98 protein-coding genes and 1 riboswitch (1 of these 99 only partly in view) are annotated in these 113,526 nt (G+C 72.5%); of the genes, 50 read left to right on the top strand and 48 right to left on the bottom strand.

Annotation, left to right across the window (positions count from 1 at the left end):
- Together MNY60_RS01960 and MNY60_RS01965 are read left to right on the top strand one after the other, a co-directional pair.
- Positions 1–637, top strand: a 637-nt coding sequence (locus MNY60_RS01960; RefSeq protein WP_242359935.1) for a DsbA family protein, incomplete at its 5' end; no start/stop codon positions are given.
- Positions 638–797: 160 nt separating this feature from the next.
- Positions 798–2,876 carry an ATP-binding protein gene (locus tag MNY60_RS01965; RefSeq protein ID WP_242332892.1) on the top strand — a complete coding sequence of 693 codons (2,079 nt, stop codon included), beginning with the start codon at positions 798–800 and terminating at the stop codon, positions 2,874–2,876.
- Positions 2,877–2,957: 81 nt separating this feature from the next.
- Here the strand turns inward: MNY60_RS01965 and MNY60_RS01970 are convergent, their stop codons facing one another.
- The 3 genes from MNY60_RS01970 to MNY60_RS01980 form a co-directional block, all read right to left on the bottom strand.
- Positions 2,958–4,166, bottom strand: a complete 1,209-nt coding sequence (locus MNY60_RS01970) for an HNH endonuclease (RefSeq protein WP_242332893.1) — start codon at positions 4,164–4,166, stop codon at positions 2,958–2,960.
- Between the two features lie 342 nt (positions 4,167–4,508).
- A complete protein-coding gene (locus MNY60_RS01975) occupies positions 4,509–5,441 on the bottom strand; it encodes an IS1595 family transposase (RefSeq protein ID WP_242359936.1) in 933 nt (310 codons plus the stop codon).
- A gap of 364 nt (positions 5,442–5,805) precedes the next feature.
- Positions 5,806–7,323 carry a DUF3943 domain-containing protein gene (locus tag MNY60_RS01980; RefSeq protein WP_242352223.1) on the bottom strand — a complete coding sequence of 506 codons (1,518 nt, stop codon included), beginning with the start codon at positions 7,321–7,323 and terminating at the stop codon, positions 5,806–5,808.
- Between the two features lie 59 nt (positions 7,324–7,382).
- On the opposite strand from MNY60_RS01980, the gene MNY60_RS01985 reads away from it, so the two are divergent.
- Positions 7,383–8,504: a hypothetical protein gene (locus tag MNY60_RS01985; RefSeq protein WP_242352225.1), complete on the top strand. Its 1,122-nt coding sequence runs from the start codon at positions 7,383–7,385 to the stop codon at positions 8,502–8,504.
- 106 nt (positions 8,505–8,610) lie between these two features.
- Here MNY60_RS01985 and MNY60_RS01990 read toward each other — a convergent pair whose 3' ends face one another.
- From MNY60_RS01990 to MNY60_RS02005, 4 genes are all read right to left on the bottom strand, one after another.
- Positions 8,611–9,300, bottom strand: coding sequence for an SDR family oxidoreductase (locus tag MNY60_RS01990; protein WP_242332896.1), 690 nt, complete (start codon positions 9,298–9,300; stop codon positions 8,611–8,613).
- A 21-nt stretch (positions 9,301–9,321) separates the two neighbouring features.
- Entirely contained in the window at positions 9,322–9,999 is a 678-nt protein-coding gene (locus MNY60_RS01995; protein ID WP_242352227.1) for an HAD family hydrolase, read from the bottom strand.
- Positions 10,000–10,045: 46 nt separating this feature from the next.
- A complete protein-coding gene (locus MNY60_RS02000; protein WP_242332900.1) occupies positions 10,046–10,273 on the bottom strand; it encodes a hypothetical protein in 228 nt (75 codons plus the stop codon).
- A gap of 218 nt (positions 10,274–10,491) precedes the next feature.
- A complete protein-coding gene (locus MNY60_RS02005; RefSeq protein ID WP_242332902.1) occupies positions 10,492–10,872 on the bottom strand; it encodes a co-chaperone YbbN in 381 nt (126 codons plus the stop codon).
- Positions 10,873–11,406: 534 nt separating this feature from the next.
- Here MNY60_RS02005 and MNY60_RS02010 point away from each other — a divergent pair.
- From MNY60_RS02010 to MNY60_RS02025, 4 genes are all read left to right on the top strand, one after another.
- Positions 11,407–12,357 carry a PAS domain-containing protein gene (locus tag MNY60_RS02010; RefSeq protein WP_242352229.1) on the top strand — a complete coding sequence of 317 codons (951 nt, stop codon included), beginning with the start codon at positions 11,407–11,409 and terminating at the stop codon, positions 12,355–12,357.
- An 85-nt stretch (positions 12,358–12,442) separates the two neighbouring features.
- Positions 12,443–12,904, top strand: a complete 462-nt coding sequence (locus MNY60_RS02015) for an SRPBCC family protein (protein ID WP_242352231.1) — start codon at positions 12,443–12,445, stop codon at positions 12,902–12,904.
- Positions 12,888–13,259, top strand: coding sequence for a helix-turn-helix transcriptional regulator (locus MNY60_RS02020; RefSeq protein ID WP_242352233.1), 372 nt, complete (start codon positions 12,888–12,890; stop codon positions 13,257–13,259). The genes MNY60_RS02015 and MNY60_RS02020 overlap by 17 nt, the downstream gene beginning before the upstream one ends.
- Before the next feature lie 87 nt (positions 13,260–13,346).
- On the top strand, positions 13,347–14,714 hold the full coding sequence (locus MNY60_RS02025) for a glycosyltransferase family 39 protein (protein ID WP_242352235.1): 1,368 nt from the start codon (positions 13,347–13,349) through the stop codon (positions 14,712–14,714).
- A gap of 50 nt (positions 14,715–14,764) precedes the next feature.
- On the opposite strand, the gene MNY60_RS02030 is transcribed toward MNY60_RS02025, so the two are convergent.
- The 3 genes from MNY60_RS02030 to MNY60_RS23570 form a co-directional block, all read right to left on the bottom strand.
- On the bottom strand, positions 14,765–15,676 hold the full coding sequence (locus MNY60_RS02030; RefSeq protein ID WP_242352237.1) for a hypothetical protein: 912 nt from the start codon (positions 15,674–15,676) through the stop codon (positions 14,765–14,767).
- Positions 15,677–15,832: 156 nt separating this feature from the next.
- Complete coding sequence (locus MNY60_RS02035; RefSeq protein ID WP_242352239.1) at positions 15,833–17,917, bottom strand: M13 family metallopeptidase; 2,085 nt, start codon at positions 17,915–17,917, stop codon at positions 15,833–15,835.
- Positions 17,918–18,085: 168 nt separating this feature from the next.
- On the bottom strand, positions 18,086–18,220 hold the full coding sequence (locus MNY60_RS23570) for a hypothetical protein (protein ID WP_255821288.1): 135 nt from the start codon (positions 18,218–18,220) through the stop codon (positions 18,086–18,088).
- A 412-nt stretch (positions 18,221–18,632) separates the two neighbouring features.
- Between MNY60_RS23570 and MNY60_RS02040 the strand changes: the two genes are divergently transcribed.
- Complete coding sequence (locus MNY60_RS02040) at positions 18,633–19,157, top strand: OsmC family protein (protein WP_242332916.1); 525 nt, start codon at positions 18,633–18,635, stop codon at positions 19,155–19,157.
- Positions 19,158–19,189: 32 nt separating this feature from the next.
- Entirely contained in the window at positions 19,190–19,540 is a 351-nt protein-coding gene (locus MNY60_RS02045; protein WP_242332918.1) for a DsrE/DsrF/TusD sulfur relay family protein, read from the top strand.
- 94 nt (positions 19,541–19,634) lie between these two features.
- Here MNY60_RS02045 and MNY60_RS02050 read toward each other — a convergent pair whose 3' ends face one another.
- On the bottom strand, positions 19,635–22,040 hold the full coding sequence (locus MNY60_RS02050) for a catalase (protein ID WP_242332919.1): 2,406 nt from the start codon (positions 22,038–22,040) through the stop codon (positions 19,635–19,637).
- 326 nt (positions 22,041–22,366) lie between these two features.
- Between MNY60_RS02050 and MNY60_RS02055 the strand changes: the two genes are divergently transcribed.
- Complete coding sequence (locus tag MNY60_RS02055) at positions 22,367–24,802, top strand: GNAT family N-acetyltransferase (RefSeq protein WP_242359937.1); 2,436 nt, start codon at positions 22,367–22,369, stop codon at positions 24,800–24,802.
- Between the two features lie 3 nt (positions 24,803–24,805).
- Here the strand turns inward: MNY60_RS02055 and MNY60_RS02060 are convergent, their stop codons facing one another.
- Both MNY60_RS02060 and MNY60_RS02065 read right to left on the bottom strand, forming a co-directional pair.
- Entirely contained in the window at positions 24,806–25,759 is a 954-nt protein-coding gene (locus MNY60_RS02060; RefSeq protein ID WP_242359938.1) for an electron transfer flavoprotein subunit alpha/FixB family protein, read from the bottom strand.
- Between the two features lie 11 nt (positions 25,760–25,770).
- Positions 25,771–26,568, bottom strand: coding sequence for an electron transfer flavoprotein subunit beta/FixA family protein (locus tag MNY60_RS02065; RefSeq protein WP_242333166.1), 798 nt, complete (start codon positions 26,566–26,568; stop codon positions 25,771–25,773).
- Positions 26,569–26,715: 147 nt separating this feature from the next.
- Here MNY60_RS02065 and MNY60_RS02070 point away from each other — a divergent pair, with 147 nt between their 5' ends.
- Positions 26,716–27,771, top strand: a complete 1,056-nt coding sequence (locus tag MNY60_RS02070; protein WP_242359939.1) for an AraC family transcriptional regulator — start codon at positions 26,716–26,718, stop codon at positions 27,769–27,771.
- A 120-nt stretch (positions 27,772–27,891) separates the two neighbouring features.
- Here the strand turns inward: MNY60_RS02070 and MNY60_RS02075 are convergent, their stop codons facing one another.
- The 14 genes from MNY60_RS02075 to MNY60_RS02140 all read right to left on the bottom strand — a co-directional run bounded on the left by MNY60_RS02075 (position 27,892) and on the right by MNY60_RS02140 (position 45,959).
- A complete protein-coding gene (locus MNY60_RS02075; protein WP_242359940.1) occupies positions 27,892–29,691 on the bottom strand; it encodes an acyl-CoA dehydrogenase in 1,800 nt (599 codons plus the stop codon).
- A 13-nt stretch (positions 29,692–29,704) separates the two neighbouring features.
- Positions 29,705–32,992, bottom strand: a complete 3,288-nt coding sequence (gene icmF / locus MNY60_RS02080) for a fused isobutyryl-CoA mutase/GTPase IcmF (protein WP_242360005.1) — start codon at positions 32,990–32,992, stop codon at positions 29,705–29,707.
- A gap of 2 nt (positions 32,993–32,994) precedes the next feature.
- Positions 32,995–34,698 carry an AMP-binding protein gene (locus MNY60_RS02085; RefSeq protein WP_242359941.1) on the bottom strand — a complete coding sequence of 568 codons (1,704 nt, stop codon included), beginning with the start codon at positions 34,696–34,698 and terminating at the stop codon, positions 32,995–32,997.
- A gap of 244 nt (positions 34,699–34,942) precedes the next feature.
- The gene (locus MNY60_RS02090) at positions 34,943–35,278 is read right to left on the bottom strand and encodes a hypothetical protein (protein ID WP_242359942.1); all 336 of its coding nucleotides are present in this window, start codon (positions 35,276–35,278) and stop codon (positions 34,943–34,945) included.
- A gap of 149 nt (positions 35,279–35,427) precedes the next feature.
- Positions 35,428–36,759 (bottom strand): hypothetical protein, encoded by a 1,332-nt coding sequence (locus tag MNY60_RS02095; RefSeq protein ID WP_242359943.1) that lies wholly within the window; start codon positions 36,757–36,759, stop codon positions 35,428–35,430.
- Positions 36,760–36,870: 111 nt separating this feature from the next.
- On the bottom strand, positions 36,871–37,470 hold the full coding sequence (locus tag MNY60_RS02100) for a membrane integrity-associated transporter subunit PqiC (RefSeq protein ID WP_242352243.1): 600 nt from the start codon (positions 37,468–37,470) through the stop codon (positions 36,871–36,873).
- Complete coding sequence (locus tag MNY60_RS02105) at positions 37,467–38,423, bottom strand: MlaD family protein (protein ID WP_242352245.1); 957 nt, start codon at positions 38,421–38,423, stop codon at positions 37,467–37,469. Before MNY60_RS02105 ends, MNY60_RS02100 begins: the two co-directional genes overlap by 4 nt.
- 10 nt (positions 38,424–38,433) lie before the next feature.
- Positions 38,434–39,186, bottom strand: a complete 753-nt coding sequence (locus MNY60_RS02110; RefSeq protein ID WP_242352247.1) for an ABC transporter ATP-binding protein — start codon at positions 39,184–39,186, stop codon at positions 38,434–38,436.
- A gap of 2 nt (positions 39,187–39,188) precedes the next feature.
- Entirely contained in the window at positions 39,189–40,205 is a 1,017-nt protein-coding gene (locus MNY60_RS24115) for an ABC transporter permease (RefSeq protein WP_242352249.1), read from the bottom strand.
- A 367-nt stretch (positions 40,206–40,572) separates the two neighbouring features.
- A complete protein-coding gene (locus MNY60_RS24120) occupies positions 40,573–41,895 on the bottom strand; it encodes an ABC transporter permease (RefSeq protein WP_242359944.1) in 1,323 nt (440 codons plus the stop codon).
- Between the two features lie 2 nt (positions 41,896–41,897).
- Positions 41,898–42,629, bottom strand: a complete 732-nt coding sequence (locus MNY60_RS02125) for an outer membrane lipoprotein-sorting protein (RefSeq protein ID WP_242352253.1) — start codon at positions 42,627–42,629, stop codon at positions 41,898–41,900.
- A complete protein-coding gene (locus MNY60_RS24125) occupies positions 42,626–43,981 on the bottom strand; it encodes an ABC transporter permease (RefSeq protein ID WP_242352255.1) in 1,356 nt (451 codons plus the stop codon). The genes MNY60_RS02125 and MNY60_RS24125 overlap by 4 nt, the downstream gene beginning before the upstream one ends.
- Entirely contained in the window at positions 43,978–44,679 is a 702-nt protein-coding gene (locus MNY60_RS02135; RefSeq protein WP_242332939.1) for an ABC transporter ATP-binding protein, read from the bottom strand. The genes MNY60_RS24125 and MNY60_RS02135 overlap by 4 nt, the downstream gene beginning before the upstream one ends.
- Positions 44,680–44,696: 17 nt before the next feature.
- Positions 44,697–45,959 carry a hypothetical protein gene (locus tag MNY60_RS02140; protein WP_242359945.1) on the bottom strand — a complete coding sequence of 421 codons (1,263 nt, stop codon included), beginning with the start codon at positions 45,957–45,959 and terminating at the stop codon, positions 44,697–44,699.
- A 543-nt stretch (positions 45,960–46,502) separates the two neighbouring features.
- Here MNY60_RS02140 and MNY60_RS02145 point away from each other — a divergent pair.
- Complete coding sequence (locus MNY60_RS02145; RefSeq protein ID WP_242332942.1) at positions 46,503–47,147, top strand: dihydrofolate reductase family protein; 645 nt, start codon at positions 46,503–46,505, stop codon at positions 47,145–47,147.
- A 46-nt stretch (positions 47,148–47,193) separates the two neighbouring features.
- On the opposite strand, the gene MNY60_RS02150 is transcribed toward MNY60_RS02145, so the two are convergent.
- Both MNY60_RS02150 and MNY60_RS02155 read right to left on the bottom strand, forming a co-directional pair.
- A complete protein-coding gene (locus MNY60_RS02150; protein WP_242332943.1) occupies positions 47,194–47,613 on the bottom strand; it encodes a hypothetical protein in 420 nt (139 codons plus the stop codon).
- A gap of 18 nt (positions 47,614–47,631) precedes the next feature.
- Positions 47,632–50,343, bottom strand: coding sequence for a serine/threonine-protein kinase (locus tag MNY60_RS02155; RefSeq protein ID WP_242359946.1), 2,712 nt, complete (start codon positions 50,341–50,343; stop codon positions 47,632–47,634).
- A 201-nt stretch (positions 50,344–50,544) separates the two neighbouring features.
- Here MNY60_RS02155 and MNY60_RS02160 point away from each other — a divergent pair, with 201 nt between their 5' ends.
- Entirely contained in the window at positions 50,545–51,351 is an 807-nt protein-coding gene (locus tag MNY60_RS02160) for a hypothetical protein (RefSeq protein ID WP_242359947.1), read from the top strand.
- 134 nt (positions 51,352–51,485) lie between these two features.
- Here the strand turns inward: MNY60_RS02160 and MNY60_RS02165 are convergent, their stop codons facing one another.
- The 5 genes from MNY60_RS02165 to MNY60_RS02185 all read right to left on the bottom strand — a co-directional run bounded on the left by MNY60_RS02165 (position 51,486) and on the right by MNY60_RS02185 (position 56,463).
- Positions 51,486–52,337 (bottom strand): SDR family oxidoreductase, encoded by an 852-nt coding sequence (locus MNY60_RS02165; RefSeq protein WP_242359948.1) that lies wholly within the window; start codon positions 52,335–52,337, stop codon positions 51,486–51,488.
- A 78-nt stretch (positions 52,338–52,415) separates the two neighbouring features.
- Positions 52,416–52,844: an Rrf2 family transcriptional regulator gene (locus MNY60_RS02170; RefSeq protein ID WP_242359949.1), complete on the bottom strand. Its 429-nt coding sequence runs from the start codon at positions 52,842–52,844 to the stop codon at positions 52,416–52,418.
- 75 nt (positions 52,845–52,919) lie between these two features.
- A complete protein-coding gene (locus MNY60_RS02175; RefSeq protein ID WP_242359950.1) occupies positions 52,920–53,642 on the bottom strand; it encodes an adenine nucleotide alpha hydrolase in 723 nt (240 codons plus the stop codon).
- Positions 53,643–53,674: 32 nt separating this feature from the next.
- Positions 53,675–54,358 (bottom strand): anaerobic ribonucleoside-triphosphate reductase activating protein, encoded by a 684-nt coding sequence (locus MNY60_RS02180; RefSeq protein ID WP_242332951.1) that lies wholly within the window; start codon positions 54,356–54,358, stop codon positions 53,675–53,677.
- Complete coding sequence (locus MNY60_RS02185) at positions 54,355–56,463, bottom strand: ribonucleoside triphosphate reductase (RefSeq protein ID WP_242359951.1); 2,109 nt, start codon at positions 56,461–56,463, stop codon at positions 54,355–54,357. Before MNY60_RS02185 ends, MNY60_RS02180 begins: the two co-directional genes overlap by 4 nt.
- A 126-nt stretch (positions 56,464–56,589) precedes the next feature.
- Positions 56,590–56,795, bottom strand: a riboswitch (cobalamin riboswitch).
- Between the two features lie 182 nt (positions 56,796–56,977).
- Between MNY60_RS02185 and MNY60_RS02190 the strand changes: the two genes are divergently transcribed.
- The 8 genes from MNY60_RS02190 (at position 56,978) to MNY60_RS02225 (ending at position 66,500) form a co-directional block, all read left to right on the top strand.
- Complete coding sequence (locus MNY60_RS02190) at positions 56,978–57,766, top strand: amino acid ABC transporter substrate-binding protein (protein ID WP_242359952.1); 789 nt, start codon at positions 56,978–56,980, stop codon at positions 57,764–57,766.
- A gap of 10 nt (positions 57,767–57,776) precedes the next feature.
- Complete coding sequence (locus tag MNY60_RS02195) at positions 57,777–58,412, top strand: amino acid ABC transporter permease (protein WP_242332954.1); 636 nt, start codon at positions 57,777–57,779, stop codon at positions 58,410–58,412.
- Between the two features lie 8 nt (positions 58,413–58,420).
- Positions 58,421–59,179, top strand: coding sequence for an amino acid ABC transporter ATP-binding protein (locus MNY60_RS02200; protein WP_242352269.1), 759 nt, complete (start codon positions 58,421–58,423; stop codon positions 59,177–59,179).
- A gap of 264 nt (positions 59,180–59,443) precedes the next feature.
- A complete protein-coding gene (locus tag MNY60_RS02205) occupies positions 59,444–60,133 on the top strand; it encodes an NAD(P)-dependent oxidoreductase (RefSeq protein ID WP_242359953.1) in 690 nt (229 codons plus the stop codon).
- Between the two features lie 157 nt (positions 60,134–60,290).
- Complete coding sequence (locus tag MNY60_RS02210; protein ID WP_242332957.1) at positions 60,291–61,976, top strand: sensor histidine kinase; 1,686 nt, start codon at positions 60,291–60,293, stop codon at positions 61,974–61,976.
- A complete protein-coding gene (btsR, locus tag MNY60_RS02215; protein WP_242360006.1) occupies positions 61,976–62,680 on the top strand; it encodes a two-component system response regulator BtsR in 705 nt (234 codons plus the stop codon). The genes MNY60_RS02210 and btsR overlap by 1 nt, the downstream gene beginning before the upstream one ends.
- 147 nt (positions 62,681–62,827) lie before the next feature.
- Complete coding sequence (locus MNY60_RS02220; protein ID WP_242359954.1) at positions 62,828–64,495, top strand: L-lactate permease; 1,668 nt, start codon at positions 62,828–62,830, stop codon at positions 64,493–64,495.
- Positions 64,496–64,682: 187 nt separating this feature from the next.
- A complete protein-coding gene (locus MNY60_RS02225) occupies positions 64,683–66,500 on the top strand; it encodes an Ig-like domain-containing protein (RefSeq protein ID WP_242359955.1) in 1,818 nt (605 codons plus the stop codon).
- Between the two features lie 232 nt (positions 66,501–66,732).
- On the opposite strand, the gene MNY60_RS02230 is transcribed toward MNY60_RS02225, so the two are convergent.
- The 4 genes from MNY60_RS02230 to MNY60_RS02245 all read right to left on the bottom strand — a co-directional run bounded on the left by MNY60_RS02230 (position 66,733) and on the right by MNY60_RS02245 (position 71,217).
- Positions 66,733–68,343 (bottom strand): CARDB domain-containing protein, encoded by a 1,611-nt coding sequence (locus tag MNY60_RS02230; protein WP_242359956.1) that lies wholly within the window; start codon positions 68,341–68,343, stop codon positions 66,733–66,735.
- Between the two features lie 236 nt (positions 68,344–68,579).
- Positions 68,580–69,563: an MDR family oxidoreductase gene (locus MNY60_RS02235; RefSeq protein ID WP_242359957.1), complete on the bottom strand. Its 984-nt coding sequence runs from the start codon at positions 69,561–69,563 to the stop codon at positions 68,580–68,582.
- Between the two features lie 146 nt (positions 69,564–69,709).
- Positions 69,710–70,210 (bottom strand): rubrerythrin family protein, encoded by a 501-nt coding sequence (locus MNY60_RS02240; protein ID WP_242332966.1) that lies wholly within the window; start codon positions 70,208–70,210, stop codon positions 69,710–69,712.
- Positions 70,211–70,263: 53 nt separating this feature from the next.
- Positions 70,264–71,217: a DUF481 domain-containing protein gene (locus MNY60_RS02245; protein WP_242359958.1), complete on the bottom strand. Its 954-nt coding sequence runs from the start codon at positions 71,215–71,217 to the stop codon at positions 70,264–70,266.
- Between the two features lie 297 nt (positions 71,218–71,514).
- Here MNY60_RS02245 and MNY60_RS24130 point away from each other — a divergent pair, with 297 nt between their 5' ends.
- The 6 genes from MNY60_RS24130 (at position 71,515) to MNY60_RS02275 (ending at position 78,504) form a co-directional block, all read left to right on the top strand.
- Entirely contained in the window at positions 71,515–73,044 is a 1,530-nt protein-coding gene (locus tag MNY60_RS24130) for an OmpA family protein (RefSeq protein ID WP_242359959.1), read from the top strand.
- A gap of 162 nt (positions 73,045–73,206) precedes the next feature.
- The gene (gpt, locus tag MNY60_RS02255; protein WP_242359960.1) at positions 73,207–73,767 is read left to right on the top strand and encodes a xanthine phosphoribosyltransferase; all 561 of its coding nucleotides are present in this window, start codon (positions 73,207–73,209) and stop codon (positions 73,765–73,767) included.
- A 7-nt stretch (positions 73,768–73,774) separates the two neighbouring features.
- Positions 73,775–75,313, top strand: coding sequence for an ABC transporter ATP-binding protein (locus tag MNY60_RS24135; RefSeq protein ID WP_242359961.1), 1,539 nt, complete (start codon positions 73,775–73,777; stop codon positions 75,311–75,313).
- On the top strand, positions 75,310–76,398 hold the full coding sequence (locus MNY60_RS02265) for an ABC transporter permease (protein WP_242352277.1): 1,089 nt from the start codon (positions 75,310–75,312) through the stop codon (positions 76,396–76,398). Before MNY60_RS24135 ends, MNY60_RS02265 begins: the two co-directional genes overlap by 4 nt.
- Positions 76,395–77,315 (top strand): ABC transporter permease, encoded by a 921-nt coding sequence (locus MNY60_RS02270; RefSeq protein WP_242332977.1) that lies wholly within the window; start codon positions 76,395–76,397, stop codon positions 77,313–77,315. Before MNY60_RS02265 ends, MNY60_RS02270 begins: the two co-directional genes overlap by 4 nt.
- 58 nt (positions 77,316–77,373) lie before the next feature.
- Positions 77,374–78,504, top strand: a complete 1,131-nt coding sequence (locus tag MNY60_RS02275) for a BMP family ABC transporter substrate-binding protein (protein ID WP_242332979.1) — start codon at positions 77,374–77,376, stop codon at positions 78,502–78,504.
- Positions 78,505–78,606: 102 nt separating this feature from the next.
- Here the strand turns inward: MNY60_RS02275 and MNY60_RS02280 are convergent, their stop codons facing one another.
- A complete protein-coding gene (locus MNY60_RS02280) occupies positions 78,607–78,771 on the bottom strand; it encodes a hypothetical protein (RefSeq protein WP_242332981.1) in 165 nt (54 codons plus the stop codon).
- Between the two features lie 168 nt (positions 78,772–78,939).
- Positions 78,940–80,916, bottom strand: a complete 1,977-nt coding sequence (locus MNY60_RS02285; protein ID WP_242359962.1) for an alkyl/aryl-sulfatase — start codon at positions 80,914–80,916, stop codon at positions 78,940–78,942.
- 553 nt (positions 80,917–81,469) lie between these two features.
- Here MNY60_RS02285 and MNY60_RS02290 point away from each other — a divergent pair.
- Both MNY60_RS02290 and MNY60_RS02295 read left to right on the top strand, forming a co-directional pair.
- Positions 81,470–81,853 carry a hypothetical protein gene (locus MNY60_RS02290; protein WP_242352279.1) on the top strand — a complete coding sequence of 128 codons (384 nt, stop codon included), beginning with the start codon at positions 81,470–81,472 and terminating at the stop codon, positions 81,851–81,853.
- 28 nt (positions 81,854–81,881) lie between these two features.
- Complete coding sequence (locus MNY60_RS02295) at positions 81,882–82,301, top strand: hypothetical protein (RefSeq protein ID WP_242352281.1); 420 nt, start codon at positions 81,882–81,884, stop codon at positions 82,299–82,301.
- A gap of 31 nt (positions 82,302–82,332) precedes the next feature.
- Here MNY60_RS02295 and MNY60_RS02300 read toward each other — a convergent pair whose 3' ends face one another.
- Positions 82,333–83,133 (bottom strand): DUF2182 domain-containing protein, encoded by an 801-nt coding sequence (locus tag MNY60_RS02300; RefSeq protein ID WP_242352283.1) that lies wholly within the window; start codon positions 83,131–83,133, stop codon positions 82,333–82,335.
- Positions 83,134–83,181: 48 nt separating this feature from the next.
- The gene (locus tag MNY60_RS02305) at positions 83,182–83,961 is read right to left on the bottom strand and encodes a thioredoxin family protein (RefSeq protein ID WP_242332991.1); all 780 of its coding nucleotides are present in this window, start codon (positions 83,959–83,961) and stop codon (positions 83,182–83,184) included.
- A 138-nt stretch (positions 83,962–84,099) separates the two neighbouring features.
- Between MNY60_RS02305 and MNY60_RS02310 the strand changes: the two genes are divergently transcribed.
- The 5 genes from MNY60_RS02310 (at position 84,100) to MNY60_RS02330 (ending at position 91,489) form a co-directional block, all read left to right on the top strand.
- Positions 84,100–85,344, top strand: a complete 1,245-nt coding sequence (locus tag MNY60_RS02310; protein ID WP_242332994.1) for a helix-turn-helix domain-containing protein — start codon at positions 84,100–84,102, stop codon at positions 85,342–85,344.
- The gene (locus MNY60_RS02315; protein WP_242332996.1) at positions 85,341–86,006 is read left to right on the top strand and encodes a glutamine cyclotransferase; all 666 of its coding nucleotides are present in this window, start codon (positions 85,341–85,343) and stop codon (positions 86,004–86,006) included. Before MNY60_RS02310 ends, MNY60_RS02315 begins: the two co-directional genes overlap by 4 nt.
- 390 nt (positions 86,007–86,396) lie before the next feature.
- Positions 86,397–87,404: an efflux RND transporter periplasmic adaptor subunit gene (locus MNY60_RS02320; RefSeq protein ID WP_242352285.1), complete on the top strand. Its 1,008-nt coding sequence runs from the start codon at positions 86,397–86,399 to the stop codon at positions 87,402–87,404.
- Positions 87,401–90,775 carry an efflux RND transporter permease subunit gene (locus tag MNY60_RS02325; RefSeq protein WP_242359963.1) on the top strand — a complete coding sequence of 1,125 codons (3,375 nt, stop codon included), beginning with the start codon at positions 87,401–87,403 and terminating at the stop codon, positions 90,773–90,775. The genes MNY60_RS02320 and MNY60_RS02325 overlap by 4 nt, the downstream gene beginning before the upstream one ends.
- A 141-nt stretch (positions 90,776–90,916) precedes the next feature.
- On the top strand, positions 90,917–91,489 hold the full coding sequence (locus MNY60_RS02330) for a flavodoxin family protein (RefSeq protein ID WP_242352289.1): 573 nt from the start codon (positions 90,917–90,919) through the stop codon (positions 91,487–91,489).
- Between the two features lie 22 nt (positions 91,490–91,511).
- Here MNY60_RS02330 and MNY60_RS02335 read toward each other — a convergent pair whose 3' ends face one another.
- Positions 91,512–91,919, bottom strand: coding sequence for a MarR family winged helix-turn-helix transcriptional regulator (locus tag MNY60_RS02335; RefSeq protein ID WP_242352291.1), 408 nt, complete (start codon positions 91,917–91,919; stop codon positions 91,512–91,514).
- Positions 91,920–92,022: 103 nt separating this feature from the next.
- Here MNY60_RS02335 and MNY60_RS02340 point away from each other — a divergent pair, with 103 nt between their 5' ends.
- On the top strand, positions 92,023–93,108 hold the full coding sequence (locus tag MNY60_RS02340) for an aldo/keto reductase (RefSeq protein WP_242352293.1): 1,086 nt from the start codon (positions 92,023–92,025) through the stop codon (positions 93,106–93,108).
- Here MNY60_RS02340 and MNY60_RS02345 read toward each other — a convergent pair.
- Positions 93,047–93,907 (bottom strand): helix-turn-helix transcriptional regulator, encoded by an 861-nt coding sequence (locus MNY60_RS02345; protein WP_242352295.1) that lies wholly within the window; start codon positions 93,905–93,907, stop codon positions 93,047–93,049. The two genes, MNY60_RS02340 and MNY60_RS02345, sit on opposite strands and share 62 nt — an antisense overlap.
- A 105-nt stretch (positions 93,908–94,012) precedes the next feature.
- On the opposite strand from MNY60_RS02345, the gene MNY60_RS02350 reads away from it, so the two are divergent.
- Positions 94,013–94,948 (top strand): DMT family transporter, encoded by a 936-nt coding sequence (locus MNY60_RS02350; protein WP_242352297.1) that lies wholly within the window; start codon positions 94,013–94,015, stop codon positions 94,946–94,948.
- Here the strand turns inward: MNY60_RS02350 and MNY60_RS02355 are convergent.
- Positions 94,945–96,114: an NAD(P)/FAD-dependent oxidoreductase gene (locus MNY60_RS02355; RefSeq protein ID WP_242352299.1), complete on the bottom strand. Its 1,170-nt coding sequence runs from the start codon at positions 96,112–96,114 to the stop codon at positions 94,945–94,947. The two genes, MNY60_RS02350 and MNY60_RS02355, sit on opposite strands and share 4 nt — an antisense overlap.
- A 320-nt stretch (positions 96,115–96,434) precedes the next feature.
- Between MNY60_RS02355 and MNY60_RS02360 the strand changes: the two genes are divergently transcribed.
- The 9 genes from MNY60_RS02360 (at position 96,435) to MNY60_RS02400 (ending at position 104,903) form a co-directional block, all read left to right on the top strand.
- On the top strand, positions 96,435–97,412 hold the full coding sequence (locus MNY60_RS02360; RefSeq protein WP_242352301.1) for an aldo/keto reductase: 978 nt from the start codon (positions 96,435–96,437) through the stop codon (positions 97,410–97,412).
- A gap of 26 nt (positions 97,413–97,438) precedes the next feature.
- Positions 97,439–98,674 (top strand): NAD(P)-dependent alcohol dehydrogenase, encoded by a 1,236-nt coding sequence (locus tag MNY60_RS02365; RefSeq protein ID WP_242352303.1) that lies wholly within the window; start codon positions 97,439–97,441, stop codon positions 98,672–98,674.
- Positions 98,675–98,693: 19 nt separating this feature from the next.
- Complete coding sequence (locus MNY60_RS02370) at positions 98,694–99,557, top strand: carboxymuconolactone decarboxylase family protein (protein ID WP_242352305.1); 864 nt, start codon at positions 98,694–98,696, stop codon at positions 99,555–99,557.
- A gap of 7 nt (positions 99,558–99,564) precedes the next feature.
- Positions 99,565–100,482: a LysR family transcriptional regulator gene (locus tag MNY60_RS02375; RefSeq protein WP_242333018.1), complete on the top strand. Its 918-nt coding sequence runs from the start codon at positions 99,565–99,567 to the stop codon at positions 100,480–100,482.
- 20 nt (positions 100,483–100,502) lie between these two features.
- Complete coding sequence (locus tag MNY60_RS02380) at positions 100,503–100,985, top strand: glycine/sarcosine/betaine reductase selenoprotein B family protein (protein ID WP_242352307.1); 483 nt, start codon at positions 100,503–100,505, stop codon at positions 100,983–100,985.
- Positions 100,986–101,039: 54 nt separating this feature from the next.
- Positions 101,040–101,291 (top strand): hypothetical protein, encoded by a 252-nt coding sequence (locus tag MNY60_RS02385; protein WP_242352309.1) that lies wholly within the window; start codon positions 101,040–101,042, stop codon positions 101,289–101,291.
- Positions 101,292–101,466: 175 nt separating this feature from the next.
- Complete coding sequence (locus MNY60_RS02390) at positions 101,467–102,600, top strand: FAD-dependent oxidoreductase (protein ID WP_242352311.1); 1,134 nt, start codon at positions 101,467–101,469, stop codon at positions 102,598–102,600.
- A gap of 213 nt (positions 102,601–102,813) precedes the next feature.
- Positions 102,814–104,232 (top strand): amidase family protein, encoded by a 1,419-nt coding sequence (locus MNY60_RS02395; protein ID WP_242352312.1) that lies wholly within the window; start codon positions 102,814–102,816, stop codon positions 104,230–104,232.
- Positions 104,232–104,903 (top strand): TetR/AcrR family transcriptional regulator, encoded by a 672-nt coding sequence (locus MNY60_RS02400; RefSeq protein ID WP_242352314.1) that lies wholly within the window; start codon positions 104,232–104,234, stop codon positions 104,901–104,903. Before MNY60_RS02395 ends, MNY60_RS02400 begins: the two co-directional genes overlap by 1 nt.
- A 241-nt stretch (positions 104,904–105,144) precedes the next feature.
- Here the strand turns inward: MNY60_RS02400 and MNY60_RS02405 are convergent, their stop codons facing one another.
- Complete coding sequence (locus tag MNY60_RS02405) at positions 105,145–106,767, bottom strand: sodium:proton antiporter (RefSeq protein WP_242352316.1); 1,623 nt, start codon at positions 106,765–106,767, stop codon at positions 105,145–105,147.
- Positions 106,768–107,079: 312 nt separating this feature from the next.
- Between MNY60_RS02405 and MNY60_RS02410 the strand changes: the two genes are divergently transcribed.
- The 3 genes from MNY60_RS02410 to MNY60_RS02420 all read left to right on the top strand — a co-directional run bounded on the left by MNY60_RS02410 (position 107,080) and on the right by MNY60_RS02420 (position 110,083).
- Complete coding sequence (locus MNY60_RS02410; RefSeq protein WP_242352318.1) at positions 107,080–108,138, top strand: NAD(P)-dependent alcohol dehydrogenase; 1,059 nt, start codon at positions 107,080–107,082, stop codon at positions 108,136–108,138.
- 94 nt (positions 108,139–108,232) lie between these two features.
- Positions 108,233–108,931, top strand: coding sequence for a RibD family protein (locus tag MNY60_RS02415; RefSeq protein ID WP_242359964.1), 699 nt, complete (start codon positions 108,233–108,235; stop codon positions 108,929–108,931).
- Positions 108,932–110,083 (top strand): chromate resistance protein ChrB domain-containing protein, encoded by a 1,152-nt coding sequence (locus MNY60_RS02420; RefSeq protein WP_242359965.1) that lies wholly within the window; start codon positions 108,932–108,934, stop codon positions 110,081–110,083.
- Between the two features lie 155 nt (positions 110,084–110,238).
- On the opposite strand, the gene MNY60_RS02425 is transcribed toward MNY60_RS02420, so the two are convergent.
- Positions 110,239–111,582 carry a cell wall metabolism sensor histidine kinase WalK gene (locus MNY60_RS02425; protein ID WP_242359966.1) on the bottom strand — a complete coding sequence of 448 codons (1,344 nt, stop codon included), beginning with the start codon at positions 111,580–111,582 and terminating at the stop codon, positions 110,239–110,241.
- Complete coding sequence (locus tag MNY60_RS02430) at positions 111,579–112,280, bottom strand: response regulator (protein ID WP_242359967.1); 702 nt, start codon at positions 112,278–112,280, stop codon at positions 111,579–111,581. The genes MNY60_RS02425 and MNY60_RS02430 overlap by 4 nt, the downstream gene beginning before the upstream one ends.
- 139 nt (positions 112,281–112,419) lie before the next feature.
- On the opposite strand from MNY60_RS02430, the gene MNY60_RS02435 reads away from it, so the two are divergent.
- Positions 112,420–113,073, top strand: coding sequence for a hypothetical protein (locus MNY60_RS02435; RefSeq protein ID WP_242359968.1), 654 nt, complete (start codon positions 112,420–112,422; stop codon positions 113,071–113,073).
- 296 nt (positions 113,074–113,369) lie between these two features.
- Positions 113,370–113,526 carry the start of a NapC/NirT family cytochrome c gene (locus MNY60_RS02440; protein ID WP_242359969.1) on the top strand. The gene runs 896 nt beyond the window's last position, so 157 of the gene's 1,053 nt are visible here — the first part of the coding sequence; it begins with the start codon at positions 113,370–113,372; the stop codon falls past the right edge of the window.

Consider the following 113,526-nt stretch of genomic DNA (forward strand, 5'->3'; position numbering starts at 1 on the left):
CGTGCTCCTCGCCGCCGTCGCGGGCGCGCGGGCCGCATACCCGCGCTACGCGTCCGTGGCGCCCGCGCCTCCCGCCGCGCGCGCCGGCGCGCCGGGGACCCCGACCCCGAGCCCGGCGGCGGCTCCGGCCCCCGGCGACCGCGTCATCGTCGAGTTCAGCGACTACGAGTGCCCGTTCTGCGCGCGCGCCCACGAGCAGCTCGCGCTCCTCCGCGCGGCGAGGCCGGACCTGGAGATCGTCCGCCGGCACTTCCCCCTCGACGCCGCGTGCAACCCCGCCCTGAAGCGCTCCATCCATCCGTCGGCGTGCTCCCTCGCGCGCGCCGCGATCTGCGCCGAGGCGCGGGGCCGCTTCGAGCAGATGGACGACGCGCTGTTCAAGAACCAGCAGGACAAGGCGCCGGTGGCGACCCTCGCGGCTCGCCTCGGGCTCGACCTCCCCGCGTTCGAGGCGTGCCTCGTGTCGCCCGCGACGGAGGCCCGGCTCTCCCGCGACGTCGCGGACGCGATGCGCGCCGGCGTGCGCGCGACGCCGTCGTACGTCGTGGGCGGCAAGGTCTACGCGGGCGAGCTCCCGCGGGAGCTCTGGAGCGCGCCCCCGGCCGCCCAGCCTCGCGCCCGCGCCGCCGAGCGCTGAGGCGCCGAGGGAGCGCGGGACCGGAGCTTCGTGGACGACCGCCGCGCCGAGCGCCCGCCTCGGTGGGCGCGCGTGCGCGATCGGCGTCGGTGTGGGAACAACGGCGCTCCGCGGCGGATTGGAACAGGGGACGACGGTGTCCCCCTGGACTCCCTTGGACGTGCTTCGACGCATCGGTGAGCGGTTGCGCAGCGACACGGTCGTCGCCCGCTACGGGCTCGCCGTCACGCTGGCCACCGCCGCGATCGGGCTCACGCTCGTGCTCTCGCCGGTGTTCCCGCACACGCTGACGGTGCTCGCGCTGGGGGCAGTCGCGGTGAGCACCGCGACCTGCGGCGCGGGCCCCGGGGTGCTCGTCATCGTCCTCGTCGTGGGCTGGTTCACCGCCTTGGTGGCGCCCACGCTCGATCGCGGCGAGGCGCTGCACTTCGTGCTCTTCGCGCTGGTGGGCGCCCTCATCGTCCGCACGAGCGGCTCGGCGCGCGCCTCGCTCCGCGCCGCCGTCGGCCTGCGTCGCGAGGGGGCGCGGCGGGTGCGCGCGCGGCTCGAGTCGCTGCGCGCGGTGACGCGCGCCGTGGACGAGGGCGTGTACGCCATCGGGCGGGACGGCCGCATCACGTACCTGAACGCGGCCGCGGAGCGCATGCTCGGGTACCGGAGCAAGGAGCTCGTCGGCCTCGAGATGAAGGCGGCGCTCCGCTGCAACCGCATCGAGGGGACCTGCTCGGGGAAGACGTGCCGGCTGCTGAACGTGATGGCCACCGGCCAGCCGCACCGCGGCGCCGACGACACGCTCACGCGCAAGGACGGCTCCTGCTTCCCGGTGCGCTACAGCTCCGCGCCCATCACCCGCGGCGGCAGGATCGTCGGCGCCGCCATCGCGTTCCAGGACATCACGGAGGAGCGGCGCGCCGCCAAGCGGGAGCGGTTCCTCGCGATCGCGACCGAGCAGCTCGCGAGCTCGCTCGGCTTCGACGAGACGCTCGCCCGGTCGGCGCGCGTCGCCCTCCCGCACCTCGGCGACTGGTGCGCGGTGGTCCTCGCCGGCGAATGCGGCGCCGCCGGTCGGGTCGCGGTGGAGGCGCTCGATCCGGCGCGCGCGCACGAGGGGTACGAGATCCTGCGCCGCACTCCCGTCGCTCCGCTGGCGGAGGACGGGTTCGGGATCGAGGTCCGGACGAGCGCACCCGAGCTCATCCGCGAGGTGGACAACCTCTCCGACCACGACGGCTCGACGGCTCGCGCACGCGAGGAGCTGCTCCGGAGGGTGGGCGTCCGGTCCTTCATGTCCGTCCCGCTCCGCGCGCGCGACCGGGTGCTCGGGACCATGGACTTCGGCATCGCGGGCTCGAGCAGGCGGTTCGACGCGGAGGATCTCGGCGTCGCCACGGAGCTGGCGCGCCGGTGCGCGCTCGCGATCGACAACGCCCGGCTCTACCAGCAGGCGCAGGACGCCATCCGCGCCCGCGACGACACCCTCGCCATCGTGTCGCACGATCTCAGGAACCCGCTCTCGGCCATCCGGATGGCCGCGAGCGTCGCCGCCGGGAGCACCGCGCCCGGCACCCCCGCCCGGAAGGCTTCCCAGTCCATCGAGCGCGTGTGCAACCGCATGAACCGCCTCATCGGCGATCTCGTCGACCTCGCGTCGATCGACGCGGGGCGGCTCTCGATCCTGCGCACCGCGATCTGCCCGGCGGGGCCCGTGGACGACGCCGTGGACGCGATCCGGCCGCTCGCGGAGCAGCTCGGCGTGCGCCTCGAGCTCGACCTCGCCGTCGACCCGCCGCGCGTGTGGGGCGACCGCGACCGCCTCCAGCAGGTCCTCGTGAACCTGCTCTCGAACGCGGTGAAGGTGAGCGCGCGCGGCGCGTCGGTCCGGCTGCGGTCCCGCGCGCTGCCCGGCACGGTGGTGTTCTCCGTGAGCGACCGCGGACCGGGGATCCCCCTCGAGCACCAGGCGCGCATCTTCGACCGGTACTGGCGCGATCCCTCGGTTCGCTACACGGGCACGGGCCTCGGCCTCTCGATCGCCCGCGGGATCATCGAGGCGCACGGCGGACGGCTGTGGGTCGTCAGCAGGCCCGGCGCCGGAGCGACGCTGCGGTTCACGATCCCGCTGGCGCCCGAAGCCGAGGTCGCGGAGCCGGAGCGCGCTCCCAGGGCGCCGGGCGCCGGCGCAGCCCCGGAGGTCGGAGCGTCGCGGTGGGCGATGGAAGGGGACCGGCGCGGGGCGTGAGACCGACCCTCCCTCCGCGAAGGCCGCGAACCCGTCCTCCGTCCACAGAAGGCTCGGCCCGCTCCGTGAGCCGCCGCAGAATCACGGGGCCCACATGCCCAGCTGCATCCCGGGACGGAGGGGCGCCACGTCAGCGCGCGAGAGCGGCGTCGGCCCTTCGCCCGCGTCGCGGCGGAAGCGATCCATGTGCTCGCGCCCGAAGCTCCTCTCTGCGTGAAGCAGATTGTGGGCTCGGCAGGCGAGCCGAAGGTTGTCGATCGTCGACGGTCCGGCGAGGGCCGCGGGTTGGATGTGATCGAGCTCGAGCTTCCAGCGGCTATTGCAGCGGCAGCCGTCCGGACCGACCCAGGCGCAGCGCCCGCCGTCGCGGCTCCACACCGCGCGGCGCACTATCGCCGGGATCGTGGACCTCGCCACCGCCGGCTTCGCCGCAGTCTGCTTCGTGCCCTGCTTCGCGTCCTCTTTCGCGTCCTTCGTCTTGCGCTGCGGCGTGACCGCGCCCTTGCGCTTGCCGTGCTTGTCGATGGCGCAGCGGATCGCTTCGTGGAGCACCGCCGCGAGGTCGCCGTCCGGGACCTTGTGCGACAGGAGTGACCGGAGCGTCTCGAGGTCCTCCTTACAGGCGCGGCCGAGGGTGACGCGGAGCGACCAGTGGTCGTCCGAGACGGGGAGGGTCTCGGCCCGTCGCTTTGGCTTCTCGAGGGTGGCGTCAGGCGGTGGGAGCCGGCCGGCATTCGGGCTCGGATCGAGGGTCTCCGCAGTTCCGGGCGAGCTCGACGCCTCCGCCCGCTCGGCCCCACCATTGGACGCCGGGAGGGCCAGCGCTGTGCTCGCCGCGGCGGGCGCGCGCTCGGGCAGCGTCCGGAGGCCCGTGCGCGGAGCGGTGCGCGCCTGCACGGACACGACGAGGTGCTCGACCTCGGCCCGGGTCCGATAGGCGGCGCGGGCGAGAAGGTCGTTCAGGTTCTCCTCGGTGAGCACCTGGCCGAGGAGCGCCACGGTGGACAAGCAGAGGCGCCCATCGCGCAGCGGAGCTTCCAGCGTCGGGAACCGGCGCAGCACTCGCATCGCCTGGATGCGCCTTCCGGCGGCGCCCTCGCGCAGGTGGAGCGCCTCGAGGCAGTAGCTCCACAGCGACGAATAGCCGGCCTCCACGAACGCGCGGCGCCGATCGAATTCGTCGAGGTGCAGGAGGAAGTCGACCTGGACGTTTCGTTCCTCTCCGGCGAGCTCGCGCAGGCGCAGGGCGAGGACATTGGACTCGAGAGAAGCGGGGGCGAGCGCGGACATGGGGTTGCACCTCCAGTACACCCTTCGTAACACGCGATTTCCGGAGCTCCGGAGACGCTCCAGGCTCGCGCCTGCGCGGCGTTCTTCGCTTCACCCTCGTCGATGCCTTTCGGCGGTCGGCGCACGTGACACGCGCCAGGCGCGTGCGCGAGAGCGGCCCTTCCGCGCCGACCCGTACGCCCGAGCGCGATCGTGGCGAGATGGCGTCAATGGGAAAGTTTCACCCACCGCAACCGGGACGCTCTCCCTGGGCGCGAGCGACGCTGCGACGTCCTGAGGAACTATCGCTGGCGAGTGCATATCCGGTTGGCTGAGCAGCCCCCAATCGGCGGTGTCTGACAGTCACCGGAGCCCGGCGGCGTGGACGTTCCGGCCGTACTCATCTGCGGTGTAGAGGACTCCATACTCCTGCGGGCCCTGGTTCATGCCGAGCCGGAGCACGGTCTGGAACGCCGAGAAGCGCCAGAACCGGCGGTTGTGCCGGAACGCGAACTCGTTCAAGTACGCCTGCAAGTGCTGACGCTCGACGCGACCGTGGTGCGTCCCTTGTAGCCACGTCTTCAGGTTGGCAAACGCCAAGTGAATGAGCGGCAGCATGTGGGAGGCGTTCTGCCGGTGACCGACCACGGTCGGGACGTGCTCGTAGCCCAGGCTCGCGAGGCGCAGGTAGCCCTGCCAGTTGTCCGTGAGCACGCTCGAGTCCTTCTCGACGTGGTCCTCGACGAACTCGGTGAGCTCCTTCGTCGTTGCCGACTCGATCACGCGGAAGCGAACGCGCCCCGCGGACGCGCTGCGTCGCTTGTCCTTCGACGGGCGCTGCTCGACGGCGCCGATCACGAGGGTCTTACCCTTCATGCCGCGCCCACCCTTGGCGCCCGGCTTCACCCCGCCAATATACGTCTCGTCCACCTCGACCACGCCCTTCAGCGGCTCGCGGTCGGGGTTCACCATCGCGGCGCGGAGCTTGTGGAGGATCTGGAAGGCCGTCTCGTAGCGCTTGATGCCGAGCTGCTTCTGGAACTGGGTGGCTGAGATCCCGGGCGTCAGCGTGGTGACGAGGAAGGCACCGTAGAACCACGTCAGGAGATCCGTGTGCGAGCGGTGCATGATCGTGCCGGCCGTGAGCGAAATGTTCTGTCGGCACGTCTTGCAGAAGATCACCCGACCGCCGTGGTACAGCGCGAACTCGCGGCGACAGCCCTTCGCGCAGGGATTGCCGTCCGGCCAGCGCAGGGCGAAGAGGTACCTGACGCACGCCTCCTCGTTGGGGAACATGCGCGCGAAGTCTCGCAACGACTCGGGTGAACGGTGCTTCGGTGGCGGCTGCGGCGTACGACCTCCCGCGCCGCGTCAGGCGGCATGACGGGAGACGCTACCGCTTGGGGTTTGCCTAGACAACCGGATAAGCAACCGCTGGCGATAGCGGTCGCTGTAGGTGAACGCTAGCGAGCTCCCGAGACGCTCCGGTCCGTGCGCCCGCACGAGCTGTGGATGCGCGTCGCTCGCATGCACCCGCGCAAATTCACGCCCGCGCCGCGCCCAGCCGGTCACGCCCCGACGTGACGTCCGGCTGCTTCGCCGCCTCTGGCGCGTTCATCGGGGGAGCGGCTCAACCCCAAGCGAGCAACCCCTGTCATCATCAAGGTTCCTCGGGGATCGCCTCGGCCGAGAAGCGGGGCGACGGGCCGCCGAGCAGCACGTACGAGAGCTGCACGGCAGAGTCCGCGTGGAACGTCGCGTCCTGCACCCGCCGGGCGCGACGGGTCACCTCCACGGCGATCGCGCTGGCGCCCACGATGCGCAGCGTCGCCCCCGCGCGCGCCTCGAGCAGGAGCGCCGTCCCGCCCGGCTCGCCCTCGCCCAGCACGAGGTACTGGCGGAGGGTCAGGCCTGCGCGCGCGCGCGTGCCGGCGAGCAGGGCGACGTCGAGCAGCGACTGCGCGCCGGGGCCCATCAGGTAGTCCCGCCCCGTGCCGTCCGGCGCGCGCGCGACGGATCCGGCGGCGCCGAGCAGCACCGCCCCGCCGTGGAGGTCCGCCTCGAGCGCCCAGTCTCCGCCGAGGTCGGCGCGACCGCTCGCGCCCACCCCGATCGCGCTCGTCGAGACGCGGTACGGTCCGGGCGTGTCGAGATCGAAGGACAGGAAGAGTCCCCACAGCCCGCGCACCGCGCGCGTGGGCTCCAGCACGGCACCGGCGAGGAGCCCGCGGCCGCGCACCGTCGCGTCCGGATCCGCGGAGAAGCCGTACGCCGCCTCGAGCACGAAGTGGTCGAACGGCCGCGCGAGCTCGAGGTCCGGGTCGCCGGGGAGCCCCCACGTGAAGTCGAGGCCCGCCCGCCCGTGCCACGCTTCCTCGCGGTCCGCCCCCGACGCCGCCGACAGGGAGAGCTCCCACCGCGAGGACGGCGCCTCCATGGGCGTGGTCGCGACGTACAGCCGCCGGTTCACCGCCGACATGGGCGAGAGCACGCTCGCGGCGGCGTCGCGCCAGGCTCCGCCCTCCGCCCGCAGCGCGTCCGAGAAGCGCGTCAGGACCTCCCCGAGCACCATGCCCGCCACGGGGGTCGTGATCTGATCGTTCCTCGCGGGCCGCTCCGTCTCCCCCGCGATCTCCCAGAGCGCGCTCGCCGCGAACGCGTAGGACGCGGACTGCCAGAAGCCGAGCCCCGTGGAGCGCGCCGCGGTGAACGCCCACGTGCCCTGGTACGGATGACCGAACTGGTTCACCCAGAACTGATCGTCGTCGAGCACCCACCGGCTGCGCAGGTTGCGGCCGATCGAGTCGGCGGAGACGTCGCCCCAGGGAGCCGCGCCCACCCAGCGGTTCCAGCTCACCATGACGGCGTGGACGCCGAGCGCCTCGGCGGCGGGGAGCACGAAGCGGCGAGCGCCGTCGCCGGAGCGCTCCGGCCGCTCGAGCCCGGGGGCCGCCGTGATCGACGATGGCGGGAGGAGCTGCAGGTCCGCCTCGCGAGCGGCGTACTCGGCCCGTCGCTCGGATCTCTTCGCGTCCGGAGCGCTGCGGGTCGCGGCGGGCGCGGCGTACTCCACCCGGCGCTCGTGCGGCGGCGCGTCCGCCGCACCGCGGACCGGGGCGGCGGCGAGGAGGAGGAGCAGGAGGAAGGAGGCCTTCGGCGAGGATCGGCGCGGCGCCATCGAGGGCGCTCCCTGCAAGCGGACGGCCGAGCGGAACGGCCCGTGCAGACGCGCGTGGCGTGCTCCAGGTGTCGGATCTCCGTGCATCGGCCAGGACGCCGCCACGGGGCGTCCGCGACGACCTCGGCGCGTCGCGAGCGAACCCGAGGCAGCGACCCGCGGCGCGAACCAGGCCCGGCGGCCGGGCCGGCGCGGCCGCCTGCGCCGCCGCCGCGCTCGTCGCCTCGAGCGGCTGCGCGGCTCACCTGCCGCGCGCGGACGAGCGGGTCCCGTTCCTGGAGCGGTCGTACGTGTCGCTCACGACCGACCGGCGCCAGGCCTTCGAGGCCGATCCCGCCCTGCACCTCGTGCTCTGGAACGGGCTCGAGGATCCGGGCCTGCAGGAGTCGGGCGGGGTCACGACCTCGCTCTCGATGTCGTTCCTGGGGATGTTCCGGCTCCTGCGCGAGGACTCCACGCCCGTCCGCACGCCCACTTACGAGCCGCGCGCCAAGCTCCAGATCTTCGCGGCCGCCCGACCCGAGGACGCGGGGGCGGCACCCCGGGGCCCGCGCACGCTCGCCGCCCTCGAGCTCTCCGTGGGGCACCGCTCCAACGGGCAGCAAGGCTGCGCCCTCACGGATCACCTCCGCACCGGAAAGGGCGACTTCGACTGCGTTCCGCTGACGGATCCGCCGAGCGAGCGGCTCGACCTCTCCGCGGGGAGCTTCACGACGAACTACCTCGGCGCAGCGGTCGGCGGCCTCCGGCAGCTCGGCGCTGGACGCGGCCGGGCGATCCTCTCCGCCCGCTCCTCGGCGGAGTGGAACGTGCCCTGCGGGCTCGGGGCGTGCATGCCCGCGCAGATGCGCCGCCGGTACGGCGCGGTCGTAGGGCGGGCGTCGGCGGAGCTCGAGCTGCCCGCCCTGTGGCACCTGACGCGGGCGCTGCCGCTCGTCGCCGCGCACTCGGAGCTCGGCCTCCGCCTGGGCCTCGCCGGCTCGCGCCACCTCGGCACGGTCGCGCGGCCTGCGTTCGGCGATCTGGCGGCCGAGGTGACCTTGCTGGCTCGCGCGCCGCGGAGCCTGGGCCTCGGACTGTTCCTGCGGCGCCAGCAGGGCCGCGACCCGCTCAACATCCGCTTCGAGGAGCGCCTCGACGCGTGGATGGTCGGGTTCGTGGCGGAGCCGGGGGCGCCATGACGACGCGTGTCCGCGAATCCGACAGGGCTGTTCAGGATTCCGGCAGACTGCGCATCGCCCAGGCGGTGCTCACGAGGGCGGAAGCACTTGTCGCCGGCGACCCGCCTCACCACGGCAGCGGCCGCCCGTCCCTGAAGAACCCGCCCGTCGGGCCATCGTCCGGGAGCGTCGCCGCCCAGACGATCCCGCGCGCGCCCTCGGGGATGGGCCTGCCGCCGGCCCCGCCCATGTCGGTCGCCACCCAGCCCGGACAGACCGCGTTCACGAGGATGCCGGTGCCGGCCAGCTCGGCGGCGAGGACGCGCGTCAGCGCGTTGAGGGCGGCCTTGGAGGTGGAGTAGGCGGGGGTGTCCGAGCCCATCGAGGCGAGCGAGCCTGCCTCGCTCGACACGTTCACGATGCGTCCGCGTCCACGCTCGAGCATGAGCGGCAGGAGCGCCTCGGCGAGGCGCCAGGCGCCGAAGAGGTTCGTCTCGAAGGCCTCGCGGACCACCCGCCAGTCGGGGCTCCAGGCGTGGTCTCCGGTGTCGTAGTGGATTCCGGCGTTGTTGACGAGCACGTCGCAGCGCCCGAAGGCGGCGCGGACCTCCGCGGCGAGCCGGGCCGGGGACTCCGGATCGGCGACGTCGAGGATCGCGGGGTGGAGCGCCTTGCGACCTCGCGCCGCCGCCTCGCCCTTCCGCAGCTCGCGCACGCCCATCACGACGTCGAAGCCGCGGTCGGCGAGCTGCAGGCTCACCTCCAGGCCCAGCCCGCGGTTCGCCCCGCTGACGACCGCGACGGGAGCTTCGGCCATTCGCACCTCCCCTGCTCCTCGTCAGCGGCGGCCGCCCACCTCGTCGAGGTGCTCGAGGAGGTCCGCCGGATCCTCGAACACCCGGTACGCGCCGGCGCGCTCGAGCTCTCCCTCGCCGTAGCCGCCGGACAGCAGGCCGATCCCCAGCGCGCGCGCCCGCTGGGCGGCGAGCATGTCCCAGACCGCATCACCCACCACCGACGCCGAGCCGATGGGAACCCCGAGCCGCTGCGCCGCTGCCAGGAAGAGGTCGGGATCGGGCTTCGCGTGCCTGACCTGGTCCCGCGTGACGATCGGCACGCGCTCCGCGTCGACCCCCAGGGAGGCGATCACCGGTCCGGCCGATTCCATCCGGCCGCTCGTCGCGATCGCCCACGGGATCCGCGCCGCGTCGAGCGCCGCGAGCAGCTCGCGCGCCCCGGGCAGCGGGCGAACGTCGGCGAGCCGCCGCCGGTACGCCTCGCCGTGCAGGCGCTGCAGCCGCTCGATGCGCTCGCCGGACAGCTCCACGCCCGTCTCGCGCAGGAGCATGTTCGTGAACAGCCCGCCGCTCATGCCGATCCGGCGGTGGATCCTCCACACGGAGAGCTCGATCCCCTCCGACTCGAGCGCCTCGCGCCAGGCGAGCACGTGCTGGTAGACGCTGTCGACGAGCGTCCCGTCGAGGTCGAAGAGGAAGGACGTCTGCGGATGGAGCATCGTCGTCTCCGTTCCCGTGCACCGGCCTGCGCCGAAGGCGTCGCGCTCACGCGCCGGCGCGCTCGAACATCCTCAGCTCCCAGCGGTCCGCCGCCTCGTCGTGGCGCAGGAGGTAGACCGCTCCGTCGTCGCCCCGGAGCTTGAAGTAGCGGTGGTCGGGGCCGAGCCAGCGGTCGATGATCTCGACCACCTCGACATGCCGACCGCCGAGGTCGAGCCTTCGCGGCGCCTCCTCGCCGCGATACCCCGCATGGCTGTCCACCTTCACGTCCATGTCGCGTCCGCGCTCGCGCAGCGGTCGAGCCCCGCGGCGTGCAGCTCCTTCGCCTTTCCGAGGGGGTGATAGAGGAGCACCGTCCCGCGCCGCCGCCTCTTAGCGGGGCCCCGTCTCCGCGCGGCGGTCGGGCCGCTGGAAAAGATCGGAGGACCCCCGCGTCTCCACTTCCGCGGTTGCACGGCTGGAGAGACCCCGGCCTGGCGCCCGGCCGCGCCTCACGGCGCGGGAAGGGCGAGCAGCTCGTGGTCGACGACCTCGCGAAGGTACCGGCTGCCGACGAACCCGACGACGCGGTCCACCTCGCGACCTCGCTTGAAGAAGATCACGGTGGGCGTGCCCATCACACCGTGACGCGCGGTCGTCCGGCCCGCCTCCGCGGCGTTCAGCTCGGCGACCTTCACGCGCCCCTCGTATGCGCTCGCCAGCTCCATGATGACGGGCTCGAGCCGCTGGCAAGGGCCGCAGCCGGGCGACCAGAAGTCGACCACCACGGGCACGTCGGACCGGAGGACCTCCGCGGCGAAGTTTCCGTCCGTGAGGTGGACCGGCTGCACCTTCGACGCGCTCGGTCCGAAGATCCGCGAGAGCAGTCCCATTCGGTCTCCCTGCCTGTGAAAGCCGCCGGCCCCGTCCCCCGCGCTCGGGCCTACCTCCCCGCTGCGGTGGGACACGACGACGTCGTCGCTTGGGTTCGAGCCCCACGGCGCACCGGCGGTTCGGCCGTCCGAACGGGCGCACGCGAGGTCCGCCGTGTCCTCGAGGGAGACGCGGGCGTCACCGCGTCGATCCGGCCCCCGTCGTTCGACATGGGAGCCGGGGAGGAACGCGCATGTTCAGGAGCACGAAGGCATTCTCGGGGTTCTCGGTGGACGACCTTCAGAAGGCCAGGGAGTTCTACGGGCGGACCCTCGGCCTGGAGGTTCCGCGCCGCAACCCTGGCGCCGCGCACCGAGATGGCGTTGCGCGCTCAACGGCTGCTGGGTGTCGCGGCGGCTGCCGAGGGGAAAATGCGGAGGAGGTCCGCGGCGCTCGACGCTGGCCGGGTCCTTGCTCTCGTACGGCGCCACGAGGGCACGCCGGCCGGCGCCGGCGACTCGCCCACCCCACCCTCCCCTCTCACCGGAGCCCCCATGAGCCAGACCTGGCGCGAGCTGCTGATGACCGACCACGAGACCACCGAGCGCGTCTTCTCGGCGGCCGAGAAGGCCCTCGCGGCGCCGGAGGGCCCGACGCCGGGGCTCGTCGCCAACCTGCGCGAGTACCTCGTCGGCTACGTCGATCGCTGCCACAACCAGAAGGAGGAGCGGACCGTGTTCCCGCTCCTCGAGCGGGCCGGCATGCCGGTCGAGGGAGGCCCGCTCGCCGTGATGCTGGCCGAGCACCGGCAGGCGAAGTCGCTGGTGGAGCGGCTCGACGCCGCCGCCGCCGCGTTCGTGGCGGGCGACCGGGCGCGGCTCGGCGAGCTGCGGGAGGTCTTCGGAGCCTACGCCGCGCTCTGCAAGGACCACTTCTGGAAGGAGAACGACATCCTCTACCCGCTCGCGGCGCGCATGCTGGACGGGGAGACGCAGGCCGGCATCGTCGCGGCCATCGAGGCGGTGGAGGCCGGGCTCGGCCCCGACACGCGCCGGCGCTATCACCGCATGGCCGACGAGATCGTGCGCGCCGTCGAGCTCGAGGACCTCTCGTACGGCCTCGACCGCGACGTCCTCGCCGCGATCCTCAACACGCTGCCGGTCGAGCTGTCGTTCATCGACGAGGAGGACCGGGTCCGCTACTTCAGCCACGAGCGGGGCGAGAAGATCTTCCCGCGCAGCCGCGGCGCCATCGGGACGAACGTCCGCAACTGCCATCCGCAGAAGAGCGTGCACCTCGTGGAGAAGATCCTGGCCGACTTCAAGGCCGGCCGGCGCGAGGTGGCCGAGTTCTGGATCGACATGGGCCCGCGCAAGGTCCACATCCGCTACTGGCCGGTGCGCGACGAGGCGGGCCGCTACCTCGGCTGCCTCGAGACGGTCCAGGACGTGGCCCCGATCCAGCGGCTCACCGGGCAGCGCCGCCTGCTCGAGGAGGCGGCCTGACGCGCGCGGTCCCCGTCGGCCGGGCGCAACCGAGAGGTTGCATCCCGCGGCGCGCGTGGCTACACCTGCAACCTGGAGGTTGCACATGGCCACGACGAGCACGGATCGCATCGAGAAGCAGGTCCTCCTGCGGGCACCCCGCGCGCGGGTCTGGCGAGCGCTCGTCGACCCGCGGGAGTTCGGCAGCTGGTTCGGGGTGAAGCTGGAGACCGGCTTCGCGCCGGGGTCGGTGACGCGCGGGCGGATCACGTACCCCGGCTACGAGCACCTCGTCTTCGAGGCGACCGTGGAGCGGATGGAGCCGGAGCGGCTCCTGTCCTGGCGCTGGCACCCGGCGCCCGTCGACGCGGGGGCGGACTACTCGAAGGAGCCCTCCACGCTCGTGACCTTCACGCTGGAGGAGGCGCCCGAGGGGACCCGGCTCACCGTGGTCGAGTCGGGGTTCGACGAGCTCCCGCTCGCGCGCCGCGCCGAGGCGTTCCGGATGAACGAGGGCGGCTGGGCCGAGCAGATGAAGAACATCGCGCGCCATGTCTCCGGGGCCTAGCGGCGCGGGGCGAGGCGCCGTCCGCGCTGCCGCCGCCCACGCCGCGCCGATGTTCGCGGCGCTCGGCGACGAGACCCGCCTCGCCCTGGTGGCGCGGCTCTGCGCCGCCGGACCGCTCTCCACCGCGCGCCTCGCCGAGGGCGCCGCCATCTCGCGCCAGGCCATCGCGAAGCACCTCGAGGTCCTCGCCGGCGCGGGCCTCGTGCGGCGCGGTGAGGGGGGCCCGGGCCGCGAGCGGCGCTGGGAGATCGAGCCCCGCCGCCTCGACGAGGCGCGCCGCGCGCTCGAGCAGATCTCGCGCCGCTGGGACGAGGCGCTCGAGCGGCTGCGGGCGGCGGTGGAGGAGGAGCCCTGAGACCCTGCGGCCCCTAGCGGGCACCCTCCTTCGAACGCGAGCGGGGCCCGACTGGCTTTCGTGGACACCCGGCGAAAGCCGTGCGACATGGCGGACGTGAGAGATCGGCGCAGCGTGCTGGGCGAGGCCCCGTCGGACGTCGTCCACGTGCCGTCGCGCGGCGCGGAGGCGCGCGCCCGCTCGCGGTCCGCGGCGGCACCTGCCTCGATGCTCCGCGTCGCGGAGGACGCGTCCGACGCTCCCGCAGGCGCCCCTTCGACACGGCGGCGCGCGCATCGCTTCGCCCTGCTCGCCGTCGTCGTGGTGGCGGCGGCGCTGCGGGTGGCGTGGAACGACGTCACGACGTTCTCGCCCGCCGACGAGACGCACTACCTCGAGACCGCGAGGGCGCTCGCCCCGTCCTTGCTCGAGCGGTACCCCGTGCTCGCGTCGGAGTACCTCTCCCAGCCCGGGGCGTGGAAGTTCCCGAGCTTCCTCCGCTGGGGCTGGTACGGGATCGGGGCGACGATCTGCAAGGCCCAGCCTGACTGCTCCCACCGCAGCCTGGCCTGGCTCTCCACGCTGTCGGGGGTGCTCGTCGTCCTGCTCGCCTACGCGGTCGGTCGGGCTCGCCTCGGCGAGCGCGCGGCCCTGCTCGGCGGCGCGTTCGTCGCCGTGTCGCCGCTGCAGCTCGGGCTCGGGCGTCGCGCCCTGCAGGACGAGCTCGTGTGCGCGACGGTCCTTTTGTCCCTCTGGACCGCCCTGCGCGTGCTCGACGTTCCGCGCGAGGCGCGGGCGTGGGGGCGCTACGCGGCGGCCATCGCGGCCGCCTCCCTCGCCTTCGCCGTGAAGGAGACCTTCGTCCTCTACGCCCCCGCGTTCGTCGCGCTGTGGCTGTTCGCGCGCGAGCGGCGCGGCGGGGGCCGCCCGCTCGACGCCGCGCTCCTGCTCGTCCCACCGCTCGTCTACTACGCGGGCTACTGCCTGCTCACGCACTCCGCGACCCAGTTCTTCGAGATGGCGCGCGTCGCCGTCGCGTCGCTCGGCTCCGAGTACGCGCGGCAGTACCAGTCCGGGCCGCCCCACCGGTACCTCCTCGACCTCCTCGTGCTCTCGCCGGTGCCCGTGCTGCTCGCCGTCGGCGCCTGCGCGGTGATCGTGTCGTCGCGCGGCCCCGCGGAGCGCGACGCTCGCCACCTCGCGGCGTTCGCCGCCCTGGCGCTCGCGGCGTTCGCGCTCGTGTCGAAGAGCGTTCGCTTCGTCGCGGCCACGGACGTGCTCGCCTCGCTCCTGGCCGCGTGGTTCGTCGTCTCGCTGGCGGAGCGCACGCGGGCGCCGCTCCGGCGGGTCGCCGCGGTCGTCGCGATCGTCGCCGCCTCGAACCTGTGGATCTTCGACCGGGTCTTCGTGCAGGGGCAGGTCGGCGACCCGACGACCTACGAGATCCTCCGCGCGCTCGACGCGATCCCGCGCTGACGGGCGCGGCGAGCGCGAGGGCGCCTCGCCGGCCGCCGCGTCTCCCGGGCTCAGGCGCGGGGGTCGGGAACGGCGCCGACGAGCTCCGCGTCCGGCCGGAAGAAGCCGTACCGGTGGAGCTCGTGCACCCGGTCCGCGAGGTGCGGCTCCTTCCTCAGGATCGCCCCGAGGCGAGCGGGCGCGGGCCGCGGGGTCGGTGTGAGCGCGTCGCGGACGTAGGCGCGGACGTTCACGAGCCCGAAGATCTCACCCCCCGACGCGGACAGCGCGAGCGCGTCGAGCGAACCCGGCGCGAGGAGCGCGGCCACGCGATCGCGCGAGTAGGTCTGGACCGTGACGAGCGGCAGGCGCAGCACGGGGATGCGCTTCAGGTATCCGAGGAGGAGCTCGGCCCACCAGCTCGCGTGCCCGAGCGTGATCCGCCCCAGCTCGTGGCCGATCATGAACGCGAAGACCTCCCGGCGCGTCGCGAGGTCCTGGACCCCGTCGAAGAGCTTCTCCCCGAGGACGATGGCCCGGGTCCCGCGCCGCAGCGCGAGCGCGTCGGAGAGCCCCACGCTCGGCAGCGCCGAGACGTAGAGCGCCGGCGCGGAGATGCCCAGCATCCGGCACTGCCGCTCCAGGATCGCGTGGAGCTCGGGGAGCTGATCGCTCCCGAGCCTGACCGAGTTCAGGTGGATCATCATCCACCGCCCGAGCCGCAGGAAGCCCAGCGCCGGCACGAGCAGCAGCGCCAGGACGGCGGCCGCTTGCACCCGCCGGACGAGCCGGGCGGCCTGCGGGTGCGCGGAGAGCCACTCCGGCGCGAGGAGGATGGCGGCTACCGCGCCGGCGACGAGGGCGAGGTTCGCGGCCGCGGAGAGGAGGAGGATGCGGCGCTCATGCGGGTGGCGCACCTGCGACAGGTCGATGACCCGGCCCGGCAGGGCGTCCGCACCCACGGCATCGGCTTCGAGCGTCAAGCCACGGCCATCCTCGCCGTCGATCGTCCCGGAACCTCGCGGCCGCGGCAACGCCACTTCGCGTCACCCCCTCGCGGCGGACCCCGAGCAACCGATCTCCTCGCAGGGAGCGGAGGGTGTCCGCCGCCGTCCAGGCGCTCGGGCGAGGGGCGGCCCCTACCACACCTGCACGCGCGCCGCGCGGTCGAGGTAGAGCGCCTGCCCGGGCTCCACGTCGAACGCGGCGTACCACGGGTCGAGGTTGCGCACGGTGAGGGAGCGGTAGCGGCCGGGCGCGTGACCGTCGGTGAGGAGCTGCCGGCGCACCGCCGGCTCGCGCGCCTTCGTCTGCCAGGTCTGCGCGTAACCGACGAAGAACTGCTGCTCGCCGTCGAGCCCACCCACCCGCGGCGTCGCCACGCCGCCGAGGGAGGCGCGCCAGGCGTCGTACGCGGCGGCGAGGCCGGCCAGGTCGGCGATGTTCTCGCTGAGCGTGAGCTTCCCGTTGACGGCGGCGTCGGGGAACGGCCGGTAGGCGTCGTACTGGGTGACGAGCTTCTGCGCCGCCGCCTGGAAGCGGGCGAGGTCGGCCTGGGTCCACCAGTTCTCGAGCTTGCCGCGCGCGTCGAAGAGCGCGCCCTGGTCGTCGAAGCTGTGGCTGATCTCGTGGCCGATGGTCGCGCCGATGGAGGCGTACTTCACGGCGGCCGTCGCGCCGCGGTCGTAGAAGGGCGGCTCCATGAAGCCCGCCGGGAAGTTCAGCGCGTTCCGCACCGGGAGGTTCACCGCGTTGACGGTGTGCGGGAGCATGCACCACTCGCCGCGGTCGGGCGCCTTGCCGAGCTTCGCGAGCTGGCGGCGGTACTCGAACAGCTCCGCGCGCTCCACGTCGCCGAGGAGGTCGCCCTTCACGATCTCCAGGCCGCCGTAGTCGATCCAGCGGTCCGGGTACCCCACCCCGACCTCGAGCACCGCCAGCTTCTCCTTCGCGCGCGCCTTCGTGGCGGGCGCCATCCAGTCGAGCGCGTCGATCCGGCGGGCGAACGCCTCGCGGAGGTTCCGCACCATCCCCTGGATCTCCGCCTTCGCCTCGGGGGGGAAGTAGCGCTGCACGTAGATGCGCCCGACCGCCTCGCCGAGGGCTGCGTCCACGACCCCGAGCCCGCGCTTCCAGCGCGCGCGTTGCTGCGGCGTCCCGTTGAGCGCCGTGCCGTAGAACGCGAACGCCTCGTCCGACAGGGCCCTGGAGAGGAGCGGCGCGGCGCGATCGAGGGCGCGGACGGTGAGGTAGTCCTTCCAGGTCGAGAGCGGCTCGCTCTTCACGAGCGCGGCGAGCCCGGTGAGCGCGGTGGGCTGCCAGGCGATGAACCGCTGCTGCCCGTCGAGCGCGGCCGCGCGGAGGAACGCGCCCCAGTCCATCCCGGGGGCCCGCTGCTCGAGGTCGGCCCGCGTCCACGGGTGGTTGCCCTTCTGCACGTCGCCCGCCTCCTCGCGCGAGCCGTGCGTCTTCGCGAGCCGGGTCTCGAAGGCCAGCACGCGCTCCGCGCGGTTCCCCGGCTCGGACAGGCCGGCGAGCGCGAAGGTCTTCTCGAGGTGCGCGCGGTACTGGGCCCGGAGCGCCGCGAACCGCGGGGACGCGTCGAGGTAGTAGTCGCGGTCCGGGAGCCCCAGGCCCCCCTGTACCAGGTAGACGGCGTTCCGCGCCGGCTCGTCGAGGTCCTGCTCGACGAAGACGCCCAGCGGGCGCGAGGTCGTGAGGTTCGTGCAGTTGAAGATGTCGACGTCGGCGCGCACGGTCGCGCCGAGCTCGGCGGCGAGCGCGCGCGCGTCGGAGAGCGCCGCGATGCGGGCGAGCGTGGGGCGGAGCGGCTCGAGGCCCTTCGCCTCGAGGCCGGCCTCGTCCATGAAGCTCGCGTAGAGATCACCGATCTTGCGCGCGTCCGTGCCGGCGGGCGCGTCGCCGCGCGCCGCCTCCTCGACGATCCCGCGGTTGCGCGCCTCGACCGTCTCGAAGACGCGCAGGAACGCGCCGGTGCTCGCGCGATCGGGAGGGATCTCGGCGGTGCGCATGAACCCACCGTTCGCGTACTCGTAGAAGTCGTCGCCTGGCTTCACCGAAGGGTTCATCGCGGCCAGCTCGACGCCGTGCGGCCCCGCGGCCGGCGTCTGCGCTTGCGGCGGGGAGCCTGAGGCGGAGGGCTTCTTGCCCGCGCAGGCGGCGAGCGCGGCGACGGAAAGGACCAGGGCAGTGCGCAGGATCACGGGCGGCCTCGGGGTTGGCAGGACCGATCCGGCGAGGTTTTCAGCCGGATCGGGGGCGCATTCTGTCACCGACGGGGCGGCCGCGCGAAGGAGCGACCTCGGCGGTCCCTTCCGTGACGACGGAAGACCGGGTCGAGCTCCCGAGCGGACGCGAACGGCGGTCGCCGCTCACCCCTCTTGCTCGAGTCGGTCCCGCCGCAGCGCCTCGCGGACCGCCCTCACCGACTCGTGGGTCGCGTCGTTGCACGTCTGGCACTTGCAGAGCGGGCAACCGTCCACGTGGACCAGCAGGGCGGCGAACATCCATTCGGCCGCGCCGGCGAGCGTCGCGCGGCGAAACTGCAGATGCGCCGAGAGACCAGCTTTCGTTCGCGCCACCATGTGGAGACGATGGCGCTGCGCCGGCCCGAACTGCGAGGAGGCATCGCGCCGCACCGCATTTCGGGGAGCGAACGCTCGACGGACGGCTCGGCGGCTGCATGCGAGCGCGCATCCCCGGCGCGTCGAGGAGCGTGATCGGCTCGCCGCGGGGGTCCCCATGGCCGTTCGGGCGCGCAGCCCCCGCCTCGGGCGAGCCCGGGTCGCCGGCGATCGCGGAGGCGCCCGTTGACAGCGGAGAGCGGGTTTGCTTCATTATTCAAGTTAGTTCTTGAATAGACGCCCGGAAGCGTCGCACCGCGCCCTCCCTGCGGCGCGGCGTCATCGAGGAGAATGCATGAAGCGGAACAACGTGAACCTCGCCGCCGTGGGCGCGCTCGCGGAGCGCGCGAAGGTCGATCGGGGCGCGGCGAAGCTGACGAAGCGGGTCGAGGGGACGTGGAGCTCCCGCGACGGCTCCCCCCAGTTCTCCGCGACCGTCGCGCACGGTGATCGCGCCTCGTTCCTCCAGGCGGACATGGCGGTACCGTTCGGCGGCGCCGGCCTCGCCCCGGATCCCCTGCAGTACATGCTCTTCGGGCTCGCCGCCTGCTACACGGCCACGCTCGTGATGATCGCCTCCCTGGAGGGCGTGGAGCTCCGGGACGTCAAGACGGTCGCGGAGAACGCCGTGGACACGTCCCGGGTCCTGGGCCTCGGCGAGGCTCCGCTGGTCGAGCGCGTGTCCGTGCGCGTCTCGGTGGCCGCCGACGTCGACGACGCGCGGCTCGCCCGCTGGGCGCAGGCCGCGCGTGAGGGCTGCCCGTTCGCCTTCACCGTCGCGCACGCGGTCCCGCTGGAGACCCGCGTCGAGCGCGCGTGACCGTCGCCTCCACCCTCCCGGATCGAAGAGCCATGAGATTCCTGATCATCCTGAACGACCCGCCCTACGGCACCGAGCGCAGCTACAACGGCTTGCGGCTCGCCGGAAACCTCCTGACGAAGCATGAAGACGTCGAGGTGGACGTCTTCCTCATGGGCGACGCGGTCGCCTGCGCCAAGGCCGGGCAGACGACGCCGAACGGCTACTACAACCTGGAGCGGATGCTGAAGCCGGTGCTGCGGCGCGGACGCGTGCTGCTGTGCGGGAGCTGCATGGACGCCCGCGGCTTGAAGGAGCCCGAGGTGGTCGAGGGGGCGAAGCGCAGCTCCCTCGACGAGCTGACCCAGCTCACCGTGGCGGCGGGCAAGGTCCTCGTGTTCTGAGCGTCCCGCGCCGTCGCGCCACGCCACCGCGACCTTGCGGAGCGGCCCCCGCCTCGCGGGGCCGCTCGCCGCTCACCCGGGCGCTCGAGCGCGGCTACACGGGAGGCGGGTCCTGGGCACGATCCCAGTTGCGGTGCCTCGCGACCGCCTGCAGGAAGGCCTTCGTCCCCGCCTCGACCTTGCCGGCCGGCACGACGATCAGCGCCGGATCGCCCGCGTCGAGCGGCAGGCCCGCCTTCTCGAGGAGCTTCTGACCGGCGCCGAGCACGAGGAGGGTCTTGCAGTGGCGGTACTGATCCTTCACGAACTCGACCGCCTGCCCCAGCGCCGCCAGCGCGGCCGCGGAGGCCTCGCCGTCCGGCACCACCACCGCGTCGAACAGGCAGGAGGGCATGGTCTCGAGCGTCGCGTCGGGATCGAGCGCGTCGCCCGTGGCGCTCTCCACCGGCCCGAGCCGGGCCGCCACCACCCGCGGCACCGCGCCCGCCCGCGTGAGCGCGCGGTGCACGGAGAGCGCGCCCTCGCCGTCTACCCCGGGCGCGACCAGGATGGCGACCTTCCGGCCTGCGACGTCGCCACGGCCGGGGCGCGCGAGGAGGGAGAGCGCCGGCGACCTCGTCACCTCGGGCTTGGCGGCCCTCCCCGACGGCGGCAGCGGGTCCGGCACCTCGATCCCGAGGCCGTCCGCCACCGCCCGGGCGAGCGCGTCGCTCACGTTCGCGAGCTGCGCGACCACGCGCTCCCGCACCGCCGGCGTCTGCACCTTCGTGAGCTCGAACCGGAAGGCCCGCACGATGTGCGCCTGCTCCATCTCGGACTGGCTCTCCCAGAACAGCGTGGCCTGCGTGTAGTGGTCGGCGAACTTCTCGGGCTTGCCGCGCACCTTGTCCTCCGGGGTCGGATCGGGGAACGAGGTGAAGCCCGCCGCGGCGCCGACCTGGAACGGGCAGCCGCCGGCGAGCGAGTTGGGCTCGTACGCCACGCGCCCCCGGTGGATCGCCTGCCGGTGCATCCCATCGCGCTGACCGTTGTGCACCTGCGCCACCGGGGCGTTGATGGGGATCTCGTGGAAGTTCGGCCCGCCCAGGCGCGAGATCTGCGTGTCGACGTACGAGTGGATGCGGCCGGCGAGGAGGGGATCGTTCGAGAAGTCGATCCCGGGCACGACGTGCGCCGCGCAGAAGGCGACCTGCTCCGTCTCGGCGAAGAAGTTGTCCGGGTTCCGGTTCAGCACGAGCCGCCCCACCGGGCGCACGGGCACGAGCTCCTCCGGGACGATCTTGGTCGGGTCGAGGACGTCGAACGAGAACCGGGCGGCCTCCTCCTCCGTGAAGAGCTGGACGCCCAGCTGCCACTCGGGGAACTGCCCCGCCTCGATGGACTCCCACAGGTCCCGGCGGTGGTAGTCGGGATCGGCCCCGTTGATCTTCACGCACTCGTCCCAGTCGAGGGAGTGGGTCCCGCGCACCGGGCTCCAGTGGAACTTCACGAACCGTGACTCGCCCGCGGCGTTGACGAACCGGAACGTGTGCACGCCGAAGCCCTGCATCATGGAGTAGCTCCGCGGCAGCGCGCGGTCGCTCATGACCCAGAGGAGCATGTGCGTCGACTCGGGCATGAGCGACACGAAGTCCCAGAACGTGTCGTGCGCGCTCGCCGCCTGCGGCATGCCGTGGTGAGGCTCGGGCTTCACCGCGTGGACGAAGTCCGGGAACTTGATCGCGTCCTGGATGAAGAACACCGGCATGTTGTTGCCGACCAGATCGAAGTTCCCCTCGTCCGTGTAGAACTTCACGGCGAACCCGCGCACGTCGCGGGCGAGGTCCGCCGAGCCGCGCTCCCCCGCGACCGTCGAGAAGCGCACGAAGACCGGGGTGCGCTTGCCCTCCTCCGCCAGGAACGACGCCCGGGTGACCTCGGTGAGGGCCTCGGTGCACTCGAAGAACCCGTGCGCGGCCGAGCCTCGCGCGTGCACGATGCGCTCGGGGATCCGCTCGTGGTCGAAGTGCGTGATCTTCTCGCGGAGGATGAAGTCCTCCATGAGCGTGGGGCCGCGCAGCCCCGCCTTGAGCGAGCTCTGGTCGTCGGCGATCGGAACGCCCTGGTTGGTGGTGAGTCCCCGGTCGGTGGAGTCCACCCGGACGCGGTCGAGCGGCAGGTTGCCTGGATTGACGCCGAGTCTCTCCTGCGGCTTGCCCCGCCCCACCTTGGCGGACGAGACCGCCTCGCTGAGCGTGCTGCCGGTCGCGGCCACGTCCCCCGGCGGCACGTGCGCGCCCTCCGGCGGATTGCGCGCGAGGGCGCCGTGCTCGGCCTTCTTGTTGGCGTTGAACGGCATGGCGGCGGCGAGCGCGTCGGTCGCGGCCAGCTTCGCGGCGAGCGCGTCGTCCGCTCTGGCAGCGGAGGTTCCTCGCCGTGACCCGCTCACCGTGGAGCGGGCGGACGCCTTGGCGGTGGACTTCTTCGGCGGCGGGGACGGCTTCCTCGGCTTGGCGGCCATGCGCGGTACTCCCGGGTGCGGGTCCCGCTCGGCAGCTGGCGCCCGGGGCCGGGGCGGCGACTGCGCGTGCGGTGTCCTCAACTTCGGTCCGCCACCCCCGCGGCGGTAGCGCCGACGCCACCACGGGCGCGCAGTCGCCGCGGCGGTGTGCCGCGGAGCGGCCCCCGCCGCCACCTCGCCCGGCGAGGCACGGAGCGCAGCTTCGCTTTGCACCTCGGGGAGACAGGCTGCGTCGAGGGCGCGAGCCCGCCTTCGAAGGGGTGTTGGCCACGCCCCCGAGATCTGGCCCGCCGCGGCGGCGCCGTCGGAGGTAGCATCGCGGGAGCGTGCGCCCCCACCCGTTCGAACGTGTCTTCGCTCCCCGCGCCATCGCGGTGTTCGGGGCCGACGGCCAGGAGTCGGCCGGCCATCGCATCCTCCGGAACGTGGTCGCGGGCGGGTTCGCGGGGCCGGTCCACGTCATCGGCGAGCCGGCGGAGTGCCCGGCCGGCGTGCGGCGCTGCGCCTCGCTCGCCGAGGTGGAGGGCGAGATCGACCTCGCCATCGTGGCCTCGCCCGCCGCATCGCTTCCCGAGGTGGTGCGCGCGTGCGCGGCGCGCCGCGTCGGCGGGGCCGTGATCGCTCCCCCGGCGTCGGGCGCGACCGGCCGCGCGGCGCTCGACGCGGGCGCGGTCCGCGCGCTCCTCGCGGAGGCCGCGCGAGGCGGTCTGCGGCTCCTCGGGCCGAACAGCGTCGGCCTCATCCGGCCGGCCGCGCGGCTCAACGCGACCCTCACGAACGGGGGCGCGTCTCCCGGGTCCATCGGGCTCGTCTCGCAGTCCGGCGCGATCTGCGCCACCGCGCTCGACTGGGCGGCGGCGCACCGGGTCGGGTTCTCGGCGGTGGTGTCGCTCGGGGACGCGCTCGACGTCGACTTCGGCGAGGTGCTCGAGTACCTCGCGCTCGACCGCGCCACGAAGAGCGTCCTCCTCTACCTCGAGACGATCCGCTCCGCGCGCGCATTCCTGAGCGGCCTGCGCCTCGCGGCGCGCCTCAAGCCCGTCGTGGTGGTGAAGGCGGGTCGCCACGGCGCGGGGGCGGGCGGCGCGTCGTCGGACGACGCCTTCGACGCCGCGCTCGCGCGCGCCGGCGCCGTGCGGGTCGGCTCGATGGACCAGATGTTCGCCGCGGCGCGGCTCCTCGGGACCCCGCGCCCCGTGAGCGGCAACCGGCTCGCCGTCGTCACGAACGCCCGCGGGCCCGGCCTGCTCGCCGCCGATCGCGCCGCCGAGCTCGGCGTGGTCGTCCCGCCGCTCGCCGACGCGACCTGGCGGGAGCTCGACGCGCTCCTGCCGGCGGCGTGCTCCCGCTCGAACCCGCTCGACCTCCTCGACGACGCCGATCCCGCGCGCTACCGGATCGCGGTGGAGCGCTGCCTCGCCGATCCCGACGTCGACGCGGTGCTCGCCATGCTCGCCCCGCTCGCGCGCGCGCAGCCGGCGGGCGCGGCCGACGCGGTCGTCGCGGCGAGCCAGGGCCGCTCGAAGCCGATCGTGGCCTGCTGGATGGGCGAGGAGCTCGTGCGGAGCGCCCACGCGCGCTTCCTCGAGGCGGGCGTCCCGGACTTCTCCTCGCCGGAGGCGGCGGTGGACGGGTTCGCGCTCCTCGCGAGCCACGCGCGCAACCAGCGCCTGCTCCGGCAGGTGCCCGGCCCGCTCGCCCCCGACGCGATCCCGCACCTCGACCGCGCCCGGGAGATCGTGCAGGCGGCGCTCGCGCGCGGGCGCGACCGGCTCACCGGCGCGGAGCTGCGCCGGCTCCTCGCGGCCATCGGCATCCGCGATCGCGACTCCGCCGGGCAGCGGGTGAGCGGGACCGAGCTGTACGTCGGCGTCGCCCGCGACGCGGTCTTCGGGCCGGTGATCCGCTTCGGCCGGGGGGGACCCTCCGGGCTCGCCGGCGAGGCGGTCGTCGCGCTCCCGCCCCTCGACACGGCCATCATCCAGACCCTCGTGCGGACGAGCCGCATCGCCTCCGTGTTCACCGCCGCGGGCGGGATGACCGCGCGGGAGGTCGCCGCGTTCGAGCGCACGCTCTGGGCGGTGTCCGCGATCGTGAGCGAGCTGCCCGAGCTGCGTGAGCTCGAGATCTCGCCCCTCGTCGTGGCGGACGACGACGTCTACGCGTCCGGCGCGCGGACCTCCATCGCGCCCGCCCTCCCGGAGGCGGGGCGGTACGGGCACATGGCGATCCACCCGTACCCGACGGACGTCGGCGCGCGCTGGCAGCTCCCCGGAGGCGTCACGGTCTCGGTGCGGCCCATCCGGCCGGAGGACGCGGAGATGGAGGCGAGCTTCGTGCGCAACCTCTCCGACAACGCGCGCCACTTCCGCTTCATGATCGCGCTGAAGGAGCTCACCCGGGAGATGCTCATCCGGTTCACGCAGATCGACTACGACCGCGAGCTCGCGCTCGTCGCCCTGGTCGAGCGCGAGGGGAAGGAGACGCAGATCGCGGTGGCGCGCTTCATCAAGGCGGACCCCGAGACCGCCCACGTCGCGATCGTGGTCGCCGACGCGTGGCAGGGGAAGGGGATCGGCGCGCGGCTGCTCCGGATGCTCATCGCGGCGGCGCGCGCGCGGGGGATCCTCCGCCTCGAGGGCGAGGTGCTGCACGAGAACACCACCGCGCTCGAGCTGATGGCGCGGGTGGGGTTCTCGATCCGCCGGGACCCCGAGAGCCCCGACCTCTGCCTCATCGAGATGAGCCTGACGGGCGCGTAGCGATCACCTCAGCTTCGCCTGCAGCTCCGGCAGCGCGGGGAAGAGGTCGGCGACGAGGCCGTAGTCCGCGATCTGGAAGATGGGCGCGTCGGGGTCCTTGTTCACCGCCACGATCACCCTCGACCCCTTCATGCCCGCGAGGTGCTGGATCGCGCCGGAGATGCCGGCCGCCACGTAGAGCTCCGGCGCGACCACCTTCCCGGTCTGCCCGACCTGCCAGTCGTTGGGCACCCACCCGGCGTCGACCGCGGCGCGGGTCGCGCCGACCGCGGCGCCGAGCGCGTCCGCGAGCGCCTCGACCGGCCTGAAGTCGCCCTTCGTGCCGCGGCCGCCCGCGACGATCGTGCGCGCCTCCGTCAGCTCGGGCCGCGCGCTCTTCACCTCCACGAAGCCGAGGTGCCGGGTCCGGAGGCTCGCGGCGTCGACCGCGACCGGCGCCCGCCGGAGCTCGCCCTGCCCTTCCCTCGGCGCCGCCGCGAACTCCGTGGGGCGCACCGTGAACACCTTCACGGGCGTCGTGATCTCCACCTCGGCGAGCACGTTCCCCGCCCACATCGGCCGTCGGAACGTGAGGTCGCTCCCCTCTCCGCCGAACCCGACGACCTCCGTCGCCATGCCGGCCTCGAGCCTCGCCGCGACGCGCGGCAGCACGTCCTTCGCGACGGCGGTGGCGGCGGCGCCGACGAGGGTCGACCCGGTCGCCCGCGCGAGGTCGGCCACGACCGGCGCCCACGCCTCCGCGAGGGGGTGCTCGAGCACGGCCGCGTCCGCGACGTGCACCTCGACGCCGTGCGCGGCGAGCTCCGCCGCGGCCGCGTCGATGCCGCTCCCGAGGAGCGCGGCGGCGAGCCTGCCCCCGGTCCGCCTCGCCAGCTCGCGCCCGGCCGAGAGCGCGTGGAGGGACGCCTTCCGGAGGTGTCCCGCGTGCTGCTCCGCCACGATGAGCACGTTCGTCATGTGAGTCCCCCCTAGACCGCCTTGGCCTCGTCGCGGAGCTTCCGGACGAGCTCGTCCACGTCCGCGACCTTCACGCCGCCCTTGCGGGCGGGCGGCGCCGCGAGCTTCCTCACGGCCACCTTCGGCGTGAGGTCCACGCCGAGCGAGGCGGCCGGGATCTCGCGGATCTCCTTCTTCTTCGCCTTCATGATCCCCGGGAGCGACGCGAACCGCGGCTTGTTGAGCCTGAGGTCCGTCGTGACGACCGCCGGGAGCCGGACCTCCAGCGTCTCGACGCCCCCGTCGACCTCGCGCACGACGGTCACGCGCGTCCCGTCGGCGGACACGGCGAGGCCGGGCAGCCGCTTCTGCTCCGCCTCGCTCTCCAGGCTGTCGTGCTTGGAGGCGAAGGTCGCCTGCCCCAGCCCGAGCCGCTCCGCGAGGTACTGGCCGGCCTGGTTCTGGTCGTCGTCGATGGACTGCTTCCCCAGGATGGCGAGGTCGGGCTTCTCCTGCTCGAACACCTTCGCGAGGAGGGCGGACACGACGACCGGGTCGAGGGGGCCGTCGTGCCGGACGTGGATCCCGCGGTCCGCCCCCATCGCGAGCGCGGCGCGGAGCTCGGTCACCGCCCGCGCCCCGCCGATGGAGACGACGACGACCTCGCCCCCGTGCTGCTCCTCGAGCCGCAGCGCCTCCTCGACGGCGATCTCGTCGAAGGGGTTCAGCTTGTAGTTCACGCCCTCGGTCACGATCCCCGTGCCGTCCGGCTTGACCTGGATCCGCGACTCCGGATCCTCGACGCGCTTCGCGGTGACCAGCAGCTTCAGCGGCATGCCGTCCCTCCCTCGCTCCTTTCGACTCTACGCAGCCGCGGACGGCGGGCGCGATGCCCGGCGCGCCGCGCCGGCTGGCGGTTTTTGCCAGTCGGCGCAGGGGCGCTGTACCATCAGGGCCCCCGAACCGGCCCGAGAGCGATGCAAAAGCACACCGTCTCGATGCACTTCGTCGGCGCCGCCGTCGCCGGGCTCTCCGGCGAGGCGCGCGCGCGGGTCCTCGCGTCCGCCGGCATCCCCGCCGACCTCCTCGCGACGCCCCATGCGCGGGTGCCGGCCGAGTCCTTCTCCGCCCTCTGGCTCGCCGTGAACCGCGAGCTCGACGACGAGTTCTTCGGCCTCGATCGCCGGCGGATGAAGTGCGGCAGCTTCGCCCTGCTGTGCCACGCGGTCCTGCACGCCGGGACGCTCGAGCGGGCGCTGCGGCGGATGCTGAGAGGGTTCGCGGTGTTCCTGGACGACGTCCGCGCCGAGCTGCGCGTCGAGGGGCGGGACGCGGTCGTCGTCGTGACGAACGGCATCGCGGACGCCTCCGCCCGCCGCTTCGCGGACGAGACGTTCCTCATCATGGTCCACGGGCTGATGTGCTGGCTCGCGGGACGGCGCATCCCGCTCACGACGGCGGAGTTCGCGCACCCGCGTCCCCCCTACGCCCAGGAGTACACGGTCATGTACTCGCAGCGGCTGCGGTTCGACGCGGAGCGCACGGCCATCCGGTTCGATGCGCAGCTCCTCGCGCTGCCGATCCGTCAGACCGCGAGCAGCCTGAAGACCTTCCTGCGCACGGCGCCGCAGTCGGTGTTCCTCAAGTACACGAACGAGGAGAGCTGGACGGCGCGCCTGCGCCGCCGGCTCCGCCGGAGCATCGGCCAGCTGGAGTGGCCCCGGCTCGAGGACGTCGCGCGCGAGTTCCACGTCGCGCCGACGACCCTCCGCCGCCGGCTCGACGCGGAGGGGACGAGCTACCAGGGCATCAAGGACGAGCTGCGGCGGGACGCGGCCGTCCATCACCTGTGCGGCACCCGCCTGAGCGTCGCCGAGATCGCCGCCACGCTCGGCTTCCAGGAGACGAGCGCGTTCCACCGCGCGTTCAAGCGCTGGAGCGGGGTGCAGCCGGGCGAGTACCGCCGGCGCCAGGCCGAGCTCGCGCCGCGCTCCGACGACGCGCCGTCCGCGCCCGCCTCTGCCCGCGGCTGAGTCCGGGCCCGCCCGCGCTCACGCGCGCCGCCGCCCCCCCCGGTGCAACATCCGCTCGGGCCGAGCCCTGCCGCGGCGCACGCTGCCTGCGGCGGGCTCGGCCCGAGCGAGCGACGGCCGTCAGAACTGGTCGTCCGGGAGGGCGAGCACCGCGTCGGCGTCGGCGACGACGGTCCGCGCGAGCCCACCGGCGCGCACGAGCACGTGGTCGGCGTAGAAGCGGGCCGTCGAGATCTTGGCACGGAGGAAGCCGGCCTCGCCGGTGCCCGCCTCGAGGTGCCGGTGCGCGGCGAGCGCGGCGCGGGCCATCTGCCAGCCGCCCGCGACGGTGCCGAAGAGCTCGAGGAACGGCACGGCGCCGGCGGCGGCGCGGCGCACGTCGGGTCCGAACGTGGCGACCACGAACTGCACCGCCTGCTCCAGGGCGGTGACGCCGTCGCGCAGCCGCGCCGCGATCGCGGAGAGCGTCTCGCTCTTCTCCTGCTCGAGCCGCGTCACGACCTCGCGCATCTCGGCCATCACCAGCCGGATCGTCTCGCCGCCGTCGCGCGCGACCTTCCGGCCGACGAGGTCGATGGCCTGGATGCCGTTCGTGCCCTCGTAGATCGAGGTGATCCGGGAGTCGCGGAAGAGCTGCGCCGCCCCGGTCTCCTCGATGAAGCCCATGCCGCCGTGGACCTGGATCCCGAGCGACGCGATGTCGATCGCGTTGTCGGTGCTCCAGGCCTTCACGATCGGGATCATGAGCTCGACGAACGCCTGGCTGCGCGCGCGCTGCTCCGCCTCGGGGTGGCAGCGCGCCGTGTCCATCGCCGCCGCCGTGACGCACGCGACGGCGCGCATGGCCTCGGTCCTCGACTTCATGAGCAGGAGCATCCGGCGGACGTCCGGGTGGCGGAGGATCGCCACCTTCTCCTTGCTCCGCGTGCCGAGCTCCGTCCCCTGGAGGCGCTCCCGCGCGCAGGCGAGCGCGAGCTGGTAGGCGCGCTCCGCGATGCCGACGCCCTCCAGGCCCACCGAGAACCGGGCCGCGTTCATGGTGATGAACATGTACTCGAGGCCGCGGTTCTCCTCGCCGACGAGCCACCCGACCGCGCCGTCCTTGTCGCCGAAGGCGAGGACGGCGGTGGGGCTCGCGTGGATGCCGAGCTTGTGCTCGAGCGACACGCAGCGGACGTCGTTCCTCGCGCCGAGGCTGCCGTCGGCGTTCACGAGGAACTTCGGCACCACGAACAGCGAGATGCCCTTGACGCCCTCGGGGGCGTCGGGCGTCCGGGCGAGGACCAGGTGGACGATGTTCTCGGCGAGATCGTGCTCGCCGTAGGTGATGAAGATCTTCTGCCCCTCGAGGCGGTAGCTGCCGTCCGGCTGCCGCACGGCGCGGGTGCGCACCGCCGAGAGATCGGAGCCCGCCTGCGGCTCGGTGAGCACCATCGTGCCGGCCCACTCGCCCGAGGTGAGCTTCGGCAGGTACCGGCCCTTCAGCTCCTCGGAGCCCTTCAGCTCGAGCGCCTCGATCGCGCCGCGCGTGAGCATCGGGCAGAGCGCGAACGAGAGGTTCGCCGCGTTCCACATCTCCTCGACGAGCGCGGAGACGAGGCGCGGGACCCCCTGGCCTCCGTACTCGGGGCTGCAGGAGAGGGCGTTCCAGCCCCCCTCCACGAAGCTGCGGTACGCGCCTCGCCAGCCGGTGGCCGTGACGACCTCGCCTTCGCCGACGACCCGCGCCCCCTCGCGGTCGCCCACGACGTTGAGGGGCGAGAGGACCCCGGCGGCGAACTTCCCGGCCTCGGCGAGGATCGCCTCCGCGAGCTCGAGGTTCACCTCGCCGCAGCCCGGCAGGCGGGCGACCTCGTCGATCGGGGCGAGCTCACGCAGGACGAACTGCATGTCGCGGAGGGGTGCGGTGTATTCCTTCATGGCTGACCTCCAATCACATGTTGCGCCGGTACTGCCCGCCGACCTCGAAGAGCGCGGCCGTGATCTGACCGAGCGAGCACACGCGGACCGCGTCCATCAGGACCTCGAAGACGTTGCGGCCCTCGAGGACCGCCTGCCTGAGGCGGCGCAGCGCGAGCGGCGCCTCGTCCGCGTGGCGCGCGTGGAAGTCCCGGAGCCGGTCGAGCTGGGAGCGCTTCTCCTCCTCCGTCGAGCGCGCCAGCTCGATGTGGTCGGAGACCGGGTCGCCGTGCGGGTTGCGGAAGGTGTTCACGCCGACGATGGGGTACTCGCCGGTGTGCTTGAGCATCTCGTAGTGCATGCTCTCCTCCTGGATCCGGCTGCGCTGGTAGCCGGTCTCCATCGCGCCGAGCACGCCCCCGCGGTCCGCGAGGCGCTCGAACTCGGCGAGCACGGCCTCCTCCACGAGCTCCGTCAGCTCGTCGATCACGAACGCACCCTGGTTCGGGTTCTCGTTCTTCGCGAGCCCCCACTCCCGGTTGATGATGAGCTGGATCGCCATCGCCCGGCGGACGCTCTCCTCCGTCGGCGTGGTGATCGCCTCGTCGTAGGCGTTCGTGTGGAGCGAGTTGCAGTTGTCGTAGATCGCCACGAGCGCCTGGAGCGTCGTGCGGATGTCGTTGAAGGCGATCTCCTGCGCGTGCAACGACCGGCCCGAGGTCTGGATGTGGTACTTCAGCTTCTGGCTGCGCTCGTTCGCGCCGTACCGGTCGCGCATCGCCACCGCCCAGATGCGGCGCGCCACGCGGCCGAGCACCGTGTACTCCGGGTCCATGCCGTTGCTGAAGAAGAAGCTCAGGTTCGGCGCGAACTCGTCGATGTGCATGCCGCGCGCGAGGTAGGCCTCGACGAACGTGAAGCCGTTCGCGAGCGTGAACGCGAGCTGGCTTATCGGGTTCGCCCCCGCCTCCGCGATGTGGTAGCCGCTGATGCTCACCGAGTAGAAGTTGCGCACCTGGTGGCGCACGAAGTACTCGGCGATGTCGCCCATCACCTTCAGGCTGAACTCGGTGGAGAAGATGCAGGTGTTCTGGCCTTGATCCTCCTTGAGGATGTCGGCCTGGACCGTGCCGCGCACGCTCGAGAGCGCGCGGGCGCGGAGCGCCGCCGCCTCGGCCACCGTCGGCTCCCGCCCGTGCTCGGCGGCGAACCGCTCGACCTGCTGGTCGATGGCGGCGTTCATGAACATCGCCAGGATCGCCGGCGCCGGGCCGTTGATCGTCATGCTGACGGACGTCGCGGGGTCGCAGAGGTCGAACCCGGAGTACAGCACCTTCAGGTCGTCGAGCGTCGCGATCGAGACGCCGGAGTTCCCGATCTTCCCGTAGATGTCGGGGCGCGGGTCCGGGTCGCAGCCGTACAGCGTCACCGAGTCGAAGGCGGTGGACAGCCGCTTCGCGGGCATGTCCTGGGAGACGAGCTTGAAGCGCCGGTTGGTCCGGAACGCGTCCCCCTCCCCCGCGAACATGCGGGTCGGATCCTCGTTCTCGCGCTTGAACGGGAACGTGCCCGCCGTGTAGGGGAAGGCGCCCGGCACGTTCTCCAGCATCAGCCAGGCGAGCCGGTCGCCGTCGTCCTCGAACCGGGGCAGGACGACCTTGCGGATCTTCGTCCCGGACAGGGAGGTGTGGACGATCCGGGTCCGCACCTCGCGGTCGCGGACCTTCACGACGTACTCGTCGCCCGCGTACGCCTTCACGAGCTCGGGCCAGCACGCGAGCAGCTTCTTCGCCCCGGGATCGAGGCGGGCCTCGCGCGCCTGCGCGAGCGGCTCGAGCGCCTCGGCGGGCGCCGGGTGGTCCGGATCGGCCGCGCGCACCATGCGCTGCGCCGCGCGGAGCTGCTGCGCCTCCCGCGCGAGCGCCGCCTGCTCGCGCGCGCGGCGCTTGTAGCCGCGAACGCCGTCCGCGATCTCGGCGAGGTAGCGCACCCGCCCGCTGGGCACGAGCGGGATCTGGTGCGTGCTGTGGCGCGTCTGGACCTCGGGCAGCCGGCCCTCGCGGAGCGGAAGGCCCAGCTCGCGCAGGCGCGGGCGGAGCGCCTGGTACAGCGCCGTGACGCCGTCGTCGTTGAAGCGGCTCGCGATGGTGCCGAAGACCGGCATCTCGTCGAGCGGGCGGTCGAACGCGCCGCGGTTCCGCTGCACCTGCTTCGAGACGTCGCGCAGGGCGTCCGCCGCGCCCCGGCGGTCGAACTTGTTGATGGCGACGAGCTCGGCGAAGTCGAGCATGTCGATCTTCTCGAGCTGGCTCGCCGCGCCGAACTCCGGGGTCATGACGTAGAGCGGCACGTCGACGAGCGGCGCGATCGCGGCGTCGCCCTGGCCGATGCCGGGGGTCTCGACGATCACGAGGTCGAACCCGGCGACCTTCGCGGCGGCGACCACGTCCGGCAGCCCCCGGCTCACCTCGCTGCCCGTGTCCCGGGTGGCGAGGCTCCGGAAGTAGACGCGCGGGCCGTGCGTCCACGGGCCGATGGCGTTCATGCGGATGCGGTCGCCGAGCAGCGCGCCGCCGCTCTTCCGCCGCGACGGGTCGATGCTGACGACGGCGATGCGCAGCGCGTCGTCCTGGTCGAGGCGCAGCCGCCGGATGAGCTCGTCCGTGAGGCTCGACTTCCCCGCGCCGCCCGTCCCGGTGACGCCGACCACCGGCACGCGCCGGGTGCGCGACTGGGCGTGGAGCGCCATGACGAGCTTCGGGTCCGCGTCGCCGTTCTCGAGGGCGGTGACGAGCCGCGCGAGGGCCCGCCAGGCGGCGTCGGAGTGGCCGGTGACGGCGTCGAGCGTCCTCGGGGCGAGCGGCGACGGGCCCGTGTCGCAGCGCTTCACGATCTCGCCGATCATCCCGGGCAGCCCCATGCGCTGGCCGTCCTCGGGGCTGTAGATGCGCCCGACGCCGTACGCGTGCAGCTCCCGGATCTCGGCGGGCACGATGACGCCGCCGCCGCCGCCGAACACCTGGATGTCCTCGCCGCCGCGCTGCCGCAGCGAGTCCACCACGTACTTGAAGAACTCGAGGTGGCCGCCCTGGTACGAGCTGATGGCGATCCCCTGGGCGTCCTCCTGCAGCGCCGCCGTGACGATCTCGTCGACCGAGCGGTTGTGGCCGAGGTGGATGACCTCGGCCCCCCGGTCCATGAGGATCCGCCGCACGATGTTGATGGCGGCGTCGTGGCCGTCGAACAGCGCCGCGGCGGTGACGATGCGGACCTTGTGCTTCGGCCGATCCTCGGTGACGGGCGTGAGCTCGCCGGTCGCGATGGTCACGGGTTCGCCTTCAGCTCGGGGAAGTCTTCCTCGAAGAACTCGCGCTCGCCGCGAGCGTCGGGCGACTCGTGCCGCTGCTTCTCGAGGCGGGAGAGCTCGGTGCGGCGGATCTTGCCGGAGATGGTCTTCGGGAGGTCCGCGATCTCGAGCCGGCGGACGCGCTTGTAGGGGGCGAGCACCTTGCGGATGTGCTGGAAGATCGAGAGCGCCAGCTCCCGGCTCGGCTCGTAGCCGTCCCGCAGCACGACGAACGCCTTCGGGACGGAGAGGCGGCGCGGGTCGGGGCTCGGCACGACCGCCGCCTCGGCCACGGCCTCGTGCTCGATGAGCGCGCTCTCGAGCTCGAAGGGGCTGATGCGGTAGTCGGACGACTTGAACACGTCGTCCATCCGGCCGACGTAGGTGTAGTAGCCCTCGTCGTCCACCGAGGCGACGTCGCCGCAGTGGTAGTGGCCGTTGCGCAGCAGGTGCGCCGTCTTCGCGGGGTCGTCCTTGTAGCCCGTCATGAGCCCGACCGGGCGCTCCTCCAGCGAGAGGCAGATCTCGCCCTCGCGCGCGGGCTGCTCCCCGTCGCCGAGCAGCGCGACCCGGTAGCCCGGCAGCGGCCGGCCCATCGACCCGGGCTTCACCTTCTGTCCGGGTGAGTTGCCGATCTGGCAGGTGGTCTCGGTCTGGCCGTAGCCGTCGCGGATGACGATCCCCCAGGCCTTCTTGACCTGCTCGATCACCTCGGGGTTGAGCGGCTCGCCCGCGCCGACGAGCTCGCGGAGCTTCACCGGGTGGCTCGCGAGGTCCTCCTGGATCAGCATCCGCCACACGGTCGGCGGGGCGCACAGGGAGGTGACCCCGCAGCGCGTGACGACGTCGAGCATCGCCTTCGCGTTGAACCGCGCGTAGTTGTAGATGAACACCGTGGCGCCCGCGTTCCACGGCGCGAAGAGGTTGCTCCAGGCGTGCTTCGCCCAGCCCGGCGAGCTGACGTTGTAGTGCACGTCGCCCGGCATCAGGCCGATCCAGTACATGGTCGAGAGGTGACCGACCGGATAGCTCGTGTGCGTGTGGAGCACGAGCTTCGGCTTCGCGGTCGTGCCGGAGGTGAAGTAGAGGAGCAGCGGCTCGTCCGCCGCCGTGGGGCCGTCCGGCGTGAACTCCGCCAGGGCGCCGCCGGCCCTCTCGTAGCTCGTCCAGCCGGAGCGCTCGCGCCCCACGACGATGCGCGAGTAGTCGCCGGGCAGCGCGTCGAACTTCGACGTGTCCGCCTCGCCGACGATCACGTGGCGCACCTTGCCGCGCTCGAAGCGGTCCTTCAGGTCGTCGGTGGTGAGGAGCGTCGTGGCGGGGATGATCACCGCGCCGAGCTTCATGCAGGCGAGCATGACCTCCCAGAGCGGCACGACGTTCCCGAGCATCATGAGGACCGCGTCGCCCCGGCGGACGCCCATCGCGCGGAGGAAGTTCGCGACCTGACCCGAGCGCCGGGAGAGCTCGGCGAAGGAGAGCTTCACCTCCTTGCCGCCCTCGTCGACGATCCACAGCGCCGGGCGGTCGTTCCCCTTCGCCAGCTCGTCGAAATAGTCGAGCGCCCAGTTGAACTGAACGAGCTTCGGCCACCGGAAGTCCCGGTAGGCCTGCTCGTAGTCGGTCCGGTGGGCGAGGAGGAAGTCTCGCGCTTCGAGGAAGGGCCGTGACGGGCTCATCATGGACGCACCTCGGTAGATCGGGTGTGGACGCGCCCGTGACTGTACGCGCGGGCGACGCCGGGCGACGATGCCCGAGCCGGCCGTGTCACCTGGCAGTTTTTGCCACACCCCGCCTGCGGCGCCGGTCCATCGCGGGGCGGAGCCGCCGCCCCCCCCAGGCCCGACCGAGAGCGAGCGAGCGCGTCAGGTGGACGGCCCCGTCCGCCCGAGCGCTCAGGCGGCTCGGGCCCGGAAGGTCCGGGGTTCAGCGTCGCGCGAACGCGCGCGCGGCGTGCGGGTCGCGCCACTTGCGAAACCCGCAATGGAGGCACGCGTCCGAGAACGGGTTCGCCACCCAGATCGTCCAGTGGAAGTGGCATCCGCAGAAAGGGCAGCGGAACGAGGCGAACCTTATCGCCGCGCCGGCGGAGGCCGTGATCCAGGCGGCGAGGAGGACGTGCCCCGGCGTGGCGCTGCCGGTGAGCTCCGGCAACAGCCTCGTCGCCCATCCCAGCACCGGCGCGAAACCCACGATCGCGGCGGCGAGCACCCGGCGGCGCGCCCGGTAGTCCCGCCACACGGGCGACAAGCTCGAGCTCATTCGGCGCGAGGATACCCCAGGACCCTTCGGGCCCCGAAAGGGACCGGTCGGCGCCTCGCTTGCGCGTGCCGGGCCGCGCGGCCTGGAGGACAGGGCGCCTCGCCGGCGCGGGGCGCCCTTTGCCCGAGCTCACCCCGCCGGCGACGGCCTCACAGCACGCGATCGATCGTGACGACGTCCACGAGGCCGAGCACCTGGTAGAGCGCGGGGATGATCCGCTCCGGAGGGTGGCGGCGCCGGAGCTCGGCCACCTTCTCCGTGCCGGCCCGGTACGCCGGCAGGTACATGCGCCCGTTGAGCGGGTGGCGACCCCAGGCGCCGGAGAGCTTTCCGGCGCGCTCCTCGGAGCACAGGTACTCGCCCCGGAGCACCCGGGCGACCTCGTCCTGCGGACGGTTCTCCTCCCAGGTGAGCCAGGACGACTGGTTCTTGGCGTCGTCCTGGAGGAGCGCGAGGAGCGTGCCGATCCGCAGATCGCGGTCGGGCAGCTCCGCGACCTCCTTGACGCCGAACGCCATCAGGACGGCGTTGTTGGCGAGCCCCTCGGACAGCGCGGCGCCCCGCGTGTTCATCGTCAGCACGGTGCCCTCGAAGCCGAGCTTCCCCTGGACGTAGAGGGCCTGGGCGAGCGCGAAGTTCGTCACGTGGCCGGGGACCACCTCGTGCGAGACGAGGTCCAGGAACTCCGGGACCGAGATCTCGAGCGCGGCGTTGATCTCGTAGGTCGCCTCGTAGAGCGGCGCGCCTCGCGCGTCGCGCGCCCTTCCGACGTAGTTCATCGAGCCCGAGAACCAGGCGTTCTCGATGGGCAGGAACTCGATGTTCGCGCGCGGCACGGCGTGGAGCGAGGGCGGGAGGTACGGCACCACGTGCCGGCGGGTGCCCTCCTCGAGCTCTGCGATGAAGCCGTCGGCGAGGAGCTTGATTGCCTTGCGGGGGACGAGCCGCTCGGCACGCCAGGAGTCGACGGCCGCGAGGAGCGGCTCCGGCCGGGCGGCCACGCCGAGCAGCTCCGCGAGGAGCTGCCGCTTCGTCTCCGGCCGCGACGGCTCGGGAGGCTTCCCGGTGGAGGCGACCACGCACCGCTCGTAGGGCACCTTCGGCCCGCGCCCGCGCAGCTCCTCCACGAGCTCCCACATCACGCGGAGCGACTCGGCCTGCCCCGCGAGGAAGGCGCCGCGCAGGCCGCCCAGGGCGCGGGCGTCGGCGGCCAGCGCGTCGATCGCGCCCGGCACGTCCACCGCCGCGAGGTAGGCGTCGAGGGCGGCCGCGTCCGGCGCCGGCGCGGCGACGCCGCCCGTCTCCCGCAGCCGCGCCGCGGCCGCGTGCGTGTACGCCTGCGGGAGCGGCTCGTCGGAGAACCAGGAGTCCGCGATGTAGCGGCCAGTGCCGGAGGGGCTCATCACGTCGCCTCCCCACAGCGTGTCGATCCCCAGGATGGCGGTGGCGACGGTCCTCGCCAGCTTGGCCTCGTCCGGCATGAGCGGTCTCCTCGTGAGCGGCGGACCATAGCACCGGCGCTCGCCGGGGAGACGTCCCTCGAGGAGGACCTCGTCGTCGCCATGGAGGCGCACGAGCGCCTCCCGTTGGGATCACCTCGACGTCGTCCCCGACCTCGCCTCGAGCGCCGCGGCGACGTCCCGGGAGAGCGTTCCGATCGTCCGGCTCAGCGCCGCGACCGTCGCCGCGACCTCCGCTCCGGCGCCGCGCTCGCGCGCGGTCGTCACTCCTTGGCTCGCGACCGCGCCACCCCGGCGCACGACCCACCGCGCCTCGAGGACGGCGGTGCCGTCCGGCTCGCCGTCGAACCGCAGCACGTCCACGGAGACCGACCACTCCGGCGCGGCGCTCACGGCCCACGGCCACCCGAGCACCTCGCTGGCCGGGACGGCCACCCGCAGGTCCTCGGCGAGCACGCGCGTGAAGAGGACGTCGAGCGGCGCGGCCCAGCGATCGACGCTCGCCACCTCCACGCGCGCGGGACCGGCGCGCGTCACGAGCTCCGGCCGGTCGAGGTAGGCGGGGAGGCGCACCGGCCCGACGCCGAGCACGGGCAGCGCGGGGCGGCTCGCGGAAGGTGAGGTCGCCTCGGCCTCGAGGAGGTAGTAGCGGGTCCGCTCGGGTCGCGGGCCGAGCGAGAGGCACGCCGCGAGCAGCGCGAGCGGCGCCACGAGCGCGTTCGCGCGGCTCATCGCCCGTCCTCCGCGCGGCCGCGGAGGAGCGCGCTCGGATCGCGATCGAGCCGCTCCGCGAGGTTGCGCAGCGACCGGCTCGTGCTCTGGAGCTCGGCGAGCGTGCGCGTGAGCTGCCAGGCGAGCGGCGAGGCGGGGTCGAGGAGCTCGTCCACGTGCCGGACCGCGGACTCCGCGTGCTCGAGCGTCGTGCGGAGCTGGACCACCGCGGCGCGCGTGTCCGCGGCGAGCGGCGTCACGGACGCGTCGACGGCGCGGGCCGCGCTCCCCACCGAGGCGATCGCGGCGTCCGCCGCACGCAGCGTGCCCGGCAGCCGGGCGACGGCGGCGTCCACGCCGCCGGCGGTCCGCTCGAACGAGCGCGCGGCGGCGCGAAGATCGGCGACGAGGCCGTCGAGATCGAGGGACTGGAGCTTGGTGAGGAGCTTCGAGGCGTCCGCCTGGAGCGCGGCCAGGCCGGGCTCCGAGTAGACCGGGATCTCCGGGTACGGGAGCCGGAGCGGTGACGGCTTCGCGGGCGGCGCGTCGGGCAGGATGTCGAGGGTGACGTAGCGACGGTTCGAGAGGTAGCTCTCGAGCGCGAGCCGCGCGCGGAGGCCGTGGTCGACGAGGGTGCGCACCGCCCGCGGGTCCGAGAGGTCGATCTCCCCGCCCATCTCGCGGATCCTCGTCTGGTTGAGCTCGATCACGACCGGCATGCGCAGCTCCCGCAGCGGCTCGGTGGCGGACCCCATCGAGAGGTGGATGCTCGTGACGCGCCCCACCGGGACGCCCCGGAACTTCACCGGCGCGTCCACCTCCAGCCCGGCGAGGTCCTCGGAGAAGACCACCACGAACCGGACCCGGGCCTGCAGGATGCGGCCGGCGCCGAGGTAGACCGCCGCGACGACCCCGAGCGCGACGGCGGCGATGACGAACGCGCCGACCAACTTCGGATCCAACCTCCGCGGCATGAGACCTCCTTCACGGACTGGCCACGCTCCCGGCGAAGAACGCGCGGACCGGCGCCGGCCCCTGCGCGCGCAGCTCGGAAGGAGGTCCTTCCGCGATCGCGCGCCGGGCCTCGCCGTCGAGGAACAGCGCCCGCGTCCCGACCCCCAGGATCGTCGCGACGTCATGGGTGACGATGACCGCGGTCGTGCCGAGCGCGTCGCGAAGCTGCAGGATGAGCGCGTCGAGCCGGCGCGCGGTGGGCGGGTCGAGGCTCGCCGAGGGCTCGTCGATGAGCAGGATCTCGGGGTCGAGCGAGATGGCGCGGGCCAGGCCGGCGCGCTTCTGCATCCCTCCCGACAGCTCCCACGGGTAGTAGTCCTCGAAGCCGCGCAGGCCGACGAGCGAGAGCTTGAGCCGCACGACGGCGCGGATGGCCGCGGCGCGGAGCGAGGTGAACTGCTCGAGCGGCAGCGCGACGTTCTCGGCGAGCGTCATGGACGTCCAGAGCGCGCTCCCCTGGAACAGGACGCCGACGCGCCGGAGCATGCGCTCCCGCACCTCCGGGGGCGCGCTCGTGAAGCTCTCGCCGCCGTAGCGGACCTCGCCGCCGGCGGGCTCCTGGAGGCCGAGGAGGTGGCGGAGCAGCGTGGTCTTCCCGCAGCCGCTCGCGCCCATCACCACGAAGATCTCGCCGCGCCGCACCGTGAAGCCGAGATCGCGGATGACCACGCGGTCCCCGAACCCCATCGTGAGCTCGTGTACGCTGATGACCTCGTCGCCCACGATCACCACCCGAGCAGGAAGAACACGTACTGGTAGACGCCGCAGGCGGCGATGATCGAGACGACGCCCGTCACGACCGCCTCCGTCGCCGCGTCGCCGACGCGGGCCGCGCTGCGCTCCGCTTGCATGCCCCGGAGCGTGGCCGTGAGCGCGATGAGGAGCCCGTACGTCGCGCCCTTGACGAGCCCGCCCAGGAGATCCCCCGCCGTGACGGCGAGCGCCGTCTGCCGCACGTAGCCGGCGAAGGGCTGGTGCAGCATCGTCGTGGCCACCACGGCGCCTCCGAGGATGCCGGTCGCGTCCGCGAAGAGCGTCAGGAGCGGCGTCATCGCCGTGAGGGCGAGGACGCGGGGGACGACCAGGAACTCGGTCGGCGAGATGCCGAACGTCCGCAGCGCGTCCACCTCCTGCGTCACCTTCATCGTGGCGATCTGCGCGGCGAACGCGCCGCCGCTCCGCCCCGACAGCGTCACGCCGGTGATGAGGGCGGCCATGTCGCGGACGACGGCGATCCCGACGATGTCGGCGACGTAGGTCTCCGCGCCGAAGAACCGGAGCTGCGTGATCCCGACGAAGGCGAGGATGATCCCCACGAGGAAGTTCACGAGCGCGACGATGGGGAGCGCCTCGGCGCCGGATTGCTGGACGACGAGCCACAGGTCCTGGGAGCGGTAGCGGGCGCGCCCGCCCGCGAACCTCCCGAGCGCGAGCGCGGTGTCGCCGACGAAGGCGACCGCGTCGAGCAGCTTCACGTGCCGCTTCAGGGCCCGCACCCCCACGCCCTCGATCCCGCCGGGCCCCGGCGCCGCCCGCTCGGCGGGGGCGGCGGACTCCTGCGCGATCCCGAGGAGCCGGCCGACCTCGGGCGGGAGCCCGCTGGTGTCCACCGGCGTGCCGCGGGCGCGGCAGCCCTCGAGCACGGCGCCGACGAACACCACGAGGGCGCTGTCCCACGCGGCGAGCCCCTGCCCATCGATCGTGACGCTCGGTGCGGGCGCGCGGTCCAGCTCGCGCCCCACGTCCTCCGCGCGCGGCAGGCCCTCCGCGATATGCCAGGGCCCGGCGAGGCGAACGCGCAGCGATCCGTCGACGGCCCGGCGCAGCTCGACCGTCGCACGCGCCTTCGCCGCCGGGCCGCGCCCCGCGATCCGGCGGAGGAGCGCAAGGCCGGCTGGCCGGGCTGGGTCGTGTTCGCGAATCGCGAACCTCCGCCCGCATCGTAGCGCCGCTCCTCACCCACCGTCCGGACCCGGGCGGGCGGCTCCGAACGGCCGCGACCGCGTGACGCCCCGAGCACCGATGCGCGACGCCGCGCACCGTGCGGCGACGTGCCGGGGCCACGAGCGCGCCGGTTCTCGGTCGACGCCCCCGAGCGAGCGCCGCTCCTCACGTGTGCGAGAGCGCGTCCGGGATCCGGGCCCGCGCGGCCCGGCGCGCGGGCAGGACCGCGGCGGCAGCGGCCACGGTCGAGAGGAAGACGGCCGCGGCGGACCAGGTGCGCGGGAGGTACCGGACCCCCAGCGCGATGGGCTGGGCGAGCAGGCCAGCGTCGTAGGTGATCCCCGCGGCGTTCGTCGCGGCGGCGAGCGCCAGCGTCGCGACGAGGCCGATGGCCGAGGCCACGACGGCGAGGAGGGCCGCCTCCAGGGCGAAGAGGGCCACGATCTGCCGCCGCAGGAACCCGAGGCTGCGGAGCGTCCCGATCTCGCGCGTCCGCTCGCTCACCGCCTTCGCCATCGTGGTGAGGACCGTCATGCCCGCGATGAGCACGACGACGAACGCCATCAGGGAGCGGAAGACGCCGAGCACCTTCATCCCGCGCATGTGCTCCACGCCCGCCGTGTGCTCGCGCCAGGGCACCGCGTGGAGCGCCAGCCCCTTCGCCGCCGCCGCCCGCTCGAGCTCGCGCCCGAACGCGGAGGCGCGGCTCGGATCGCGCAGGAGGAGCAGGTACATCGAGAGGCCCTTCGTATCGAGGAGCTTCTGCGCGAGCGAGAGCGGCATGTTCGCGAGCTTCGCGTCGAGGTCCGTGGTGCCGCCGTCGATGAGGCCGACGACCTCCGGCTCGACGACGTTGAGCTGACCCGACGCGGTGCTCGCGACGAGCTGGACGCGCGGCCGCCGGCAGGCGAGGGGGCGCTCCTCGGGGATGAGCGTGCCGTCGCGCCGCCGCGCCGCCGCGTGGCCCGCCGGCTCGCAGTCGAGGAGGCTCCCGAGCCCCATCCCGAGGACGACGGAGCTCTCGGGCGCGAGCTGGAGAGGCCTTCCGGCGACGGCGTTCCAGGCGAAGCGCCGCCGGAGCCTCGCGCCTTCCAGGGGATCGAAGGCGAAGGCGACGAACGGCGCGCTCGCCTTCCCGGCGCTCGCGACCCCCCAGGCATAGAGCAAGCGCATCCGCGCCTCGACCTCGCCCGACCGGTCCGCGAGGAACCCGTCGAGGAACGCGCGCTCGCGCTCGCCGAGCAGGACCATCCCCGCCGTGCCCTGGTCGACGTCGCTCGCGCCGGCGGGCTCGATCATGAGGTCGCCCAGCATGAACATCTCGGCGAACATGTTCGCGCTGTTCTCGCCGAGGAAGGTCATGTACCCGTCGAACAGCGAGATCGCGACGAACCCCACCGCGATGGCGAGCATCGAGCCGAGGCTGTGCCGCGCGTTGCGCCGGACGTTGCGCCAGGCGATCCGGAGGAGCGGGGGCGAGGAGCGCACGATCACCTCACGACGTTGTTCACGTTGAACACGCTCGCGGCGTGCGTCTCGGCGCGCGGCGCCTGGAACTCGAGCACCGTCACGTTCCCCGCGCCCATGGCGTCGCGGATGATCATGCGCGAGACGAAGTCGATCTCCTCGCCGCCGGCCAGCCGCACCCGGTTCCCGTACTCGAACGTCGCCGCCTTGAACACGTCGCCCCCCACCGTGAGGAACTCCGCCTTCACCCCGAGGCGGCGCTTCTTCGAGATCCAGTAGCGGATCCGGTCGTAGGTGACGTCCTTGGAGCGGGCCTTCAGGTCGAGCCGCCAGGAGGGCTCGCCGTCAACGTCCTCCTCGCCGGCGATCGTCCCCTCGTAGTCGCGCGCGTAGTTCGTGCTCGAGATGTCGCCGTTCGCGGCCTCGCCCTGGAGCCGCTGCCGGGCGGAGATCGAGATGGGGCGGCGGAGCCCCGGCTTCACCCACCAGATCGACCGGTTGTTGAAGAGGATCACCTCGCCCTTGCGGCGGGGGGGCCCGAGCGCCTCGGCGAGGCCGTCGTTCCCTCGCGCGCGGATGAGCCAGCTGCTCTTCGAGACCGAGCCCTCGTCGGTGGCCACCACCGCGACCGTCCACGTGACGCCGCGCTCGAGGCCCCCGCGGGCGCGGTCGGAGTCCCTGAGCAGCGTCTCGGCGTCCGGCGCCGCCGCGGCGCCCGCGAGGAGGAGCGAACCGACGAGGAGCACCGCGTTCATGCCGCCACCTCCACGATGAGCTTCGCCACCCGCTCGCGGACGCGACGACGCACCGCGACCCACGTCGCCCCGAGCGCGAGGACGAGGAGGAGCGCCGCCGCCCCCACCCACATGCCGGCGCTCGGCGCGATCACGAGCGGGATCGTTCCGCCCACTCCGGGCGGCTGGAACCGCACCTTCGCGGCGCGCACCCCCGCGGAGACCGCGAGCGCGAGCAAGAGCCCGGCGGCGATGGACAGCCCCGCGAGCGTCGCCGCCTCGCGGAGGAACACGCCCAGGAGCTGACGCCGCGTGAACCCGAGCGAGCGGAGCGTCCCGATCTCGCGCGTCCGCTCGAGCACGGCGAGCGTCATCGCATTGAGGACGGAGAGCGCCACGACGTTCGCGAGGAGGAGCCCGATGAAGGTGACGACGGCGCCGATCGTCTCCATCGTGCCCACGTAGTACGGGTTCGCCTTCGGGTCGTCGTACGGGTAGATGGAGACCTCGAGCCCCGCGGCCGCGAGCTTCTGCGACAGGTCCCTCGCCACCGCAGCCGTGTCCCGGTGATCATGGAGATAGGCGGCCACGTAGGTCACGCGGTCGGTGTCGTACAGGCGCTGGAAGAGATCGAGCCCGGCGACGAGGCCGGCCTGGTCGCCGTCCACCGTCCCCGCCTGGAAGAGGGACACGAGCCGCGCGTCCATCGCCCCGAAGCTCCCCTCGTGCGTCTGGACCGCGAGCTGGACCCACGGATCCGCCGCGATCCTCGCCTTCACGTCGGGCGCCTCGCACTCCAGGGCGCCAGGCGCGACCGCCGCCTCCCTTCCGGTCACGGCCGCTTTCCCGAGTCGCGCGCCCCCGAGGCCGACCGAGAGCGCGACGGGGCTCTCCTCGCCGGCGGCGTCGGGCAGCGGGCGGCCGGCGCGCGGGCGCGCGACGTCCCGGAGCGGCTCGAGCTGGGGGTGCGAGAGGATCCGGCGCTCCACGTCGAGCTCGATCCCGAGGCCGCGAAACGGGAACGTCTTGCACCCGTTGCCGGCGATGCCGGTGCCCAGGAGGTAGCGCCCACAGAACTCGACGCGCGGATCGGCGCGCAGCGCCGCGAGGATCTCCTCCTGCGCCGCGGCGTCGAGGGTGTAGGCCGCCGGCTTCGTCTGCGCCTTGCCGAGCCCGCCGCGCGCATAGACGGCCAGGTGGCCGGAGTGCTGGAGGTACACGGAGGAGAGGCGGATGAGCCCCTCGTTCCCGTTCGCGTACCCGCCGAGGAGGACGAGGCCCGCGTACCCGAGGGCGATGGCCGCGCCGGTGACGAGGTTCCGCCGGCGGTTCCGGGAGAGGTTCCGGAGCGCCAGCTTCCACCCGCCGGTCACGCCGCCGCTCCGGAGGCGGCGCCGTCGAGGCGCCCGTCGCGGATGCGCACGTGCCGGCCGACGCGTGCCATGAGCTTCTCGTCGTGGGTGGAGAAGAGAAACGTGACGTTCCGCTTCTGGTTCAGCTCCACCATGAGGTCCACGATTCGCCGGGCGGTCTCCGAGTCCAGGTTCGCGGTGGGCTCGTCCGCGAGGACGAGGATCGGCTGCGTCACGAGCGCGCGCGCGATGGCGACGCGCTGGCGCTGCCCGCCGGAGAGCTTGTCGGGCGGATGCCGCGCGTAGTCGTGGAGCCCGACGTCGTCGATGGCGCGGTGGACGCGCTCGCGTCGCTCGACCTTCGAGAGGTGCGAGTGGACTAGGAGCGGCAGCTCCACGTTCTCGTACACGTCGAGCACCGGGACGAGGTTGAACGACTGGAAGATGAACCCGATCTTCCGGTTGCGGAGCCTGCTCCGCGCGTCGTCGGCGAGCGTCGCGGCGTCCACGCCCTCGACGAGCACGCGGCCCCTGTCCGGCTCGTCGATGCAGCCGGCGAGGTTCAGCAGCGTGGACTTGCCGGAGCCGGACGGCCCCACGAGCGCGGTGAACTCGCCCGCGTGCAGCTCGAGCGTGATGCCGCGCAGCGCGGGCACCTCCGTCTCGCCGAGGCGGTAGATGCGATGCACGTCCTCGAGCCGGATGAGCGCCTGCGACATTGCCATTCCTCCCTCCGTCACCAGCTCACGACCGCGCCGGCGACCGCGGTCGCACGCAGGAGCCTCGACAGCGCGCCGCGGTACGTGCCGTGCGTCCCCATGGCCGAGGCGAAGAGGACGAGCGAGTCCGTCGCGTCGAAGCTCGCGGTCGCGAACGCCGCGCCGGAGCCGTCCTCGAGCGCGGCGAGATAGCGAAGCTGGAGCGACGTCCTCTTCGCGGGCGGCAGGTCCGGCAGGCGGAGCGAGGCGTACGCGTGCTGCCGGCCGACGATCTCGAAGCCGGGCTCGAGCCAGGCCGCGAGGCTCTCGGGCGCGGGCGCGCCGCTCGCGAAGGACACCGCGCGTGCCCCGAGGGCCAGCTGCGCCTCGGTCCAGCCCGCCTCGTCGAACACGTACTCGAGCCGGAGGTCGGCCCCACCCGCGAACGTGTAGCGGACGCCCCCGAGCGCGAGCGTGCGGAGGCCGCGGCCCGTCCCGGTTTGCCGGAACGAGACGGTCCCGGCGCCGTCCACGGGATACCAGGCGCGCGAGCCGGACTGGTGGACCGCGTCGGCGTAGATCGAGAGCCCGTCGGTCAGCGAGACGGCTCCGTACTCGCCGAACCAGCCGCGCGAGCTCTCGCCGGCGCCTCCGGTGACCCCGAGGTAGCCGCCGCCATCGGGCGCCGACCACTCGGCCTTGGCCTGCGCCTTCGGCTCGAACGGCTCCCGCGCGACGAACGGCTCGGCGCCGTTCGGCTCGATCTCGGCGAGGACGACGGCGCTCCACGCGGACCCGAGCGAGACGTTCACGCGCGCGAGGTGCTTCCCACGCACCGTGTAGAGCGGATCGCGCAGGAACCCCGTCTCGTGGAAGATCCGGTTCGACGGGCTCGCGAGCTCCGCGGGGCCCCACTGGAAGTTCTGGAGCCCGTAGGCGAGCGCGAGCCGATCGGAGACGCGCCAGGCACCGTACAGCTCGAGCCACTCCGCGGAGGCCTCGCGCTCTTCGGCCTGCCACTCGCTCGCGGCGCGGGACTTCGTCACCTGCACGCGCAGGCGCGGCCGGGCGAAGAGCTGGAGGATCGACCCGTGCTCGACCCGCAGGTCCGGACGCAGCTCCGACCCGCCCGCCGCCTGCGGCGCGCCGAGGACGTTCCGCGGATTCTGATCCGTGTCGCGGGGAGACGATCCGCCGACCGCGGTCACCCACTCGAGCCTTCCACGAAACGTGAACGCTGGCAGCTCCGCGACGGCGCCCTCGTCTGCCGCGGCGGTCGCGCACAGGAGGAGCGTCGCCACGGCGACGATCCTGCACGCATGCGTGCGATAGAGCGCCCCCATCGGTGCGTTTCGGACTACACGGTGCGTACGAGCATGTCAAACGGTCCGGGCCGGACGATCTCGCGCTCCCGACGGTCTCGTGGAGCACACGCGTCCACGTCAGAGGCGAGACCGGCGCTGCGGCGCTGCGCCGGCAAGCACCCCGCGGGAGGCGTTCCGCCGCTCGGAGGCACGGCCCAGCCGAGCGTTGCGGCGGCGTGCCGCAGCGGACATCCATGTCTCATGAACTCCGCGACGGAACCCCATGCCGACACCGCTTCGAGGTACCTCTCCCGCCCCGGCTCGAGCGCGGACGACTTTCCCGAGTGCGACCGGTGTGGCAAGGCCTTGAGCCGCGAGGCGGCGCTCGAGCGCGTCCAGCCTGGCGCCGACGACACCGAGCCTGTCTTTCTCTGCACCGGCTGCGAGCTCGGGGGCGACTAGCCCGCGGCGCACGCAGGAACCCGGTTCCGATCCGCCGCCGGGCGCCGTCGCGCGTCACGCGCGGCGCTGGAGTCCTCGATGTCCAAGCTGCGCTTCAGGATCTCGATGTCCCTGGACGGCTTCGTGGCCGGTCCGCGTCAGAGCGTGGAGAACCCGCTCGGCGAGGGTGGCATGCGCCTGCACCAGTGGGCGCTCCCGCTCGCCGTCTGGCGCGCGCCGCATGGCCTCCAGGGTGGAGAGGTGAACGAGAGCACCCCCGTCGTCGAGGAGTCTCTCGTGAACATCGGCGCCACGGTGATGGGGCGGAACATGTTCGGGGGCCACCCCGGACCGTGGAATCCCGAGAGCCCCTGGAACGGCTGGTGGGGGGCCAATCCACCCTTCCACCACCCCGTCTTCGTGCTCACCCATCACGCGAGAGAGCCGCTCGTCCTCGAGGGCGGGACGACCTTCACGTTCGTCACCGACGGCCCCGACTCCGCGCTCGAGCAGGCCCGGCGCGCCGCGGGGGGAAGGGACGTGTCGCTCGCGGGGGGCGCGAGCGTGGCCCGGCAGTATCTCGCCGCGGGCCTCGTCGACGAGATGGAGCTCCACCTCGTGCCCGCGCTGCTGGGCTCGGGCGAGCGGCTATTCGACGGCGTCGGCGACGACCTGCGCGGCCTCGAGCTCGTGCGCACGGTGGCCGCGCCGGGCGTGGTCCACCTGAAGTTCGCGCGGAGGTGATCTCAGGCAGCAGTCGGCGCCGGGCGAGGCGAGCGAGCGCGACGCCCTACTGGATGATGACCTCCGGGCAGCCCACGTCCAGGTAGAGCTTGTCGCCCTTGCGGATCGCGAGCTGGTACGTGTGGACGCCCTTCAGGTCGCGGAGGGTGGCGCGCGCGATGGGGCCGGACGCTCCCCAGCGGGCGACCGCGAACAGCGCCTTCGCCTTGTCGTCGACGACGAAGTCCCCGGGGAGGGAGCTCACCTCCACGCCGCTGCCGTATTCCTCGTCACGCTCGTTCCGCCCGGCGAGCGCTGCGCCGTCCCTGAAGACGAGCACGAACGAGTCCGCTCCCGGCGCCTGCCACTGGACGACCTCGCCCGCCGCGGCCCTGACGATCGTGGGGCTGACGGTGAGGGTGTCGTCGTGCACGATGATGTTCACGAAGGCGCTCGGTTCCACCTGCTTCTTCTTGGCGTCGGGCATCTGCTCTCTCCTTGACGGTCACTTCGGGTTCGACACCGCCGGCTCCTTGCGATCGACGAGCGCCCGGAAGCGCGGATCCCGTCCGAGCAGCGCGAGCGGCGGCGCGTTCCGGATGAACTCCCGCGGGTAGCCGGCCTCGAGCGCGGCGCGCACGGCGTCGAGCGCGCGCTCGGTGTCGCCCGCGTCGGCCTTCACGAGGGCGGACCGGAAGAGCACGAGCCCGTCGCCGGGAGCGAGCCGCAGCGCCTTCCCGATGCTCGCCGCCGCCTTGTCCCGCTCGCCGAGCGCGGCCTCGTGGATGGCGAGCCTCGACCAGGGCTCGGCGCTGCGCGGATCGACTGCGAGCTCCTTCTCCAGGAGCGCGATCGCCTGCCGGTAGTCGCGCGCGGCGTCCTCGGCGAGCCCCGACCAGCGCTCGGAGTCGGCCAGGGCGCCCCACACGCGCGCGTCGCTCCGGCCGAGCCGGACCGCCTCGCGGTACGCGGGCACGGCGTCCCGGAACCGTCCTTCGTAGAAGTAGACCGCGCCGAGGTTCGCGTGCGCCTGCGCGGTGGGGCGGAGCGAGAGGGACCTCTCGAGCGCGGCCGCGGCCTCGTCGTGCAGCCCGAGGCGCAGGTAGAGGCCGCCGAGGTTCGCGTAGCCCGCGTAGTTGTCGGGCGTGAGCTGGACGACGCGCTGGAACAGCGGCAGCGCCTCGGTGAGCCGCTCGTGCCGGTTGTAGAAGACGCCGAGGTCCTTGTACGCGGCCCAGGAGCTGGGCCGGAGCTGGATGGCGCGCCGGTAGGTCGCCTCCGCCTCCTGCGTCCGCCCCGCGGCGTCGTAGGCCCGCGCCAGCTCGCGGTAAGCGTCGGCGCTCGCGGGCTCGAGCTCGAGCGCGCGCTCGAAGCTCCGGATCGCGCTCGCGTGGTCGCCGGAGGCCGCGTGGACGAGCCCCATCGTCAGCTGCACGGGGGCGAGCCGCTCGTCGAGCTCGATCGCGCGCCGGCCGCTGGCCCGCGCCTGCTCGAGGAAGCGTGCGTCCTTCGTGAGATCGTACCGGCGGAGGAAGGCCTCCGCCTTGCCGGCGTGGGCGAGGGCGTACGCGGGATCGCGCGCCAGGGCCTGGTCGAACACGGCCACCGCGCTGTCGAGGTTCTCGGCGCGGTCGTACCGCTGCAGGTAGCCCCTCCCCTCCAGGTAGAACTCGTAGGCGCCCGGCGCGGGCGGCGGATCAGCGAACGCGCTCCGCCCCGCCTCGGGCCCGAGCTCGATCTCGAGCATCTCGGCCACGCGCTCGACGAGCGCCCGCTGCAGCGCGGCGGCGTCCGCCCTCGGCGCCTCCACGTCGCGCGCGGCGACCACGAGCAGCGTCCTCGCGTCCACGAGGTCCGCGGCCACGGCGACCCGATCGCGATCCCAGTGGACGCTCCCCGTGACGGCGAGGGTCGCGCCGAAGGCGGACCGCGCCTCCTTCGCGCTCGCCACCTTCTCCTTCAGCACGTCGCTCGGGGAGACGACGCGCAGCGAGCTGCGGAGCTGCTCGAGCTGGCGCAGCTTGTTCGTGACGAGCTCGACGAGGCCGGCCGAGAACGCCTCGTCCGAGCGGCTCCCTCCCACCTGACGGAACGGCAGCACCGCGACCAGCTTCTCGTCGGGGAGCGCCGGGCGGCGCGCGAAGCCCGGGAGGTGCTCGCGGACGGCGGGCGACGCCGCGACGGCCGCGACGACGGCGACCGCGGCGATCGCCGAGGCGAGGACGAGCGCGCCGGCGCGCCCGGCGCGCCGGCGGCGCACCCGGGCGAGCCGGCGACGCGGCCGGGCGCGGGCCGCGGGGGCGTCGGCTCGCTCCGGTCGCTCGAGGTCGCGCTGGAGGACGGTGAGCGCCCCGAGCACCTCGCCCAGGTCGCGCGGGCGCTTCACGGGATCCACCTCGAGCATCCGCCCCACGAGCTCGCCGAGCGCGGGCGCGTCCGGCACCTCGAGCGCCGCGACGCGCGCCCTCCCCTCCCCGCGGGCCGGCGAGCCGGCCAGCAGGCGGTGGAGGATCGCACCCAGCGCGAACACGTCGGTCCGCTCGTCCTCCGGGGCGCCCCGGCGCTGCTCGGGCGCCATGTACTCGACCGTCCCTCCGTCCACCTTGCGCTGGCCGAACGCGTGCGCGAGCCCGAGGTCGAGGACCTTCACCTGCCCGTCCTCGCAGAGGAACACGTTCGCCGGCTTGAGGTCGCGGTGGATGACCCCCTGGCCGTGCGCGTGCGCGACCCCCTTCGCGACCTCCGCCGCGATCCGGACCGCTTCACGCAGCGGCAGCTCCCCGGCCTGCAGCCGCTCGGCGAGCGTCTCCCCGCGCAGGAGCTCGAGGATGAGGTACGGCCCGTGCTCGCTCCGGCCGGCGTCGTGGAGCGTCACGATGTTCGGGTGCGACAGCCGCGCGGCGAGCTCCGCCTCGCGAAGGAGCCGCTCCTCGCGGGCGGCCACTCGCGTCTCGAGCCGCACCGCCTTGAACGCGACCGACCGCCCGAGCTCGGTGTCGCGGGCCTCCCACACGATCCCGAACCCGCCCCGGCCGATCTCGCGCACGAGCTCGAAGCGGCCGATCGCCGCGCCGGGCCGCAGCGCGCCCTCCCACGAACCCGGACGCACCGCGGGCGCGCGCGCCAGCTCCTTCAGGAGCGCGGAGAGCGAGCGGGCCACGGGCGGCGCCGCGGCCGCCGCGCCGCGAATCTCGTCGCGCTGCTCCTGCCTTGCCACCTCGGACCCCGCGAGCGGAAGTGATGCTCTCGTGTCGAATTCGCCGCGTGCGGTCGAGGCGCACGTCACGGAGGGGCTCGGGCCGACCCTCTACGGCGAGCCGGCCGACCGCCCGGCCTGCGGGCGCGGCCGCGGAGCCGGCGGCGCGGCACGGTCGGTGCGCGGGGTCCGTCCCTGTCGCCGGTCTGTTACGGTGACCGGATGAAGCTCGTGGCCCTCGTCCGCCCCGCGACGCGCCCCGACGAGGCGGCGCACGCGGTGGCCGACGCCGCGGGGCTGACGCTGGCCGAGGCTCGCATGCGCCTCGCCCCCGAGCCACCCGCGCTCCTCGCCAGACTCGCGCCGGACGAGGCCGACCGGCTCGTCCTCGCGCTGCGCGAGGCCGGGCTCGCGGCCGTGGCGATCGAGGCCCGTTGTCCGTCCGACCGGGACCGCATCGTGGCTCACTCCTTTGCCCTCGACGACCTGGGGCTCACGCTCACGCCGCGGTTCGGGGACTCGACGACGTTCGCGTGGGCCGACGTGACGGCCCTGTTCCGCGGCCTCCGCGCCTCGCGGTCCGAGGTCGAGCGCCTCGAGAAGTCGAAGCGCTTCTCGGTCGGCAGGGCCGTGCTGACGGGCGGCCTCGGCATGACCCGCACCTCCACGCAGGCGGTGCGCTCGTCGAAGGAGGAGCTCGAGCAGGTGATCCTCGTCTACGCCCGCAGTGGACGCGCGGCGACGCTCTCGGAGACCCAGCTCGACTTCTCCTGCCTCGGGGCCGGGATGCAGCCCTCGAGCACCGGCAACATGCTCGAGCTCTCGCGCAGGCTGCGCGAGGAGGCGAGGAGCGCGTTCTACGACGAGCGGCTCATGCGCCTCGGTCGCCGGCCGCTGCCCTTCGTCGCGGCGGGGGAGTCGGGCTCGGTGACGCCCACGAGGACCACCACCCGCACGGACACGAGCGGCTCGCTCGACACGCTCGCCGAGGTGATGCGGCAGGCCCTCGGCGAGGGCCTGCTGCCGTGACGTCGAGGCCGCCGCGGGCCGGTAGCGCGGCCGCACGACGCGCCCGATCCTCTCGTCGCCACGACGCCCCGGCGGGCGTCACGCCGAGCCGCGAACGAGATCCGCGGCCCCGGGAGGCGGAGCGCCCGGCAACCTCAGCGCCCCAGCGCGGCACGCACGGCCGCCGCGAGCGGCGTCGTGGGCCGGCCGATGAGACGCCTCAGCTCGCCGCTCGAATCGTCGAGCTCGCCCTTCGCGACGTGGACGTCCGCGTCCACGTACAGGTCCGCCGCAGCGCCCGGCATCCCGGCGCCGATCAGCACCGCCCGGTACTGGTCGGGCGGCAGGTCCCGGTACGCGATCCGCTTGCCGGTCTGCCGCGACAGCTCGTCGGCGAGCTCGGCCATCGTGAACGGATGATCGCCGGCGAGCTCGTACACGGGCTTCTCGACGTCGCGGGTGAGCACCGCGACCGCGGCGTCGGCGTAGTCGGCACGCGCCGCCGCGGCGATCCGGCCATCCCCCGCGCTGCCCACGAGGGCGCCGTGCTGGAGCGCCGGCGCCAGGTGCTCCGTGTAGTTCTCGAGGTACCAGCCGTTCCGCAGGAACACGTACGGCACGCCGGACCCGCGGATCACCGCCTCGGTGGCCTGGTGCTCGGCGGCGAGCGCGAGGTTCGAGGTCCCTGCGTGCAGCACGCTCGTGTAGGCGAGGAGTCGCACGCGGGCGGCCTTCGCGGCCTCCACGACGGCGGAATGCTGCGGCACGCGCTGCCCGACCTCGCTCGACGAGATGAGCAGGACCTTCTCCGCGCCGGCCAGGGCGGGACCCAGCGTGTCGGGCTTCGCGTAGTCGGCGCGCCGCACCTCGACGCCGAGCGCGGCGAGGTCCTTCGCCCGATCGGGGTTCCGCGCCGCGACCGCGATGTCGCGGGCCGGTACCTTCGTGAGGAGCCTCTCGACGACGAGGCGGCCGAGGTGGCCCGTGGCTCCGGTGACGACGATCATGTCTCTTCTCTCTCTCGTATTCGTAACTGGTTGAGCTACAGATGCGGCCAAAAAAAATAGGGGTTCGACCTTCCGGCGTCAGCGCGCGAGCCTCGTCACCTCCTGCAGCAGATCGGCGATCGTCGTCCGCTCGAGATCCCGCTCGAGGGCGAGCCGGGCCTCGCCGTAGCGGCCGGCCAGCGCCGCCTGGATGGTCCTGCCCACGGGGCACCGGGGGTTGGGCGTGCTCGCGTGCAGCGGGAAGAGCGCCTCGCTCTCGACGGCACGGTAGACGTCGCGGAGGGTGATCCCTTTGGCGGGAACGACGAGTCGCCACCCGCCGCCGGGCCCGCCCTGGGAGCGGACGAGCTTCGACTTCCGCAGCATCGCGAGCAGCCGTCGAATGACGACCGGGTTCGTGCCCACGCTGCCGGCGATGTACTCGGACGTGACGGGCTCACCGCTCGCCTCGTGGGCGAGCAGCGTGAGGATGTGGATCGCTACCGTGAGGCGGCTGCTCGGGCTCATCGCAACTCGTAACAGAATAAGTTGCGGTTAGCCTCGATGTCAAGGCGTCGCGCGCGGGTCTTCTACCGCGAACGGTTACGGCTGCGCTGCCGGATCGCCGGCGGGCCGTGGCAGCAAGTCCGCGAACGTGAAGCCGTCGCGCTCGACCACCTCTCCAGCGGCGACCGGGATGGGCGTTTCGAACATCGGCCCGGCCCACGCGAACGTGTGGAACTCGCCGTTCTCGCCGCAGGGGTCCACCGTCGAAGGGAGCTCGGCGAGGAGCGCCCCGTCGAACGCGCGTCCCGCGAACCGCGCGTCGAGCACCCTCGGGTCGACGCAGGTCAGGGTGGCCCGCAGGCCCGCGTCGATCATCTCACCCGCGAGCGCTCGCGTGTCGCGATCCCACAGCGGGAAGACGGGCGAGAGCCCCGTGCCGGCGAGCCGCGCCTCGCGGTAGGCCCGGATGTCGCGGAGGAACAGGTCACCGAAGACGACGTGCGTCACGCCGGCCGCGCGGGCGGCCGAGAGGGCCTCGGTCATCTCGCGCTCGTAGACCTCGTTCGAGCAGGGCCAGGGCAGCTTCACCTTCCTGCACGGGAGGCCGAGCGCCTGCGACTGCGCGTCGAGGAGGGTCTCGCGGACCGCGTGCATCGCGACGCGCGAGAACTCGGCGGTCACGGTGGTCAGCAGGCCGACGATCTCGAGGTCTCCCCGGGCGCGCACGAGGTGCAGCGCCCAGGCGCTGTCCTTGCCGCTGCTCCACGAGACGATCGCCTTCGGGCGCGTCGGGGTCCTGCCTCCAGCGGGGATGGACATCGTCGGCTCCTCCCGGCGCTCCACGGCGCCCCTCATCTCACGGAGAGCGTCAGCCCGTGCGCCGCGGCCGCGTGCCCCGCCGCCGCGAGCAGTCGCTCGTCCGGGGGCGCGAGCCCGCATCCGTCGTCGAGGTGGCCGCCCGGGCGGAAGCGCTGGACCGCCCAGCGCTGCGCGCCGGCCGCGAACGCCGCCAGGGCGTCGAGCTCGCCGGCGTCGTGGACGGGGGAGGCGAGCGTCGTCCGCACCTCGTGCTCGATCCCCGCCGCCAGCGCGAGCTCGAGGCAGCGGCGAGCCCCGAAGGGCTGCTCGGCCGAGCCGGTCAGCCACTCCGCGGCCTGGGGCAGCGCCTTCAGATCGACGGCCAGGAAGTCGACGAGCCCCGCCGCGAGCAGCGCCGCGACCACCTCCGGCCGCGTTCCGTTCGTGTCGAGCTTCACCGCGAACCCGCGCGCCTTCACCCGCGCCAGGAACGGCGCCAGGCCCGCGTGCAGCGTGGGCTCGCCACCGGTCACGACGAGCCCGTCGAGCCGCCCGCGCCGCGCCTCCAGGAGCGCGAGCACCTCACCCTCCGGCACGGGTCGCGCCGCCGTGGCCGCGAGCAGCGACGGGTTGTGGCAGTAGCGGCAGGCGAGGTTGCAGCCCTGCGTGAAGACGACGGCGGCGAGCCTCCCGGGCCAGTCGACGAAGGAGCAGGGCCGCAGGGCCGCGATGATCAAGCGGGCACCTCGGCGGCGTCGCCCGGGCGGAGCGACAGGCGCCGCTCGAACTCGGCCTGCTTGCCCGCGTTCCACTGCTGCAGGGGGCGGAGGTACCCGACGATCCGCGAGTAGACCTCGGCGGCGGCGCCGCACCGCGGGCAGGTCGGGTGCTCACCGGCGAGGTACCCGTGCTCGCCGCACACGGAGAACGTCGGCGTGACGGTGAAGTACGGGAGCCGGTAGCGCTCGCACACGGTTCGCACGAACCGCTTCACGGTCGAGGGGTCGTCGATGGCCTCGCCGACGAAGACGTGCTGGACGGTCCCGCCCGTGTACCGCGCCTGGAAATCGTCCTGGTGATCGAGCACCGCGAAGACGTCGTCGCTCGCGTCCACCGGCAGCTGGGAGGAGTTCGTGTAGTACGGCGCGGCGCCCCGGACGGCCGCGTCCTCGTTCGCGCAGCGGATGCCCGGGTGGCGCGCCTTGTCGAGCCTGGCCAGCCGGTAGCTCGTCGCCTCGGCCGGCGTCGCCTCCAGGTTGAACCGGCTGCCCGTCTCCGCCTGGTACTGCTCGAGCCGAGCGCGCATGTGGTCGAGCACGCGGAGCCCGAAGGCGCGACCGGGCCCGCTCGCGAGCGTCGTGTCGAGCAGGTTGTCGGCGGCCTCCGCGAGCCCGACGAGGCCGATGGTGGAGAAGTGGTTGCGCCAGTACGAGCCGCTCCGGGCGCGGATGTGGCGCAGGTAGTGGCGGACGTACGGATAGAGGCCCTGCTCGGTGTAACGCTCCAGGATCTTCCGCTTGAGGACCAGGCTGTCGCGGGCGAGGTCCATGACCCGGTCCAGGCGAGCCATGAAGTCGGCCTCGTCGCGCGCGAGGTGGCCGAGGCGCGGCAGGTTCACGGTGACCACGCCGATGGACCCCGTGAGCGGGCTCGCGCCGAAGAGGCCGCCGCCGCGCCGCTCGAGCTCGCGCGTGTCGAGGCGGAGGCGGCAGCACATGCTGCGGGCGTCCTCCGGCGAGAGCTCCGAGTTCACGAAGTTCGCGAAGTACGGGAGGCCGTACCGGGCGGTGACCTCCCAGAGGCGATCGAGCCGGGGGTCCTCGTAGTCGAAGCCCGGCGTGACGTTGTAGGTGGGGATCGGGAACGTGAAGACGCGCCCCTTCGCGTCGCCGCCGGCCATGACGTCGAGGAAGGCGCGGTTGAACAGGTCCATCTCCGCCTGGAACTCGCCGTACGTGGCCGCCTGCCGCTCGCCCCCGAGGACGATCGCCTCGTCGCGGAGCAGCGCGGGGCACTCGAGGTCGAGGGTGACGTTCGTGAACGGCGTCTGGAACCCGACGCGCGTCGGCACGTTGAGGTTGAAGACGAACTCCTGGAGCGCCTGGCGCACCTCCTCGTAGCCGAGCCCGTCGTGCCGGATGAACGGCGCGAGGTAGGTGTCGAGGCTCGAGAACGCCTGCGCGCCCGCCGCCTCACCCTGGAGCGTGTAGAAGAAGTTCGCGATCTGGCCGAGGGCGGTGCGGAAGTGGCGCGCCGGCGCGCTCTCGGCCTTCCCGGGCGCCCCGCGGAACCCCTCGGTGAGGAGGTCGGCGAGATCCCAGCCGACGCAGTAGACGGCGAGGAGGTTCAGGTCGTGGAGGTGGAGGTCGCCCGAGCGATGGGCGTCCCGCACCTCGGGCGGATAGAGCCGCTCGAGCCAGTAGGTGGAGCTCACGTGGCTCGCGACGTAGTTGTTGAGGCCTTGCAGGCTGAACGCCATGTTGGCGTTCTCGGCCACCTGCCAGTCGGAGCGCTCCAGGTAGGCGTCGACGAGCGCCACGCTGGCCGTGTCGGAGATCTCGCGCAGCGCGCGGTGCTGCTCGCGGTAGACGGCGTATGCCCGCGCCGTGCGCCGGTAGGGGCTCGCGAGGAGCACCTCCTCGACGACGTCCTGGATCCGCTCCACCGACGGCCGGCCCTCGATCGTCGCGATCGCGATGGCGAGGACGCGCTGGCAGAGCCGCCTCGCCTCGGCCGCGTCGACCTCGCCGGTGACGGCCCCCGCCTTGGCGATGGCTCGCTGGATGCGCTCGGCGTCGAACGGGACCACCCGTCCGTCGCGCTTCTCGATGGTCTCGAACACGGGCCCTCCTCGTGGCGGCCTCGGGACACGGAGGAGGACCCGAGCACACGACGGCCCGTACGAGGGCAGTGCGCCGAGGACCCTCCGCCCTCCCACGAGGCGTGTCGGTCATGCCGCCGCCCGAGCATCCGGGCGACGGTCGCTGGCAGGTCTTCGGGCTCGCGAGCGCTCCGGGGCTTCCCGGACCCTACTGTCCGCCGCTTCCCAGCCGAACCGGCAAGTGCGTGTGGCGGAGGTCGTTCTCGCTTACCGCTGCGGGGCAGCCCCGGAATCTCACCGGGTTCCCTATTCGCTCGGAGCGAACCCCGAGCACCAGCGCGAGACCCAACCTATGGTGGTTCACGGCCACGGTCAACGGGATATGTTGTGCACGGCCGTTCATGCGCCGGGCCCCTCGCGAGGCGTCGATCCAGGAGATCGAGGCCCCTTGCCGACGCCCGCCTCGCGTGCGAAGTTCCGCTGCCCCCGAACAGGGCGCCCGCCGACGCCCCAGGCCCACGCGAAGGAATCGCCCATGAAGAAGACCCTGCTCGCCGCGCTCGCCCTCGTGGCGCTCCACGCCACCGCCCTCGCCGCCGACACCTCGCTCGAGGCGGTGAAGAAGAAGGGCACGCTCGTCCTCGGCCTCGACGACTCGTTCCCGCCGATGGGCTTCCGGAACGACGACAACCAGATCGTCGGCTACGACATCGACCTGGCGAAGGAGGTCGCGCGTCGGCTCGGCGTGAAGCTCGTCCCGCAGGCCATCGACTGGAACGCCAAGGAGCAGGAGCTCAACACCGGCAAGATCGACTGCATCTGGAACGGCTTCACGATCACCGACGAGCGCAAGAAGGCGATGAGCTTCACGAAGCCGTACCTGCGCAACGCCCAGGTGGTGGTGGTGAAGAAGGCCTCCGGCTACTCCACCCTCGCGAGCCTCAAGGGGAAGAAGGTCGGCCTCCAGGCCGGCTCCTCGGCCGCCGACGCCCTCGAGGGCGCCAAGGCCTTCCGCGCGTCGCTCGAGGAGGTGGTGGAGTTCAAGGACAACCTCACCGCCCTGATGGACCTCGAGGCCCGCGGCGTGGACGCGGTGGTGATGGACCTCATCGTCGCCGACGACAACATCAAGCGCTCGGGCAAGGCCTACGCCGTCCTGAAGGAGACGCTCGCCCCCGAGGTGTTCGGGGTGGGCTTCCGCAAGAACGATCTCGCCCTCCGGGACGCGGTGCAGGGCGCGCTCGAGAGCATGGCCAAGGACGGCACGCTCGCCAAGGTGACCACGAAGTGGTTCGGCTCCGACATCTCGGTCGTCGGGAAGTGAGCACCCGCGCATGGTGAAGCTGCTGGGGGCGATGCTCCAGGGATCGCTCGTCTCCCTGGAGATCTTCTTCCTGACGCTGGTCTTCGCGCTCCCTCTCGCCCTGCCGGTCGCGCTCGGCCGCATGTCGGCGAGCCGGCTCCTGCGCGTCCCGGTCAACCTCTACATCCTCGTGATGCGCGGGACGCCGCTCATCCTGCAGATCCTCTTCGTCTACTTCGCCCCCTACTATCTGTTCGAGGCCTCGTACGATCGGTTCACCGCCGTCATCGTGGCCTTCACCATCAACTACGCCGCCTACTTCGCCGAGATCTACCGCGGTGGCATCCAGTCGATCGCGAAGGGCCAGTACGAGGCCGCCAAGGTGCTCGGCTTCACGCGCGCCGACACCTTCTTCCGGATCGTCCTGCCCCAGGTGGTGAAGCGGATCCTGCCGGCCTCCGCCAACGAGGTCATCACGCTCGTGAAGGACACCGCCCTCGCCCAGACCATCGGCGTGGCCGAGCTCTTCCGGGTGGCGCAGAACGCCTCCGCGCGTCAGTTCTCCACCACGCCCATCTTCGTGGCGGGGGTGTTCTACTTCGTCATGAACTGGGCGGTCTCCGAGCTCTTCCTCCGCGCCGAGCGGAAGCTCGAGTACTACAGCTGAGCCGGGCCATGGACGTCGTCACCGTCGACCACCTCTCCAAGTCCTTCGGCGACCTCCGGGTCCTCACCGACATCTCCTTCTCGGTGCACCAGGGCGAGGTGCTCGCCATCATCGGGCCGTCGGGCTCGGGCAAGTCCACGCTGCTCCGCGCCGTCACCCACCTCGAGACCGCCAGCAGCGGCAGCATCTCCATCTGCGGCACGCGGATCCTCGACCGCGGCGTCTACGCCGACAAGGCCACGCTGCGCAGCGCGCTCCTCAAGCTCGGCCTCGTGTTCCAGGACTTCAACCTGTTCCCCCACTTCTCCGTGCTGCGCAACATCACCGAGGCGCAGGTGCGCGTGCTGGGGCGCGGGAAGGCCGCGGCGCGGGAGGTGGCGCTCGCGCTGCTCGAGAAGATGGGCCTCACCGGCAAGGCCGGCGCCTATCCCTGCGAGCTCTCGGGCGGTCAGAAGCAGCGCGTCTCCATCGCGCGCGCCCTCGCCCTCGATCCGCAGGTGCTCTTCTTCGACGAGCCGACGAGCGCCCTCGACCCCGAGCTGACGGGCGAGATCCTCAAGGTCATGCGCGCCCTGGCCGCCGAGAAGATGACGATGGTGGTCGTCACTCACGAGATGGGCTTCGCCCGCGAGGTGGCCGATCGCGCCATGCTGATGGACGGCGGGGTCATCGTGGAGGAAGGCCCGGCCCGGGAGCTCATCGACAACCCCAGGAACGAGCGGACCCGGGCCTTCCTGAGGCGCTTCTCCCAGAACGGCCCCACGTAGGTCGGCGGCTCGTCACGTCTCCACGCCCCGCCGCGAGGTCGGCGCTCACGCCCTGAGCGATCTGCTCAGGCCGCGGCCGCGCCGCGCCTCCGCGAGGATTCGCCGCGAGAGCAATCGCGAGCGTTTGGGGGGGCTTTTCGGAGCCCCGAGAGCGCCGCGACGTGGCCTGCGCCGTGCAGTTCCGCGCCGGTCTCGGGAGCGCCGCCCGACCCACGGGACGACCGCATCGCCGAGCGGAAGGACGCGAGCTTGAGCGCTTCAGCCTTGGAGCGAGAGGACCTCGGGGGGAAGAAGAAGAGGCTGTTCGTCCTCGGCGCGACGGGTGGCACCGGTCGCGCGATCGTCGAGCAGGCTCGCTGGCGCGGCCACCTCGTGACCGCCTTCGTGCGTTCGCCGGAGAAGCTCGAGCCCCTCCTCCGCGACGGCCTGAGCGTGGTCCAGGGCGACCCGCGCGACCGCGACGCGCTACGCGCGGTGATGTCCGGTCACGACGCCGTGCTGTCGGCGCTCGGGCCTGCGGGGCTGGGGCCGACCACCCTCGTGAGCGACTGCGCGCGGAGCACGGTCGCCGCGATGGAGGCGACCGGCGTGCGGAGGCTCCTCATCGTCGGCGTGGCCGTGCTCTTCGAGGCGGACGGGCTCCTGAGCGCCATCGCGCGCCGGACGTTCCTGCGCAACGTGGCGAGGGACTCCGCCGAGATGGAGCACATCGTGAGCGAGAGCGGCCTCGACTGGACCATCGCTCGACCGCCGCGGCTGACGAACGGCGGGCTCACGCGGGCCTACGGCGTGGGGGACGGCCGGATGCCTCCCGGCGCCCGCCTCACGTTGAGCCGCGCCGACCTGGCGAACTTCCTGCTCGACGAGCTCGAGCACCCCGCGCACGTACGCCGGATGGTGGGGCTGGCGTCGGTGAAGGCAGCCGAGAGGGAGGGCGCCGGCGAGCTGTTCTAGCCCCCGCGCTCGCCGCGCCCGGTCGCAGGCGCCGCGGAACCCGCCGACTCGGAGCTCGGCCGGCGGGCTTTCGCGCAGGACGGCGCGGGGGCCATAATGCCCGCTCGCCGCGCCCCTCCCGACCTCGAGGAGGAACGCGCGCCGACGGGAGACCGGAATGAAGCTCGCGCTGCAGCTCATCGAGGCGCTCTCGGTCTTCCTCGTCATCTTCTACCTGTACTGCCGGTCCCCCGCGTTCCGGCCGCTCAAGCCCGACTGGCCCCGCCCCCGCGGCAAGATCCGCCTGTACCTCGTCTTCAGCGGCATCGCGATCCTCGGGAACTACCTCGGCGTGCCGGTCGTCGGCGGGCAGGCCATCGTGAACGCGCGGGCGGTCGGCTCGACGCTCGCCGGCCTGCTGGGCGGCCCCGCCCTCGGGATGCTCGTGGGGGCCACCGCCGGCCTCCACCGCGTGACCGCGATGAGCGGCGCGGCCGCCTTCCCGGGCGCCGTCTCCACCACGCTGGAGGGCCTCCTCGGCGGCCTCGTGCACGTCGCCCTGAAGCGCCGGCCCGAGCGCCTGATGACGCCGCGGGTCGCCTTCGCGACGACCCTCGTCGGCGAGATCCTCCACATGGTGATCGTGCGGTACCTGACGCAGGCGCCGCCCGAGCAGGCCATCGCGATCGTGAAGGCGATCGCCGGGCCCATGGTGATCGCGAACCCCATCGGCGCCGCGCTCTTCATGGCGGTGCTCCTCGAGCGCCAGCGCGAGCAGGACCGCGTCGCGGCGACGTCCTCGGCCCGCGCCCTCAAGGTCGCGGACCGCACGCTGCGCCTCCTCGTGCGCGGGATCGGCCGCGACACCGCCGGCGAGCTCGCCGCGATCATCAAGGAGGAGACGGGCGTCGGCGCGGTGGGGGTCACCGACACCGAGCGCGTCCTCGGCTGGGCCGGCATGGGCTCCGACCACCACCTGCCGGGGAACCCGATCGCCTCGCCCTACACGCGCCAGTCGATCGCGGAGAACGCGGTCGTGTTCGCCGACGGCGTCCGGCAGGCCTACGACTGCACGGTGTCGCCGAGCTGCCAGCTCAGCTCGATGGTGATCGCGCCGCTGCAGGTGGACGGCAGCGTGGTCGGGACGGTCCAGCTCTTCGAGCCGCGCGGGCGCCGCTTCCTCAACATGAACAAGTCGCTCGGCGAGGGGCTCGGCGCCGTGCTCTCGAGCCAGCTCCTCATCGCGCGCTACCAGGAGCAGAAGAGCCTGCTCGTCATGTCGGAGCTGAAGCTCGCGCAGGCGCAGGTGAACCCGCACTTCCTGTTCAACGCGCTCAACACCATCATCGCCATCCTGCGCCGCGACGGCGACCGCGCGCGGGACCTGCTCATCCACCTCTCGAACTTCTTCCGCAAGAACCTGAAGCGCTCGAGCGACGTGTCGACGCTCCGCGAGGAGCTCGAGCACGTCGGCGCGTACCTCGAGATCGAGAAGGCGCGGTTCGAGGGGCGCATCGCCGTCGAGACCGACGTGGACCCGGAGCTCCTCTCGCTCGAGATGCCCGCGTTCACCCTCCAGCCGCTCGTCGAGAACGCCTTCAAGCACGGGCTCTCGGACATGCTCGGCGAGGGGCGCGCCACCATCCGCGCCTTCCGGAAGGACGGCGCGGCGCTCATCGAGGTCGAGGACAACGGCGGCGCGTGGAAGGAGCAGCCGCGCGAGAAGGCCGGCCTCGGCATGCAGATCGTCGACAAGCGCGTGAAGAACCTCTTCGGCGAGGCGTTCGGCCTGACCGTCACCTGCGTGCCGCAGGAGCTCACGCGCGTGACGGTGTGCCTGCCCGGGAAGGGAGCCGCCGCGTGATGCGGGCCCTCATCGTGGACGACGAGCTGCACGCGCGCGAGGAGCTCGAGTCGCTCCTCCTCGAGACCGGCGCGTTCTCGATCGCGGGCCGGTGCGGCAACGCCGTCGAGGCCATCCAGGCCATCCGCAAGCAGCGGCCGGACGTGGTGTTCCTCGACATCCAGATGCCGGCCATCTCCGGGTTCGAGCTCCTCTCGATGCTGGACGACGACGAGCTGCCGGCGGTCGTCTTCGTCACCGCCCACGACGCGTTCGCGCTGCGCGCCTTCGAGGAGCGCGCCCTCGACTACCTCCTGAAGCCCGTCTCGCGCGAGCGGCTCGCGAAGACCGTGGAGCGGCTGCGGAAGCTCCCCGGCGCCGAGGCCCGGCCTGGGTACCCGCGCGCCGAGATCCGGCGCATCCCCTGCCTCGCCGCCCGCGCGATCAAGCTGGTGGACGTCCCGGAGGTCGAGTTCGTGCGGTCGAGCGAGGCCGGCGTGTACGTCGTCACCGCGAAGGCGGAGCTGTTCACCGAGCTCACGTTGAAGGTGCTCGAGGAGCGCGCCGGGCTCGTCCGCTGCCACAAGCAGTTCCTCGTCAACGCCGACCAGGTCGACGAGATCAGCATCGACGAGGGCCTCGCGGTCATCCGGACCCGGTCCGGGAAGGACGTGCCGGTGAGCCGCCGGCACCTGCCCGCCGTGAAGGCCCGCCTCGATCTCTGAGGCCCGCCGGTCACCCCGCGAAAGACCCCGCTCCCCTCCGCTCTGCGACCGGTCGCCCGGAACGGGCGGGGTGCGCCCGCGCCGCGTGCGAGACCAGCGTGACGGAAGCTCCGCGAACGCCGGCGTCTCGAACCGCAGGAGAGCGACATGACGTGGACGCAGAACTACGTGCCCCTCGGCAACCTCCACCTCTCCGCGCTCGTGGCGGCGATCCCCGTGGTCGTCCTCCTCGCGGCGCTCGCGTTCTTCCACGTGAAGGCGCACGTCGCGGCGCTGCTCGGGCTCGTGCTCGCCCAGGGCATCGCGGTCGGCGTCTACGGCATGCCCCTCGGCATGGCGGGGGCGACCGCCGCGTACGGCGCGGCCTTCGGCCTCCTGCCCATCGGCTGGATCATCCTGAACGCCATCTTCATCTACGACATCACGGTGAAGACCGGGAAGTTCGAGGTGGTGAAGGACACCATCGGAGGCCTCGCGGGCGACCGGCGCATCCAGGTGCTCCTCATCGCCTTCGCGTTCGGCGCGTTCATCGAGGGCGCCGCGGGGTTCGGCACGCCGGTCGCGATCAGCGCCGCGATGCTCATCGGCCTCGGCTTCAAGCCCCTCGCCGCCGCCGGCCTGGCGCTCATCGGCAACACCGCGCCCGTGGCCTACGGCGCGCTCGGCACCCCGATCATCACGCTCGCCAAGGTCACCGGCCTGAACGAGCTGGCCCTCTCCTCGATGGCGGGGCGCCAGCTCCCGCTGTTCTCGCTGATGGTCCCGTTCTGGCTCGTGTGGGCCATGGCCGGGTTCCGCGGGATGCTCGGGGTGTGGCCGGCGTGCCTCGTCGCTGGGCTCTCCTTCGCGATCCCCCAGTTCCTCGTCTCGAACTTCATCGGGCCGAACCTCGTCGACATCGTCGCCGCGGCGTCCTGCATCGTCGTGACCTACGCCTTCCTCAAGGTGTGGCAGCCGAAGGAGGAGTGGCGGTTCCCCGAGGAGCGCGCGACGGAGGCCGCCGCAGCGCCGCAGCGCCGGTCCGTGGGCGCCGCCGCCGCGTTCCGCCGCCACACCTTCGGCGAGGCGTTCATGGGCTGGATGCCCTGGATCGTCCTCTCCGTCTCGGTGTTCGTGTGGGGCCAGCCCGCCGTGAAGAGCTGGCTGAACGGGCTGTTCAACCCGACCTTCGACGTGCCGTTCCTCCACAACCTGGTCCTCAAGGCCCCGCCCGTCGCCGCCAAGGTCCACCCCGAGGCGGCGCGGTTCAGCCTGAACCTCCTCTCCGCCACGGGCACGGCCCTCCTCCTCGCCGGCGTGGTCGCGGGCCTGTGGCTGAGGCTGTCGCCCCTCACGCTCGCGAGGACCTACCTCGGCACGCTGAAGCGGGTGCGTTACTCGCTCCTCACGATCGCCGCCATGCTCGCGCTCGGGTTCACGACGCGCTACTCGGGCTCCGACTCGACGATGGGCCTCGCGTTCGCCTCGACGGGCTTCCTGTTCCCGTTCTTCTCGCCGCTGCTCGGCTGGCTCGGCGTGGCGCTGACCGGCTCCGACACCTCGTCGAACGTGCTGTTCGGCAACCTCCAGGTGGTCTCGGCCCAGCAGATCGGGATGAACCCGATCCTCGCGGCCGCGTCCAACAGCTCGGGCGGCGTCATGGGCAAGATGATCGACGCCCAGAGCATCGTCGTGGCGTCGGTGGCGACGAAGCAGGACGGCCACGAGGGCGCCATCCTGCGCTACGTGTTCTGGCACTCGCTCGCGCTGGCGTGCCTCGTCGGCGTGGTCGTGCTCGTCCAGGCGTACTGGCTGCAGTGGATGGTCCCCCACTAGAGGGGGCCGGCGTCACGGGGCTGAGCGCGGATCGGCAGAGAGGGCGCGCGTCACGGCGCCCCTCGTCAGCCTTAAGCCATGACGTGAGCCCGGGAAGGACGGTTGCACCCCCGCTCGCCAACCCGGTTGCATGGCCCCTGGCCGCCAGGTCGCCTTCCTGGCGGCGACATGCCTACGGGGGGCACACATGCAATCGAGAGGGACGATCCTGGCGCTGGCGCTCGCGTCGCTGGTCTTCACCGCGTGCGGTACGCAGCGCTCCGGAGGAGAAGGTGACGGTACGGCGCTGAGCGTCACCGCCGTCGTCGTGGGGACGCCCATCGACGTCATCGTCATCGACGTGACGGCGCCGGATCTCGCGACGCCGCTGGTGTTCAACCTCACCGCCGTCGACGGGGTCGCCGCGGGGACGATCAGGGTCTCGCCTGGCACCGCCCGCACGATCCGCGCGCGGGGCTACGACACCACCGGCGAGATCACGCACGAGGGATCCGTCACGGTGGACGTGGCGCGCGGGACGAACGCCGCCGTCTCGATCCCCATGGTGCCGAGGTCCGGGCAGCTCCCGGTCAGCGTGGTGATCGGGCCGGTGTCGATCGTGGTGCAGCCCCTCGTGATGGAGCTGGTGCCCGGGGGAACGGCCCAGGCGACGGCGATCATCCGGGCCCCCAGCGGCGAGTTGGTGATCGCGGCGCCCCAGTGGGCGAGCACGGATCCCAGCGTCGCGACCGTCGACGAGCTCGGGCTCGTGACGGCGCGGCGCGACGGTGACGCGCAGATCGTGGCGACCTACGGGGGCACGGCGGGCGTCGCCTCGCTCCACGTCGCGACCACGGCGCTGCCGTCGTACCCGGGGACCGTGCGGCAGCTCGGCACCGCCGGCGGCGACCGCGCCACGGCGGTGTTCCTCGGCTCGGCCGGAGACCTCCTCCTCGCCGGCGTCGTGGGCGACGCGTTCCCGGGCTTCACGAGCGCGGGGCTGAGCGACGCCTTCGTCGCGAACCTCGACCCGCTCGCCGCGCCCGTGTGGACGAGCCAGTTCGGGAGCGCGGACGCGGAGCGGGTGTCCTCCGCCGCGATCGACGCGGCGGGCGACGTGTACCTCGTGGCGCAGCGGTGGACGACCTCGTTCGTGACCGACGGGGGTTCGTACCTGGGCTCGTCTCTCGAGAAGGTGAGCGCCGCGGGGCTCCACGAGTGGTCGCAGCCCAGCATCGTCGCGAGCGGCTGGACGCTCACCCAGATCGCGTCGGTGGCGGCGGCGCCCGGGGGCGACGGGGTGCTGGTCGCGGCGATGGGCAGCGGAGGGAGCCTCGTCGCCACCGTGGACGGCGCCGGGCTCCAGCAGGCGGTGACGTCCGTGGTGCCCGGCTTTGCGTTCGACGTGGCGTCGAGCGCGGCCGGGCCGGTCGTGTCGGGCTGCTTCGCGAACACGACGGGGACGAGCTTCTGCGGCCCGACCTCGCCGGCCGGGGGCGCGTTCGTCACCGCCTTCGACGCGGCCGGGAGCGTCCGGTGGGATACGCGGCTCAGCGACCTCACCGTCTCGCAGGTCCTGACCACGATCGCCCTCGACGCCGCGGGCGACGTCTACGCCGCCGGCCACCGCACCGTCGTCGGCTCCGGCAACACCGACGTCGTCCTCGTCAAGCTGGACGGGGCGACCGGAGCCGTGCTGTGGACCCGGGTGCTCGACTGGTCCGCCTTCGAGATGCCCAGCCAGGTCGCCCTCGACGCGGCGGGAGACGTCTACGTCGTCGGTTTCACCGACGGCGGTGGCTTCGGCGGCAGGGACGCGTTCGTGATGAAGCTCGATCCCGCGGGTACCGAGCTGTGGATGCGCAGCATCGGGACCGCCGCGTCGGATCACGGCTCGGCGATCGCCATCGGCGCCAACGGCGTCGTGGTGGTGGGCTCGACGGCGGGCGCCTTCCCGGGCGCCACGAACGCGGGCAACACGGACGTGTTCATCACGACGGTGGGGTTCGGCGGCGAGCCGCTCTGATCGCCGCGCCCGACGGATGGCGCCGCGCCCCGCAGCCTCGCAGCCTCGCGAGGCGGCCGGGCGCGGCGAGCACGACGGGCCGTCTCCCGCCGCGCCACGGCCGCTGGGCGACGAGCGGAACCCCGGCCTCCCTCGCCGCGCGGAGAGGGACGCCGGGGGGTGCGAGCCACGAGGCCGGGGCCGCTGGCCCCGGCGCCGCCGGAGGGCCCGCGCGTGCGGGCCCCGCGGCCGGTCAGGGTGCGATCAGCGCCGGGACGAGGACGTTGTTCGACTCGTCCCGCTCGTACACGAACGTCCCCTTCTGCGGGTTCTCCGCCGTGTCCGCGAGCAGGCCGACGTACCCGGGGACGGTGGAGCTGAATGTCAGCGCGACGTCCCGCTCCTCACCCGGAGCCATCACTTCCACCCACGCGAGCGCGACCTGCAGATCGCAGTCGAACCCGGCGTCGTCACACTCCGTGATCTGCGCGTCTCCGGTGACGTACGCCGCGAGGTAGAACCCGCTCGCGCCGATGGGGCCGCTCGTGCGCCCGTCCCCGAGGTTCTTGAGGTGAGCGGTGACCGTGACGGTCTCGCCTGCCTGGATGGTCGTCGGCCCGGCCATCCCCGTGACCGCCACGTCGGACTGCGTGACCGTGACCCGACTCCCCAGGAGCGTGTTGTTGCGCTCGTTCGTCTCAGGGATGCGCTCGCCGCCGTAGCCGTCGGGACCATCCACGATCGCGCCGGCCCAGAACGTCCCCGGCCCGGAGCCGCCACCCGCCGGCACGTTCATCGTGACCGTCTTCTCCTGCCCGGGCGCGAAGTCCGAGAACCAGCCCGAAGCCCACGCCGGGTCGTCTGCCGTGATCGTCGCGTCGGACGAGAAGTAGACGACCACGTAAACGCCGCCGGGAGAGTTCGTCGCGACGTTGCCGATGTTCTTCACCGTCGCCACGTACGTGGCCGGCTCCGCCTTGTTCACGACCGCGGGGACTTCCAGCCGCGTCACCACGAGATCCGGCCCGACCGCCGTGAACGCCGGAACGAGGGCGTTGTTCGACTCGTCGCGCTCGTAGACGAACGTCCCCTTCGCCGGGTTCTCGCCCGTGTCCGCGAGCAGGCCGATGTACCCGGGGATGGTCGAGCTGAACGTGAGCACGACGTCCCGCTCCTCACCAGGAGCCATCGTGTCCACCCAGACGAGCGCGCGCTGGAGGTCGCAGTCGAAGCCGGCGTCGTCACACTCGGTGATGTTCGCGTCGCCGGTGACGTACGCCGCGAGATAGAACCCGCTCGCGCCGATGGGTCCGCTCGTGCGCCCGTCCCCGAGGTTCTTGAGGTGCGCGGTGACCGTGACGGTCTCGCCTGCCTGGATGCTCGTCGGCCCGGCCATCCCCGTGACCGCCAGGTCGGACTGCGTGACCGTGATCTGCGTCCCGAGCAGCGTGTTGTCGTCCTCGTTCGTCTCGGGGACGCGCGCGCCGCCGTAGCCGTCGGGGCCGTCCACGATCGCGCCGGCCCAGAACACCCCCGGCCCCGAGCCTCCGCCGGCCGGCACGTTCATCGCGACCGTCTTCTCCTGCCCGGGCGCGAAGTCCGAGAACCAGCCCGAAGCCCACGCCGGGTCGTCGGGCGTGATGGTCGCGTCGGACGAGAAGTAGACCACCACGTACACGCCGCCGGGCGAGTTCGTGGCGACGTTGCCGATGTTCTTCACCGTCGCCACGTACGTGGCCGGCTCCGCCTTGTTCACGACCGCGGGCACGTCCAGCCGCGTCACCACGAGGTTGGGCCCGTCGAGCGCGGCCGCCGACGAGCCGACCGCGAGGGCCACCACGACACCCAAGAGCTTCGAGCGCATCCAACTCCTCCGCGAGGCGCCCGCGCCTGGAGCGGGAGCTCGCCCCATGCGCGACCGCCTCATGACTGGTTGTGAAGCACACATCGCTAGCACGCTCAGCGCACGGGCGGCGCGGGCGGATTGTCGCACGGACGCCACGCGCGCGGCGGGCGGCGCGGTTGCGCGAGCCGCTCCAGCGAGTCACGAGCGAGGTCCCGGAATCGCGCGCTCACGCGCGCCCGTCGGCCCCTCACCGCTCAGCGATTCACGTTCACCACGAGCCGCCCGCGGACCTTGCCCGCGAGGACGTCGCGGGCCGCCCCGATCGCCTCGCCGAGCCCGATCTCGTGCGTGATGGCGTCGAGCTTGGTCGCGTCGAGGTCGCGCGCCAGCCTCGACCACGCCTCGAGGCGGAGCGCCCTGGGCGCCATCACGCTGTCGATGCCGTAGAGCGTGACGCCGCGGAGGATGAAGGGCGCCACCGTGGCCGGGAAGTCCATGCCCTGCGCGAGCCCGCAGGCCGCGACGGCGCCCCGGTAGCGGGTCGTCGCGCAGACGTTCGCGAGCGTGTGGCTGCCGACCGAGTCCACGGCGCCGGCCCAGCGCTCCTTGCCGAGCGGCTTGCCCGGCGCGGAGAGCTGGGCGCGGTCGATGACCTCCGCGGCGCCGAGCGACTGGAGGTAGCTCGCCTCGGCGGCGCGCCCCGTGGAGGCCACGACCCTGTAGCCGAGCCTGGACAGGATCGCGATCGCGACGCTGCCCACGCCGCCCGCGGCGCCGGTGACCAGCACCTCGCCGTCGCCGGGCTTCAGGCCGTGCTTCTCCAGCGCGAGGACGCAGAGCATGGCCGTGTAGCCCGCGGTGCCGATGGACATCGCCTGCCGCGAGGTGAAGGCCGCAGGCACCGGCAAGAGCCACGCGCTCCTCACCCGCGCCTTCTGCGCGAGCCCGCCAAAGTGGCTCTCACCCACGCCCCACCCGTCGAGCAACACCCTGTCGCCCGGTGACCACGCGGGATCGCCGCTCGCCTCCACGACGCCGGCGAGGTCGATGCCCGGCACCATCGGGTACTTGCGCACGACCGGCGACGCGCCGGTGATGGCGAGGGCGTCCTTGTAGTTGAGGGTCGAGTACTCGACGCGCACGGTGACGTCGCCTTCCGGGAGCTGCGCCTCGTCGAGCTCGGTGAGGCGGGCCTCGTGCCCCGCGGCGGCCTTCTCCACGACGATCGCCTTGAACATTCGCGCCTCCTCCGTGCCCGTCCGCACTCGACGGGAGAGCGTCACGATCGCACGGTTCCCTCGGCTCGCTCGAGCCGCATCTGAGGTGCTGCCTTCGCGACCCGCGAAGAGCCGGCGCCGCAGAGCGACCCCGCCACGTCGAAAAGCTAGGCGACGAGCTGGAACTTCGACTGCGGCGCGCCGCACACCGGGCACTTGTCCGGCGGCGTGCCGAACTCGACGTCCCCGCAGACGGGGCACAGGTACACCTCCATCGTCGAGAGGTCGGCGCCGGACTCCAGCGCCTTCAGGGCCTGACCGAAGAGCCCTGCGTGGACCTTCTCGGCGGCGTTCGCGAACCCGAGCAGGTAGCGCGCCTTGTGGTTCTCGCGCTGGGCCTGCTCCACCATGGGCGGGTACATCTCGGTGTACTCGTAGGTCTCGCCGGCCACCGCGCTCTTCAGGTTCTCGAGCGTCGAGCCGACGCCGCCCATGTTGGCGAGGTGTCCGAGCGCGTGGATCGTCTCGGCCTCCGCCGCGGCACGGAAGAGCTTCGCGATCTGCGCGTAGCCCTCCTTCTCGGCCTGGCGCGCGAACGCGAGGTACTTGCGGTTCGCCTGGCTCTCGCCGGCGAAGGCGACCTTCAGGTTATCGACGGTGGCGGGCATGGTGGGTCTCCTGTTTGCGAGGCGAGATGGATACCACGGGAGCGCCGGCGCTCTTACAGCAGCACGTCGAGCGTGAGCCCGAGCGCCGTGTCCGTCGAGACCTTCGTCGGCGCGGGCCGGCTGTCGTGATTCACCGTGAACGACACCCCGAACGCCAGCGAGCGCGAGAGGCGCGTCGAGATCTTGGAGAGGCTGTTCAAGACGACCCTGCTCTCGCCGACCACGTTCGGCAGGACCTCGGCGTCCTCGGCGAAGAGGACGTCCTTGGAGATGGCGTACCTGAAGCCGAGCCCGGCGCGCGGGGCGTAGAGGGTGTCGTCGGGGAGCTGCGCAGCGGTGGGGTAGTACTGGTAGCGGGCCTCGTTCGCGAGCCGGAAGCCGAGGTCGGTGCGCAGGCTCGTCTTCCAGCCGGAGGGCCCGCCGGCGTCCACCCACACGACCGTCGCGCCGACCTCCCCCGTGCCGCGGAGCTCGACGCTCTTCACGTGGTCGGTCTCCGCCGCGCCGAGCACGTACGCGCTGTAGCGCTCGCCGAAGCGCCGATCGAGCCGGAGCTGGGCACCGGCCGCCTCCGCCACCGTCTGCGAGCCGGTGACGCCGGCCACGCGGTTCTGCCCGTAGCTCGCGGAGACCTTCGCGCCCCAGATCCACGACGCGCTCTTCCGCTCGGCGGCCGCGTTCGCGTTGAACGTCACCGTGTTCGAGTTGCCGGTGAGCGAGATGAGGCCGAGCCCGACGGTGCTGGACCAGCTCGTCGGGACCGCGTGCGCCGGCGCCGGTGGCGCAGCCGGGACCTCGAAGCGGACGGGGACGACGGCCGCGACGCGGGCGGCGGCGTCGGCTGCACGGGCGGCGGCCTCCGCCGCGAGGAGCGCCGCGGCAGCCGCCTTCTCGGCTGCGGCGGCCGCGCGATCGGCGGCGCCTTCGGGGGCGGCCGCGGTGGTCGCGGCGGGCGCCTCGGTCTGCGCCACGAGGAACGTGGCGAGGAGCATTGCGGCGGTGGTCATGTCGGTCTCGGGGGTTCGGGATTCAGAATCGAGGGAGCGAGCGCACGGACTCCGGGCTCGGAATCGTGCGGCAAAAGAGCGCGCTTCTCGGCGACCAGCGGGACGGGCGCGTGAAGCACGCTCGCCATTTTAGGCGAATGCGGCCATAAGGGTAGCTCTCCGGGGTACCTTTCCATGCTCGGCCCGAAAGGTGGGCCACAGATGGAGAGGAGCGGACGATTCAATGCCCGGCTGTCAGGCATTGGAGGTAGTTTGCGCCCGTTCGCTTACTCCCCACTTCAACATGAGGCTTGAAAAGTGACCAAAGTCAGAGTCCTGACCTTCGCGGTGCTTGCGGCGCTCGCGAACGCCGCGTCGGCCCAATCGTTCGAGCTCGAGCGGCTGCAGCTCGACCCTTCCGCGATCGGCTCCCTCGTCGTCGGGACGGGCGAGGTGAACCCCGCGCGGAGCTTCCGCCTGTCCGCCGCGGGCGACTGGGAGCATCGGCCGCTCGTGCGGCACGGCACCGAGCTGTTCGGCCGCCGTACGGGCGACGCGATCGTGAAGGACCGCCAGACGCTCCACCTCACGCTCGACTACGTTCCGGTGGAGCGCGTCGAGCTCTACGCCCGCGCGAGCTACGTCCTGAACCAGGACGGTGAGCGTGGCCTCTCGGCCGCGAAGAGCGACGGCTTCGGGATGCCCTCGTTCGGCATCCGCATCTCGGCGCTCTCGCAGCGCGACGGCGCCTCGCCGGTGAACGTCGCCTTCGCCGGCGAGTTCCTGCCTCCCTGGGGCACGGCGGGCGCGTTCGCCAAGTTCTCGAAGCCCGCGGCGCTGCTGAAGCTGGAGCTCGGCCGCGACCTCGGCAACGTGATCATCGGCGCGGAAGGCGGCCTCGTCGCGCGCGAGGGAGAGCAGATCCAGAACACGAACGTCGGCTCCGAGGTGATCTACGGGGCGACCATCGCGATGAAGGGGACCATCCGGCCCGAGCTGTCGTTCCGCGGCGCGACGCCCTTCGAGGCCGGCCCGAGCACCGCCGAGGTCCTCGCGGGCCTGCGCGCCGTCCTCGGCCCGGCGGAGCTGTTCGCGCTCGGCGGCCCGGGGTTCTTCAACGCGATCGGCACGCCCGAGTGGCGCGGCGTCGTCGGCCTCGCCTTCGGCATGGAGGGCGCGCGCGCGAAGAAGGAGGCCGCCCCCGAGCAGGCGGCCCCGCCGCCTCCGCCGCCCCCCGCCGCGGCCGCGCCGGTGGATCCCTGCGCTCCGGGGCAGTCGCACACGCCCGATCAGTGCCCCAACCTCGACGACGACGGCGATGGCGTCGCGAACAAGGACGACGCGTGCCCGACCGAGAAGGGCCTCCCTGAGCTGAAGGGCTGCCCGGCGAAGGACACGGACGGCGACGGCGTCCCGGATCACCAGGACAAGTGCCCGGACCAGGCTGGCCCTGCCGACAACCAGGGCTGCCCGCGCGTCGTGGTGCAGCCGGAGGCGAAGAAGATCGAGCTCCGCGAGAAGGTCCAGTTCGAGGCGGGGAAGGCCACCATTCGCCCCGAGTCGGACAAGCTCATCGAGGACATCGCGAACGTGCTGAAGGAGCACCCCGAGATCAAGCGCGTCCAGGTCGAGGGTCACGCGGACTCGAGCGGCAGCGCGGCCCTGAACAAGCGGCTCTCGCAGGCCCGCGCCGACGCCGTCGCGAAGGCCATCGCCGCCCGCGGCGTCGACAAGGCGCGGCTGTCCGCGAAGGGCTACGGCCCGAGCCGCCCGATCGCGTCCAACGACACGCCGGAGGGTCGCGAGGCGAACCGCCGGGTCGAGATCTCGATCGTGCAGTCCGAGTAGCGGGCCCACGCTTCGCCGAAACCTCGAGGCCCCCGGTTCGCCGGGGGCCTCTTTTCTTCATTGGCGCAGGTGTCCTCGAGCGCCTGCCGCCCGGCGCCGCCTGACCCAGGCGGCCATCCGCCCGCCTGTCGGCGCTGTCAGCCCCATCCGGTAGAACACGCCATGGCGACAGACCCGACGAACTCCTCGCCCGGCAAGGGTCGGGGCGCGGTCCCGTCCGACGAGGGTCCGTACAAGGACGAGATCGTCATCTCCTGGCCGGAGCTGCACCGCGACACGCGCTATCTCTCGCGCGTCCTGCACGAGCTCGGTGACTGGAAGGGCATCATCGCGATCACGCGCGGCGGCCTCGTTCCTGCGGCGCTCGTCGCCCGCGAGCTCGAGATCCGGCTCATCGACACGGTCTGCATCGTCAGCTACGGCGCGGGCGAGTCCGGCGGCGCGGAGCAGAAACAGGGCGAGCTCCGCTGGCTGAAGACGGTCCAGGGCGACGGCGACGGCTGGCTCCTCATCGACGACCTCGTCGACACCGGCCGGACCGCCCAGGCGGTCCGGGAGCGGCTCCCGAAGGCGCACTTCGCGACGCTCTACGCCAAGCCGCTCGGGCGCCCCGTCGTCGACACGTTCGTGAAGGAGTTCCGGCAGGAGAAGTGGATCTACTTCCCCTGGGACATCGACTACCGGTTCGTCTCTCCGATCCGGCAGCGGCGCGAGACGGAGTGACGGCTCCGTGACCGCACCGCGCCTCGAGCTTCGGCACGTCACGAAGCGCTACGGGGACGTCGTCGCGAACGACGACGTCGCGCTCGCCGTCGCGCCCGGAGAGATCCACGCGATCCTCGGCGAGAACGGCGCGGGCAAGTCGACGCTGATGAAGATCGTCTACGGCGCGGTCGCGCCCGACGCCGGCGAGCTCCTCTGGGACGGCGCGCCGGCCGACATCCGCAGCCCGCACGACGCGCGCGCGCTCGGCATCGCCATGGTGTTCCAGCACTTCTCCCTGTTCGACTCGCTCACGGTCGCGGAGAACGTCTGGCTCGGCCTGTCCCGCACGGTGAGCCTGCGGGAGGTGGTCGAGGGGATTCGCGGGAAGGCGGCCGAGTACGGCCTCGACCTCGATCCTCACCGGCCGGTGCACGTGCTGTCCGTGGGCGAGCGCCAGCGCGTCGAGATCGTCCGGGCGCTCCTCGCGAACCCGCGGCTCCTGATCCTCGACGAGCCGACCGCCGTGCTCACGCCGCAGGCCGCCGACAAGCTGTTCGAGACGCTGCGGAAGCTCGCCGCCACCGGCTGCTCGATCCTCTACATCAGCCACAAGCTCCACGAGATCGTGGCGCTGTGCCACCAGTGCACCGTGCTGCGCGGCGGCCGCGTCGTGGCGAGCTGCGATCCGGCCCGGGAGAGCACCGCGAGCCTCTCGCGCCTGATGATCGGCGCCGAGCCGCCCCGGCTCGAGCGGCGCCCCGCGAGCGCCGGCGCCATCGCCCTCTCGACGCGGGAGCTCACCCTCGAGAGCCACGACCGGTTCGGCGTCGCGCTCGAGGACGTCTCGCTCGACGTCCGGGCGGGAGAGATCGTCGGCATCGCGGGGGTGTCCGGAAACGGCCAGCAGGAGCTGCTCGCCGCGCTCTCGGGCGAGGACCCGCGCGCCGACGCCGGCGCGATCCAGCTCTTCGGGCAGCCGATCGGCCGGGTGGGCGCGGCCGCGCGCCGCAAGCGCGGCCTGCACTTCGTTCCCGAGGAGCGGCTCGGCCGCGGCGCGGTGCCGGCGCTCTCGCTCGCGAACAACATGCTGCTGACGCGCAAGGAGGCGCTGCGCGCGTTCGGCTGGATCGACCGCGCCGCGCTCCGCGACCAGGCCTCCGGCGTGCTCCGGCGGTACTGGGTGAAGGCCGCGGGCCCGTCCGCCGCGGCGCGGAGCCTCTCGGGCGGCAACCTCCAGAAGTACATCGTCGGCAGGGAGCTCGACGCCGTCCCCAAGGTGCTCGTCGTGGCGCAGCCGACCTGGGGCGTGGACGTCGGGGCGGCGTCGCAGATCCGGGCCGAGCTCGTCGCGCTCCGCGACGCGGGGTGCGCCGTGCTCGTCGTCTCCGAGGAGCTCGAGGAGCTCTTCGCGCTCGCCGACCGGCTCCACGTGATCGCGAAGGGGCGCCTCTCACCGTCGATCCCGACGGCCGAGGCGACCGTCGAGCAGATCGGCGAGTGGATGAGCGGGCTGTGGGCGGGCGGCCCCGGTCAGGCGGCCGCGCTCGCCGGAGGGAGCCCATGATCCGCCTCGACGTCCGCCCGGTGCCCTCGCTCAGGATGAGCGTCCTCTCCCCGCTCATCGCGCTCGCGGTGACGGTGGCCGCCGGGGGCGTGCTCTTCCTCGCGCTCGGCAAGGACCCGGTGCGCGTGCTCTCGATGTTCCTCGTCGAGCCGTTCCACGGCGTGCGCGCGCTCACCGAGCTGGGCCTCAAGTGCACGCCGCTCATCCTGTGCGCGCTCGGCCTCGGGCTCTGCTTCCGCTCGAACGTGTGGAACATCGGCGCCGAGGGGCAGTTCCTCATGGGCGCCATCGCGGGGGGCGGGCTCGCGCTGTGGGTCACGACCGCGTCGGTCGCGCTCTCGCCGTGGGCGTTCTTCCCGCTGGTGGTGACGGCGGGGGCCGCGGGCGGAGCGGCGTGGGCGGCGATCGTGGCGCTCCTGCGGGACCGCTTCAACGCGAACGAGATCCTGGTCAGCCTGATGCTCGTCTACGTGGCGGACCTCTTCCTGTCCTGGCTCGTGTTCGGGCCGTGGAAGGACCCGCGGGGCTTCAACTTCCCGCAGACCGTGCAGTTCGCGGCGGCGACCGAGATCCCGCGGTTCGTGCGCGGCATGCGGCTGCACTGGGGGTTCGCGTTCGCGCTCGTCGCGGCCGTCCTCATGTGGCTGTTCATGTTCCGGACCCACCGCGGCATCCAGCTCCAGATCGGCGGCCCCGCGCCGGCGGCGGCGCGCTACGCGGGGTTCTCGTCGCGATCCGCGGTCTGGACGACGCTGCTCGTCTCGGGCGGGCTCGCCGGCGTGGCCGGCGCCTTCGAGGTGGCCGGCCCGATGGGCCAGCTCACGCCGCACGTGGCGAGCGGCTACGGGTTCACCGCGATCATCGTCGCCTTCGTGGGCCGGCTCCATCCGCTCGGCGCGGTGCTCGCCAGCGTCGTGCTCTCCGCGTTCGTGATCGGCGGGCAGCTCGCGCAGTCGCGCGTCGGCCTGCCCGCCTCGGTGAGCGGCGTGTTCCAGGGCATCCTGCTCCTCGCCCTGCTCGGCTGCGACACCCTCATCCACCACCGCCTCCGGCTCGTCCGGTGGACCTGGAGGACCGCGCCTTGAGCGAGGTCGCCCTGCTCGTCGCCGCGACGCTCGCCGCGGGCACGCCCCTCGCCATCGCCGGCCTCGGGCTGCTCCTCAACGAGCGCGCCGGCATCCTGAACCTCGGGGCCGAGGGCATGCTGCTCATCTCGGCCGTCGCGGGCTTCGCGGCGGCGTTCCACGGGGGGAGCGAGTGGCTGGGCTTCGCCGCGGGTGCCGCGGCGGGTGCGGCGGTGGCGGCCGTGTTCGGCTGGCTCGTGGTGTGGCTGAACACGAACCAGTACGCGACCGGGCTCGCGGTGAGCCTCTTCGGCTCGGGGTTCTCCGCGTTCGTGGGGATCGACTACGTCGGGCGGCAGCTCGGCGAGCAGCGCGCCCACGCGGTGCCGATCCTCGGCGAGCTGCCGTTCCTCGGCCCGGCCCTCTTCCGCCAGCACCCGATGGTCTACGTGGCGGTCGCGCTCGTCGGGGCCGCGTCCTTCTTCCTCTACCGGACGCGCGCGGGGCTCGTGCTGCGGGCGGTCGGCGAGTCGCCGCAGTCCGCGCACGCGCTCGGCTACGGCGTGCGCCGGATCCGCCTCGCCGCCGTGGTGACGGGCGGCGCGCTCTGCGGCGTCGCGGGGGCGTTCCTCTCGGTCGTCTACACGCCGCTCTGGGTCGAGGGCATGGTCGCGGGACGCGGCTGGATCGCCCTCGCGCTGACGGTCTTCGCGACGTGGCGGCCAGCCCGGATCCTCCTCGGCGCGTATCTGTTCGGCGGCGTCACCATGCTGCAGCTCCACCTGCAGGCGCAGGGCGTGGAGCTGCCGAGCCAGTTCATGGCGATGCTCCCCTACGTCGCGACCGTCGTCGTCCTCGTCCTCATCTCCCGGAATCCGCTCTGGATCCGCCTCAACATGCCCGCCTCGCTCGGGAAGCCGTTCTTCCCGGGCGCCTGAACGGCGGGACGCAGCGCCTCACCGCAGTCACCACCGCACCTAGAGAGAGGGGAGCCACATGACTCGTTCGTTCGTCCGCAAGCTCGCGCTCGGCGCCGTCGTCCTCGGGGCGACGCTCGCAGCCTGCGCCAAGAAGGAAGAGGCGCCGCCCGCGCCCGCCGCCGCCCCCACCGCGAAGGCCGAGCCGCTGAAGGCCGCCTTCGTCTACGTGGGCCCGGTCGGGGACTCCGGCTGGAGCTTCTCGCACGACCTCGGCCGCAAGAACGCGCTCGCGAAGTTCGGCGACAAGGTCACCACCACCTTCGTCGAGAAGGTCCCCGAGGGCCCGGACGCCGAGCGCGTCATCCGCGACCTCGTCGCCCAGGGCAACAAGGTCGTCTTCGCCACCTCGTTCGGCTTCATGGACGCGATGGTGAAGGTCGCGAAGGACCACCCGGACGTCTACTTCGAGCACGCCACGGGCTACAAGACCGCGGACAACCTCCGGGTCTACGAGGCCCGCTTCTACGAGGGCGCCTACCTCGCGGGCGTCGTCGCGGGCAAGATGACGAAGACGAACACCCTCGGCTTCGTCGCGTCGTTCCCCATCCCCGAGGTGCTCCGGAACATCAACGCGTACACGCTGGGCGCGCAGAGCGTGAACCCCAAGGTGAAGACGCGGGTGGTCTGGATCAACTCCTGGTTCGATCCGCCCAAGGAGACGGAGGCGGCGCAGTCGCTCATGAACCAGGGCGCCGACGTGCTGCTCCAGAACACCGACTCGACGGCCGTCCTCCAGGCCGCGGAGCGCAACGGCAAGTTCGGGTTCGGCTGGGACAGCGACATGAGCGCGTTCGCGCCGAAGGCGCACCTCGGCTCGGTCGCGCTGAACTGGACGGTCTACTACGAGAAGTCGTTCGGCGAGATCCTCGAGAAGCGGTGGAAGCCCGAGGTCACGAAGTGGGGCGTGAAGGAAGGAATGCTCGATTTCGTGAAGCCCGCCGCGTTCCTCCCCGAGGAGACGAAGAAGGCCGTCGAGGCCGCGCGCGAGGGGCTCAAGACCGGCACCGTCGCGGTGTTCAAGGGACCGGTCGTCGACAACACGGGCAAGGAGGTCCTCGCGAAGGACGCCGTCGCCGACGACACGTGGAAGGGCGCGATCAACTTCTACGTGAAGGGCGTCGAGGGGAAGGTTCCCTCGAGCATGTAGCCGACCTGGCCGTCTCACGGCACGGCAGCACAGCGGCCCCGACCGGCTTTCGCCGGCCGGGGGCCGTTCCATCTCTCGAGGCCTGAGCGGCGGCGTCACCGGTCACTGGCGCTCGTGGTGGCGCCGCTCCTCGTCCTCCTCGAACACGCCTTCCGCCGTCTCGTGCTCCCGCTCGATGGGCGGAGCGACGGTGCGCTCCCGCTCATGCGTCTCACGCTCGGCCGGGCGAGGCTCGGTCCGGCGCTCTTTCTGATCCTTTCCCTTCATGTCGTTTCCCCCTCACCCAACGGTAGCGCCGGGCGGCCGCCCAGGCCCGGCATCACCACCGCTGGCCGCCAGCGCGGGCGGGCGCTCGCCGCCCCGTCCCGCGCCGCGCGAGAGAGCGCCCGGGCTTCCGCGGAGCGCGCAGGCGGGAGGTCCCTCTCGAAGCACGCCTCAAGGCGTCACGATCGGCCACTGCGGCTCGAACTTGTCGAGCATGCCCATCAGCTCCGCGAGCTTCTGGACGTTGCCCACCGCCTGGATCCTGCCCGCCTTCACCTCCGTCTGGAAGTCGGTCTGGCCGAGGAGGATGGCGTTCAGGGTCGCGCGGGCGAGCGTGAAGCTCGCGTCCGCCGCCGGGTCGAGCCCCGGGTGATGAGTCAGGGCGGAGTTGGACAGGTTGAGGGCGTAGCTCTCGTTGCGCTCGGTGAAGGTCCAGTTGAGGAGCATGCGCTGGCCGTTCGCCTTGGCCGCGTCGAGGAGCACGCCCCAGTAGTCGAACAGGAGGGGGATCGTCATCGACCGGATCGTGTCCGCGCTGCCGGTCGCCGCGCCTCCCGGCGCCGGCGCGAGCCCGTCCCGCAGCTCCTGGGCGCCGGACAGGTAGAAGTTGCGCCAGATGGGCGACTCCGCCTGATAGCCGAGCTGCTCCAGGGCGGCCGCCTGCAGCTTGCGGGCCTCGACGTTGTCGGGCTCTGCGAAGACCACCTGGTTCATCAGCTGCGCGACCCAGCGGTACTCTCCGTGCTTGAAGTCCTGCTGTGCCCTCGCCGTCACCACGCTCGCGCCGCCCATGTACTCCACGTACTTCCTGGCGGCCTCGACCGGCGGCAGCGGATCCAGGTTGGCCGGATTCCCGTCGAACCAGCCGAGGTAGCGCTGGTAGATGGCCTTCACGTTGTGCTTGAGGGTGCCGTAGTGATCGCGCACGTACCACAGCTTCGCCAGGCTCGCGGGGAGCTTGATCACCTCGGCGATCTCGACGGGGACGTAACCCTGGTTGAGCAGGTGCAGGGTCTGGTCGTTCATGAACTTGTACAGGTCGCGCTGATCGGCCATGAGCTGCACCGCCGGGCCCCTCCCCCACCGCGGCCAGTTGTGCGAGGCGATGAGCACGTCGGCCTGGCTCCCGTACCGGGCGATCAGCTCGTCCAGGCTCGCCGCCCATTTCCTGGGATCGCGCACCTGGGCGCCGCGCGGGGTCAGCGTGTTGTGCATCAACGGACAGGCGATCTTCGCCGCGTCCAGCACCCGGAGCTCGGGGAAGTAGAGGGTCATCTCGGCCGGCGCTTCCGTCTGCGGAGCCATCACGAACTCGATCTGCACGCCGTCCAGGTTTCGCGTCTCCCCGGAGCGCGTGATCGTGTCCGTGGGAGCGATGAGCGAGACGGTGCCGACCGACTGCGACTTCCCCAGCCCGTCGTCCACCGTCCCGGTGGCGGTCTTGGGCAGGAGGTATCCGAACATGTACGAGGCCCGCCGCGACATGGCCGTGCCGGCGTAGACGTTCTCGCTGACGGCCGCGTCCAGGAACCCCTCGGGAGCGAGCACGGTCACGTCACCGCTCAGGACGTCCGCCTCGGAGACGACCCCCTTCACCCCGGCGTAGTGGTCGTGGTGGGAGTGCGTGTAGACGACGGCCTTCACCGGCCGCACGCCGCGATGCTGGTAGTAGAGCTCCAGGGCTGCCTTGGACGTCTCGGTCGCGGTCAGCGGGTCGATCACGATCACGCCGCTCTGGCCCTCGACGATCGTCATGTTCGCGAGGTCGAAGTTCCGGACCTGGTACACGCGCTCGGTGACCTGGAAGAGCCCGTGGGTGAGGTTCACCTGGGCGTGCCGCCAGAGGCTGGGGTTCACCGTCGCCGGTGCCTCGGGCTGCTGCAGGAACTCGAACTCCTGAAGCGAGAACACGATCGTCCCGTCGTCCCTCACGATCGTCAGGTCCGGCAAGGTGGCGATGAATCCTCGCTGCGCGTCGTCGTAGTCCTGGCGGTCCGAGAACGGCAGCTCCTGCAGCACCTGTGCGTTGTGCGCGATCGTGGCCGGCTCGGCCGGCCCCGGGGCCGTCGCCTTGCGAGGGCCCGCTCTCGATCCGGCCGCGGCCGGAGTGGCCTGCAGGATCGCCGCCAGCAGCGCGACGGCGATCATCAGGCGGCGGAGCGTCGTCCTCTCCCCTGCGGTCGCGCCCCCGTTCGACGGCCCTCGCCGAGATGATGAAACGACTTCGACCGGCTCCGGCGCGATTTCCGCGAAGCCCCTCACGCTGGCGATGTTCATGACACCCCCAGGCGCGGGCACGCACCTCGAGCGCCTCGCGCCCAGGCCCACCCTAGGCTCGCGGGGCGCGACCACCGCGAGGGATGCAGGGGTGACACGGTCGCGTGCGCCAGCGAACCGCGATCGGTCGGCGGCTCCGCGAACCGCGGTGATGGCAGGCGAGACGAGCGCCCGCTCATCCGCCGGCGGCGCGCCCGAGCAAGGCGGACGCTCTCTCACCGGAAGAGCGCCGGCCCTGGCGCTCCCGGAGCGAACCTCCGCTCGACGGAGGGTGACGTCGCGTCTGGTAGCATGGACCCTCGCGATCCGGAGGGGCCCAATGGCGAGCAAGAAGGTTCCGAGGAGGAGAGCGGGGCGAACGAGCAAGGCCGCGAAGCCGGCGAAGCGGACGACTGCCCGTGGGAGCCGCCCTCGCCGCTCGACGGTGGCCGCCACGCCGCTCGAGCCGGTCCGGGGCGCGACCCGCAGGGACGTCGGCCACGTCCGGCTCGAGGTCGGGCCCGCGGGAGCGGCGCGGGTGAAGCGCGTGGTGTATCCGCCGGGTTTCCGCTGGTCCGTCGACATGAAGCCGGAGGTCGGCACCGATCTCTGCATGCACGGACACGTCGGCTTCCTCGCGAGCGGCGCGATCCGGATCGAGTACCCGGATGGCTGCGCCCTCGAGCTCGTGGCACCGCAGGTCGTGGCGATCGAGCCGGGGCACGACGGCGCCGTGATCGGCGACGCGCCGGCCGTGCTCATCGAGCTCGACTTCGAGGGGGCGACGGTCGAGCGCTTCGGCCTCCCGGCGTCGCATCGGCACGCGTGAACCTCCTCGCCCGAGCGTGACCCTGTCCATGGAGCCGCTGCCGTACATCGACGAGCACAGCCGGCCGATCGACGCTCCCGCCGACGCGGTCTGGACGGCGCTGCTGAAGGTCCTGCGCCGTGAGATGGGCGGCAGCGCGACGTTCGCGCGGCTCCTGGGCTGCGATCCGGCGCAGGGCACGGCCGCGTTCGCCGGACGGCCGGGGGAGACGGTGCCGGGCTTCAGGGTGGTCGAGGCCGAGCCGGGGCGGCGGCTCGCCCTGCGCGGTCGCCACCGCTTCTCCAGCTACGCGTTGACGTTCGTGCTCGACGGCGGCCGCCTGCGCGCGCAGACGCACGCGGCCTTTCCCGGCGTCCTCGGACGGCTCTACCGTGCGGCCGTGATCGGGACCGGCGGACACCGGATCATGACGCGGCGCCTGCTGCGCCAGGTCGCCCGCGCGACGTGAAGTGTCGGGCAGCGCGACCCCTCACGGAGCGTCACCCCACCCCGGCCGCTCGAGCGATGAGGAGCAACCCTGCCCCGACGGCGAGCGCCCCGGTGGCTCGCGCCACGCGCTCACCGGCCGGCGCGAGACGCTCGACGGTGATGGCCGCCGTCACGACGGCCATCGCGCGAAGGTCCATGACTCCGACGACCAGGAGGACCGCGGTCGGACCCGCACAGCAGAAGGTGCAGTGAAGGCCGAGGCGCAGGCCGTGGCGCCAGGCCGTGCCGGCTCCGGCTGGCAGCGCGCGGCCGCGCCCCGGCGCCTCCCGGCAACAGGCGAGGTGCCGCGCCTTCCACGCGGTGAGCTGGCAGGCGCCGGCCACGAGGACGACCCCGCCGACCGCGATCGGCACGGCGCGCGCGAGCGCCGGCTGCTGCATCTCGGCGGACGCCAGCGCGACCCCCAGCGGAAAGATGGCCACTCCGAGCACGGTCCAGACGAAGAAGTAGCCAGCGCCCACGAGCGCCGTCAGGAGACCGAGGCGCGCCTCGCCGGTGCTGCCGACGGCCTCGCGGTAGCGCCTCAGCATGGGGACGAGGGACGGCAGCATCATCGCCACCATCATCACGACCCACATGCCGAGGAAGGACGCCGCGGCGCCGAGCCACGTCTGTCCGGGCATCCGCATCCAGGCCATCGACATCGTCCAGCCGCCGGGCATCGGCATCCCGCCCATGGCCGACATCGACGCGCACCAGCCGATCGTCACCGCCGCGCTGCCAGCGAAGAGCAGCGCCGAGACGCCCAGGAACCTCTGCCGGGAAGCTCGCTCGGAAAGCTCGGAGAGCATGCGTGAGATCTCCCGTCCCGCAGCCGCGCCAGCAGCGCCGGTCTCGCTTCAGCCCCTGTAGTACTCGTCGTGGCGGCGCCACCAGACGCCCGTCTCGTTGCGCCCCCTGGGTGCGCGATCGAGCCACTGGTACATGCCCCAGAGCCCGTCGACCCCGCGCGAATAGGCGGAGTAGGTGTGGTAGACGACGCCGTCCTCGAGCACGAACGCGCTCACGCCCGGCCGCTCGCGCGTGTACGTGGCCACGTCGGTGCCGGTCATGGCCGCGATCTCGGCGACGGGGCCCTCGCCGTCTTCCCCGACCAGCGCGCTCTGCTGCCAGGCCGCCCCCTCGCGCCGGTAGTTGTACTCGATGCCCCCCTCGCGCTGTTGCCTCTCGGTGAAATGGACGGCGAAGTCGAGGTTGAAGTCGCCGCCGAACGAGGACGCCCAGGGGAACGTCCACCCCATCCGCCGCTTGTAGGCCTGCAGCTTCGCGAGCGGCGCCCGCGACACGGCCGAGAGCGTGACGTCGTGGTGGGCCAGGTGGACGACGGAGCCGCTGAACCCATCGGCGATCGCCGAGCAGGACGGACACCCCGCCGCGTAGTCGGGCCCGAACATGAAGTGGTAGACGAGGAGCTGCGAGCGCCCGCGGAAGAGCTCCTTCAGCGAGGCGCTCCCCTCGTCGGTCTCGAAGCGATACTCCTTCTCGACCCGGACCCACGGCAGCTCCTGCCGCCGCCGCGCCAGCTCGTCGCTGCGCCGCGTCAGCTCCTTCTCCGCCTCGAGCAGCTCCAGCCGAGCTGCGAGCCACTCTCCACGTGTACCGGTGTGGTGCGTCGTCATCGCGCTCTCCCTTCCTGTCACGCTTCGGGGCGGCGTCGGTCCGCCCGCTGTCGGCAGGGATCGTTCCCTGCGTGGCCAGAGGTAACGTCCACCGAAGGGAGTCGGGAGTAACAACGGCGACGGGATTAGGTTCCGAAGATGGACGCCTCGATCACGGCGGCAGGGCGCGCGCTGCGCGCGGGGGATCCGCTCGGCGCGCTCGGGCGCGTGGCCCTGCGGGACGACCCGGCGGCCCTCGCGCTGCGCGGGATCGCGATGGCCCAGCTCGGGGACCTGGGGCGGGCGCGGGAGCTCTTGCGACGGGCCGCGCGTGGCTTCGGGCCGCGGGAGACGCTCGCGCGGGCGCGCTGTCTCACGGCGGAGGCGGAGGTGGCGCTGGCCGCGCGGGATCTCGCCTGGGCGCCGCGGGCGCTGAGCGAGGCCCTGCGCACGTTCGCCGCTCGCGGCGAGCGGGACAACGCGGCCCACGCCCGGCTGCTGCAGATCCGCCGCCTCTTGCTGCTCGGCCGGGTCGACGAGGCGGACGTCGCGTGCGCTCGGCTCGAGCTCGACGCCGGGCCCGCCCGGCTCGCGGCCGTGGCCGCCCTGGTGACCTTCGAGATCGCGCTCCGCCGGGGGCGAGCCGAACGGGCGCGCGCGGCCCTCGCGCGCGCGCGGGAGGCGGCGGCGCGATCGGGCATCGGGGCGCTGCGCGCCGAGATCGAGCAGGCAGGACGGGCCCTCGTCCTGCCGGCGGCGCGTCTCGTCGCCGCGGGCGAGGCGCGATCCCTGACCCTGGCGGAGGTGGAGGCCGTGCTCACCTCGTCGGACCTGGTCGTCGACGGCTGCCGGCGGGCGGTGCGCCGCGGGGAGCGGGTGGTGCGGCTCGCGCGCCGGCCGGCGCTGTTCGCGCTGCTGTGCGGTCTCGCGGAGGCGTGGCCCGGCGAGGCAGCGCGCGACGGCCTCATCCAGCGCGCGTTCGGCGCGCGTCGGACCAACGCCTCCCACCGCGCGCGCCTGCGGGTCGCGATGGGGCGCCTGCGTCACACGCTGCGGCCGCTCGCCGGGATCCGGGCCACCGCCGGTGGCTTCTGCCTGGTCGCGCCAGAGGCGGGCACGGTGCGGCTGCTGGCACCGCCCATCGAGAGCCCCGACGCCGCCGTCCTGGCGCTGCTCGCCGACGGCGAGGCCTGGTCGACCTCGGCGCTGGCGCTGGCACTGGGGTCCAGCCAGCGGACGGTGCAGCGGGCCCTGGCAGCCCTCGAGGAGGCCGGCCAGGTGCGCGCCCTGGGCCGCGGCCGCTCCCGGCGCTGGCTCTCCGCGCCAGTGGCCGGATTCGCGACATCCTTGTTGCTCCCGGTCTCCGACGGACACGGTCAGGATAGGGAAAGGGGCAGGCGATGAGCAGAGAGAGCGACTCGGAGCGGCCGGCCGAGGTGGTGCGCGAGTACGGGCCCTTCCCCGACGCACGGCGCGTGAACGGCGTCAGCTTCGACGGCAGCCTGGTCTGGTTCGCCAGCGGCGAGAAGCTGCAGGCCTTCGAACCGGCGAGCGGCAGGATCGTGCGCGCGCTCGACGTCCCCTGCGATGCCGGGACGGCCTTCGACGGCAGGCACCTCTTCCAGATCGCGGGCGATCGCATCCACAAGATCGACCCGGTGACCGGTGAGGTCCTCTCGAGGATCCCGGCTCCGGGTGGCGGCGCCGGAGACTCGGGGCTCGCCTGGGCCGAGGGTACGCTCTGGGTCGGCCAGTACCGCAACCGGAAGATCCACCAGATCGATCCCGACACGGGCGCGATCCTGCGCACGATCGAGTCGAACCGCTTCGTCACCGGAGTCACCTGGGTGGACGACGAGCTCTGGCACGGGACATGGGAAGGCGGCGAGGCCGAGCTCCGCCAGGTCGATCCCGAGACGGGCGAGGTGCTGACCCGCCTGACGATGCCCGAGGGCACGGAGGTGAGCGGGCTCGAGTCGGATCAGGGCGACTTCTTCTACGCAGGGGGCGGCGCGAGCGGCCGGATCCGCGCGGTGCGCAAGCCGCGCCGCCGGTCGGGACGCTAGACCGCGCGCGCTGGAAGGCGCTCGCGCTGGCCGATTCGCGCCGGCGCTCGGAGCACCTCGCCCCCTCGCCCAAGGCGAGAGGCGCTTCGCCAGGCCGGCAGCCGAGGCGCCGCGGGGCAGCCAACGCGCTCTCCTGCGAGGCGAGCCATCTCGCACGGCGTCGTTCGGATCCACGCGACGGGATCTCGCCGCGGCCGGCCACGAGCTCTCGCCGAGACGGGAGCTCGCCGGATCCCGTTTCGGGGCGCCGCCGCACGGAAACCGCTGCAGGGCACACGGATCCTCGCCGCGGCGCGCCTGGTACAGGCCATGCGATGGCGTCGGGTGTCCCACGCGAGACCGAGCGGCTCGAGCAGAGCTGCAGCTCGCCGTGGTCGAAGGAGCGGAGCCATGACGCGCACCCTCGCAGTGGTCCTGGCAGTGGCGGTGCCGGCGGCGGCGCTGGCCGAGCCGGCTCCTGCCTCGCCGGCGGCGCCCGCGCGCGTGCGCGTCGTCACCACCGCTCCCGCCCGCGGCACCCGATGGGCGGCAGGGAGCCTGGCGGCGGTGCGCCGGGCCGTCGTCTCCACGCGGACGCCGGCCTCGGTCCGCTCCGTGAACGTGCAGGAGGGCGCGTGCGTCCGCCAGGGCGAGCTGCTCGTGCGGCTGTCGGACGATGACGTCCGGGGGCAGCTCGCTGCGGCACGGACCGCGCTCTCGACCGCCGCCGCCCAGGAGCGCCGGATGGAGGTGCTCGCGGCGCAGGGGGCGGCCACCGCGGTCGAGCTTGACCGAGCGCGGGCGGAGCGGGCGCAGGCCCGTGCGGCCGTGGCGGCCGCGCGCGCGACCCTCGCCTACACCGAGATCCGCGCCCCGTTCGCCGGCACGGTGCAGGCCCGCCGCGTCGACGCCGGCGACCTCGTCGGCCCGGGCCAGCCGCTGCTCGAGCTGGAAGGGAGCGCGCTGGAGATCGTGGCGAGCCTCTCCGAAGCGGAGGCGCGCGGGATCGCGATCGGCCAGACGATCCGGTTCGAGGCGGGCGGTGAGGCCGGCGCAGCGCAGGTCTCGGCGCTCGCGGTCGGCGGCGATCCGCTGTCCCATCGCCGGACGCTGCGCGCTCGCGTGCAGCAGGGCGGCGCGACGCTCCGCAGCGGCGCCTTCGCCCGGCTCGTGCTCCCGGTCGACATTGCCGCGCCGCCGCGCGGGGTGTGGGTCCCGCGCAGCGCCCTCGTGGAACGAGGCGACCTCACCGGCGTCTTCGTCGTGACCGGAGGGCAGGCGCAGCTCCGCTGGCTCGCGCTCGGCGAGGGCGTCGGCGACCGCGTCGCGGTGCGCGCGGGACTGGAGGCGCGTGAGGCGGTCATCGACGCTCCGGGCAGCGCGCTGCGGGATGGGCAGCGGGTGGAGGTGACGCCATGACTTCTCCCTCGGAACACCGGGTCGGCCTGGCCGGCCGGCTCGCGCGCGGCTTCCTGCGCAGCAAGCTGACCCCGCTCCTCGTCGTCGCCTCGATCGCCCTCGGCGTCACCGCGGTCCTCCTGACGCCGCGCGAGGAGGAGCCGCAGATCATCGTCCCCATGGTCGACGTGCTGGTGCCGTACCCGGGCGCGACCGCGCGGGAGGTGGAGAGCCAGCTCACCGCGCCGCTCGAGCGGCGGCTGTGGGGCATCCCGGGCGTCGAGTACCTCTACTCGACCTCCACCCCGTCGGCGGCGTTCCTCACCGTGCGCTTCAAGGTGAACGAGCCGCTCGAGGCGAGCCTGGTGAAGGTCCACCAGGAGCTGGGCGCGCATCCCGAGCTCCTGCCCTCCGGGGCGCTACCGCCGGTGGTGCGGCTCCTCACCATCGACGACGTCCCCTTCCTGACGCTCACGCTCCACGGCGATCCGCAGCCCGCTGGCCAGCTGCGCGCCCTCGGGGAGGAGGTCGCGCGCGAGCTGGCGGCCGTCCCGCAGACGGCGCAGGTGCGGGTGCTGGGGGGCGCGCGCCGGGTGGCCCGGGTCGAGCCCGAGCCGGACCGGATGCGGACGCTGGGCGTGTCGATCGCGGAGCTGCAGCCGGCCATCGCGGCCGGTCAGGGGCAGCTCCCCGCCGGCGCGCTCGTGGATGCGGGCAGGCGCATCGAGCTGGAGGCGAACGGATTCGTGCGCTCCGCGGCGGACCTGCGCCGCCTGGTGGTCGCGGTCCGAGGCGACCGGCCCATCTACCTCGAGGACGTGGCGCGCGTGACGGACGGTCCCGAGCCCGAGCCGGCCGTCGTCCTGATGGCCGAGAGAGGGAAGCCCGGATTCGAGCAGGCGGTCTCCATCGCGTTGGCGAAGCGCGCCGGCGCGAACGCGCCCGAGCTGGCGAGGACGGTCGAGCACAAGGTGGCGACGCTGCGCGGCCGGCTCATCCCCTCCTCCGTGAAGGTGAGCGTCACCCGCAACTATGGCGAGACCGCGGGGGAGAAGTCGAACGAGCTCATCGAGCACCTCCTCCTCGCCACGCTGTCCGTGATCGCCCTCATCGCGCTCGCCATGGGCTGGCGCTCGGCGGTGGTGGTGGGGGTGGCGGTGCCGGTGACGCTCGCCCTGACGCTCGTCCCCACCTACCTCCTCGGCTACACGCTCAACCGCGTCACGCTCTTCGCGCTCATCTTCTCGATCGGCATCCTCGTCGACGACGCGATCGTGGTGGTCGAGAACATCCACCGGCACCTCCACCTGCCCGGGCCGAAGCGGAGCTTCGCCCGCACGGTCGTCGAGGCGGTCGACGAGGTCGGGAACCCCACCATCCTCGCCACCTTCGCCGTCATCGCCGCCATCCTGCCGAACGCGTTCGTGCGCGGCCTCTCGGGCCCGTACATGCGCCCCATCCCGGTGGGCGCCAGCGCGGCCATGCTCTTCTCGCTCGCGATCGCCTTCGTCATCAGCCCCTGGGCCGCGATGAAGGTCTTCCGCAAGGAGGGGCACCTGGCGGAGGTCGACGCGTCGGGGCTGCACCCGGCCGACGGCGGCCGCGACCCTGCGGACCCGCTCGCGGCCGAGCCAGCGGCGATCCCGGCGCGGGCGCAGGAGACGCGCCTCACCCGGCTCTACCGTCGCGTCATGGGCACGCTCCTCACCCGCGCCTGGAGTCGCTGGGCCTTCCTGGCCCTCGTGCTCGGGCTCCTCGCCGGGGCGGCGTCGCTCGTCGCGCTCGGGGCACTCAAGGTGAAGATGCTGCCCTTCGACAACAAGCGCGAGTTCCAGGTGCAGCTCGACCTGCCGGCCGGCACGGCACGCGAGGGGGCGCTCGCCGTCGGGCAGGAGCTGGCGCGGCGGCTCCTCCAGGAACCCGAGGTGAAGGACGTCCAGGTCCACTCGGGCGTCGCCGCGCCGTTCACCTTCGTCGGCATGGTCCGCCACAGCTTCCTGCGCGAAGGCGCCGAGCAGGTGGACCTCCAGGTGAACCTCGTCCCCAAGGGCGATCGCAAGGCGCAGAGCCACGCCATCGCGACGCGCGTCCGCCCGGCGCTGGAGGCCATCGCCTGGCCGCGCGGCGGCCGGCTCAAGCTGGTCGAGCTCCCGCCCGGCCCGCCCGTGCTCGACACCCTCGTGGCCGAGGTGTACGGCCCCTCGGCGGCGGAGCGCGACCGGCTCGCCGGCGAGGTCCTGGCGGCCTTCCGCTCGACGAAGGGCGTGGTGGACGTCGACTCGTCGCTGGCAGCGACGTCGCCGAAGCTGGCGCTCCGCCTCGACGCGGAGAAGGCCGCGCTGCACGGCGTCGCGCCGGCCGCGGTGATCCAGACGCTCGCGGCGGGCGGCGCCGGAGCGCCGCTCGGGAGCTTTCACGTCGAGCGGGGCGCGGAGCAGGTCCCCGTCGTGCTCCAGCTCGCGCCGGCGCGGCGGGCGCGCCTCGAGGATCTGCTGCAGCTCACCGTCCCGGGACGGCGCGGCCCGGTCCCGCTCTCCGAGCTCGTCAGCCCGGAGGACGGAAGAGTCGACCCGCCCGTCTTCCACAAGAACCTCATGCCGGTCGCATACGTCCTCGGCGACCTCGCGGGCGAGATCGAGAGCCCGGTCTACGCGCTCTCGGCGCTCGACAGGAAGCTCGACGCGCTTCGCGACGCCGGCGGGGAGCAGGTGCCACGCCTCGGCCTCGCCCACCCCGCGTCCACCGAGCAGCCGGCGCTCAAGTGGGACGGCGAGTGGCACATCACGCTGGAGGTCTTCCGCGACCTCGGCCTCGCCTTCGCCGTCGTGCTCGTCCTCATCTACATCCTGGTGGTGGGCTGGTTCCAGAGCTTCACGGTGCCGTGGGTGATCCTCGTGCCGATCCCGCTCTCCCTCATCGGCATCCTGCCCGCACACTTCGCGCTCGGCGCCTTCTTCACGGCGACCAGCATGATCGGCTTCATCGCCGGCGCCGGCATCATCGTGCGCAACAGCATCATCCTCGTCGACTTCATCGAGCTGAAGCTGCGGGAGGGGATGCCGCTCGCGGCCGCGGTCGAGGAGGCGGGCGTGGTCCGGTTCCGCCCCATGCTGCTCACCGCCGCGGCCGTGCTCGTCGGGAGCGCCGTGATGCTGGCCGACCCCATCTTCCAGGGCCTGGCGGTGAGCCTCATGGCCGGCGAGGTGGCGGCGACGCTGCTCTCGCGGCTCGCCGTGCCGGTCCTCTACTTCCTCGTCGCCCGCCGCGGCCGCGCCGCCGAGCTCCAGCGCGAGGGCGCGCTCGCCCCGGGGCGGCGCGGCGCCTCCGCGGCAGGCCCGGCGATCGCGGTCGTAGCTCCCCTGGTCACGGCGTCCCGTTCAGCAGCCACCTGAGCTCTCCCGCGCGCTGGCCGATCGCCTTCGGCACCCGCGTCATCGCGAGCCCCGATGGCAAGCGGGGCCGTCTTCGTCTAGGTTTGCCGCCGCGCGACGCCACCGCCCGCCTCCGGGAGGCGCGCCGCGAGGGAGCCAGGCATGAAGGTCGTCGCATTCAACGGCAGCGCACGGAAGGACGGCAACACTGCGCTCCTCATCGGCCGGGTGCTCGACGTGCTCGAGCGCGAGGGGATCGAGACCGAGGTCGTGCACCTCGCCGGCCACGACATCCACGGCTGCACCGGCTGTCGCCGCTGCGGCGAGCGTCGCGACCGACGCTGCGCCCGGAACGACGACATGGTCAACGCGTGCATCGAGAAGATGACCGCCTCCGACGGCATCCTGCTCGGCTCGCCGACCTACTTCAGCGACGTGTCCACCGAGATGAAGGCGCTCATCGACCGCTGCGGGTTCGTCGCCAAGCAGAACGGCGACCTGTTCCGCCGGAAGGTGGGCGCCGCGGTCGTCGCCGTGCGACGAGCAGGCTCGACGCACGCCTTCGACACGATGAATCACTTCTTCACGATCAACCAGATGATCGTGCCCGGCTCCAACTACTGGAACGTGGGGATCGGGCTCGAGAAGGGCGACGTGGAGCGGGACGAGGAGGGGCTGCGCACGATGCAGGTCCTCGGCCAGAACATGGCCTGGCTGTTGAAGAAGCTCGCGTGACTCCCGCTCCCACGGACGACGGTCAGGTCATCTTCTCGAGCAGGGAGAGGAGGACCGCCTGCTCGGCGACGCCGAGGCGCCCCAGCCGATCGCTGAACGCCTTCGACAGCAGGGCCTTCCCCTGCGCTGCTGCCTTGCGCCCGGCCGCAGTCAGCACCAGCCGGTGACGCCGCAGGTCGGCGGGATCGATCTCGCGGCGCAGGAAGCCGGCGGCCTCGAGCCGCTTCACGTACACGGTCACGCTGGGCTTCGGCATGCAGAGGGTGGCCGCGAGCGCCGCCGGATACGGGTGCTCCTCGACCTCGCCGAGGACGAACAGCTCCTTCGTCTCGAGCCCGAGCGCCGCGATGGCGGGCGCGGCGGCGGTTATCACCGACATGAGCAGCCGGTAGTTGAGCGACCAGACCCTGGCGGGTTCGATCTTCGGCATGGGTTGCGGCTCTGTGGTTCAGGATTAAAGTAGTTCCACTTTAAACGACGTGTGTTCTTGAACCAGCTGCATCTTTGAACAAGTTAGCACGATGGGAGATCCCATGCCTCTCGACCACTACGTGACGCTGGGCCGGTCCGGCCTGCGCGTGAGCCCGCTCTGCCTCGGCGCGATGACCTTCGGCGAAGATCTCGGGTGGGGCTCGAGCGTCGAGGAGTCGCAGCGCATCATGGACCGCTACATCGAGCGCGGCGGCAACTTCATCGACACGGCGAACTTCTACACGAAGAGCCACTCCGAGAAGATCATCGGCGACCATCTCGGACGCCACGCCGCTCGCCGCGATCGCCTGGTGCTCGCGACCAAGTTCAGCGGGAACCTCTACCCAGGTGATCCCAACGGCGGCGGCTCCGGCCGGAAGTCGATCCTCGCCGCCTGCGAGAACTCGCTGCGGCGGCTCCAGACCGACTACATCGACCTCTACTGGCTGCACAACTGGGACGTCCACACGCCCATCGAGGAGACGATGGCCGCGCTCGACGACCTGGTGCGCGCGGGGAAGGTGCGCTACCTCGGCGTCTCCGACACGCCGGCCTGGAAGATCGCCGAGGCGAACGTCCTCGCCCGCTTCCGCGGGTGGTCGGCGTTCATCGGGCTGCAGATCGAGTACTCGCTGCTCGAGCGCAGCGTCGAGCAGGAGCTCGTGCCCATGGCGCTGGAGCTCGGCCTGGGGATCACTCCCTGGTCGCCGCTCAAGAGCGGTGCGCTGAGCGGCAAGTACACCCGCCGCAACGCCGGCCAGGTGAAGACGGATCGGGCTCAGTTCCTAGAGTCGTTCCTGAACGAGCGGACCTACGCGACCGTGGACGCGCTCGAGGCCATCGCCCGGGCGCACCAGTCGACGGTGGCGCGCGTGGCGCTCGCGTGGCTCCGCCAGCGGCCCGGCGTGACCTCCACCATCATCGGCGCGCGCCGGTGGGAACAGCTCGAGGACAACCTCGCGTCGCTCGAGGTGGAGCTCACGGCGGACGAGCGCGGGCGGCTCGACGCGCTCACCCAGCCGACGTTCGGCTTCCCGCAGAGCATGCAGCCCATCTTCCCGGCCATCCACAACGGCGGCACCACGGTCAACGGGGTGTTCGCGCCGGCGTCACCCTTCGGGCTCGTGAAGGGAGACCAGCCGTACTGACGGCGGCCCGCGCGCGGTCCCTCGAGGCGGCGTCCTTCCGGAGCTTGCTCGGCGACGTCCCCGTCATCCGGTGGAACATGGCGATGAAGGCCGACGAGCTGCCGTAGCCGAGGTCGAAGGCGATGGACTCCACCGAGCGCCCCGCCTCGAGGAGCGCGAGCGCCCGCACGACCCGCAGCCGTTGCCGCCACTCGCCGAAGGACATCCCGAGGTCGCGCTGGCACCGCCGGACGAGCGTCCGCTCCGTGGTGTGCACCTGCCTCGCCCAGTGCGCGAGGGACCGCTGGTCGTCCGGCTGCGCCTGGAGCGCGGCGAGGATGGGGCCGAGCAGCGGGTCCTCGGAGCTGGGCAGGTAAGTGCCCTGGCGCGGCGCCGCAGCGAGCTCGTCGACGAGCACCTCCACGAGCCGGGCGTCCGGCGCCGTCCGCGGCGTGTCGATGCCGCGCGCGCGGAGCTGATCGAGCAGCGCCTTCAGGAGCGGGCCCACCGCGAGCGCGCAGGCGTCCCGCGGAAGACGGCGGCAGCGCTCGCGCGCGAGGTAGAGCGAGCAGAACGTCGCCTCGTGGCGGTTGAGCCCGACGTGCTCGACCTCGGGCGGGAGCCAGATCCCGTACTGCGGCGGAGCGAGGTAATGGCGGTCGGCCAGCTTCAGCTCCATGACCCCGCTGAACGCGTAGACGAACTCGCCCCAGTGGTGCCGGTGGCGTGGGTACGACGAGTCCGGCTGCAAGCTGTCCGTCCGGAAGTACACCGGATGCGGCAGCGTCTCGTCGAGAGGTGTGCGGAGATGCCTGGGCATGGCGCCTTCGCTGCAATGAATGTCCGGATCGCACTATATCCAGCCCCGGCGCCAGCGGCATCATCGCGCTCGCGCAGGCCGCGACGGCCCGCGGGAACGGAACGCATGAGCGCGGCGCGCAAGGGTCTCGACGGCTTCGTGATGGCGACGATGGTGCTCCTGTGCGCGATCTGGGGCGCACAGCAGGTGGCGATCAAGCTGGCCGCGCACGACGTCGTCCCGATCATGCAGGTCTGCCTGCGCTCCGGGATGAGCGCCGCGCTCGTCCTGCTGCTCATGTCCATCCGCCGCGAGCCGCTCTCGCTGCGAGACGGCACGCTGCGGCCAGGGCTCGTGGCGGGTGCGCTCTTCGCCGCCGAGTTCATGTTCGTCGCCGAGGGGCTGCGCCGGACCTCGGCGTCGCACATGGCGGTCCTCCTCTACACCTCGCCGATCTTCACCGCGGTCGGGCTCCACTGGACCGTGCCCGGCGAGCGGCTCCGCCCCCGACAGTGGCTCGGCATCCTCCTCGCCTTCACCGGGATCGCCGTGGCGTTCGCGGGCGGCTGGGCGCGCGGCGCCGTGTCGCTCCGGATGCTCGGCGGCGATGCGCTCGGCGTCCTCGCCGGCGCGGCATGGGGCGCGACCACGGTCGTGGTGCGCCGCTCGGCGTTGTCCGATGCGGCGCCCGCCAAGACGCTGCTCTACCAGCTCGCGGTCGCGAGCGTCCTCCTCGGCGCTGCCGCCGCGGCCTCCGGGCAGGCGACGCAGGTGTCGCTCACGCGGCTCGCCTGGACGAGCCTCCTGTTCCAGGGCGTCGTCGTGTCCTTCGCGAGCTACCTCGCGTGGTTCTGGCTCCTCCGCCACTACGCCGCGTCGCAGGTCTCGGTGTTCTCGTTCCTGACGCCGCTCTTCGGCGTGACCTTCGGCGTGCTCGTCCTGGGGGAGCACGTCGACCCCGCCTTCGGGATCGGGGCGGCGCTGGTGCTCGCGGGCATCGCCACCGTGAGCGCGCCGAGGCTTCGCCGCCGCGCGGCGCGCCTGGAACCGGATATCTGCTAGGTCGGGATCCGCCCGCGTAGCGACTCCGGATCGTGCGGACCGGGCTCCGCGATGAGCTCTCGCGCGGAGTCCATCTTGCCGAAGACGCCCCACGTCAGCACGCCGCGCACCCTGCCATTCGCGACGTAGTAGACGATTCCCCTGCGGTACGGCTCCTTCCATTCGGCGACGACCTCGAGGCGCGGGTCCAGAACGCCGACTGCCTCGTACCCGAGGTCGAACAGGTCCGAGTAGAAGAATGGCAGGTGACGGTAGGCGACGTCGGCCCCGGCCATCGCGCGGCCGGCCTCCCGTCCCATGCGGTTGGCGTTGTCCTCGTGCTCGACCCGGATTCTCGTTCCGAGTGCCGGATTGAGGAATCTCGCGACGTCACCTGCAGCGAAGATTGCGGGGTCGGACGTGCGTAGCGTCTCGTCCACGAGGATGCCGTCGTCGACCTCGAGTCCCGCCTCCGCGGCGAGGCGGTCGTTCGGGACGATGCCGAGCCCCGCCACCACGAGGTCGGCCTGGATCTCGTCCCGGTCGGTCCGGAGGGTGAATCCCGAGCCGCGCGCCACGAGCCCCGTGACGCGCTCCCCCGCCCGAACCTCCACCTCACGCTCGGCGTAGTAGCCGTTCAGGTGAACCGCGAGGTCTCGCGGGAAGAGCCGTGAGCCGATCCCTTCCTCCGGGAAGACGAGCGTCACCCGATAGCCAGCGGTCGCGAGAGAGGCCGCGATCTCCGACCCGATGAAGCCGCCACCGACGATCGCCACGTGCTTTCCCGCCGGGAGCGCCCGGACGCGCCTGAAGTCCGCGACCGTCCGGTAGTAGACGACCCCGTCGCCGTCGAAGGGCAGCCGACGCGGAGTGCCACCGGTCGCGAGGAGGAGCCGCTCGTACCCGATGGTCTCCCCTCCCTCGAGCCCGATGCGCCGCTCGGCACGGTCGATGGCGACGACGCGCGTGCCAGTCCGAAGCTGGATCCCCTCGACCGAGGGCAGCCAGATCGATCCCTCCTCCTGCCCCGTCCAGAGCCCCTTCGTGAGCGGCGGGCGCACGTAGGGTCCCACGGGCTCCTCGCCGACCAGCAGGACGGGCGCGCTCGCATCCACCGAGCGGATCCCCATCGCGGCGGCGTGCCCCGTCATCCCGCCGCCCACCACCACGTACTTGAAATCAGGCATCCGTCCTCCGCCTGGCGCGCTGAAACGTACTGTAGAAGCCGTTCGTCGCCCGTCACGTCCCTCGAGGCCAGTCCTGCACACCTCCGGAGGGATCCCGCTTTCGGGCAGGCACGGCGTGCTCGAGATCGTCCCCCGCGCGAAGCATCAGGCGCTCGGCCGCGGAGTGGCACATCGTGAAGCTTTCCTGCACGGGCCATCCGCGATCGACCTCTTTCGAGACTGCCGTGCCGCGCGTAGTTTCCCGTTCGATGACGACGGGGATGGAGAGCCGCCACAGCATCGGCGTGAGCCGAGGTTGAGCGAACCGGAAGGAGCACGAGATGCAGAAGCGCAAGCTGGGAAGGAGCGGACTCGAGGTCTCGGCCATCGGCCTCGGCTGCATGGGGATGAGCTTCGCCTACGGGACCCCACCGGACAGGAAGGAGATGATCGCGCTCCTCCGCGCCGCGGTCGATCGCGGCGTCACGTTCTTCGACACCGCCGAGGCCTACGGCCCCTTCACGAACGAGGAGCTGGTCGGCGAGGCGCTCGCGCCCGTCCGCGACCGGGTCGTCATCGCGACGAAGTTCGGGATGAAGCTCGGGACGATCGGAGTGGACAGCCGGCCCGAGCACATCCGCGAGGTCGCCGAGGCGTCGCTCCGGCGGCTGAAGGTCGAGACGATCGACCTCCTCTACCAGCACCGCGTGGATCCGGACGTTCCCATCGAGGATGTCGCGGGCACGGTGAAGGACCTCATCCGCGCTGGCAAGGTGAAGCACTTCGGCATGTCCGAGGCCGGCGTGAACACGATCCGCCGCGCGCACGCCGTGCAGCCGGTCGCCGCGGTCCAGAGCGAGTACTCGCTGTGGTGGCGGAAGCCCGAGGAGGAGCTGCTCCCGACGCTCGAGGAGCTCGGCATCGGGTTCGTCCCGTTCAGCCCGCTCGGCAAGGGATTCCTGACGGGGAAGATCGACGAGAAGACCACGTTCGAGAAGAACGACTTCCGCAACATCGTGCCCCGCTTCTCCCCGGAGGCGCGCAAGGCGAACCAGGCGCTCGTAGACCTCCTCGGCGTCATCGCGGCGGGCAAGCAGGCGACCCCCGCGCAGATCGCGCTCGCGTGGCTCCTCGCGCAGAAGCCCTGGATCGTGCCGATCCCCGGGACGACGAAGCTGCACCGGCTCGAGGAGGACCTCGGCGCCGCGAACGTCGAGCTGACCGCGGACGACCTCCGCGCCATCGACGAGGCCGCGTCGAAGATTCGCGTGGAGGGCGCGCGGTACCCGGAGGAGCTCGAGAAGAGGACCGGGCTCTAGCGGCTCGTGTTCGGAGATAGCCAACCATGAAGAATCAGATTGCGAAGCGGCCGCCCGAGCGCGAGCCGGATTCCCACGACACGACGACCCTGAGCCGGCGCGGCTTCATGTGGACGGGCGCCCTCGCCGCGGCGGGCGCAGGTGCCGCCGGGTTGTTCAAGCCGTCCACGGCGGGAGCCGCTCCAGGCGCCGAGAGGACGAGCTACGGACAGGGCCCGTTCCCGGTCGAAGGGATGGCGCTCTACTCGTCCCAGGGCCCCCACGAGCTGTTGAAGTTCCAGCGGCGAGCGCTCGGGCCGAAGGACGTCGCGATCAAGCTCCAGTACTGCGGCATCTGCCACTCCGACATCCACCATGGGCGCGAGCACTGGCGGAAGGAGACGTTCCCGCTCGTCACCGGGCACGAGCTGGCCGGCGTGGTGGTGGCGGTCGGCTCGAGCGTCGGCAAGTTCAAGGTGGGCTCTCGCGTGGGGGTGGGCTGCATGGTGAACTCCTGCCGCCACTGTGGTCCGTGCGAGGCCGGCATGGAGCAGTACTGCGAGAACGGCAGCGTCCTCACCTACGGGTCGAAGGACCGCGACGGCTCGCTCACGCAGGGCGGCTACTCGACCTTCAACGTCGTGGACGAGGACTTCGTCATCGCGATCCCCGACGCGATCGACCTCGCGCACGCGGGACCGATGCTGTGCGCCGGGATCACCGTCTACTCTCCTTTCCGGAGGTGGAGCGTCGGCCCCGGGAAGAAGGTCGGCGTCGTCGGGCTCGGCGGCCTCGGTCACATGGCGACGAAGATCGCCGCCGCGATGGGCGCCCAGGTGACGGTGCTGACGACGTCGAGAGGCAAGGTCGACGACGCGAGGCGGTTCGGCGCGAAGACCGTCATCGTGAACGATCAGGGAGCGGATCTGGCGAAGTACCGGCGGTCGCTCGACTTCCTCCTCGACACGGTCCCGTACCAGCACGACCTCGAGCGGCTCATTCCGCTGCTGAAGATGGACTCCACGCTGTGCATGGTCGGCGTCGGCAAGACCACCGAGCCTCACCAGATCGGCCCGTTCTCGCTCCTGAGAGATCGCACCTCGTTCGCGAGCTCGCAGATCGGCGGGATCCGGGAGACGCAGGAGCTCGTGCAGTTCTGCGAGCTTCACGGCATCAGGCCGGAGATCACCAAGGTCCCGATGTCCAGGATCGACGACGCCTGGACCAAGGTGGTCGACAAGGCGGCGCGCTACCGCTTCGTCATCGACATGACGAACGCCTGACGACGATCGCGAGCGCACCATGAAGCAGGTCATCGCCGTCGCGGCGTTGACGTTGACGTCCCTGGCCGCGTGCAGCGCCCACTCGAGGATCGAGATGAACTCCACCCGAAACCGTCCGGTCGCTCATCTGACGGAAGCGGCCGTCCGAAACCACGAGCAGCTGTTTCCCGGGTACGAGTCCAAGCTGAAGGAGACGGACCCGGAGTTGATCGAGATCTTCGACAACTTCGCGTTCGACGAGGTTCTCCGTCACGGGAACCTGGACCCGAAGACGAGGGTCATGGTCATCCTGGCGTCGACGATCGCGAGCCAAGCCTCGAGCGAGTACAGGATGATGCTCGGCGGAGCGCTGAACGTGGGCGTCACCCCGGTCGAGGCCAAGGAGATCCTGTACCAGGCCGTCCCCTACGTCGGCATCGCCAAGGTCGTCGACTTCATCCACACGACCAACGACGTGCTGCGGGCCAGGGGCGTGGAGTTGCCGCTGGAGGCTCAGTCCACGACGGCGCCGGAGAACCGGCGCGCGAGGGGGCTGGCCCTCCAGAAGGAGATCTTCGGGGGTCGCATCGACGAGCTGTACGCGGCCGCGCCCGCCAATCAGCGCCACGTCCAGGAGCTCCTTTCCGCGAACTGCTTCGGCGATTACTGGACCCGGGGTGGCCTCGACGCCAGGACGCGGGAGCTCCTGACGTTTTCGATGCTGGCGGCGCTCGGGGGCGCCGAGCCTCAGCTCAAGGGGCACATCCAGGGCAACGTCAACGTCGGGAACGACAAGGAGAAGCTCATCGCGGTCGTGACGCAGCTTCTTCCGTACATCGGCTATCCTCGGGCGCTCAGCGCGCTGACTTGCGTGAACGAGGTCATCCCCGAAGCGCAGCGATAGCGTCCCCATGGCCTTCACTCCGCTCAACGCCCTCAGCTCCTTCATCGCGGTGGCGCGCCGCAGGAGCTTCGCGGCCGCGGCGAGGGATCTCGGGGTGTCCACCTCCGCGCTCAGCCAGTCGGTCCGGCAGCTCGAGGCGCGGCTCGGCGTGACGCTGCTCACGCGGACCTCGCGGACGGTGGCGCTCACGGACGCTGGGCAACGCCTCGTCGAGAACGCGGGCCCGGCGGTGGATCAGGCGCTGGAGTCGCTGAAGACGGTGTCCGCTCGCCCGGGAGAGATCACGGGCCGCGTCCGGCTGTCGGTCCCGACGGTGGCGGTGTCGCTCGTCGTCGCTCGCCTGCTGCCGAGGTTCCTGGAGCGGCATCCGAAGGTGGAGGTCGAGGTCCAGGCCGAGAACCGCTTCGTGAACATCGTCGCCGAGGGCTTCGACGCGGGCATCCGCCTGTCGGAGGCCATCGAGCGCGACATGGTCCAGGTCCGTCTCACGCCGCCCGGGCGCTTCGTCGTGGTCGCCGCTCCGTCGTACCTCGAGCGCCGCGGGGCGCCGCAGAGGCCAGAGGACCTCCTCCAGCACGACTGCCTCTGCATCCGCACGGACGTCGGCGGCGCGCGGTACGCGTGGGAGCTCGAGCGCGGAAAGAAGGAGTGGCGCGTGCCCGTCCACGGATCGGTCACGACGAACGACCCCGAGCTCATGCGGCTCCTCGCCGAGGCGGGAGTGGGCCTCCTCTACTCGTTCGAGCCCCTGGTGGCAGACGAGCTGCGCCGCGGCGCCCTGCGCATCGTCCTCGAGGACTACGCCGCCGCGGTGCCCGGGTTCTTCCTGTACTTCCCGAGCAGATCGCAGGTGTCGCCGGCGTTCAGGGCGTTCGTGGACGTCGCGCGCGAGCTCTCCGTCGGCTCGAAGCAGCGCGTGCGCTGACCGGAAGGAGGTCCACCGACGTGAAGTCCTTCGCAGACGTGGAGCGTGACTACATCCGGGAGAAGCTCCTCCCAGACTTCGAGTTCGAGTCGTACGACGAGCCGTCCCGCGTCAACGCGCTCGGCCGACCCGTCTCGACGGGGACCGTGGCGCTCGTCGTCACCGCCGGCGCGTACCTCGCCGGCGAGCAGGAACGGTTCCGGCGTAGCAAGGAAGGTGACCCGAGCTTCCGGGAGCTTCCGCACGACGTCGACCTCGCCCGCATCGGGCTCTCTCACGGCGGCTACGACACCCGGCGCGCCCTGGACGACGTGGACGTCGTCTTCCCGCTCCGCGCGCTCCGCACCCTGGAGCGAAGCGGCCGGATCGGCGCCGCGGCACCTCGCCACTACAGCTTCATGGGCTACGCCATCGAGACGGACGTGCTGCGAGACAACGGCCGGGAGGTCGCGCGGCGGCTGCGGTCGGACGCGGTCGACCTCGCCCTCCTCGTGCCCGCGTGACCCGTCTGCAACCAGTCGGTCGGACTGGTCCAGCGGGTCCTCGACGAGGAGGGGGTGAGCACGATGTCCCTCACGCTCTCCGCCAGCATCACGCGCCGCATCAAGCCCTCCCGCGCGCTCCTCGTCGAGCACCCCTTCGGCCTCACCATGGGGGACCTGCACGACGACGCCACCCACGTCGCCATCCTGGACGAGATGCTCGCCGCAGCGGAGCGAATCCAGCGCGCCGGTACGCTGGAGGCGCTGCCCTTCGAGTGGACGAAGGACGACCTGCGCTCGAGGCAGCTCCGCAAGGAGGCCTCCTGATCGGAAGGTGGCCGCGCCGGGATGGGCGCACCCGTCAACGCGGGCGCGGCCGGGGCGAAAACTCTCGGAGCAGGCCGTCCAACCCCCTGAGGGGACGGTGGGGAGCGCGCCGTAACCTTGCGCGTGCCCGCCGGACGCTACATGGAGGCCGTCGAGGCTAGGCGGGAGGCGCTCCGTGAATCAGTGCCAGGTCATCGTCGTGGGGGGCGGCATCGGGGGGAGCGCGGCTGCGCTGCGCGCAGCGCAGCACGGCCTCACGGTCGCCTGGATCCGCGGCGACGCGAGGACCGCTCGCGCGAGCCGGGCCCGTTACGTCTACAACGTGGACAACATGATCGGCGTCTCGGGGGGCATCGTGCAGCGAAAGGTGCTCGAGCTGCTCTCGGGCCCCGAGCACGCGGCCGCGCGCGAGGCGATCGCCCGGACTCACTTCCACGTCGGCATCCCGGAGATCGTCGAGGACGTGACGCTTCGGCTGACCGCCGACTTCGCCGACGTGGCCACGCTGCTCGACGAGAAGGCCGTCGCGGCGCGTGCAGAAGACACCGGGTTCGTCGTCGAGACGGACCGCGGCCAGCGCCTCCGCGCCGGCGCGGTCATCCTCTCCACCGGCGTGATGGACCGCCAGCCGCGAGTGAAGCTCACCACGAAGGGCGGCAAGGTGGTGGACGACATCCGCTGGATCTATCCCTGGGCCAACGCGGAGTCCCTCCTCTACTGCATCCTCTGCGAGGGGCACCTCGTGCGCGGCACGCCGGTGGCGGTGCTCGGGGCGAGCGACGCCGCCGCTCAGGTCGCGCTCCTCCTGCACGAGCGCTACGGTGTGGCCGTCGTCCTCCTCGGAAACGGCGAGGCGCTCGAGGCCAGGCCGGAGACGCTGCGACTCATGGAGGCCTACGGGGTGGCGTTCCATGGAGCGCGGCTCGTCGAGATCCTGGACGGAGAGAGCGGCCGGAAGGGCGAAAGCCTCCGCGGGTTCCGCCTCGAGGATGGCGCGCAGGTACCGGCGCGGTTCGGGATGGTCGCCATGGGGCTGCACCGCGTCTACAACGACCTCGCCCTCCAGCTCGGCGCGGAGCTCGACGCCGGCGACGGTCCGGAGGACGCCCGCCACGTGCTCGTCGACGACGCGACGAGCGAGACGAGCGTGCGCGGGCTCTTCGCGGTGGGGGACATGAGCCGGCACCGAAGCGGCACCCCATCCCTGAAGCAGATCTACACGGCGCAGGAGTACGCGGTCCGCGCCGTTCAAGCGATCGACCGGCGCGAGCGCGCGGTCCGCCGCGCGCGCGTCCTCGAGCGGCGGTGACGGGGCTCGCGCTCCGGGCGCCGCGAGCCGACCAGATCGTGCCCGAGGCGGGCCGGTGATGCTCTGGGGTCTCGCGGGCGTGCCTCCGCGATCGCTCATCGGGGCGATTCGATCGGCATCCGTGGCGCTTCCGTCGCGGGCGCCGGGCTCCTTTGACGCGAGGCGGAAACGGGAATACCATGTTCGCGTTTCAACCTCGCGAGGAGGCGTCTCATGGCGAAGTTCCGCGGTCTTTCCCGGCTCGACGGGGTCGGGCAGGCGGCGCTGGTCGCGCGCGGCGAGCTCACCGCGTCCGACCTGCTCGATGCGTTCGCCGAGCGGCTCGAGGCTCTGAACGCGCTGCTGCGGGTGGTCCCCGCCGTGGACCTCGAGCGCGCGCGCGCGGCGAAGGTGCCGCCCGGACCGTTCGCCGGCGTGCCGTTCCTGGTGAAGGAGGTGACCCCGTACCCGGGCCTGCGCTGGTCATGTGGCTCGCGGGTGTTCGCCGGCAACGTCGCGGGGCCCGAGACTCGCACCCCGTACATCGGCCGTATCGATGAGAGCGGGCTCGTCACCGTCGGAAAGTCCGCTGCCTCTGAATTCGGGCTGCTGGGCAGCACGGAGACACTCCTCGAGGGCGTGACGCACAACCCGTGGGACCTGTCGCTGTCGGCCGCGGGCTCATCCGGCGGGGCCGCTGCAGCGGTCGCCGCCGGGATCGTTCCTCTCGCCCACGCGAACGACGGCGGCGGGTCGATCCGGATCCCCGCCTCGGTGTGCGGCCTCTTCGGGTTCAAGCCGAGCCGGACGCGCTGCGTGCCGGCGAGCCTCCCTTCCGAGTTCGGCGCCCTCGTCTCCGACCACTGCGTGAGCCGCACCGTTCGCGACAGCGCCCTGTTCCTCTCCGTGACGGAGGACCGGGCCGGTCCGCTCCCCGCCGTAGGGTACGTGCGGGAGCCGCTCGCGCGTTCGCTGCGGATCGCGACCTGGACGCGCACCCTCCTCGGCGAGGAGCCGGAGCCGGCGGTGCGCCGCGCCGTGGACGACGCGGCTGGGCTCTGCGCGGCTCTCGGACACCGGGTCGAGCCCGTCGCTTCGCCCGATCTCGACGGCGCGGCTCTCGGCGACGCTTTCTTCATCGTCGCCGGGGCGGCGGTGGCCGGCCTCGTGGAGCTGGTGGACCGGCTGCGAGGACACCCGGTGCAGCGGGACGAGCTCGAACCGTTCAGCTGGGCGCTCGTCGACGAGCTCGAACGCCGGGGCCCGGGCGCGCTGCCCGCGGCGCGCGCGGCGTTCGCCGCTGGCACCGAGCGGTACCTCGAGACGATCCGCGGCTACGATGCGGTCCTCACGCCGACGCTCGCGACGACGCCCTGGCGCCTTGGCCACCTCTCCCCGGTCCTGCCGCGCGAGGAGCTGCTCCGGCGGACCGGGCGCACCGTCGGCTACACGCCCATCCACAACATCGCGGGCTGCCCGGCGATGTCAGTGCCGCTGCACTGGACCGAAGAGGGCATCCCCATCGGCGTCCACTTCGCCGCCGCACCGGGCGCGGACGCGCTCCTGCTCGGTCTCGCCTATCAGCTCGAGGAGGCGCGCCCCTGGGCGGAACGCTGGGCACCCTTCTCCTACCCGCGGCTGTTCGAGGCCTGATGCCCCAGGTCCTCAAGGACGAGGTGCGCGCGCGCATCGAGGCGGCCGCCCTCCAGATCTTCGCGGAGCGCGGGTACGCCGGCGCGAAGATGACCGCCATCGCCGAGCGCGCCGGGGTCGGAACGGCGAGCACGTACCGCTACTACGCCGGGAAGTACGAGCTCTTCCATGCGCTCGTCACGCCTGCGCTCGCCGAGGAGTTCGAGTCGCTGCTCGACCGACGTGTGCGCGCCCTCTCCCGCGCGTTCCGGGCGGAGGCGACCCGGGGCGCCGACGACATCGGCGACGAGATGCTGCGCTTCTGGGCGGAGCACCGGCTCGCGGTCGTGATCCTGCTCGACCGCGCCGCGGGGACCGACTACGCCGCGTTCGGCGCGCGCTTCGTGGAGCGTCTCGTCGCCTCGACGCTCGCCGATCTGCGTCCGCGTCGCGGCGCAAGCGCGGCCGCGCGCTTCGTGCTCGCCCGGATCTTCGACAACACCCGGCGGATGCTCGCGGCGATCCTGGAGGCGCACGCCGACGAGCGCGCGCTCCGCGAGGCGATCGAGGCATTCTGGAGCTACCAGATCCCCGGGCTGCAGGGGTTCGCACGCTGGTCCAATCGTCGTTCTCGACGCCGGCTGTCCCCGAGCGAGCGGCGCGTGCCGCCCGTCACCGTGCCTCGTCCCTGAGCGCCGTGCAGATCGCAGGCGGGACGTCGAGGCGTACCCGCTCGACAAGGAGGCGCTGTTCCAGGCGGGCGACGTCCGCTGGCACCTCAGCGAGACCGGCGAGTACTTCGAGCGCGAGCGCGACCTCAACGCCTGGACGAGCTCCTGCGGGCGTGGCGGCGCGCGGACGCGAACGCGCCGCTCCTTGCGGACGCGCGGTCGCTCGAGGCGCGGCTCGCGCGGGCCCGTTGGCGCCGCCACGTCAGCGCGCGGCAGCCGCCTCGTCCGGTCCGAGGGGCTGGAAGTTCAGCTCCTCCCGGTCGAGCTCCTGCTCGACGCGCTGGAACGCAGCGTCGCCGATCGTGCCGTCCGCCCGCAGCGCGAGGATCCGGCTGCGCGCGGCGGCCGTCGCCTTGCGTACCAGGTCCGTCCCGACGTCGAGCCGCTGCCCCTCTTGCCCATCCGCGCCCACCGCCCCGCCGGCGTTGTCGGCTTCGGCGCGGCGGAGCAGCACCTCGTAGCGGCGGCGCAGCATGCTCGACATGTCGTCACCGGGCGCCTCTCCCGCCGCCGCGACCGACGCCCGCAGCGCCTCCACGCGAGCCAGGCGCAGCTCGCGCTCGATCTCGCCGTCATCCCGCAGCCGCAGCGCGCTCATCAGAGGCCGGAGCGTCAGCCCCTGAACGACGAGCGTGCCGAGCACGACCGAGAACGCCGTGAACAGGACCAGGTCGCGGTACGGGAACGCCGCCCCGCCGCCTCCTCCCGCGGGAAGCGCGAGCGCCGCGGCGAGCGTGACGATCCCGCGCATCCCGCACCACCCGACGACGGCCGCCGCGCGGGGCGACAGCCCGACGGCGTCGCGGCGCGGCTCCTCGCCCTCGGCAGCGGGACGGCACCGCCACCGGCTGACCGCGGCTGCGCCGGAGACCCAGACGATGCGCGCGAGGATGGTGGCGGCGCAGACTGCCGCCGCGACCACGACGTAGCGAGCCAGCGTGGCCGCGTCGATCCGGCCCAGGATCGCCTTGAGCTGGAACCCGACGAGGATGAACGCGAGCACGTTCAAGACGAAGACCGCGAACTCCCACACCGCGTACGACGGGACCCGGACCCGCGCGGGAACGGAACGCGACGCGGCCCGCGTGCTCGCCATCGCGAAGACGACGACGGTGAGGATGCCCGAGAGGTGGAGGCGCTCCGCGAGCATCCACACGGCGAACGTGCCGCAGAACTGGACGACGACCGCGATGGGCACGTCCTGGATCCGCGCGGTGAGCGGTACGATCACGCGCGACAGCACGTACCCGAGCACCACGCTGCCGGCGGTCACCACGACGAGCAGCGGGATGGCCTTCACCGGGGACACCGAGCCCGCGAGTGCGGCGCCGAGCGCGAGCCGGAAGACGAGGAGCGCGGTCGCGTCGTTGAAGAGGCTCTCGCCCTCGAGGATCACGAGGAGGCGGTGCGGCGGGCGGAGCTGCCCCAGGACCGCCATCGCGGCTGCCGCGTCGGGTGGAGCGACGATCGCGCCGAGCGCCACCGCGGCGGCCCACGGCATGTCCGGCACGACCGCCCGGGCCACCACCGCCACGAGGGCGACGGTCAAGGCGACGGCGCCCACGGCGAGCCCGGCAACGGACCGCCAGTTGGCGCGAAGATCGCGCGCGGACGAATCGAACGCGGCGTCGAGGAGCACCGGCGCGACGAAGAGCGTCAGCGCCAGATCGGGCTCGAGCACCAGCGTCGGAGTGCCGGGGACGAGCGCCAGGGCAGCGCCGGCGAGCGCCAGCATCGCGGGGTACGGCGTCCCCATGCGCCGCGACAAAGCGGTCAGGCCGGCGCCCGCGAGCAGCAAGGCGATGACGATCTCGAAGACGACCATGCCGTAGGGTTGTGCGGTGGCACACGCGTCCGCAATTCAGGCGCCCGCTCCGCACGGGTCGGGCCGACCGCGAGTCAGAGCCGCCCTTCTCGTGCTCGCCCGGCTGAGTAACGGGCTGCGGGATCGTTCGAGGCTGACGCTCCATCCCTCCCCTCCTCACGGTAAGCCGGTGGAGTCCTGCATTTCGTGAAGCTTTCCTGAACGGCCCATCCACTTCTCGCCCGTTTCGCGGGGCTCGGCGCGCGCGTAGGTTTCACGGCGTCGCCCGGCTCCGTGCAGGGCCGCAGCGCACCCCGAAGGGAGAAACAGTCCATGTTCCACGCCAAGGCCTACTCCGCGGCGAGCGCGACCGCGCCGCTCGCCCCTACCACCATCGCCCGTCGCGATCCGACCCCGCATGACGTTCAGCTCGAGATCCTGTTCTGCGGGATCTGCCACTCCGATCTCCACACCGTCCGGAACGAGTGGAGCAGCCTGATGTCCACGGTGTACCCGTGCGTTCCCGGCCACGAGATCGTCGGTCGCGTGACGAGGGTCGGTTCCGCCGTGACGAAGTTCGCGACCGGCGACCTCGCCGCCGTCGGCTGCCTCGTCGACTCGGATCGCACCTGCCCCGAGTGCCAGGCCGGGCTCGAGCAGTTCTGCCCCGGCCAGGTCCTCACCTACAACGCGCCGGACAAGCACCTCGGCGGCGTCACCTACGGTGGCTACTCGGACGGGATCGTCGTCGACGAGCGCTTCGTCCTGCGTGTCCCCTCGAACCTCGACCTCGCCGGCGTCGCGCCGCTGCTCTGCGCCGGCATCACGACCTGGTCGCCGCTGCGCCACTGGGGTGTCACGAAGGGAAAGAAGGTCGGCGTCGTCGGCATCGGCGGGCTCGGCCACATGGGCGTGAAGTTCGCCCGCGCGCTCGGCGCCCACGTCGTCGCCTTCACGACCTCGCCCAGCAAGAAGGAGGACGCGTTGCGCCTCGGCGCGCACGAGGCCGTCGTGTCGCGCAACGCCGACGAGATGCGGAAGCACGCGGCCAGCTTCGACTTCATCCTCGACACGGTCTCCGCCGAGCACGACCTCAACGCGTACGTCCAGCTCCTCCGGCGCGACGGCACCCTCACGCTCGTCGGCGCGCCGGAGAGGCCGTCCGCCCTCGCCGCCTTCGGGCTGATCCTGGGCCGCCGCAGCATCTCCGGCTCGCCCATCGGCGGCATCCCGGAGACGCAGGAGATGCTCGACTTCTGCGGCAAGCACGGCATCACCGCCGACGTCGAGGTGATCCCGGTGCAGAAGGTGAACGAGGCGTACGAGCGGATGCTGCGGTCGGACGTGAAGTACCGCTTCTCGATCGACATGGCTTCCCTGAAGGCGGCGTAGGCCGTCGAGGCCGGCGACATGAACCTGCTCGCAGCGATCGTCTCCCTCTCCGTCCTCGCTCCACCGCCCGCGCAGTACGGTCGGTGAGCCCGTCATGACGAAGCGTCCTTACGTGATCTGTCACATGGTCCCGTCCGTCGATGGACGGATCGTCACCGACGGCTGGCGCCTGCCGCATGGGCTCCTCGCGGAGTACGAGCGCACCGCCGCGTCGTTCCAGGCGGACGCCTGGATCATCGGCCGCATCTCGATGGAGCCCTACGCGGGGAAGGCGAGGCTGCCGGCGTCCACGCGCGGCGCCCGCCTCCCGCGGACGGACTTCGTCGCGCGCTCCGACGCCCCCTCGTACGCCGTCGCGATCGATCCCGGCGGGAAGCTGCGCTGGGAATCGGCCGCGATCGACGGGGAGCACGCCGTGACGGTGCTCACGGAGCAGGTCCCGGATCGCTACCTCGCGTTCCTGCGCGCGCGCGGCGTCTCCTACCTGTTCGGCGGAAAGAGCCGGATCGACGTTCCCACCGTGCTCCGCAAGCTGCGATCCCGGTTCGGAATTCGACGGCTGCTCCTCGAGGGCGGCGGAAAGATCAACGGCTCGTTCCTGGCAGCCGGCGTCATCGACGAGCTCAGCGTCCTCGTCGCTCCCGTCGCCGACGGCGGGGTCGGCACGCCGACGCTCTTCGACGCGCGTGAAGGGCCCGGGCCAGCGCGCCACCTGAAGCTCGTGTCCGTCGAGCGTCGTCGCGGCGACCTGCTCTGGGTCCGGTATCGGATCCGGAGCTCGGGCCACAGGTGAATGCGCCCGAGATCACCTCCGCTGACGACCGCCCACGCTCACCGGCCCGTCTCGGCACCGCGCGGTTGCGCGGAGGCCTGCACGCTCGGAGTCCGTCCCGTCCGGGTCTCGCGCACCAATGATTCACTTGCTACATCACCGACACAGTTGAGCGCCTTGAAGAAACGTGAGAGTCCCCCCGCCCGGCCGGAGGCGCGCTGGATGCTGCTGATCCACCAGATCCCGCCGACACCAGCCTATCTGCGGGTCAAGATCGGCCGGCACCTGGCTCGCATCGGGGCGGTCGCCATCAAGAACTCGGTCTACGCCCTGCCCTACGACGACGAGTCGCAGGAGGACTTCCAGTGGGTCCTTCGCGAGGTCGTCAAGGGCGGCGGCGACGCGTCGATCGTCGAGGCCCGGTTCATCGAAGGCCTCTCCGACGAGCGGGTGATCGAGCGGTTCCAGTCGGAGCGCGAGGCCGACTTCCGCCACCTCGCGGAGCAGGCGCGCGCCATCGCGGCAGCTCTTCCGAAGCGAGGCGTCGTTCCCGAGGACCGCCGCGCCGAGCTCGTAAGGCAGGTTGCACGCCTCCGCCAGCGCGCGACCGAGCTCGCCGCGATCGACTTCTTCGGAGCACCCGGGCGCGAGGTCGTCGATGGCCTCCTGTCCGGAATGGAGGCACGCATGAGGCCCGTCGAAGGAACGGAGCCGGCGAAGGCGTCGCTGGCTCGTGAGCAGCACCAAGGCCGCACCTGGGTGACACGCACCGGGATCAAGGTGGACCGGATGGCGAGCGCATGGCTCATCCGGAAGTTCATCGATCCGGAGGCGCGCTTCAAGTTCGTCCCGGCGAAGGGGTATCGCCCGGAAGAGGGCGAGCTTCGCTTCGACATGTTCGAATCGGAGTTCACTCACGAGGGCGAGCTGTGCACGTTCGAGGTGCTCGTGCGGCGATTCGGCCTCACCGATCCCGCCCTCCGCGCGATCGCCGAGATCGTCCACGACATCGACGTGAAGGACGCGAAGTACGGCCGCGAGGAGGCGCCTGGCATCGGGCAGCTCGTCGCGGGCATCGCTGCCGCGCATGCCGACGACGAGCAGCGCCTCGCCCGCGGCACGGCGCTGTTCGACGACCTGTACGCCGTGCACAGCGGCGCCACCAGGCGCTGATCGCTCGACGCGCAGAAGGAGAACTCACCTTCTGGAAGTGGCGGCTGAACGTCGTCGTCGTCGTGGCGGCGGGGGGGAGCGCTCGGCCTTCTCCGCGCCTTCGCTCCAGGCCTCTTCGGAGGAGCGCTCTCATGAGGGACGGATCCAGCCGGTCGTCACACGGCGGGCAGCACCATTCGAAAGACGCTCCCGTCTCCCTCGGTGCTCTCGACCTCGATCCGGCCGCCGTTCGCCGCGATGACCGACCGCGCGATGGCGAGGCCGAGCCCCATTCCGCCAGCTTGCCTCGCCCGGTCGGCGTCCACCCGGTAGAAGCGCTCGAAGATCCGCTCCAGGTGCGCCGGTGCGATCCCGGGACCGGTGTCTCTCACCTCGACGGCTGGCTCACCAGAAGGCAGGACCTCGACCACCACACGAATCGAGCCGCTCTGCGGCGTGTACTTGATCGCGTTGTCCAGGAGGTTCACGACTCCCTGCCGGACCAACGCCGGATCGCACCGCGCCTGAACCGCGGGAGGGGCGTCGACCGTCAGCTCCTGCCCCTTCTCCTCGGCGAGAACTCGGAGGTGCTCCGCAGCGCTCGTCGCGAGCGCGCCCAGATCCACCACCGCCTGCGCAGCCTGGATGCGTCCCGCGTCGGCGCGGGTCAGGAGGAGCAGGCCCTCGACGAGCCTCGTCAGCCGTTCGACTTCCTCCAGCATGCTGCCGATGACCTCGCGGTAGGCTGCCGGATCGCGCGCGCCCTGCAGCGCCACCTCCCCCACGCTCCGCATCGCGGTGAGCGGCGTCCGGAGCTCGTGCGAGGCGTCGGAGGTGAAGCGGCGGAGGCGCTCGAACGCGTCATGCAGCCGGGCCAGCGTGTCGTTGAACACGCCCGCCAGCTGGCCGAACTCGTCGCGAGGGTCTTCGACCGGCAGCCGTGCCTCGAGCGACTCGGCAGTGATGCGCCGAGCGTGCCTGGCCATGGCGCCGACTGGCGCCAGGACGCGGCCGGCGAGGAGGTACCCGCCTGCCAGCGCGCCGATCGCGGCGCAGGGGATGCCGAGCGCGAGAATGAGCGCGAGCCGGCCCAGAGCGCGGAGAGTGAGCGCCTCGTCGGTCGCGACCGCGATCCGGAGCTCGTGCCACGACCTCGTCTCGATCCGATAGGAGTGCCCTTGCGGCGAGGACCAGGTGGCCGGCATGGCCTCGGTCAGCGCCGCCCGGTCGAGCCCGATCCTCGTCCAGGCAGCCGTTCGATAAAGGACGCTTCCGGCGTTGGTGACCTCGAAGAGCTCGACACCGGCGCGGGTCTCGACCTCCGCGAGATCGTAGTCGGCCTCCCGATAGGTTCGCTCGATCGTCGCGACGTCGCGCGCCAGCCGGGCATCGAGATCGCGGAAGAGCTGGGCTCGGACGAGCGCGTAGACCGCACCGGAGAAGGCGCAGACGATCAGGGTCAGCACGCCCGCGTGCCACAGCGCGAGACGTGCGCGGACGCTCTGCGGCCGGAGCGTCATCGCGGCTCCACGCCCAGCACGAAGCCGACGCCACGGATGGTGTGGACGAGCTTCCTCGGGAACGGATCGTCGACCTTCCGGCGCAGCCGCGCGATGGTCACGTCGATCACGTTGTCGAGCGGCGTCGCGCGCGCGGTCACCTTCCAGACGTCCCGCGCGAGCATCTCGCGCGAGACCACGCGCCCCTGGTGGCGGAGCAGGTACTCGAGGATCTCGAACTCCTTGGCCGTGAGCTCCAGCGCCCGCGAACCGCGCTCGACGGCTCGACTCACGGGGTCGAGCTCGAGGTCTTCGTGCCGGAGCTTCGACGCCGGATCGAGCCTGCCGCGGCGGAGCAGGGCCCGGATGCGAGCCAGCAGCTCGGGGAAGGCGAAGGGCTTCACGAGGTAGTCGTCCGCGCCGACGTCGAGGCCCAGGACCCGGTCCTCGACGGTGTCCTTGGCCGTGAGGATCAGCACCGGGGTCTGAAGACCGCGAGCCCGGAGCGCCGCGAGGATCTCGAGGCCGCCGCGCTGCGGGAGCATGAGATCGAGCAGGATGAGATCGAACGACTCGTTCGAGACGAGGAAGAACCCGTCCTCCCCGCTCGCCGCGACGCGCGTCTCGAAGCGCTCGGCGCCGAGCCCGTCGGCGAGCGCCCGCGCCACCTTCGTCTCGTCCTCGACGATCAGGACTCTCGGGGGAGCTTCGGCATGCACGATCGAAAGTATAGCGGCGCCATGGCAGACGAATCCTGACAGCGCTGTCAGGGAGTCTTCAGGAGCTCCGCGAGCGCAATTGCCCCATCCTTGGCTCTCGCGGAGCGGCTCGCTCCGACCGAGGAAAAGGAGATGTTCAATGCTTCGAACGATCGGTGTTGTTGCGCTGGCGTCCGTCGCGCTCGCAGGACCGGCGCTGGCGCAGGCCGCTGGGAAGACCTGGGACTTCCAGGGAGATGCCGTGGGCTCACCGCCCGCCGGCTTCTCCCTCGGCCGGACGGGCGAGGGCCGTCCCGGAGAGTGGGTCATTCAGCTCGACGCCTCCGCCCCCGCCGGCGATCACGTGCTGGCCCAGGTCGATGAGGACGGGACCGACTCCCGCTTCCCGGTGGCGGCCGCCGACGCACCCGTGCTCAGGGATCTTCGCGCCGAGGTCCGGTGCAAGCCGGTGGCGGGGAAGGTCGACCAGGCCTGCGGACTCGTCATCCGCTACCGCGACGCGGACAACTACTACCTGGCCCGGGCCAACGCGCTCGAGGACAACGTGAACCTGTACCGCGTGGTCGACGGGCGGCGCCGGCAGATCAAGGGCTGGAGCGGACGGGTCGTGTCCGGGGCCTGGCACACGCTGGCGGTCGAGGCGCGCGGCAACCGGCTCCAGGTCTCCTGGGAAGGGAAGCCGATCATCGACGCGACGGACGACACGTTCAAGGACGCCGGGAAGGTCGGTGTTTGGACGAAGGCCGACTCGGTCACGTCCTTCGACGCGCTGTCGGTGATCGGGCTTCCATAGCGCCTCTCGCTGCCGCTGATTCTCCGTCCCGCAGCTCAAACGACAGGAGCCTTATCGTGAAGCCCCTCACCGCCGTCCTCGCCTCGCTCGTCCTCACGGGGTCCGCTGCCCGAGCGCAGGCACCCGCACCCACCGGTCCCGCATCCCCCGCGCCCGCTGCCCCTCCGACCGCACCCGCGGCCCCGGCCATCACGCCGTCCAGGGACTTCCCCAAGGGGACCGCGACGCCGTCCGCCGACTGCGGCGCCTGCCATCAGGCCATCTATCGTGAGTACGCCGAGGGGTTCGGGAGCGACATGCGATACCCCGGCGTCAGGCTGCGCGCGCAGGGTGACAAGGTCCTCGAGATGCCCGCCGGCACGTCGGTCGCGGCGAGTGCGCACGCCGTCTCCGGGACCGATCCGTGGCCCATCCACGCGCGAGAGGCCGAGGAGGAAGGCAAGAAGTGCAACG

Origin of the sequence: Anaeromyxobacter sp. SG17, from assembly GCF_022690695.1 — a bacterium.
Taxonomy (GTDB): domain Bacteria; phylum Myxococcota; class Myxococcia; order Myxococcales; family Anaeromyxobacteraceae; genus Anaeromyxobacter; species Anaeromyxobacter soli.

Excerpts from the sequence above, each read along its gene's own strand:
- MNY60_RS02220 (WP_242359954.1), top strand. The coding sequence starts at position 62,828 with ATGACGTGGACGCAGAACTACGTGCCCCTCGGCAACCTCCACCTCTCC.
- MNY60_RS02280 (WP_242332981.1), bottom strand. The coding sequence starts at position 78,771 with ATGAAGGGAAAGGATCAGAAAGAGCGCCGGACCGAGCCTCGCCCGGCC.
- MNY60_RS02305 (WP_242332991.1), bottom strand. The coding sequence starts at position 83,961 with ATGACGACGCACCACACCGGTACACGTGGAGAGTGGCTCGCAGCTCGG.
- MNY60_RS02410 (WP_242352318.1), top strand. The coding sequence starts at position 107,080 with ATGTTCCACGCCAAGGCCTACTCCGCGGCGAGCGCGACCGCGCCGCTC.
- MNY60_RS01970 (WP_242332893.1), bottom strand. The coding sequence starts at position 4,166 with ATGTCCGCGCTCGCCCCCGCTTCTCTCGAGTCCAATGTCCTCGCCCTG.
- MNY60_RS02135 (WP_242332939.1), bottom strand. The coding sequence starts at position 44,679 with ATGTCGCAGGCGCTCATCCGGCTCGAGGACGTGCATCGCATCTACCGC.
- MNY60_RS02420 (WP_242359965.1), top strand. The coding sequence starts at position 108,932 with ATGCGCCCGAGATCACCTCCGCTGACGACCGCCCACGCTCACCGGCCC.
- MNY60_RS02310 (WP_242332994.1), top strand. The coding sequence starts at position 84,100 with ATGGACGCCTCGATCACGGCGGCAGGGCGCGCGCTGCGCGCGGGGGAT.
- MNY60_RS02000 (WP_242332900.1), bottom strand. The coding sequence starts at position 10,273 with ATGGACGTGAAGGTGGACAGCCATGCGGGGTATCGCGGCGAGGAGGCG.
- MNY60_RS02230 (WP_242359956.1), bottom strand. The coding sequence starts at position 68,343 with ATGCGCTCGAAGCTCTTGGGTGTCGTGGTGGCCCTCGCGGTCGGCTCG.
- MNY60_RS02015 (WP_242352231.1), top strand. The coding sequence starts at position 12,443 with ATGGCCACGACGAGCACGGATCGCATCGAGAAGCAGGTCCTCCTGCGG.
- MNY60_RS02300 (WP_242352283.1), bottom strand. The coding sequence starts at position 83,133 with ATGCTCTCCGAGCTTTCCGAGCGAGCTTCCCGGCAGAGGTTCCTGGGC.
- MNY60_RS02370 (WP_242352305.1), top strand. The coding sequence starts at position 98,694 with ATGAAGCAGGTCATCGCCGTCGCGGCGTTGACGTTGACGTCCCTGGCC.
- MNY60_RS02105 (WP_242352245.1), bottom strand. The coding sequence starts at position 38,423 with ATGCCGCGGAGGTTGGATCCGAAGTTGGTCGGCGCGTTCGTCATCGCC.
- MNY60_RS02075 (WP_242359940.1), bottom strand. The coding sequence starts at position 29,691 with ATGAAGGAATACACCGCACCCCTCCGCGACATGCAGTTCGTCCTGCGT.
- MNY60_RS02045 (WP_242332918.1), top strand. The coding sequence starts at position 19,190 with ATGAGATTCCTGATCATCCTGAACGACCCGCCCTACGGCACCGAGCGC.
- MNY60_RS02200 (WP_242352269.1), top strand. The coding sequence starts at position 58,421 with ATGGACGTCGTCACCGTCGACCACCTCTCCAAGTCCTTCGGCGACCTC.
- MNY60_RS02170 (WP_242359949.1), bottom strand. The coding sequence starts at position 52,844 with ATGAGCCCGAGCAGCCGCCTCACGGTAGCGATCCACATCCTCACGCTG.
- MNY60_RS02145 (WP_242332942.1), top strand. The coding sequence starts at position 46,503 with ATGTCCAAGCTGCGCTTCAGGATCTCGATGTCCCTGGACGGCTTCGTG.
- MNY60_RS02085 (WP_242359941.1), bottom strand. The coding sequence starts at position 34,698 with ATGATGAGCCCGTCACGGCCCTTCCTCGAAGCGCGAGACTTCCTCCTC.
- MNY60_RS02330 (WP_242352289.1), top strand. The coding sequence starts at position 90,917 with ATGAAGGTCGTCGCATTCAACGGCAGCGCACGGAAGGACGGCAACACT.
- MNY60_RS02425 (WP_242359966.1), bottom strand. The coding sequence starts at position 111,582 with ATGACGCTCCGGCCGCAGAGCGTCCGCGCACGTCTCGCGCTGTGGCAC.
- MNY60_RS23570 (WP_255821288.1), bottom strand. The coding sequence starts at position 18,220 with ATGTTCGCCGCCCTGCTGGTCCACGTGGACGGTTGCCCGCTCTGCAAG.
- MNY60_RS02375 (WP_242333018.1), top strand. The coding sequence starts at position 99,565 with ATGGCCTTCACTCCGCTCAACGCCCTCAGCTCCTTCATCGCGGTGGCG.
- MNY60_RS02175 (WP_242359950.1), bottom strand. The coding sequence starts at position 53,642 with ATGTCCATCCCCGCTGGAGGCAGGACCCCGACGCGCCCGAAGGCGATC.
- MNY60_RS02125 (WP_242352253.1), bottom strand. The coding sequence starts at position 42,629 with ATGAACGCGGTGCTCCTCGTCGGTTCGCTCCTCCTCGCGGGCGCCGCG.
- MNY60_RS02150 (WP_242332943.1), bottom strand. The coding sequence starts at position 47,613 with ATGCCCGACGCCAAGAAGAAGCAGGTGGAACCGAGCGCCTTCGTGAAC.
- MNY60_RS02060 (WP_242359938.1), bottom strand. The coding sequence starts at position 25,759 with ATGACGAACGTGCTCATCGTGGCGGAGCAGCACGCGGGACACCTCCGG.
- MNY60_RS02050 (WP_242332919.1), bottom strand. The coding sequence starts at position 22,040 with ATGGCCGCCAAGCCGAGGAAGCCGTCCCCGCCGCCGAAGAAGTCCACC.
- MNY60_RS02405 (WP_242352316.1), bottom strand. The coding sequence starts at position 106,767 with ATGGTCGTCTTCGAGATCGTCATCGCCTTGCTGCTCGCGGGCGCCGGC.
- MNY60_RS02160 (WP_242359947.1), top strand. The coding sequence starts at position 50,545 with ATGAAGCTCGTGGCCCTCGTCCGCCCCGCGACGCGCCCCGACGAGGCG.
- MNY60_RS02210 (WP_242332957.1), top strand. The coding sequence starts at position 60,291 with ATGAAGCTCGCGCTGCAGCTCATCGAGGCGCTCTCGGTCTTCCTCGTC.
- MNY60_RS02240 (WP_242332966.1), bottom strand. The coding sequence starts at position 70,210 with ATGCCCGCCACCGTCGATAACCTGAAGGTCGCCTTCGCCGGCGAGAGC.
- MNY60_RS02285 (WP_242359962.1), bottom strand. The coding sequence starts at position 80,916 with ATGATCGCCGTCGCGCTGCTGGCGGCGATCCTGCAGGCCACTCCGGCC.
- gpt (WP_242359960.1), top strand. The coding sequence starts at position 73,207 with ATGGCGACAGACCCGACGAACTCCTCGCCCGGCAAGGGTCGGGGCGCG.
- MNY60_RS02005 (WP_242332902.1), bottom strand. The coding sequence starts at position 10,872 with ATGGGACTGCTCTCGCGGATCTTCGGACCGAGCGCGTCGAAGGTGCAG.
- MNY60_RS02350 (WP_242352297.1), top strand. The coding sequence starts at position 94,013 with ATGAGCGCGGCGCGCAAGGGTCTCGACGGCTTCGTGATGGCGACGATG.
- MNY60_RS02325 (WP_242359963.1), top strand. The coding sequence starts at position 87,401 with ATGACTTCTCCCTCGGAACACCGGGTCGGCCTGGCCGGCCGGCTCGCG.
- MNY60_RS02295 (WP_242352281.1), top strand. The coding sequence starts at position 81,882 with ATGGAGCCGCTGCCGTACATCGACGAGCACAGCCGGCCGATCGACGCT.
- MNY60_RS02335 (WP_242352291.1), bottom strand. The coding sequence starts at position 91,919 with ATGCCGAAGATCGAACCCGCCAGGGTCTGGTCGCTCAACTACCGGCTG.
- MNY60_RS02365 (WP_242352303.1), top strand. The coding sequence starts at position 97,439 with ATGAAGAATCAGATTGCGAAGCGGCCGCCCGAGCGCGAGCCGGATTCC.
- MNY60_RS02225 (WP_242359955.1), top strand. The coding sequence starts at position 64,683 with ATGCAATCGAGAGGGACGATCCTGGCGCTGGCGCTCGCGTCGCTGGTC.
- MNY60_RS02360 (WP_242352301.1), top strand. The coding sequence starts at position 96,435 with ATGCAGAAGCGCAAGCTGGGAAGGAGCGGACTCGAGGTCTCGGCCATC.
- MNY60_RS02415 (WP_242359964.1), top strand. The coding sequence starts at position 108,233 with ATGACGAAGCGTCCTTACGTGATCTGTCACATGGTCCCGTCCGTCGAT.
- MNY60_RS02020 (WP_242352233.1), top strand. The coding sequence starts at position 12,888 with ATGTCTCCGGGGCCTAGCGGCGCGGGGCGAGGCGCCGTCCGCGCTGCC.
- MNY60_RS02190 (WP_242359952.1), top strand. The coding sequence starts at position 56,978 with ATGAAGAAGACCCTGCTCGCCGCGCTCGCCCTCGTGGCGCTCCACGCC.
- btsR (WP_242360006.1), top strand. The coding sequence starts at position 61,976 with ATGCGGGCCCTCATCGTGGACGACGAGCTGCACGCGCGCGAGGAGCTC.
- MNY60_RS02275 (WP_242332979.1), top strand. The coding sequence starts at position 77,374 with ATGACTCGTTCGTTCGTCCGCAAGCTCGCGCTCGGCGCCGTCGTCCTC.
- MNY60_RS02235 (WP_242359957.1), bottom strand. The coding sequence starts at position 69,563 with ATGTTCAAGGCGATCGTCGTGGAGAAGGCCGCCGCGGGGCACGAGGCC.
- MNY60_RS01980 (WP_242352223.1), bottom strand. The coding sequence starts at position 7,323 with ATGGCGCCGCGCCGATCCTCGCCGAAGGCCTCCTTCCTCCTGCTCCTC.
- MNY60_RS02195 (WP_242332954.1), top strand. The coding sequence starts at position 57,777 with ATGGTGAAGCTGCTGGGGGCGATGCTCCAGGGATCGCTCGTCTCCCTG.
- MNY60_RS02025 (WP_242352235.1), top strand. The coding sequence starts at position 13,347 with ATGGCGGACGTGAGAGATCGGCGCAGCGTGCTGGGCGAGGCCCCGTCG.
- MNY60_RS02090 (WP_242359942.1), bottom strand. The coding sequence starts at position 35,278 with ATGAGCTCGAGCTTGTCGCCCGTGTGGCGGGACTACCGGGCGCGCCGC.
- MNY60_RS02320 (WP_242352285.1), top strand. The coding sequence starts at position 86,397 with ATGACGCGCACCCTCGCAGTGGTCCTGGCAGTGGCGGTGCCGGCGGCG.
- MNY60_RS01990 (WP_242332896.1), bottom strand. The coding sequence starts at position 9,300 with ATGGCCGAAGCTCCCGTCGCGGTCGTCAGCGGGGCGAACCGCGGGCTG.
- MNY60_RS02100 (WP_242352243.1), bottom strand. The coding sequence starts at position 37,470 with ATGAGCCGCGCGAACGCGCTCGTGGCGCCGCTCGCGCTGCTCGCGGCG.
- MNY60_RS02165 (WP_242359948.1), bottom strand. The coding sequence starts at position 52,337 with ATGATCGTCGTCACCGGAGCCACGGGCCACCTCGGCCGCCTCGTCGTC.
- MNY60_RS02265 (WP_242352277.1), top strand. The coding sequence starts at position 75,310 with ATGATCCGCCTCGACGTCCGCCCGGTGCCCTCGCTCAGGATGAGCGTC.
- MNY60_RS02400 (WP_242352314.1), top strand. The coding sequence starts at position 104,232 with ATGCCCCAGGTCCTCAAGGACGAGGTGCGCGCGCGCATCGAGGCGGCC.
- MNY60_RS02355 (WP_242352299.1), bottom strand. The coding sequence starts at position 96,114 with ATGCCTGATTTCAAGTACGTGGTGGTGGGCGGCGGGATGACGGGGCAC.
- MNY60_RS01975 (WP_242359936.1), bottom strand. The coding sequence starts at position 5,441 with ATGTTCCCCAACGAGGAGGCGTGCGTCAGGTACCTCTTCGCCCTGCGC.
- MNY60_RS02345 (WP_242352295.1), bottom strand. The coding sequence starts at position 93,907 with ATGCCCAGGCATCTCCGCACACCTCTCGACGAGACGCTGCCGCATCCG.
- MNY60_RS02435 (WP_242359968.1), top strand. The coding sequence starts at position 112,420 with ATGCTTCGAACGATCGGTGTTGTTGCGCTGGCGTCCGTCGCGCTCGCA.
- MNY60_RS02340 (WP_242352293.1), top strand. The coding sequence starts at position 92,023 with ATGCCTCTCGACCACTACGTGACGCTGGGCCGGTCCGGCCTGCGCGTG.
- MNY60_RS02095 (WP_242359943.1), bottom strand. The coding sequence starts at position 36,759 with ATGCCGGACGAGGCCAAGCTGGCGAGGACCGTCGCCACCGCCATCCTG.
- MNY60_RS02395 (WP_242352312.1), top strand. The coding sequence starts at position 102,814 with ATGGCGAAGTTCCGCGGTCTTTCCCGGCTCGACGGGGTCGGGCAGGCG.
- MNY60_RS01995 (WP_242352227.1), bottom strand. The coding sequence starts at position 9,999 with ATGCTCCATCCGCAGACGTCCTTCCTCTTCGACCTCGACGGGACGCTC.
- MNY60_RS02010 (WP_242352229.1), top strand. The coding sequence starts at position 11,407 with ATGAGCCAGACCTGGCGCGAGCTGCTGATGACCGACCACGAGACCACC.
- MNY60_RS02315 (WP_242332996.1), top strand. The coding sequence starts at position 85,341 with ATGAGCAGAGAGAGCGACTCGGAGCGGCCGGCCGAGGTGGTGCGCGAG.
- MNY60_RS02040 (WP_242332916.1), top strand. The coding sequence starts at position 18,633 with ATGAAGCGGAACAACGTGAACCTCGCCGCCGTGGGCGCGCTCGCGGAG.
- MNY60_RS02070 (WP_242359939.1), top strand. The coding sequence starts at position 26,716 with ATGCAAAAGCACACCGTCTCGATGCACTTCGTCGGCGCCGCCGTCGCC.
- MNY60_RS02245 (WP_242359958.1), bottom strand. The coding sequence starts at position 71,217 with ATGACCACCGCCGCAATGCTCCTCGCCACGTTCCTCGTGGCGCAGACC.